The 115343-nt window shown below is 43.4% G+C and carries 99 protein-coding genes, 1 pseudogene, 1 riboswitch and 1 other annotated feature (2 of these 102 cut by a window edge); of the genes and pseudogenes, 37 read left to right on the top strand and 63 right to left on the bottom strand.

Annotated features, from left to right (window positions below; translation table 11 throughout):
• The 4 genes from AACS00_RS05330 to topA form a co-directional block, all read right to left on the bottom strand.
• Positions 1 to 740 carry the 5' portion of an alpha/beta fold hydrolase gene (locus tag AACS00_RS05330; protein ID WP_072669574.1) on the bottom strand. 85 nt of this gene lie to the left of the window's left edge, so 740 of the gene's 825 nt are visible here — the first part of the coding sequence; its start codon is at positions 738 to 740; its stop codon lies beyond the left edge, outside the window.
• A 203-nt stretch (positions 741 to 943) separates the two neighbouring features.
• Positions 944 to 2446 (bottom strand): glycogen synthase GlgA, encoded by a 1503-nt coding sequence (glgA, locus tag AACS00_RS05325; RefSeq protein WP_110166720.1) that lies wholly within the window; start codon positions 2444 to 2446, stop codon positions 944 to 946.
• Complete coding sequence (glgC, locus tag AACS00_RS05320; protein WP_110166719.1) at positions 2400 to 3617, bottom strand: glucose-1-phosphate adenylyltransferase; 1218 nt, start codon at positions 3615 to 3617, stop codon at positions 2400 to 2402. Before glgC ends, glgA begins: the two co-directional genes overlap by 47 nt.
• Before the next feature lie 433 nt (positions 3618 to 4050).
• Entirely contained in the window at positions 4051 to 6681 is a 2631-nt protein-coding gene (gene topA, locus AACS00_RS05315) for a type I DNA topoisomerase (RefSeq protein WP_072669577.1), read from the bottom strand.
• Between the two features lie 417 nt (positions 6682 to 7098).
• Between topA and AACS00_RS05310 the strand changes: the two genes are divergently transcribed.
• Positions 7099 to 7347 (top strand): YciN family protein, encoded by a 249-nt coding sequence (locus AACS00_RS05310; RefSeq protein WP_110166718.1) that lies wholly within the window; start codon positions 7099 to 7101, stop codon positions 7345 to 7347.
• Positions 7348 to 7410: 63 nt separating this feature from the next.
• Here AACS00_RS05310 and aroA read toward each other — a convergent pair whose 3' ends face one another.
• Together aroA and AACS00_RS05300 are read right to left on the bottom strand one after the other, a co-directional pair.
• Entirely contained in the window at positions 7411 to 8691 is a 1281-nt protein-coding gene (gene aroA / locus AACS00_RS05305; protein WP_110166717.1) for a 3-phosphoshikimate 1-carboxyvinyltransferase, read from the bottom strand.
• Positions 8692 to 8824: 133 nt separating this feature from the next.
• Positions 8825 to 9280, bottom strand: a complete 456-nt coding sequence (locus AACS00_RS05300; protein WP_110166716.1) for an outer membrane lipoprotein — start codon at positions 9278 to 9280, stop codon at positions 8825 to 8827.
• A gap of 33 nt (positions 9281 to 9313) precedes the next feature.
• On the opposite strand from AACS00_RS05300, the gene aat reads away from it, so the two are divergent.
• The 3 genes from aat (at position 9314) to infA (ending at position 11049) form a co-directional block, all read left to right on the top strand.
• Positions 9314 to 10048 carry a leucyl/phenylalanyl-tRNA--protein transferase gene (aat, locus tag AACS00_RS05295; RefSeq protein ID WP_110166715.1) on the top strand — a complete coding sequence of 245 codons (735 nt, stop codon included), beginning with the start codon at positions 9314 to 9316 and terminating at the stop codon, positions 10046 to 10048.
• The gene (locus tag AACS00_RS05290) at positions 10045 to 10746 is read left to right on the top strand and encodes an arginyltransferase (protein ID WP_110166714.1); all 702 of its coding nucleotides are present in this window, start codon (positions 10045 to 10047) and stop codon (positions 10744 to 10746) included. The genes aat and AACS00_RS05290 overlap by 4 nt, the downstream gene beginning before the upstream one ends.
• An 84-nt stretch (positions 10747 to 10830) precedes the next feature.
• Positions 10831 to 11049 (top strand): translation initiation factor IF-1, encoded by a 219-nt coding sequence (infA, locus tag AACS00_RS05285; RefSeq protein WP_004395079.1) that lies wholly within the window; start codon positions 10831 to 10833, stop codon positions 11047 to 11049.
• A 168-nt stretch (positions 11050 to 11217) separates the two neighbouring features.
• On the opposite strand, the gene clpA is transcribed toward infA, so the two are convergent.
• On the bottom strand, positions 11218 to 13482 hold the full coding sequence (clpA, locus tag AACS00_RS05280; RefSeq protein ID WP_072669583.1) for an ATP-dependent Clp protease ATP-binding subunit ClpA: 2265 nt from the start codon (positions 13480 to 13482) through the stop codon (positions 11218 to 11220).
• Positions 13483 to 13521: 39 nt separating this feature from the next.
• The gene (clpS, locus tag AACS00_RS05275) at positions 13522 to 13842 is read right to left on the bottom strand and encodes an ATP-dependent Clp protease adapter ClpS (RefSeq protein WP_040904233.1); all 321 of its coding nucleotides are present in this window, start codon (positions 13840 to 13842) and stop codon (positions 13522 to 13524) included.
• An 839-nt stretch (positions 13843 to 14681) separates the two neighbouring features.
• On the opposite strand from clpS, the gene cspD reads away from it, so the two are divergent.
• A complete protein-coding gene (cspD, locus tag AACS00_RS05270; protein ID WP_004395077.1) occupies positions 14682 to 14903 on the top strand; it encodes a cold shock domain-containing protein CspD in 222 nt (73 codons plus the stop codon).
• A gap of 53 nt (positions 14904 to 14956) precedes the next feature.
• Here the strand turns inward: cspD and AACS00_RS05265 are convergent, their stop codons facing one another.
• A complete protein-coding gene (locus AACS00_RS05265; protein ID WP_110166713.1) occupies positions 14957 to 17185 on the bottom strand; it encodes an NADP-dependent isocitrate dehydrogenase in 2229 nt (742 codons plus the stop codon).
• A gap of 311 nt (positions 17186 to 17496) precedes the next feature.
• Between AACS00_RS05265 and AACS00_RS05260 the strand changes: the two genes are divergently transcribed.
• A complete protein-coding gene (locus AACS00_RS05260) occupies positions 17497 to 18180 on the top strand; it encodes a pseudouridine synthase (protein ID WP_219968397.1) in 684 nt (227 codons plus the stop codon).
• A gap of 48 nt (positions 18181 to 18228) precedes the next feature.
• On the opposite strand, the gene hisIE is transcribed toward AACS00_RS05260, so the two are convergent.
• The 9 genes from hisIE to AACS00_RS05215 form a co-directional block, all read right to left on the bottom strand.
• The gene (gene hisIE / locus AACS00_RS05255; RefSeq protein WP_110166711.1) at positions 18229 to 18864 is read right to left on the bottom strand and encodes a bifunctional phosphoribosyl-AMP cyclohydrolase/phosphoribosyl-ATP diphosphatase HisIE; all 636 of its coding nucleotides are present in this window, start codon (positions 18862 to 18864) and stop codon (positions 18229 to 18231) included.
• The gene (gene hisF / locus AACS00_RS05250) at positions 18861 to 19634 is read right to left on the bottom strand and encodes an imidazole glycerol phosphate synthase subunit HisF (RefSeq protein WP_110166710.1); all 774 of its coding nucleotides are present in this window, start codon (positions 19632 to 19634) and stop codon (positions 18861 to 18863) included. The genes hisIE and hisF overlap by 4 nt, the downstream gene beginning before the upstream one ends.
• Positions 19616 to 20353, bottom strand: coding sequence for a 1-(5-phosphoribosyl)-5-[(5-phosphoribosylamino)methylideneamino]imidazole-4-carboxamide isomerase (hisA, locus tag AACS00_RS05245; RefSeq protein WP_110166709.1), 738 nt, complete (start codon positions 20351 to 20353; stop codon positions 19616 to 19618). Before hisA ends, hisF begins: the two co-directional genes overlap by 19 nt.
• Before the next feature lie 60 nt (positions 20354 to 20413).
• Positions 20414 to 21025: an imidazole glycerol phosphate synthase subunit HisH gene (hisH, locus tag AACS00_RS05240; RefSeq protein WP_110166708.1), complete on the bottom strand. Its 612-nt coding sequence runs from the start codon at positions 21023 to 21025 to the stop codon at positions 20414 to 20416.
• On the bottom strand, positions 21025 to 22098 hold the full coding sequence (gene hisB, locus AACS00_RS05235; RefSeq protein WP_072669590.1) for a bifunctional histidinol-phosphatase/imidazoleglycerol-phosphate dehydratase HisB: 1074 nt from the start codon (positions 22096 to 22098) through the stop codon (positions 21025 to 21027). Before hisB ends, hisH begins: the two co-directional genes overlap by 1 nt.
• Before the next feature lie 62 nt (positions 22099 to 22160).
• Positions 22161 to 23201: a histidinol-phosphate transaminase gene (gene hisC, locus AACS00_RS05230; protein ID WP_072669591.1), complete on the bottom strand. Its 1041-nt coding sequence runs from the start codon at positions 23199 to 23201 to the stop codon at positions 22161 to 22163.
• On the bottom strand, positions 23201 to 24499 hold the full coding sequence (gene hisD, locus AACS00_RS05225) for a histidinol dehydrogenase (protein ID WP_072669592.1): 1299 nt from the start codon (positions 24497 to 24499) through the stop codon (positions 23201 to 23203). The genes hisC and hisD overlap by 1 nt, the downstream gene beginning before the upstream one ends.
• 4 nt (positions 24500 to 24503) lie before the next feature.
• Entirely contained in the window at positions 24504 to 25400 is an 897-nt protein-coding gene (gene hisG / locus AACS00_RS05220) for an ATP phosphoribosyltransferase (protein WP_072669593.1), read from the bottom strand.
• A 40-nt stretch (positions 25401 to 25440) separates the two neighbouring features.
• Positions 25441 to 25578 (bottom strand) — a sequence feature (His leader region).
• A 134-nt stretch (positions 25579 to 25712) separates the two neighbouring features.
• Positions 25713 to 27302 carry a Na+/H+ antiporter NhaC family protein gene (locus AACS00_RS05215; RefSeq protein ID WP_072669594.1) on the bottom strand — a complete coding sequence of 530 codons (1590 nt, stop codon included), beginning with the start codon at positions 27300 to 27302 and terminating at the stop codon, positions 25713 to 25715.
• A 114-nt stretch (positions 27303 to 27416) separates the two neighbouring features.
• Positions 27417 to 27643, bottom strand: a riboswitch (Lysine riboswitch).
• A gap of 461 nt (positions 27644 to 28104) precedes the next feature.
• Between AACS00_RS05215 and AACS00_RS05210 the strand changes: the two genes are divergently transcribed.
• Positions 28105 to 28518: an H-NS family histone-like protein gene (locus AACS00_RS05210; RefSeq protein WP_072669595.1), complete on the top strand. Its 414-nt coding sequence runs from the start codon at positions 28105 to 28107 to the stop codon at positions 28516 to 28518.
• A gap of 199 nt (positions 28519 to 28717) precedes the next feature.
• Here AACS00_RS05210 and AACS00_RS05205 read toward each other — a convergent pair whose 3' ends face one another.
• Complete coding sequence (locus AACS00_RS05205) at positions 28718 to 30022, bottom strand: inosine/guanosine kinase (protein ID WP_072669596.1); 1305 nt, start codon at positions 30020 to 30022, stop codon at positions 28718 to 28720.
• A gap of 310 nt (positions 30023 to 30332) precedes the next feature.
• Here AACS00_RS05205 and mnmA point away from each other — a divergent pair, with 310 nt between their 5' ends.
• Genes mnmA through purB form a run of 3 tightly spaced genes read left to right on the top strand, consistent with a single transcriptional unit; the run spans position 30333 to position 33516 of the window.
• The gene (mnmA, locus tag AACS00_RS05200) at positions 30333 to 31451 is read left to right on the top strand and encodes a tRNA 2-thiouridine(34) synthase MnmA (protein ID WP_072669597.1); all 1119 of its coding nucleotides are present in this window, start codon (positions 30333 to 30335) and stop codon (positions 31449 to 31451) included.
• A gap of 20 nt (positions 31452 to 31471) precedes the next feature.
• Positions 31472 to 32089, top strand: a complete 618-nt coding sequence (hflD, locus tag AACS00_RS05195; protein ID WP_072669598.1) for a high frequency lysogenization protein HflD — start codon at positions 31472 to 31474, stop codon at positions 32087 to 32089.
• A gap of 56 nt (positions 32090 to 32145) precedes the next feature.
• Positions 32146 to 33516 (top strand): adenylosuccinate lyase, encoded by a 1371-nt coding sequence (purB, locus tag AACS00_RS05190; RefSeq protein WP_072669599.1) that lies wholly within the window; start codon positions 32146 to 32148, stop codon positions 33514 to 33516.
• Positions 33517 to 33579: 63 nt separating this feature from the next.
• Here the strand turns inward: purB and AACS00_RS05185 are convergent, their stop codons facing one another.
• The 9 genes from AACS00_RS05185 to htpX all read right to left on the bottom strand — a co-directional run bounded on the left by AACS00_RS05185 (position 33580) and on the right by htpX (position 40674).
• On the bottom strand, positions 33580 to 34107 hold the full coding sequence (locus AACS00_RS05185) for a DUF3833 domain-containing protein (protein ID WP_072669600.1): 528 nt from the start codon (positions 34105 to 34107) through the stop codon (positions 33580 to 33582).
• Positions 34104 to 34691: a hypothetical protein gene (locus AACS00_RS05180; RefSeq protein ID WP_240004047.1), complete on the bottom strand. Its 588-nt coding sequence runs from the start codon at positions 34689 to 34691 to the stop codon at positions 34104 to 34106. Before AACS00_RS05180 ends, AACS00_RS05185 begins: the two co-directional genes overlap by 4 nt.
• The gene (locus tag AACS00_RS05175; RefSeq protein ID WP_072669601.1) at positions 34666 to 35169 is read right to left on the bottom strand and encodes a DUF2878 domain-containing protein; all 504 of its coding nucleotides are present in this window, start codon (positions 35167 to 35169) and stop codon (positions 34666 to 34668) included. The genes AACS00_RS05180 and AACS00_RS05175 overlap by 26 nt, the downstream gene beginning before the upstream one ends.
• Entirely contained in the window at positions 35169 to 36407 is a 1239-nt protein-coding gene (locus AACS00_RS05170) for an SAM-dependent methyltransferase (RefSeq protein WP_072669602.1), read from the bottom strand. Before AACS00_RS05170 ends, AACS00_RS05175 begins: the two co-directional genes overlap by 1 nt.
• Entirely contained in the window at positions 36407 to 37189 is a 783-nt protein-coding gene (locus AACS00_RS05165; protein ID WP_110166707.1) for a DUF1365 domain-containing protein, read from the bottom strand. Before AACS00_RS05165 ends, AACS00_RS05170 begins: the two co-directional genes overlap by 1 nt.
• Complete coding sequence (locus AACS00_RS05160; RefSeq protein WP_110166706.1) at positions 37189 to 38466, bottom strand: NAD(P)/FAD-dependent oxidoreductase; 1278 nt, start codon at positions 38464 to 38466, stop codon at positions 37189 to 37191. Before AACS00_RS05160 ends, AACS00_RS05165 begins: the two co-directional genes overlap by 1 nt.
• 12 nt (positions 38467 to 38478) lie before the next feature.
• Positions 38479 to 39204: an SDR family NAD(P)-dependent oxidoreductase gene (locus AACS00_RS05155; protein WP_110166705.1), complete on the bottom strand. Its 726-nt coding sequence runs from the start codon at positions 39202 to 39204 to the stop codon at positions 38479 to 38481.
• On the bottom strand, positions 39201 to 39620 hold the full coding sequence (locus AACS00_RS05150; protein ID WP_110166704.1) for a nuclear transport factor 2 family protein: 420 nt from the start codon (positions 39618 to 39620) through the stop codon (positions 39201 to 39203). The genes AACS00_RS05155 and AACS00_RS05150 overlap by 4 nt, the downstream gene beginning before the upstream one ends.
• Positions 39621 to 39810: 190 nt before the next feature.
• Positions 39811 to 40674 carry a protease HtpX gene (gene htpX, locus AACS00_RS05145; protein WP_072669607.1) on the bottom strand — a complete coding sequence of 288 codons (864 nt, stop codon included), beginning with the start codon at positions 40672 to 40674 and terminating at the stop codon, positions 39811 to 39813.
• Between the two features lie 301 nt (positions 40675 to 40975).
• Between htpX and AACS00_RS05140 the strand changes: the two genes are divergently transcribed.
• Positions 40976 to 41143 carry a hypothetical protein gene (locus AACS00_RS05140; protein ID WP_181397468.1) on the top strand — a complete coding sequence of 56 codons (168 nt, stop codon included), beginning with the start codon at positions 40976 to 40978 and terminating at the stop codon, positions 41141 to 41143.
• 72 nt (positions 41144 to 41215) lie between these two features.
• Here AACS00_RS05140 and metE read toward each other — a convergent pair whose 3' ends face one another.
• Entirely contained in the window at positions 41216 to 43507 is a 2292-nt protein-coding gene (gene metE, locus AACS00_RS05135; RefSeq protein WP_110166703.1) for a 5-methyltetrahydropteroyltriglutamate--homocysteine S-methyltransferase, read from the bottom strand.
• A 256-nt stretch (positions 43508 to 43763) separates the two neighbouring features.
• Here metE and AACS00_RS05130 point away from each other — a divergent pair, with 256 nt between their 5' ends.
• On the top strand, positions 43764 to 44675 hold the full coding sequence (locus AACS00_RS05130) for a LysR substrate-binding domain-containing protein (RefSeq protein ID WP_110166702.1): 912 nt from the start codon (positions 43764 to 43766) through the stop codon (positions 44673 to 44675).
• Positions 44676 to 44713: 38 nt separating this feature from the next.
• Here AACS00_RS05130 and AACS00_RS05125 read toward each other — a convergent pair whose 3' ends face one another.
• Together AACS00_RS05125 and AACS00_RS05120 are read right to left on the bottom strand one after the other, a co-directional pair.
• Positions 44714 to 44908, bottom strand: a complete 195-nt coding sequence (locus AACS00_RS05125) for a DUF4250 domain-containing protein (protein ID WP_040904231.1) — start codon at positions 44906 to 44908, stop codon at positions 44714 to 44716.
• 91 nt (positions 44909 to 44999) lie between these two features.
• Positions 45000 to 45677: a hypothetical protein gene (locus tag AACS00_RS05120; protein WP_110166701.1), complete on the bottom strand. Its 678-nt coding sequence runs from the start codon at positions 45675 to 45677 to the stop codon at positions 45000 to 45002.
• Positions 45678 to 45872: 195 nt separating this feature from the next.
• Between AACS00_RS05120 and AACS00_RS05115 the strand changes: the two genes are divergently transcribed.
• The gene (locus tag AACS00_RS05115) at positions 45873 to 48635 is read left to right on the top strand and encodes a M16 family metallopeptidase (RefSeq protein WP_072669611.1); all 2763 of its coding nucleotides are present in this window, start codon (positions 45873 to 45875) and stop codon (positions 48633 to 48635) included.
• 212 nt (positions 48636 to 48847) lie between these two features.
• Here AACS00_RS05115 and AACS00_RS05110 read toward each other — a convergent pair whose 3' ends face one another.
• Complete coding sequence (locus tag AACS00_RS05110; RefSeq protein ID WP_110166700.1) at positions 48848 to 51328, bottom strand: bifunctional diguanylate cyclase/phosphodiesterase; 2481 nt, start codon at positions 51326 to 51328, stop codon at positions 48848 to 48850.
• Positions 51329 to 51618: 290 nt separating this feature from the next.
• Between AACS00_RS05110 and AACS00_RS05105 the strand changes: the two are divergent.
• Positions 51619 to 53787 (top strand): annotated as a pseudogene (locus tag AACS00_RS05105) (YgiQ family radical SAM protein); the annotation flags it as partial.
• Between the two features lie 115 nt (positions 53788 to 53902).
• On the opposite strand, the gene AACS00_RS05100 reads toward AACS00_RS05105, so the two are convergent.
• The 3 genes from AACS00_RS05100 to AACS00_RS05090 all read right to left on the bottom strand — a co-directional run bounded on the left by AACS00_RS05100 (position 53903) and on the right by AACS00_RS05090 (position 58668).
• Positions 53903 to 55771 (bottom strand): methyl-accepting chemotaxis protein, encoded by a 1869-nt coding sequence (locus AACS00_RS05100; protein WP_072669614.1) that lies wholly within the window; start codon positions 55769 to 55771, stop codon positions 53903 to 53905.
• Between the two features lie 302 nt (positions 55772 to 56073).
• Entirely contained in the window at positions 56074 to 57168 is a 1095-nt protein-coding gene (gene serC / locus AACS00_RS05095; protein WP_072669615.1) for a 3-phosphoserine/phosphohydroxythreonine transaminase, read from the bottom strand.
• 237 nt (positions 57169 to 57405) lie between these two features.
• A complete protein-coding gene (locus AACS00_RS05090; protein WP_110166698.1) occupies positions 57406 to 58668 on the bottom strand; it encodes a DUF945 family protein in 1263 nt (420 codons plus the stop codon).
• 183 nt (positions 58669 to 58851) lie between these two features.
• Here AACS00_RS05090 and AACS00_RS05085 point away from each other — a divergent pair, with 183 nt between their 5' ends.
• The 3 genes from AACS00_RS05085 (at position 58852) to AACS00_RS05075 (ending at position 62152) form a co-directional block, all read left to right on the top strand.
• The gene (locus tag AACS00_RS05085) at positions 58852 to 60786 is read left to right on the top strand and encodes an ATP-binding protein (RefSeq protein WP_110166697.1); all 1935 of its coding nucleotides are present in this window, start codon (positions 58852 to 58854) and stop codon (positions 60784 to 60786) included.
• Positions 60787 to 60796: 10 nt separating this feature from the next.
• Positions 60797 to 61294 (top strand): response regulator, encoded by a 498-nt coding sequence (locus AACS00_RS05080; protein WP_072669617.1) that lies wholly within the window; start codon positions 60797 to 60799, stop codon positions 61292 to 61294.
• Positions 61295 to 61603: 309 nt separating this feature from the next.
• On the top strand, positions 61604 to 62152 hold the full coding sequence (locus AACS00_RS05075; RefSeq protein ID WP_110166696.1) for a hypothetical protein: 549 nt from the start codon (positions 61604 to 61606) through the stop codon (positions 62150 to 62152).
• A gap of 75 nt (positions 62153 to 62227) precedes the next feature.
• Here the strand turns inward: AACS00_RS05075 and AACS00_RS05070 are convergent, their stop codons facing one another.
• A complete protein-coding gene (locus AACS00_RS05070; protein WP_110166695.1) occupies positions 62228 to 62815 on the bottom strand; it encodes a TfoX/Sxy family DNA transformation protein in 588 nt (195 codons plus the stop codon).
• Between the two features lie 352 nt (positions 62816 to 63167).
• Between AACS00_RS05070 and AACS00_RS05065 the strand changes: the two genes are divergently transcribed.
• The 4 genes from AACS00_RS05065 to AACS00_RS05050 all read left to right on the top strand — a co-directional run bounded on the left by AACS00_RS05065 (position 63168) and on the right by AACS00_RS05050 (position 68096).
• Complete coding sequence (locus tag AACS00_RS05065; protein ID WP_110166694.1) at positions 63168 to 64088, top strand: HDOD domain-containing protein; 921 nt, start codon at positions 63168 to 63170, stop codon at positions 64086 to 64088.
• Between the two features lie 53 nt (positions 64089 to 64141).
• On the top strand, positions 64142 to 65047 hold the full coding sequence (locus AACS00_RS05060) for a lysine exporter LysO family protein (protein ID WP_072669620.1): 906 nt from the start codon (positions 64142 to 64144) through the stop codon (positions 65045 to 65047).
• Between the two features lie 203 nt (positions 65048 to 65250).
• On the top strand, positions 65251 to 66903 hold the full coding sequence (gene panP / locus AACS00_RS05055; RefSeq protein ID WP_110166693.1) for a pyridoxal-dependent aspartate 1-decarboxylase PanP: 1653 nt from the start codon (positions 65251 to 65253) through the stop codon (positions 66901 to 66903).
• A gap of 338 nt (positions 66904 to 67241) precedes the next feature.
• On the top strand, positions 67242 to 68096 hold the full coding sequence (locus AACS00_RS05050) for a MurR/RpiR family transcriptional regulator (RefSeq protein ID WP_004395036.1): 855 nt from the start codon (positions 67242 to 67244) through the stop codon (positions 68094 to 68096).
• 84 nt (positions 68097 to 68180) lie between these two features.
• Here the strand turns inward: AACS00_RS05050 and AACS00_RS05045 are convergent, their stop codons facing one another.
• Complete coding sequence (locus tag AACS00_RS05045; RefSeq protein ID WP_110166692.1) at positions 68181 to 69434, bottom strand: iron-containing alcohol dehydrogenase; 1254 nt, start codon at positions 69432 to 69434, stop codon at positions 68181 to 68183.
• Positions 69435 to 69702: 268 nt separating this feature from the next.
• Here AACS00_RS05045 and AACS00_RS05040 point away from each other — a divergent pair, with 268 nt between their 5' ends.
• Both AACS00_RS05040 and AACS00_RS05035 read left to right on the top strand, forming a co-directional pair.
• The gene (locus AACS00_RS05040; RefSeq protein ID WP_072669623.1) at positions 69703 to 69969 is read left to right on the top strand and encodes a GrxA family glutaredoxin; all 267 of its coding nucleotides are present in this window, start codon (positions 69703 to 69705) and stop codon (positions 69967 to 69969) included.
• A 179-nt stretch (positions 69970 to 70148) separates the two neighbouring features.
• Positions 70149 to 71831 (top strand): aspartate:alanine antiporter, encoded by a 1683-nt coding sequence (locus AACS00_RS05035; RefSeq protein WP_072669624.1) that lies wholly within the window; start codon positions 70149 to 70151, stop codon positions 71829 to 71831.
• An 89-nt stretch (positions 71832 to 71920) separates the two neighbouring features.
• Here AACS00_RS05035 and fabV read toward each other — a convergent pair whose 3' ends face one another.
• The 3 genes from fabV to AACS00_RS05020 all read right to left on the bottom strand — a co-directional run bounded on the left by fabV (position 71921) and on the right by AACS00_RS05020 (position 76342).
• Positions 71921 to 73123 (bottom strand): enoyl-ACP reductase FabV, encoded by a 1203-nt coding sequence (gene fabV / locus AACS00_RS05030; protein WP_072669625.1) that lies wholly within the window; start codon positions 73121 to 73123, stop codon positions 71921 to 71923.
• 248 nt (positions 73124 to 73371) lie between these two features.
• Entirely contained in the window at positions 73372 to 75654 is a 2283-nt protein-coding gene (locus AACS00_RS05025; RefSeq protein ID WP_110166691.1) for an acyl-CoA dehydrogenase, read from the bottom strand.
• 61 nt (positions 75655 to 75715) lie between these two features.
• Positions 75716 to 76342 (bottom strand): TetR/AcrR family transcriptional regulator, encoded by a 627-nt coding sequence (locus tag AACS00_RS05020; RefSeq protein WP_181397466.1) that lies wholly within the window; start codon positions 76340 to 76342, stop codon positions 75716 to 75718.
• Between the two features lie 507 nt (positions 76343 to 76849).
• Here AACS00_RS05020 and AACS00_RS05015 point away from each other — a divergent pair.
• On the top strand, positions 76850 to 77746 hold the full coding sequence (locus AACS00_RS05015; RefSeq protein WP_110166689.1) for a pyridoxal-phosphate dependent enzyme: 897 nt from the start codon (positions 76850 to 76852) through the stop codon (positions 77744 to 77746).
• A 103-nt stretch (positions 77747 to 77849) separates the two neighbouring features.
• Here AACS00_RS05015 and arsJ read toward each other — a convergent pair whose 3' ends face one another.
• The 4 genes from arsJ to AACS00_RS04995 all read right to left on the bottom strand — a co-directional run bounded on the left by arsJ (position 77850) and on the right by AACS00_RS04995 (position 81045).
• Positions 77850 to 79076 (bottom strand): organoarsenical effux MFS transporter ArsJ, encoded by a 1227-nt coding sequence (gene arsJ, locus AACS00_RS05010; RefSeq protein ID WP_110166688.1) that lies wholly within the window; start codon positions 79074 to 79076, stop codon positions 77850 to 77852.
• Between the two features lie 52 nt (positions 79077 to 79128).
• Entirely contained in the window at positions 79129 to 79623 is a 495-nt protein-coding gene (locus AACS00_RS05005; RefSeq protein WP_110166687.1) for a cyclin-dependent kinase inhibitor 3 family protein, read from the bottom strand.
• A gap of 10 nt (positions 79624 to 79633) precedes the next feature.
• On the bottom strand, positions 79634 to 80635 hold the full coding sequence (locus AACS00_RS05000; RefSeq protein WP_110166686.1) for an ArsJ-associated glyceraldehyde-3-phosphate dehydrogenase: 1002 nt from the start codon (positions 80633 to 80635) through the stop codon (positions 79634 to 79636).
• A 68-nt stretch (positions 80636 to 80703) separates the two neighbouring features.
• A complete protein-coding gene (locus AACS00_RS04995; protein WP_110166685.1) occupies positions 80704 to 81045 on the bottom strand; it encodes a metalloregulator ArsR/SmtB family transcription factor in 342 nt (113 codons plus the stop codon).
• Between the two features lie 337 nt (positions 81046 to 81382).
• Between AACS00_RS04995 and AACS00_RS04990 the strand changes: the two genes are divergently transcribed.
• The 5 genes from AACS00_RS04990 to phoU all read left to right on the top strand — a co-directional run bounded on the left by AACS00_RS04990 (position 81383) and on the right by phoU (position 86863).
• Positions 81383 to 82405: a substrate-binding domain-containing protein gene (locus tag AACS00_RS04990; RefSeq protein WP_072669632.1), complete on the top strand. Its 1023-nt coding sequence runs from the start codon at positions 81383 to 81385 to the stop codon at positions 82403 to 82405.
• Positions 82406 to 82476: 71 nt separating this feature from the next.
• Positions 82477 to 83862 (top strand): phosphate ABC transporter permease subunit PstC, encoded by a 1386-nt coding sequence (pstC, locus tag AACS00_RS04985; protein ID WP_110166684.1) that lies wholly within the window; start codon positions 82477 to 82479, stop codon positions 83860 to 83862.
• A 4-nt stretch (positions 83863 to 83866) separates the two neighbouring features.
• Positions 83867 to 85249 carry a phosphate ABC transporter permease PstA gene (pstA, locus tag AACS00_RS04980; protein WP_258306837.1) on the top strand — a complete coding sequence of 461 codons (1383 nt, stop codon included), beginning with the start codon at positions 83867 to 83869 and terminating at the stop codon, positions 85247 to 85249.
• A 24-nt stretch (positions 85250 to 85273) separates the two neighbouring features.
• Positions 85274 to 86095: a phosphate ABC transporter ATP-binding protein PstB gene (gene pstB, locus AACS00_RS04975; protein WP_219968395.1), complete on the top strand. Its 822-nt coding sequence runs from the start codon at positions 85274 to 85276 to the stop codon at positions 86093 to 86095.
• A gap of 24 nt (positions 86096 to 86119) precedes the next feature.
• Positions 86120 to 86863, top strand: a complete 744-nt coding sequence (phoU, locus tag AACS00_RS04970) for a phosphate signaling complex protein PhoU (protein WP_072669635.1) — start codon at positions 86120 to 86122, stop codon at positions 86861 to 86863.
• 153 nt (positions 86864 to 87016) lie between these two features.
• On the opposite strand, the gene arsB is transcribed toward phoU, so the two are convergent.
• The 4 genes from arsB to AACS00_RS04950 form a co-directional block, all read right to left on the bottom strand.
• Complete coding sequence (arsB, locus tag AACS00_RS04965) at positions 87017 to 88033, bottom strand: ACR3 family arsenite efflux transporter (protein WP_110166682.1); 1017 nt, start codon at positions 88031 to 88033, stop codon at positions 87017 to 87019.
• A gap of 111 nt (positions 88034 to 88144) precedes the next feature.
• Positions 88145 to 89905 (bottom strand): arsenical pump-driving ATPase, encoded by a 1761-nt coding sequence (gene arsA, locus AACS00_RS04960; RefSeq protein ID WP_110166681.1) that lies wholly within the window; start codon positions 89903 to 89905, stop codon positions 88145 to 88147.
• A gap of 9 nt (positions 89906 to 89914) precedes the next feature.
• On the bottom strand, positions 89915 to 90301 hold the full coding sequence (arsD, locus tag AACS00_RS04955) for an arsenite efflux transporter metallochaperone ArsD (RefSeq protein WP_258306836.1): 387 nt from the start codon (positions 90299 to 90301) through the stop codon (positions 89915 to 89917).
• Positions 90302 to 90591: 290 nt separating this feature from the next.
• Positions 90592 to 90768 (bottom strand): hypothetical protein, encoded by a 177-nt coding sequence (locus AACS00_RS04950; RefSeq protein WP_181397482.1) that lies wholly within the window; start codon positions 90766 to 90768, stop codon positions 90592 to 90594.
• A gap of 244 nt (positions 90769 to 91012) precedes the next feature.
• Between AACS00_RS04950 and AACS00_RS04945 the strand changes: the two genes are divergently transcribed.
• Complete coding sequence (locus AACS00_RS04945; RefSeq protein WP_110166680.1) at positions 91013 to 92737, top strand: SgrR family transcriptional regulator; 1725 nt, start codon at positions 91013 to 91015, stop codon at positions 92735 to 92737.
• Positions 92738 to 92789: 52 nt separating this feature from the next.
• Here AACS00_RS04945 and AACS00_RS04940 read toward each other — a convergent pair whose 3' ends face one another.
• Positions 92790 to 93116: a metalloregulator ArsR/SmtB family transcription factor gene (locus AACS00_RS04940; RefSeq protein WP_072669638.1), complete on the bottom strand. Its 327-nt coding sequence runs from the start codon at positions 93114 to 93116 to the stop codon at positions 92790 to 92792.
• Positions 93117 to 93391: 275 nt separating this feature from the next.
• On the opposite strand from AACS00_RS04940, the gene AACS00_RS04935 reads away from it, so the two are divergent.
• Positions 93392 to 94882 (top strand): SulP family inorganic anion transporter, encoded by a 1491-nt coding sequence (locus tag AACS00_RS04935; protein WP_110166679.1) that lies wholly within the window; start codon positions 93392 to 93394, stop codon positions 94880 to 94882.
• A 10-nt stretch (positions 94883 to 94892) separates the two neighbouring features.
• Positions 94893 to 95741, top strand: a complete 849-nt coding sequence (locus tag AACS00_RS04930) for a universal stress protein (protein WP_110166678.1) — start codon at positions 94893 to 94895, stop codon at positions 95739 to 95741.
• Positions 95742 to 95843: 102 nt separating this feature from the next.
• On the opposite strand, the gene AACS00_RS04925 is transcribed toward AACS00_RS04930, so the two are convergent.
• The 4 genes from AACS00_RS04925 to AACS00_RS04910 form a co-directional block, all read right to left on the bottom strand.
• The gene (locus tag AACS00_RS04925; RefSeq protein ID WP_072669641.1) at positions 95844 to 97487 is read right to left on the bottom strand and encodes a BCCT family transporter; all 1644 of its coding nucleotides are present in this window, start codon (positions 97485 to 97487) and stop codon (positions 95844 to 95846) included.
• Positions 97488 to 97727: 240 nt separating this feature from the next.
• The gene (locus AACS00_RS04920; protein ID WP_110166677.1) at positions 97728 to 98585 is read right to left on the bottom strand and encodes a hypothetical protein; all 858 of its coding nucleotides are present in this window, start codon (positions 98583 to 98585) and stop codon (positions 97728 to 97730) included.
• Complete coding sequence (locus tag AACS00_RS04915; protein WP_110166676.1) at positions 98585 to 99442, bottom strand: ABC transporter ATP-binding protein; 858 nt, start codon at positions 99440 to 99442, stop codon at positions 98585 to 98587. The genes AACS00_RS04920 and AACS00_RS04915 overlap by 1 nt, the downstream gene beginning before the upstream one ends.
• Positions 99439 to 99810 carry a GntR family transcriptional regulator gene (locus AACS00_RS04910; protein WP_072669644.1) on the bottom strand — a complete coding sequence of 124 codons (372 nt, stop codon included), beginning with the start codon at positions 99808 to 99810 and terminating at the stop codon, positions 99439 to 99441. The genes AACS00_RS04915 and AACS00_RS04910 overlap by 4 nt, the downstream gene beginning before the upstream one ends.
• A gap of 230 nt (positions 99811 to 100040) precedes the next feature.
• Between AACS00_RS04910 and AACS00_RS04905 the strand changes: the two genes are divergently transcribed.
• Complete coding sequence (locus tag AACS00_RS04905; protein WP_072669645.1) at positions 100041 to 100724, top strand: VC0807 family protein; 684 nt, start codon at positions 100041 to 100043, stop codon at positions 100722 to 100724.
• Positions 100725 to 100800: 76 nt separating this feature from the next.
• On the opposite strand, the gene AACS00_RS04900 is transcribed toward AACS00_RS04905, so the two are convergent.
• The 7 genes from AACS00_RS04900 to sufB all read right to left on the bottom strand — a co-directional run bounded on the left by AACS00_RS04900 (position 100801) and on the right by sufB (position 106946).
• Positions 100801 to 101211 carry a SufE family protein gene (locus tag AACS00_RS04900; protein ID WP_110166675.1) on the bottom strand — a complete coding sequence of 137 codons (411 nt, stop codon included), beginning with the start codon at positions 101209 to 101211 and terminating at the stop codon, positions 100801 to 100803.
• Positions 101212 to 101297: 86 nt separating this feature from the next.
• Positions 101298 to 101831: a putative Fe-S cluster assembly protein SufT gene (gene sufT / locus AACS00_RS04895; RefSeq protein WP_110166674.1), complete on the bottom strand. Its 534-nt coding sequence runs from the start codon at positions 101829 to 101831 to the stop codon at positions 101298 to 101300.
• Positions 101832 to 101876: 45 nt separating this feature from the next.
• Positions 101877 to 102242 carry a HesB/IscA family protein gene (locus AACS00_RS04890; RefSeq protein ID WP_072669648.1) on the bottom strand — a complete coding sequence of 122 codons (366 nt, stop codon included), beginning with the start codon at positions 102240 to 102242 and terminating at the stop codon, positions 101877 to 101879.
• 10 nt (positions 102243 to 102252) lie between these two features.
• Positions 102253 to 103482 (bottom strand): aminotransferase class V-fold PLP-dependent enzyme, encoded by a 1230-nt coding sequence (locus AACS00_RS04885; RefSeq protein ID WP_110166673.1) that lies wholly within the window; start codon positions 103480 to 103482, stop codon positions 102253 to 102255.
• On the bottom strand, positions 103482 to 104741 hold the full coding sequence (sufD, locus tag AACS00_RS04880; RefSeq protein WP_110166672.1) for a Fe-S cluster assembly protein SufD: 1260 nt from the start codon (positions 104739 to 104741) through the stop codon (positions 103482 to 103484). Before sufD ends, AACS00_RS04885 begins: the two co-directional genes overlap by 1 nt.
• Entirely contained in the window at positions 104741 to 105502 is a 762-nt protein-coding gene (sufC, locus tag AACS00_RS04875) for a Fe-S cluster assembly ATPase SufC (protein WP_072669650.1), read from the bottom strand. Before sufC ends, sufD begins: the two co-directional genes overlap by 1 nt.
• A gap of 7 nt (positions 105503 to 105509) precedes the next feature.
• Complete coding sequence (sufB, locus tag AACS00_RS04870; protein WP_072669651.1) at positions 105510 to 106946, bottom strand: Fe-S cluster assembly protein SufB; 1437 nt, start codon at positions 106944 to 106946, stop codon at positions 105510 to 105512.
• 390 nt (positions 106947 to 107336) lie between these two features.
• On the opposite strand from sufB, the gene AACS00_RS04865 reads away from it, so the two are divergent.
• From AACS00_RS04865 to AACS00_RS04855, 3 genes are all read left to right on the top strand, one after another.
• The gene (locus tag AACS00_RS04865; RefSeq protein ID WP_110166671.1) at positions 107337 to 107927 is read left to right on the top strand and encodes a LemA family protein; all 591 of its coding nucleotides are present in this window, start codon (positions 107337 to 107339) and stop codon (positions 107925 to 107927) included.
• Positions 107927 to 109831, top strand: a complete 1905-nt coding sequence (locus AACS00_RS04860; RefSeq protein WP_110166670.1) for a M48 family metallopeptidase — start codon at positions 107927 to 107929, stop codon at positions 109829 to 109831. The genes AACS00_RS04865 and AACS00_RS04860 overlap by 1 nt, the downstream gene beginning before the upstream one ends.
• Before the next feature lie 355 nt (positions 109832 to 110186).
• Complete coding sequence (locus tag AACS00_RS04855; protein ID WP_181397463.1) at positions 110187 to 111842, top strand: S1 family peptidase; 1656 nt, start codon at positions 110187 to 110189, stop codon at positions 111840 to 111842.
• A gap of 84 nt (positions 111843 to 111926) precedes the next feature.
• Here AACS00_RS04855 and AACS00_RS04850 read toward each other — a convergent pair whose 3' ends face one another.
• The 3 genes from AACS00_RS04850 to AACS00_RS04840 form a co-directional block, all read right to left on the bottom strand.
• Positions 111927 to 112595: a DUF1826 domain-containing protein gene (locus tag AACS00_RS04850; protein WP_072669655.1), complete on the bottom strand. Its 669-nt coding sequence runs from the start codon at positions 112593 to 112595 to the stop codon at positions 111927 to 111929.
• Positions 112592 to 113797, bottom strand: coding sequence for a zinc metallochaperone GTPase ZigA (zigA, locus tag AACS00_RS04845; RefSeq protein WP_072669656.1), 1206 nt, complete (start codon positions 113795 to 113797; stop codon positions 112592 to 112594). The genes AACS00_RS04850 and zigA overlap by 4 nt, the downstream gene beginning before the upstream one ends.
• 277 nt (positions 113798 to 114074) lie before the next feature.
• A complete protein-coding gene (locus AACS00_RS04840) occupies positions 114075 to 114278 on the bottom strand; it encodes an alternative ribosome-rescue factor A (protein ID WP_110166668.1) in 204 nt (67 codons plus the stop codon).
• 358 nt (positions 114279 to 114636) lie between these two features.
• Here AACS00_RS04840 and AACS00_RS04835 point away from each other — a divergent pair, with 358 nt between their 5' ends.
• Positions 114637 to 115343: the 5' portion of a DUF418 domain-containing protein gene (locus AACS00_RS04835; RefSeq protein WP_072669657.1), read on the top strand. Its footprint extends 439 nt past the window's final position; the window shows 707 of its 1146 coding nt (coding positions 1–707); its start codon is at positions 114637 to 114639; its stop codon lies off the right edge, out of view.

The raw sequence follows: 115343 nt of genomic DNA, 5'->3' as shown, positions 1-115343 counted from the left end.
TCGACATTACAAACATGCCCACAGTTTGGAAGCTCCAACAGCTCACTTTGCCGATGAGCGGCGACCATTTCACGTACTGGGCGAATAAACATGTAATCACGCTCTCCCATTAAATACAACGTCGGAATAGGCAATTCTCTATCTTTAAAATAACGCATTAATGGATTCACTTCGGCAGTCAACGTAAACCAACGTTTAAATTCTTGCTGACACAATTTTTTAGCTTCTCGAACAAACAAATGACGAGACTCTTTCTGACTGCGTTGTGGCATCACAATGTAAGCAAACAGACGATATAACCACATATAGGGGATGAGATGTTTACTTAAATGACCGAGCTTAACTAATAGTTGCGAACGAATATTCAAGCGAGTAACCGCCCCACCTAATACCATAGAGCGAACTCGCTGAGCAGATAATTCGGCAATATTACGCACGATGATCGTGCCCAAAGACATCCCGACAAAATGAGCTGAAGCTATTTTCAAGTGATCCAGTACTTTGAGGACGTCGATGGTCACCGTTTTAAAAGTATATCGATTAGTAATCAGATCTTTGATAATACGATGAGATTTTCCGTGACCGCGTAAATCAATCAATAACAAGTTAAAATGCTGTTTGTACGCTTTGATCTGTTTAAACCAAATAGATGAGCTTCCGCCAGCGCCATGCACAAACACCACCCATTCTCGGCTAGTTGGGTGTGGATAGACTTTATGGAACAGTAAAGATTGAGACATGGATACCACAGAAAATCAAAATCATTGATACTGAGAGATTAGCATATTTTAGTGTCAAAAATCGTTTTTGAGTTGTAAAAAACTATTGTGAGTAGACCGATGAGGAAACGCTCCCCATCGGTACAGAAGAACATAATTCAGAAAAGGAATAATAGGCTATCCGCTCACCAAGCACTTGTATGCACTTCTAGCCTTTACTCGCATTAGTCAAAAATAGCTAAGCGATACATTTTTATATATTCAAGGGCAGACTCGCGCCAGCCAAAATCTTTGCTCATCGCTCGTATTTGAACATTGAGCATCTCTTCTGGTTGCTGTAGATAAAATAGTAATGCTCTTTGCATTGTGATCAATAATGCTGAAGGCGATGGCTCTTGAAAACCAAATCCCGTCGCTTGCTGCGGATACTTATCATAATCTTGTACGGTATCTTTTAAACCGCCGACCTCTCGTACAATAGGTAAAGTACCATAAGCCATACTGTAGATTTGGTTTAGTCCACAAGCTTCAAACTCTGAAGGCATCAGGAAAAAATCCGCTCCAGCCTCGACTAAATGGGCAAGACGATTACTGTAAGTCTCAACGAACCCTAACCTATCAGGGTGATGTGCTGCCATTTTATGTAATGCTGCCGCAATTTCCGGTTCACCAGTACCGACGATCACCACTTGTACCTGATTGCGTAAAAACGACTCAAGAATAGGCAATAAATAATGAAACCCTTTTTGATGAGTCAAACGACAAACCATACCAAACAGAGGCGTAGCGACTTGTGGTAAATTTAACTCTTGTTGTAAGGCCAATTTACTGGCTGATTTTCCAAGAGTCAGTGATTGGCGCTCAGCATGATAAGTCTGAGGAATATACCGATCTGTTAGAGGGCTCCATTCAGAATAATCGCATCCATTGACAATACCATGTAAATCTCGTGCTCGACGTACAAAATCATCCACTAATCCATGAGAACCTAACGGCGTCAATAATTCAGAAGCATAGTTAGGACTCACTGCATTGATCTTATCGGCAAAAGCGATACCAGCGCGTAGCATACTAACATGATCATTCCCGTACTGTAGAAACTCCATCCCAGAGAGATTTAACTCAGGGATAACTTCCAATTGGTAATAAGAAAAAATACCTTTGAAAATGGCATTATGAATGGTCAGTACTGACTTGACCCCGAAAAAATAAGGATCTTCACGATAGCGAGTTTTTAATAAAAACGGCACTAAACCCGTGTGCCAATCATTGGCATGAATGATGGTGGGTTTTATGTTCAGCTTGGGCAAAATATCCAAGCTTGCCGCCGAGAAAAAGCCAAAACGTTCACCATTATCTGCGTAAGCTTGATTGTGTTCCGCATACATTTCTGGTCGGTCAAAATAAGCGTCACAATCAACCAGATAAACCACAACGCCGTCCAGCTCACCTTGCCTAACTTGATAGCGGGTATGGGGCCAATGGGTTAACTCGGTTTCAAGTATAACGGGAAAATCCATTTTATTTGGAATTGAACGATAAGCAGGTAGCACAATGGCTACCTGATGACCTAACTCCTGTAATGCTTTTGGTAAAGCTTTCGCGACATCAGCTAAACCACCGCTCTTCACTAAACCTTCTGCTTCGGATACAACAAACCAAATATTCATTTTTTCAAGATTAGAATCCAACTTTCGTTCCTTTTTCGATGACCACAATGCCTTCATCAGAGACGTGGAAGCGCTGCCTATCTAATTGTAGATCTTCTCCAATCACCGTTCCTGGGGCAATCTCAACATCTTTATCAATGATGGTGCGCTTAATTGTACAACCTGCACCAATTTTAACATCACCGAGAATAATCGATTCACTGATCCATGAGCCTGCACCAATATTCGTTCGAAAGCCTAGCACGGATTTATAAATTTTTGCGCCTTGAATATAACTTCCCGCCGAAATTAAACTATCGGTGATACAAACCTTTTTCTCGCCTTCATTGACAAAGGTCGCCGGTGGTAACGGTGGATAATGAGTATGTAAAGGCCAACTGCGGTTATAAAGAGAAAATGGTGCATCTTTTTGCAATAAATCCATATGAGCAGACCAATAAGACTCTATCGTTCCGACATCACGCCAGTAGGCTTCGCCCTTCTCACCTTTGATTTTATTGGTTGAGAAATCATAAACGAAGACCTCGCCCTGCGGAAACATTTTAGGGATGATATCTTTGCCAAAATCGTGGCTTGATTGCTCATTAGCAGCATCTTCACGAAGTTCACGGCATAATGTTTCAGTATCAAAAATATAGTTACCCATTGAAACCAATGCCCATTCTGGCTCACCCGGTATCGATTTAGGGTATTGTGGTTTCTCTTCAAAACCAATCATCTTCCCTGTGACATCAACTTCGATAACACCAAATTGAGAAGCCTGTGAAAGGGGCATACGAATAGCCGACACGGTCAGCTTTGCTTCCATTCGACGGTGGAAATCAAGCATCTGACGAATATCCATTTTATAGATATGATCAGAACCAAAGATACACACGTCATCCGCTTCAGAGATTTCAATAAAACGTAAATTCTGATAAATGGCGTCAGCCGTACCTTCATACCAGCGCTTACCATCACGCATCTGTGCTGGTATGGAGTCAATAAAACTGCCGCGAATACTGGATATGTTCCACCCTTTTTTCATATGTAGATACAGCGATTGAGATTTAAATTGCGTAAGTACATAAATTCGCATTAAATCCGCATTCACAAAATTATTGAGCGCAAAGTCTATTAAGCGATAACTACCACCAAATGGCACGGCAGGTTTAGTACGCGATTCAGTTAAAGGCTTTAATCTTGAGCCTTCACCACCAGCCAGAATCATTCCTAGTACACCGGTCATTATTATTCTCCATTAAGTTTTATTGATTATCATCATGTCAATACTATTGGGGGGATGACGATACTATCCTTAGTTTATTACGGCCTTTCGGCCAGCCACGAAAAGTGCAATTGGTTGTGTATTACTTTATAGCGTTTGCATAAAAATACAAATGGCAATTGTCTATTTTGAGCCAGTAAAACAGCCAATCTATTGAACTCCTAATCTTGTTCACAATTAACGCATCATAACGTTATGAAATTGCATTTTTATGTTTCATTTTTGGTAACAAAAATAACGACTATTTATTGATGACAAGGAAAATACGATGGAGATTAGATGAAAATTTTTCTTGAAAATACACATGAATTACCCATTAAAGATAACTCTTTCTAAAAACATAGAGGCAGCCTATGGCTGCCTCTATGTGTCGACTAATCAAGAGAAATTTCTCTTATTTGGCTGACTTACGTTTGTCCGTCACTTGCCAATCACCATCGTCATAGATTGCCGTCCAACCAGAAGGTTTACCATTTATTTCCGTCCGTACGTAATGCTCTTTGCTCTTACGACTGAATCGTACCACCGCTGCAAGCCCATCAGGATCATGAGTGGGCGCCTTCGCTAGATATTGGTACTTTTCAGGTAGACGTTGTTTAAAACGCTGTAACTCTTCAACAAGAGGTGCTCGGGTTTCACGAGATTTAGGAAAATTGCTGGCGGCTAAAAATAGTCCAGAAGCACCGTCACGTAGCACAAAATAGGCATCTGAGTTTTCACACGGCAGTTCAGGGAAATGAACCGGATCTTCTTTCGGCGGAGCAACTTCACCGTTTCTCAATATCTTCCGAGTGTTCTTACAATTGTCATTGGTGCAGTCCATGTACTTACCGAAGCGCCCAGTTTTTAGCACCATATCTGATGAACATTTATCACATTCAACAACAGGGCCATCGTAACCTTTAACTTTAAACTCACCGGTTTCAACAACATAACCTTCGCAGTTTGGGTTATTACCGCAAACATGCAGCTTACGTTGACCATCAATCAGATAAGCGTCCATCGCCGTTTCACAAATCGGACAACGTTTTTTCGCTCGTAATGCTGCGGTTTCGACATCTTCCTCAAGAACATTGATAATGCCATCTTCATCGCCCAAGTTAATCGTCGTTTTACAACGTTCTTTCGGAGGCAATGCATAGCCTGAACAACCGAGAAAAACCCCTGTTGAAGCCGTTCTAATCCCCATAGGACGAGAACAGGTTGGACACATAATGTTGGTCATTACAATATGATTAGGCTTCATACCGCCGTGATCTTCGTCCTGCTCGGCTTGCTCTAAATCACCGCTAAAATCGACGAAGAAGGCATCCAATACTTGTTTCCAATTCGCTTCTCCCTCTGCAATTTGGTCAAGTTTTTCTTCCATCCGAGCGGTGAAATCATAGTTCATTAAATCGGTAAAACTACCATCAAGGCGGTCGGTGACGATTTCGCCCATTTTTTCAGCATAAAAACGGCGCTGATCAACTTTTACGTAACCACGATCTTGAATAGTGGAAATGATCGATGCGTACGTTGATGGACGACCAATGCCACGTTTTTCTAATTCTTTAACCAATGCCGCTTCCGTAAATCGTGCTGGCGGCTTAGTGAAATGCTGCTTAGGATCCAGCTTCTCAAGGGTAAGAACTTCGCCAACTTGCACCGCAGGTAAAATTTGATCCTCATTTTTACCGAGTGGACGCTGCACACGAGTCCAGCCATCAAATTTTAAAATCCGTCCTTTCGCTTTCAACGTATATTCATCGGCTTTAACACTTACTGTCGTTGAATCGTATTGAGCTGGCGTCATTTGACATGCGACAAATTGATTCCAAATCAAGGCATAAATTTTATGTGCGTCTGCTTCCATACCTTGTAAATCATCGGCTTTGACATTAACGTCAGAAGGACGGATCGCTTCGTGCGCTTCTTGAGCCCCTTTCTTGCTGCCATAGACAATCGCTTGCTGTGGCAGATACTGTGGGCCAAATTGCTGCTCGATAAACTGACGCGCTGATTCCACCGCTTCGGTGCTCAAGTTGGTAGAATCTGTACGCATGTAAGTAATGTAACCTGCCTCGTACAAGCGCTGCGCTAGCATCATGGTTTTCTTCACGCCATAGCCTAAGCGGGTACTGGCCGCTTGCTGAAGCGTGGAAGTAATAAATGGTGCACTCGGCTTACTTGTCGTGGGTTTATCTTCACGTTTACAAACTTCAAAGCGTGCTTTTTGCAATACGGATAGAGCAGCTTGTGTTTCAGCTTCATTGCTTGGCTTAAAAGCAGAGCCTGCTTTTTGAGCTACCATCAAGCGAAAATCATCTTGCATGCTGGTTTTCGTGTCCGCATGAATATCCCAAAACTCTTCAGGAATAAACGCTTTGATCTCACGCTCACGCTCAACGAGGAGTTTCACCGCTACCGACTGCACACGACCAGCAGAAAGACCACGAGCCACTTTTTTCCATAACAACGGCGAGACCATAAAGCCCACAACGCGATCCATAAAACGACGTGCCTGCTGTGCATTCACGCCATCCATGTTCAGTTCGCCAGGTTGTTCGAAAGCTTGTTGAATCGCATTTTTAGTGATTTCGTTAAACACAACACGTTTATAACGCTCTTCATCGCCACCGATGATCTCACGTAGGTGCCAAGCGATAGCTTCTCCTTCGCGGTCCAAATCGGTTGCGAGATAAACATAATCTGCGTCTTTGGCTAATTTTTGTAACTCAGCGACCACTTTTTCTTTGCCTGGAAGGATTTGATAATTCGCTTCCCAACCTTGAAAAGGGTTAACTCCCATTTTCTTAATCAGAGCGGTCCGTTCTTTTTCTTTTTTTAAACGCTCTTTTTCTTCCAACGAAAGTGCTTTATTGACCGCTGGTGTGGCTTTTTTAGCCGTAGTAGTTGTTTGACCTGCGGTAGGCAGATCGCGGACATGACCGACACTAGACTTAACAATGAAGTCTTTACCAAGGTATTTATTGATTGTTTTAGCCTTGGCTGGCGATTCCACTATAACGAGTGATTTACCCATAATTTGATTCAAATGCCCTTAATCATACTGCGAGTAATAAATCGCATGATGTTCTAAAAATATTGCTTCTTTTTTTACTATCGAGCCAGTTAAGCAGAAGATCAACCTGTTTTTGAAAAAAAACGCTTGTTTGCTCGACAAATCGACGAAACCGCATCCGCAAGACAAAATTAGCATGATAGTAAAGAGTGCCTGTTTTAGGTGCGACCGCTAATCTAGAAAGTATGTTGTAAATCACAAAATTAGGTAAAAGTGATTTTTATCCATTTCCTGTTTCTGATCATGGTTTTTACGTGGCACAATTCTACAATCACGTCACCGATTGCTGAAAAACGGGTATCTGCTGGGTGGCAGCATAGAGAAACGTAATACCGAGAGCAAGTAAATCAAAGAACAATCTAAAATAAAGAGAAAAATATGCAGAACAAACAACTCATCAGTGAATTCGATTTATTACTTATAGCCAATCAATTAATTCAAGAACACGACAGCTATATAGAGGGAATGCGCACAACTAGCGTCGAGGAAAAAGACGGTGTATTAGTATTTAAAGGGGATTATTTTCTTGATCCTCAAGGTCTACCTAGTGAGAAAACAACCGCTGTTTTTAATATGTTTAAATATTTAGCTCACCATCTTTCGAAACAATTTACCCTTAAAAAATAATAAAAGCCTCTATATTGAGGCTTTTACTTCTTATTAGTACTAAAAATTTATGCTCTAAATCACTCAGTGGGATAATTGAGCAAACTTCTCAAAATAATCTGGGAAGGTTTTTGATGTACATTTAGGATCATTAATCGTCACTGGCGTCTCACCAAGGGCAACTAAAGAAAAACACATCGCCATACGGTGATCGTCGTAAGTATCAATCGTCGCATGTTGTAGATGGCTTGGAGGAGTGATGATAATGTAGTCCTCACCTTCTTCGACCAAAGCACCAACTTTACGCAATTCTGTCGCCATCGCCGTTAACCGATCGGTCTCTTTCACTCGCCAATTATAAACATTGCGAATTGCCGTTGAGCCTTTAGCAAACAGAGCCGTTGTCGCAATTGTCATCGCAGCATCTGGGATGGCATTAAAGTCTAAATCGACCGCGGTTAACTCTCCTCGACGAGCAATCACATAATCGTCTCCCCATTCAATTTGCGCGCCCATTTTCTCTAATGCATAAGCAAACTGGACATCACCTTGAATACTATTTTTACCAATGCCCGTCACTTTAACTTGACCGCCTTTTATCGCGGCAGCAGCAAGAAAATAGGAAGCAGAAGACGCGTCGCCTTCAACCAGAAAATCACCGGGAGAAACATAAGATTGGCCAGCAGGAATCACAAATTGTTGATAGTCATGATTGATGACCTGAACACCAAATTGTTCCATCAGATGTAGCGTGATATCGATATAAGGCTTTGAAACTAACTCGCCTACAATATCAATGGTCATCGTGCCTTCCGCTAATGGTGCAGACATTAAGAAGGCCGTTAAAAATTGGCTTGAAATAGAACCGTCAATCGAAACATGGCTTGCTTTTAGTCCTGTGCCTTGAATGCGCAACGGAGGATAATGCTCACTTTCCAAATATTCTATGTTTGCCCCAGCTTGACGCAAAGCGTCCACCAAATGACCAATTGGTCGCTCTTTCATTCGTGGTTCGCCAGTGAGAATACACTCACCGCGCCCCAAACATAATGCCGCAGCTAATGGACGCATTGCCGTTCCAGCATTACCGAGAAAGAGTTCTTGTAAACCTTCGATAACAAAGGGGTGCCCTAAACCCTCCACTTCACATTGTGTTTTATCCGCGGAGAGCCGATACTTAACGCCCAATTGGCTCAATGCCTTAAGCATATGGCGGATATCATCACTATCGAGTAAATTGGTTAAGCGTGTCGTTCCGGTGGCTAATGCTGCCAAAAGAAGCGCTCGATTCGAGACACTTTTTGAACCTGGCAAATTAACTTCACCATTAATATTAGCAATAGGCTGTAAGGTAAGACTTTCCATTAAACGTGTATTTCCTTGCACTGTCATCATAGCCGTGAATATTGAAGGCAGTAAAATTCTTGGTAATGGCAGACTAACCAAAATCCCTTATCCTCGCTAGTCTTTATCCATTACTGAAGACAAAAAATCTTGCTTACCTTTCTTTATCCACTCTCACCCCATCCGAGAAGTATAAGATTCTGACTAGATCGCCTCGGTTAAAGATCATTTGGTTATCGAGATCTTGAATTACATCAATCAATTGACCGTCATTCGTTTTAATCAATAGCTCAACCAATTTATACTCAATAAGATGAGTTTTATTTCCATGATGGTGAGCAACCCCCGCACCGGCTGCTGCGCCAACCGCGGTGGCGACTTGCTTACCCCGACCATCACCAAACTGATGACCGACAAGTCCGCCCACGACTGCGCCAAGTAACGTCTCCCAGCCCTTCGATTTAGAGTGAATGATCTCTTGTTGAGTAATGTAACGGACCGTTTCTACCTGTCCAAAGACAACCTCATTCACGGGCCTCGCTTGATTACGCTGATACGCAGCATTGGCAAACAAAGGAAAAATCAATAAGATCCATATCCACTTTGTCATTTTGTACTCCTATTAGGATAAGTTGGTTAAATAATGGCACTCTATCTCACTGAATTAGCGAGCGATAATTTCTCTTTCCCCTCGCCTTTATTTGCCTCAGATGAGCCCAATGGTCTATTGGCTTTTGGTGGGGATTTGCATCCCGACCGTCTTATTTCAGCTTACCACAACGGTATCTTCCCGTGGTATGGTCCTGGTGAACCGATCCTTTGGTGGAGTCCGTCCCCGCGTGCCGTGTTTTTTCCTAAGACCTTTAAACCAGCAAAAAGTGTGCAAAAATTTCAGCGCAAACACACATATCGAGTGAGTGTAAACCATGATACCGCACGCGTGATTGAATTATGTGCTGCGGTACGTCCTGCTGATCAAACTTGGTTAAATGCCGATATGCGTTCATCCTATCAACAACTTGCCAAGCAAGGTATTTGCCATTCCGTTGAAGTGTGGCGTGATGATACCTTAATCGGTGGCCTTTATGGTATTCAAGTTGGCCAGCTCTTTTGTGGAGAATCGATGTTTAGTTTAGCCGATAACGCATCCAAAATCGGGTTTTGGTATTTCTGTGCTCATTTTGCCACTCATGGCGGACAATTAATCGATTGCCAAGTGATGAATCCACATCTTCGCTCATTAGGTGCTGTTGAATTACCGCGTGACCAATTTTTAGATTCATTGCTATCCTTAAAACAAGGTCAGGTAACAGATAACTGCTTTCAACCTCAATGGTTATCTCTTACCGTTAACGGCTCATCGAAGGAGTCGCTATGAGTTCTGATTTACAGCAAATTCGCATTGGTTTAACCAGTAATCACCCTTGCAGTTATTTAGCCGACCGGATGGAGCGAGTCGCTGTTGCAATGGATCCTCACATGCAGAGTCCAGATAACTATGAACTACTGCTAGCCAATGGCTTTCGACGTAGTGGCGATATTATCTATAAACCTCATTGCGATCATTGCCAAGCTTGCCAAGCTCTACGAGTGTCAGTGAATGAATTCACACCATCGAGAAGTCAAAAACGCCTGCTAAAACAAGTACAAGCTCGTTATCAATGGCAATTAAAACCAGAAATGGATGACGATTGGTTTTCGCTCTATTCTCATTACATCGAAGCGCGTCATAACAGCGGTACTATGTACCCTCCTCGCCGTGATGAATTTTCTAAGTTTGCGAGTTCTAACTGGTTAGATACACAATACTTACATCTCTATTTAGATGATCGATTAGTCGCCGTCGCCATCACCGACATTCTCCCGAATAGCGCAAGTGCGTTTTATACCTTCTTTGATCCCGATAGTTCACTGTCCTTAGGAACATTAGCAGTTCTTAGTCAACTTGAGCTCACCAAAATCATGAATAAACAGTGGCTTTATTTAGGATATCAAATTGATGAATGCCCAGCGATGAACTACAAAGTACGCTTCAGAGCACATCAAAAGCTAGTCAAACAGCGTTGGCAAGGGTAGAATACGCCCCAAGTTTACATATTGATTTTTTAACGGCAAAATACGCCGTTGATTATTTTTCGCCAAATTTCTAAAGAGGATTAAATGGCTAAAGAAGACGTAATTGAGATGCAAGGCACTGTCCTTGATACTCTTCCAAATACAATGTTCCGTGTTGAGCTAGAAAATGGTCACACAGTGACAGCTCACATCTCTGGTAAAATGCGTAAAAACTATATCCGCATTCTTACTGGTGACAAAGTTACTGTCGAGATGACACCTTACGATCTTTCTAAAGGTCGCATCGTCTTCCGTGCTCGTTAATCACTGATTTTCGAATGCAACAAAAACGGAGCTCTACGCTCCGTTTTTGTTGCCTAAGAGTGAATGATAAGGCGATATCACGGATAACAAAAAGCGCACGATACCCTGTGCGCTTTTTTATTAACTTAATTTTATTCGCTGTTAAGTTCACTCATTAAATCGTTGGTCTTAATGAGCAACCTTTTCACGTGAACTCATGTACTCAAAGGTCAAATGGTCATCCGCTAAATCCACTTTAACCGTACCACCTTCGACTAATGAGCCAAACAGTAATTCATTCGCTAATGGTTTTTTCAACTGATCTTGAATCACTCGGCCCATCGGGCGAGCTCCCATATCACGGTCATAACCTTTCACGGCTAACCAGTGGCGCGCATCTTCAGACACTTCAAGAGATACACCACGAGCATCAAGCTGCACTTGTAGTTCAACAATAAATTTATCAACGACTTGGTGAATCACTCGTTCATCAAGACTATTGAACCAAATTACATGATCCAAACGGTTACGAAACTCTGGCGTAAAGACTTTTTTGATCTCCGCCATCGCGTCATGGCTGTGATCCTGCTGAATCATACCAATTGATTTTTTAACTGTTTCCGCAACCCCTGCGTTGGTCGTCATGACCAAGATAACGTTACGAAAATCGGCTTTACGGCCATTATTATCCGTTAACGTCCCATTATCCATCACTTGCAATAATAGGTTAAATACATCGGGGTGCGCTTTTTCTATCTCATCCAAAAGAACAACCGCATGAGGATGTTTAATCACCGCATCGGTTAATAATCCACCTTGGTCATAACCGACATAACCCGGAGGCGCACCAATTAAACGACTCACCGAGTGACGCTCACCATATTCCGACATATCAAAGCGCAGTAACTCGATACCAAGCAACTTAGATAGCTGAACAGTGACTTCCGTTTTACCGACCCCTGTTGGTCCTGCAAATAAGAAGGAGCCAACAGGGCGGTTTTCCGCACCCAATCCTGCACGAGTGAGCTTAATCGACTCGCTCAACACTTCGATAGCTTTGTCTTGACCAAACACCAGCATCTTCATTTTCTTATCCAGATTTTTCAAAATATCCTTGTCTGAAGAAGAAACTGACTTCTCTGGTATACGAGCCATTTTAGCAACCATGGCTTCAATTTCTGCCACACCGACCGTTTTTCTGCGTCGGTTTGCAGGCATCAAGCGAACTCTCGCCCCAGCTTCATCAATGACGTCAATCGCTTTATCTGGTAAGTGACGCTCGTTAATGTATTTAGCCGACAGCTCCACCGCCGCGCGTAAAGCTTTATTGGTATAGCGAACATCGTGGTGAGCTTCATATTTCGGTTTTAGACCCATCAAAATTTTTGTTGTGTCATCAATAGACGGTTCGACAACATCAATTTTTTGGAAACGACGAGATAACGCACGCTCTTTTTCGAATATCGTATTGTATTCCTGATAAGTCGTTGAGCCAATACAGCGTAGCTTACCGCTACTCAGCAAAGGTTTGATTAAATTGGCTGCATCAACTTGTCCACCAGAAGCCGCTCCAGCACCGATGATGGTATGAATTTCATCGATAAACAAAATTGCATCTTTTTCTTTTTCTAACTGTTTTAGAATCGTTTTAAAACGTTTTTCAAAATCGCCACGGTATTTGGTTCCAGCTAATAACGAACCAATATCCAACGAGTAAATAACGCTATTTTGGATGACTTCAGGCACTTGACCTTCAACAATCCTCCACGCTAAACCTTCAGCAATCGCAGTTTTACCTACGCCAGCCTCACCCACTAATAAAGGGTTATTTTTGCGACGACGACATAATACTTGAATAGTACGCTCAAGCTCTTTATCTCGGCCGATTAAAGGATCAATTTGGCCTTGTTTAGCCAGTTGGTTTAGATTGCAAGCAAAGCTCTCTAAACGCTCATCAGAATTAGACTCTTCAGGGCTACTGCTCCCAAAGGAGTCTCCTGCCGAATCTTCCGCACCAGACGTTTTCGTGATGCCATGAGAAATGTAATTCACAATGTCGAGACGACTGATATCATTTTTTTTCAATAAATACGCCGCATGGGATTCTTGCTCACTGAAAATGGCAACCAGTACGTTAGCACCCGTGACTTCACTTCGGCCAGAAGATTGAACATGGAAAACAGCACGTTGTAGTACGCGTTGAAAACTCAATGTAGGCTGAGTTTCGCGTGTTTCATCGTGGTTAGGAATTAAAGGCGTGGTTTGATCAATAAATTGATCAAGCTCGCGACGTAAGTTATCGATATCGGCTTGACAAGCGACGAGTGCGTCCTTCGCTGCATCATTTTCTAATAATGCAAGTAGGAGGTGCTCGACGGTCATAAATTCATGTCTTTTATCTCGCGCTCGAGCGAACGCGCCATTGAGACTCGATTCTAGTTCTTTGTTAAGCATAAGGCCTCCTTGAGGAACAACCAGATTGTTGTTGCAAGTCTAAGCTTGCTCCATGGTACACAAGAGGGGATGCTCATTTTCTCTTGAGTATGTCGCGACTTGTGCCACCTTCGTCTCTGCTACCTCTGCAGTATACGTGCCACAAATGGCTTTTCCTTCATAATGAACTCTCAACATAACCTGCGTCGCTCGTTCCATATCCATTGAAAAGAACCGAGCAAGTATTTCGATGACAAAGTCCATCGGAGTATAATCATCGTTATTGAGTACCACATGATACATCGCCGGGGGTTTAACCGCGGTTTTCTCTTTCTCCAGTAAGTCAGAGCCTGGAGTAACCCATTCAAAATTTCTACTCATAACCGTCGTATTTCGGAGCGTTTCTCGTTGTATTACTCATTGTTACCCTTTTCATCAGCACAGTAAATAGGCTTTACTGGTGGCTTGCTCAGGTGAAAAACAACCCTTACTTAGAGACTAATCTAGCAATGGTATCGCTGCAAATAAAACATCACTTTTCCAGTTATTCATGGGGTCTAAATGTGTAAAATTCACCCATCACTATGCACCAGATGTCACATTATGCATTGCTATTTGCAAATTAAATTGCATTTCTCCACACTACGTAGCCCAACCGCTTGAGCCTTATTAAGGCTATGGGTAAGTGATACGAGGAGCACCACTATCGCTTCAATCAATAATCGGCTCATTGAGAATATCCACCGTTCAACCTTTCACGACTCCATTGATCTTCATCTAACTCAGCCAATAAGCAGACTTGGTCATCCATTGTTACGTTAATAAAGCGTTCAGTAGATCAACTCCGTTTAAAGGAAACCGATAAACAACAAATTAATCAATAAGCCAGTCGCCATCCTACGCTCAGCACAGCTCATTCGGTATCCATATCACGATGCGAGATGTATTTGATAAAGATGCATTTAATAGCAGGCTAGTTAAGTGATTTACCTATAAAAGTGACGATTTTTATCTCTTTTTACTATTGACTGTACTCAATCATTGGCTACATTGGTCAATTAGTGACTAAAAATTTGGCAGCGGCTAAATGGTTATTCACTCAATAAGAGTTTCGCTGATGGAATAAAAAGCGAAAATTGATACCTAGACGATGGGACATTACCCATAAATAAGGTAAGTGTTAACAACATCAGTAATACAATGCATGAGGGATGTATAGCATGGCTACAGGTACAGTAAAATGGTTCAACAACGCTAAAGGATTTGGTTTTATTTGTCCGGAAGGCGGAAATGAAGACATTTTTGCTCATTATTCAACGATCAAAATGGATGGCTATCGCACATTAAAAGCGGGTCAACAGGTTGCTTATGAAGTGGAACAGGGCCCTAAAGGCTATCATGCAAGTAATGTGGTACCGATTGAAGGCCAACCAAGTAAATAATTCGCTGCCATCTTGTGTCTAAAACTAACCCGCCTTTCGGCGGGTTTTGTTCTTTAAACGCGATCAATGATCTTATTTAATGTTGCACTTGGACGCATCAAGATAGATGCCTTAGTAAAGTCAGGAGCGTAATAGCCACCTAAATCACCAGGAACACCTTGAGCTTGATTAAGTTCTTGAATAATCTGCTGCTCTTGCGCCTTCAATTGCTCAGCAATAGGGGTAAACTCCGCGGCCAGATCACGGTCTTGCTTTTGCTCAGCTAGCGCTTGCGCCCAGTAAGTCGCAAGATAATAATGACTGCCACGGTTATCTAACTCCCCAACTTTACGCGACGGCGATTTGTTATTGTCTAAAAACCGACCTGTCGCCACATCCAAGGTATCAGCCAAGACTTGCGCTTTCGAGTTCCCCGTCACCACACTCAGGTGTTCCAATGAGGCAGCAAGAGCAAGAAACTCACCTAATGAATCCCAACGTAGATGATTCTCTTTCTGTACTTGCTGCACATGTTTTGGCGCAGAGCCACCCGCTCCCGTCTCAAACAGACCACCACCATTCATCAGCGGAACAATAGACAGCATTTTTGCTGAGGTTCCTAATTCAAGAATCGGGAAGAGATCGGTCAGATAATCACGCAATACGTTACCGGTTACAGAGATAGTATCTTTACCCTCTTTCATTCGCGCTAAAGTATAGAGTGTGGCTTGTACCGGCGACATGATTTTGATTTCTAGGCCATTGGTATCATGATCCGGTAAGTATTGCTTCACCTTTTTAATCAGCTCAAGATCATGGGCACGAGCATCATCGAGCCAAAATACAGCAGGAACCCCGGTTGCTCGAGCGCGATTTACTGCTAGTTTGACCCAATCTTGAATTGGCGCATCTTTCACTTGGCACATACGGAAGATATCCCCCGCTTCGACAACCTGCTCAAGCAAGACTTGGCCTGATTGATCAATGACTTGCACAACGCCATCAGCATCAAGGATAAAGGTTTTGTCGTGTGAACCATATTCTTCGGCTTTTTGTGCCATTAAACCAACGTTGGGAACACTACCCATGGTGGTTGGATCAAAAGCGCCATTATCACGACAAAAATCGATCACTGCTTGATAAACTCCTGAATAGCAACGATCTGGAATTAAAGCTTTAGTGTCTTTTTGTTTGCCATCCGGGCCCCACATTTGGCCAGATGAACGGATCATCGCTGGCATGGAAGCATCGACAATGATATCGCTTGGCACATGTAAATTGGTGATTCCACGATCCGAATCAACCATCGCTAACGGTGGTTGAGTTGCATATACCGCCTGAATGGCAGATTCAATCTCTTCGCGTTGTGCTTGAGGTAAGGTCTGAATTTTTGCGTAAACATCGCCTAAACCATTATTGACATCCACACCTAACTGCTCAAACAGCTCACCGTATTTGTTAAAGACCTCTTTGTAATACGCTTTTACTGCATAACCAAAAATGACAGGGTCTGAGACTTTCATCATTGTCGCTTTAAGGTGTAAAGACAGTAAGACATCTTGCTGCTTAGCTTGCGCGATCTCTTTTTCGTAAAACGCCACTAACGCTTTTTTATTCATCACACTGGTATCGATGATTTCTTTATCGAGTAAAGCGAACGGCTTCTTCAAGGTTTTACGAGTACCATCATGAGCAACAAACTCAATCGAAACCTGAGTATCACCATGAATCGTTAACGATGTTTCACTACCAAAGAAATCTTTATCATCCATACTTGCCACATGAGAGCGTGAATCTTTCGACCAAGCGCCCATTGAGTGCGGGTTCTTCTTCGCGTAATTTTTCACTGAAGTCGGTGCACGGCGATCCGAGTTACCTTCGCGCAACACTGGATTCACCGCACTGCCTTTAATTTTATCGTAAGTCGCTTTTATCGCTTCTTCTTCATAGGTGCTCGGCTCAGCCGGATAATCAGGAAGGTGATAGCCTTTATCCTGCAATTCTTTAATCGCGGCTTTCAATTGCGGAATCGACGCTGAAATGTTCGGTAGCTTAATAATATTCGCTTCAGGAGTTTGCGCTAACTGACCTAATTCAGCTAAAGCATCACTGACTCGTTGATTTTCTTTTAAGTGTTCAGGGAAGCTGGCAAGAATACGCCCGGCTAACGAAATATCTCTGGTCTCAACACTGATCCCTGATGATGCCGTAAATGATTGAATAATTGGCAACAATGAATAAGTTGCTAATGCTGGCGCTTCATCAGTGATGGTATAGATGATGGTTGGTTTTTCTGTAGGCATGAACTTTCCCTTTGTTCTAACCGCACTATGGGATGAGATAGTACGATGTGAATGTCCGTGAACAAGCTAGTCTTACATCCTCAAAACTTGGCCACGTTTGTCTCACTATTATAAGGTTAACTCTCACGATGGATGTGCTGGTTGAGTCTCACGGTGAGAAATTCTCTATTGGCTATAATTAAACAAAAACAAGATAATAGTCTATCATTCCGTCGTTCAATCTTGTTTTCAGGCGCGAAAAGCATAGCCTATTTCTGCGTCAGATAAAACATTCAAACACAACTCATTTACATATTTGCAAGGTGCTTAACATGTCATCCCGCTCACGTCGTACGCTTTCCAACTCTTCAACGACCGGCGCACCTGCGCAATTCAAACGCGCCGAACGCCCTAAACGGGCTGAAAAAACCAGCTTCAAGCGAAAGAAAATCACTTCCGTGCCACGAGCTCCTGACGAACGAAAAGTCATCGCCTTTAATAAACCTTACGATACCTTAAGCCAGTTTACTGATGGTCAAGGCCGACAGACTTTGGCTGATTTTATTACGATAAAAGACATTTATGCCGCTGGACGGCTCGATCGTGATAGCGAAGGCTTAATGATCTTAACCAATGATGGCGTATTACAAGCAAAACTGACTCAGCCTAAAGCTAAAGCGCCAAAAACCTATTGGGTGCAAGTTGAAGGACAACCACAAGAAGCCGATTTAGCGCAGTTGCGCCGCGGTGTAACGCTTAAAGATGGCCCGACGTTACCGGCTCAAGTTGAGATTATCGAACCACCACAAGTATGGGAACGCAACCCACCCGTGCGCTTTCGGGCGGCAATCCCCACGACGTGGTTAGCAATTACTATTATTGAGGGCCGCAATCGGCAAGTGCGGCGTATGACTGCCCACATCGGCTTTCCCACTCTACGCCTGATTCGTTATTCAATTGGTAACACTCGTCTAGAAACACTTCAACCCGGTGAGTGGCGTGAAATTCAGCTATAAATAATACGTAGGCCATGCGTCCATCAAAGAGGCATGGCCTAAGTACAATTACTGATGGCGCTGCTTTAATTTATCAATCACATCACTCAAAGCTAAACCTTGATCTTGTAATAACACTAACAGATGATAAATAAGATCCGCCGATTCACTGATCAGCTCCGCCTTATCACCCGTCGCCGCCGCCAGCGCGACTTCAACCCCTTCTTCACCGACCTTCTGTGCAATGCGCTTAGTGCCGCTCGCGTAAAGGCTAGCGGTGTAGGATGACTCAGGAGAGGCAGATTTACGAGCGGCCAACAATTGTTCAAGTTGATGAAGCCAAACCAGTTGTGATTCTTCTTGGCTATCTCCGTCCCAGCAAGTCGTGGTGCCAGTATGACAAGTGGGGCCAATCGGATTGACCTTGACTAACAGAGTATCTTGATCGCAATCGAGGGCCAAATTTCTTAGCTGTAAAACATGGCCTGAGGTTTCCCCTTTGGTCCATAAGCGCTGTTTGGAACGCGAATAAAAAGTCACTTGCTTAGTGGCTAATGTCACTTCAAGGGCTTCTGGATTCATGTAACCCATCATCAACACTTGGCTAGAGTCAAAATCTTGCACAATGGCGGGAATCAGACCATCAACCTTTTGCCAATCAATACGCTCAACCAGCGCTGGCTCGATTTGTTCAGTTTGGCTCATCGTCTTACCTCTATCTGTTGTTGACGTAAATATTGTTTCAACTCGCCAATATTAATGATTTGTTTATGAAATACTGATGCTGCCAGTGCACCATCGACATTCGCCAGTTGAAACGCATCGGCGAAATGCGCCATAGTTCCAGCACCTCCGGATGCAATCAGCGGCACTTGGCACACCGCGCGGATCATTTGCAACTGCTGCAAATCATAGCCATTACGTACCCCATCTTGATTCATCATATTGAGTACGATCTCTCCCGCGCCGCGTTGTTGGACTTCTTGCACCCAATCTTGCGTTTGCCACTGCGTGGCTTTGGTGCGGGCTTCATCACCGGTAAATTGATAGACCTGATATTGTCCCGTTGCCTGATCAAAATAAGAATCTATCCCGACCACAATACACTGCACACCAAATTTGTCCGCTAATTGAGTAATCAAGTTAGGATCAGCTAACGCCGGTGAGTTGATAGAAACTTTATCAGCACCAAACTCTAAGATCCGTGCGGCATCTTGCGCACTTTTAATGCCGCCAGCGACGCAAAAAGGGATGTCGATAACTTCAGCAACTCTGGCGACCCAGCTTTTATCCACCACCCGTCCATCGCTGGAGGCGGTGATATCATAAAAAACTAACTCATCGGCACCTTCTTGTGCGTAACGCTGAGCGAGTGGCACGATATCACCAATAATCTCATGGTTACGAAACTGGACCCCTTTCACGACTTGCCCATCACGTACATCTAAACAAGGAATTATGCGCTTTGCCAACATGAAAATGCCTCCTGAGCGGTAAATTTACCATCCAATAACGCTCGACCGACAATCACACCCGCCACACCACTGCCTTTAAGTGCAGCAATATCAGCGAGGGTGCCAATGCCCCCAGAAGATTGAAACTGCACCTGCGGATAGCGCTGACACAAATCGATATACAACTCGACGTTGGAGCCATTCAAGGTGCCATCGCGGGCAATATCAGTACACAATACGTGCTGCAAGCCAACGGTGAGATAATCGTCTAATAGTGCTTCAATCGTCACTCCAGAATCTTCTTGCCAGCCAGACACCGCCACTCGGCGCACGCCCTCTGGGTCAATATTGATATCCAGAGCAAGGACGATTTGCTCTGCACCATACTTTTCCATCCACTGTTTGACCAACTGCGGCTGCTTAACCGCTGTTGAGCCGATGACCACACGCTGCGCTCCAGCCGCCAGTAAATCAATTACATCTTGCTCACTGCGTACTCCTCCACCAATTTGGATCTTGGCAGGTGTACTTGCTAATAGTTGACTAATAAGCTCAAGCTGCCGTGCTGAGGTATCTTTTGCGCCGGTTAAATCCACCAAGTGCAGCCAATTGGCACCAGCTTGGTGATATAAATTAAATTGCTCAGCGGGGTCCACTTTGTATTCGGTCACTTGGCCGTAATCGCCTTGGTAGAGGCGTACCACCTGACCATCTATTAAATCTAATGCGGGAATAATCATCACTTATCCTTAATGCTGGCTGAGTCCATCGACTAAGCCGCGATCCTTAACCATTCAAACTTACAGTTTCAAAAAATTATCAATCAGTTTTGCACCCACTTTTGACGAGCGCTCAGGGTGAAACTGCACACCGTAATAATTACCCTGTTGAATGGCGGCGCTAAACGGCTGTCCGTAATCACATTGCGCAATGGTGTAATCACCGACTGGAATGGCAAAGCTGTGCACAAAATAGAAATACTCATCAGGATCAATACCCGCAAATAACGGATTGCCTTGCTGAGCGGTCACAGTATTCCAGCCCATATGAGGCAATGGTAAAGCTTCAGTTTGCATACGCTGCACATCGCCATTCACTAAACCAAGACAATCCACCGGCTGCTGCGCTTGTTGGCCATGCTCTTGTGAGCGTCTGCCCATCAATTGCATCCCTAGGCAAATCCCGAGAACCGGTTGCTCAAGACGCTGGATCAATTCCACCAATTGTCTCTGCTTGAGGTTATGCATCGCTTCGCTCGCGGTGCCCACACCAGGTAGAAACAGCTTATCCGCGGCAAGGATCACCTCTGGTCGGTGCGATAAAGTGACATCGTAACCGAGCCGTTGAATCGCAAACCGTACTGAAGCGATATTGGCGCATCCCGTATCAATAATGACCACCTTAGGCTTCATCACAATACTCCTTTGCTGCTTGGTAACTCATTACCTTGCACTTGAATCGCTTGGCGAAGTGTACGACCAAAGGCTTTAAACAAGCTTTCAATAATGTGATGATCGTTGTCACCATTGGAAGATAAATGCAAAGTGCACGCTAAGGTATCCGTGAGAGAGCGGAAGAAGTGGTAGACCATTTCCGTGGACAAATCCCCCACTTGCTCACGGCTAAATTGCGCGTCAAATTTAAGATAAGGACGACCCGATAAATCTAAAGCGCATTGTGCTAAACATTCATCCATCGGTAAGCTAAAACCAAAACGGCCAATGCCTCGCTTATCACCTAAGGCTTCTCTTAACGCTTGGCCTAATGCCAAAGCAGTATCTTCGACTGTGTGGTGATCATCAATATGCAGATCGCCCTTAACGGTTAATTTGAGTTGAAACCCACCGTGGGTAGCAATTTGATCCAGCATGTGATCAAAAAAACCTAAGCCAGTTTCAATCTGATTGCCGCCTGTTTCATCGAGATTAACCGCCACTTGGATGTCAGTTTCTTTGGTTTTACGTACTACCTGAGCGGTGCGCGCTTTGACGGTTAATTGCTTGACTATCTGCCGCCAATTACAATTTTGTGGGTGATATTGAATCCCTTGCAGCGCCATATTTTCTGCCAATTGCAGATCGGTCACTCGATCGCCAATCACCGCTGAATGTTTAAAATCGATCTGGCCACTTTGCAAATAAGACTTCACCAAGCCCAATTTAGGTTTCCGACAGGCACAATTATCTTGTTCAAAATGCGGACAAATCAGCACCTCATCAAATGTCACGCCTTGGGATTGAAAAATCTCCATCATCATCGTATGCGGCGCATCAAAATCTGCTTGCGGATAACTGTCGGTGCCAAGACCATCTTGATTGGTAACCATCACCAAGCGATAACCCGCCTCTTGAAGCGCCAATAGGCTTGGTATCACATCAGGCTCAAACTTAAGTTTATCTAAGCGATCCACTTGAAAATCGACCGGAGGCTCAACAATTAAGGTGCCATCGCGGTCAATAAAGAGAATTTTTTGTTGTATGCTCACAGGAATATCCTTTTCTTATTTTGCATTCAAGATCATTGAAGCTTGATGCCCGTTAATGCCACTTATTGGTAATAATTACGCACAAAGGCGACGACTTTTTCGCACTCTTCTCGATTGCCGACAGAAATTCGCACCGCATTATCGATGGGCGAATTACGCAGAATCATTCCATGCTCCCAAGCCGCTTTAAACAGCGCATCACCATCGGGAAACTTAACCAATAGGTAATTACCCCAGCCTTCAAATACCTCGACACCGGACACCATTTGCAAACCGACTTGTAAATAAGCGCGGTTAGCATTGAGATCCAAAACCTGAAACTTCGTACGCGCTAAACCTGATGGAGATAGAGCTTGCAAAGCAATATCCGCCACTGGAACCGGAACCGGATAAGGGGCAATCACTTTAAGTAACAGATTAATGATCGCTGGGCTTGCCAAGGTAAAACCACAGCGTAAGCCAGCCAATGCAAATGCTTTCGATAAGGTGCGTAAAATGGCAAGATTAGGATAGGTTTGCAGCAAATCGACCGTTGACGCTTCAGGACAAAAATCGATATAGGCTTCGTCCATCACCACAATGGCTCTATCTTGGGTCATTTCTAATAGAGCGATGATGTCTTCACGCCGAATAAGGTTGCCAGTCGGGTTATTCGGGCTGCACACAAAGACTAGTTTCACCTGCTCAAGGTTGGCCTCAATCGCGGGTAAATCGAGTTGCCAATCTGCGCTAAGCGGAACCTGTTTACGCGCCACCCCAAAGGTTTCAGCGCTGATAGCGTACATGCCATAAGTCGGCGGACAATAAAGAATCGCATCTTGATTCGGCTCGCAAAATGCGCGGATCAACAATTCGATACTCTCATCGGCACCGCGTGAGGTCAGCACTTGCTGAGCCTCAACACCGGCATAATCGGCATAGGCTTGAATCAACCCTTGCGGTTGACAATCACTGTAGCGATTAAGACGAGCGAAATCGGTTTTATAGTGATTATCGAATGGTGATTCGTTGGCATTCAACCATACATCACCACTGCCACCAATGCGACGGGCAGATAAATAAGGCGTCAAAGCCTGAACTTGTTTTCGAGCCAATTTTTCCATCAGTTTTTCGCCTCTTGTAATTTCTCTATACGGATCGTGACCGCACGTCGGTGAGCATCTAATCCTTCCGCGTTAGCCATGGCAACGACTGTCGGTGCTAATGCTTTTAAACCATCCGCTGTCAGCTCTTGGACTGTCATACGCTTAGTAAAATCCGCTAAACCTAAACTTGAATAAGTTCTAGTGGAGCCGTAGGTTGGCAGCACATGATTGGTACCTGATGCGTAATCTCCGACCGATTCTGGTGACCAATTGCCTAAAAATATCGATCCAGCGTTATCCAGCAGTGGTACTAATTCACGGGGATTTTTGGTCTGAACAATCAAATGCTCTGGACCGTAATAGTTAGAGATCGCCACCGCTTGGGTCAGCGAATCAGCAATAATGATTAAACTTGACGCTAACGCCTGCTGAGCAATGTCAGAGCGAGTCAGACTCTTCAATTGGCGTTGCACAGCATCAGTTACCCGATCGGCAATCATTGGCGATGGCGTCACTAGCACCACTTGTGAGTCAGGCCCATGCTCGGCCTGACTGAGTAAATCAGCGGCAATAAATTCAGCGTCTGCGGTTTCATCAGCGATGACCAACACTTCCGATGGGCCGGCAGGCATATCCATTGCCGCTCCTTGAAAATCATTGCTCACTTGTCGCTTAGCTTCGGTCACATAAGCATTACCAGGACCAAAGATTTTATCCACTTTAGCCACGGTTTCGGTGCCATACGCCATGGCCGCAATCGCTTGAGCGCCGCCCACGTTATACACCTCATCGATATGGCATAATTTGGCAACATAGAGAATTTCATCGGCAATCGGTGGTGGTGAACAAAGCACGACTTTCCGACAGCCTGCAATTTGCGCCGGAACGCCAAGCATTAATACCGTTGAAGGTAACGGCGCACTGCCACCAGGAATGTATAAGCCTACTTTATTAATGGCACGAGTCACTTGCTCACAAACGACACCGGGCATGGTTTCCACTTTCAATGGTTGTGGTTTTTGCGCCTTATGGAATTTGGCTATGTTACTGTACGCTTGCTGCAGAGCTTGCTTCATCTCGGCGGACAAACGCTCACTCGCGGCGTCAATCTCTGCTTGTGAAATACGTAGACTATCAGGTTTCACACGATCAAACTTTTCCGTCAGTGCCAGCAACGCCGCATCACCATCACGGCGAACTTGGCTGATCAACTCTTGTACCGTGGCGGTAATATTGACTCCTGCGCTTATCGCTGGACGCTCTAAAACCGATTCTTGCTGAGTTTCACTCAGTGATGGCCAAACAACCGTTCTCATTTCCTTACTCCATCATTTTTTCAATAGGTAACACAAGGATAGAACTGGCTCCCAAAGCTTTGAGCTGCTCCATGGTTTCCCAAAATAAGTTCTCCGAACTCACCAAATGCACCGCCACTTTGCTTTTATCTGCTGACAGTGGTAGTACCGTTGGGTCTTCAGCACCCGGTAATAGCGCGGTAATTTTGCAGAGCTGCTCAACGGGAGCGTGTAACATGATGTATTTTGATTCTTTGGCTTGTTGCACGCCGTGCATACGGGTCAGCAATTTATCGATCAATGCCGCTTTATCGGCCGAGAAATCACCTGAACGTTGAATAAGCATGGCTTTGGATTGGAAGATCACTTCCACCTCTTTTAAACCGTTTGCTTCTAAGGTGGCCCCTGTTGAAACTAAATCGGCGATCGCATCAGCAAGACCAGCGCGAGGAGCGACCTCCACTGAGCCAGTTAACATACAGGTACTAAAATCGATTCCCTGTTCATCCATATAGGCTTTGAGTAATTGCGGATAAGTCGTCGCGATCCGTTTACCTTTCAAGTCTTGCGGGCTAGTGTAGGTTTGATCTTTATCCATGGCGATTGACAGACGACAGCCACCAAAGTCCATCCGACGGAGGCTGACAAATTGACTGGGCTGATTCAGCGCGCGGCGATCTAAGCGAGTCTCTTCGAGGACATTCTCACCGACAAACCCGAGATCTACCACACCATCCATAATTAATCCGGGAATATCGTCATCTCGAACGAGCAGGAGATCAATTGGCATATTCAGTGAGTGAACCACGAGTCGCTCACCCATAATGTTGAATTTCACTCCACATTTTTTCAATAAATCTTGGCACTCTTGACTTAAGCGACCTTTCTTCTGGATAGCAATTCTTAGGCGTTGTGTTGGCATTCGTTCATTCCTTTGTTATTTATCGCGTTAAAATCAAACCGTAAAAAAACCCTTGGAAGAGTGCTCTCCCAAGGGTTTAAAATCTAAATATACTTTTGATTTAACCACCGGGAGCGTCCTGCCTCCCGGGTATGCGTACACCTCCCGAAAGACTGGCTAGGGATGATGATGGTGATGAATATTCATTACAAAATTACGCATACTGATTTATCTTTCTATGGTTTAATTCGACTGTTTTCAACACTAACTAAGCTTGAGCATTTTTGCAACTGCAAATTACAAATTTTGCCAATTTACTGCTAATGCACAATGCTAACGGACTATTCTGGCTTTAGATAGCCACGATAACATCAAACAAACACCAATAAACACTACGCTTGAGGCTGCTAAAGAGGCCAATACCGACGCAGTCATGCCTAATACCACAAAACCAATCGCAGAAATAAACGCCACCGATAATGAATAAGGTAATTGTGTCGCAACGTGATCAATATGATTACAACGAGCCCCTGTTGACGAGAGAATGGTTGTATCTGAAATCGGTGAACAATGGTCACCAAACACCGCTCCGGCCAATACCGCACTCAGCATCGGTAGCATTAAGGCGATCTCGGTCGCTGCCGCCATATCGCCTGCAATGGGTAACATGATGCCAAAAGTACCCCATGACGTTCCGGTTGAAAATGCCATCACACCGGATAATAAAAATAAGATCACCGGTAACCAATGCGGATTGATATTACCTTGTACTAATGAAGATAGGTAAGCCCCTGTTTTCATATCACCGATGACGGAACCGATTGTCCAAGCAAAGATAAGGATCAAAATGGCACCAAACATGGAACGAGCACCAATCCACATCGTCATTAGTGTGTCACGTAATGGCATTTTTTGTTTGAATACCGTTACTAATGCCGCCAATAATCCCGTGGAGCCACCATAAACTAATGAGGTGCCTACATCAGTATTTTCAAATGCACCGAGAATACTAAAATCAATCCCCTCACCAGATAAAGCTTGGCCACCAGTAAACAGCATGGCACCAATGGTAGCGATAATCAGCAGAACAATCGGCAAGACCAGATCCAATACTTTACCGTTCTGACCTTCTGGAATATCAAGCTCTTCATTCAACTGATGAGCAACGGGGCTATCATTATCTTGATCGTTATCAAAACCTCGACCTTGCGATGCATTAATTTCATGACGACGCATCGGGCCAATATCCATTTGGAACCATACGACGGCAAAGACCATAAGCAGGGCAAAAATCGCGTAAAAGTTCATCGGAACAAGGCGTAAATAAGCCCCTAGAGGTGAATAATCGGTAATACCATGAGAAACCAAAATACCGCCAATAATCGTCATTATATACGCGCCCCAGCTAGAAGCAGGCATGACAACGCACATGGGTGCGGCAGTAGAGTCTAAGATATAAGCCAGTTTGGCACGTGATACATAAAAACGATCCGTGACTGGTCTTGAAATTGAGCCGACGGCTAAACTATTAAAATAGTCATCAACAAAAATAAACACTCCCAGAAAAGCAGCGAGTAATTTAGCACCGCGTTTGCTTTTTACGCGAACTTGCGCCCACTCGGCAAATGCACGAGTACCACCGGATAAGGTAAGCAGTGCGGTCATCATGCCTAACAATAATAAAAAGCCAACAATACTCATGTTCCAAGTATTGATACCACCATCAGCAATAAACACACTGAATACTTGACCACTGGTATAAGAAAACGCGTCAGTGACTGAATAGTTAGCCAGCAGTAAAGCGCCAATTAAGATACCAACACCAAGAGACAACAGTACTCGGCGGGTAATAATTGCTAAGCCCAATGCCACCAGCGGGGGTAACAAAGACAAAGGCGAGGAAGCAAAATCAATTACATTCATGATCTTCAAAAACCAATAATAAATGGCAAGAGATCTACTGCAGACAAACTGGACGACACTCGTCATCACAGCTTATGTTGAACTAAGCGAAAGGGAAGCGAACACTTCACCCAACCCTACAGTAGCGCTCCATAGTTTAACAACACAGTACCGAGCTTTACTTGGATTATGCTCTCCAACGTATACGATACTTAGACTATGGCAGTGTTGTCCCTATTCGATAACAACCCCAGCAAGCCGTGTTGATCGACGACTTACTTCGGCGGTAAGGCCTTTCACTTGGATTCATTGGCATCACCCCAATCCTAGTTACTTTTCAATACCGCACCTCTACATCGAGAAATCAACTTACTTAACTCTCTTAAGTAACCCATGACTCTCGCATTAGGTCATCGCATTGTACTTATCATCTTTGTCAATGCAACCCATAGTGAAGTTTAATTCCTTTCGATGCTCTATAAGTTGCACTCATGTGTCCGTTTCGCAATAAATGGATTATTTCATGGCTAAATCAGCCCGATTTTAAAATTAACACCGACGAACGTTGATAGCTGCAGGATGATTATGCAATGAATATCACTAAACATAGTCGGTAAGCTTGAAAAAACTGCGCTTATGTTTAACGTAATGTTCAAATATGGTCATATTTATGGGCTATCCTATAAACGAATAATATTAATCTTCGGTTTGTTAATCTTTTTTTACGCAATATTCGTGTTATTATCACATTCCAATATTGCTAGAATAAATAACTAGGTTTAATATCAACTGGTAAACCATTTTAATCTCACAGGAAACAGTAATGTCTGAACTAACTAAAACGCTATTAAATATTCGTAGCCTACGTGCATATGCTCGTGATTTAACTCTAGAACAACTTGAAGAAGCACTTGATAAATTAACGACTGTCGTTCAAGAGCGTAAAGAGCTTGAAGAACAAGAAAAAGCAGCACTGGCAGAACAAGAAGCTAAGCTCTCAGCAATTGCTGAGCAAATAGCTAAAGAAGGTATCGATGTGAGTGCTTTAATTTCTGCTCTTGCTGGCGAAACCAAAACTAAAGCAAAAAGCAAACAAGGCAAACGTGCACCACGCCCAGCCAAGTACAAATATATGGACAATGGCGTAGAAAAAACCTGGACAGGCCAAGGCCGTACACCTTTAGCGATCCAAAAAGCGTTGGATGAAGGTAAATCATTAGAAGAGTTTGCTATTTAACTCTTTTATTTCCTCTCTACTTAATTAACGGCTCGGTATTTATTCGATACTTACCGCATCAATCAACCTTGAGGTATCACGCTCGATTAATGAGCATTCCGTTAACAAGAGAGGTTTATCTGTTATTCAATAAAGGCTCCGATTAGGAGCCTTTATTATTGTGCGCATCAAATAATCAGCCGCTGTATGTTCACTGTTTTTATCGTTCCCAGTAGGCTTCTTCTAAACTGTCTTCTCGCTCAGGTAATCCACGAGATAGACGGGGTGAATGTTGTACTAATACCTCATAACTGGCTCGATTAGAATATTTACATACCTGAGAGAAAGAAGAGTACGTTAAAAATGGATACTGGTGCTTGCTAGAATTAGGTACGTTTTCTTTATGGTACTTATTCGCAGCCATATCGTGTAATAAAGCCGACAGTGCAGCATCGCCAGCACCATTGGTATTTTTAATTTTTTCAGGGCCGCCCATATATGGCGAAATATGCGAATAAACTCGGATAGGATTTTCACAACCAAGACGGCTGGTTGGTCGACTAAACTCATAACGGTTAAATTCAGCAATGGAGCCTGGTAATAAAGGGAGAGAAGTTTCACGTTTCGCTGAATCCTCTGTATAACCAGCCATAAATAAACCCACTGGACCAGCAGTACACAGCACCAAATCCACCCAGTCTAATGCTTTATCAGAAGCAGCCAGTGGATCTTGCTCTCCGGTTAATGCCTCAGCTTCGTCTTCATTCATGGCTAACACGGTGACGTGGTCATGTAAAAAGCGTTGCCAAAATTCGGGATCATCTTGAATAACAAATTTAGTCCCTAGAGTTAATACCACAGGCACATCGTATTTCTTAGCATACTCAATCGCTCTCATTGTTGCATGAGGCATAGGGTCGCCCGTCTTACAACGGACTAAATAAGCAGTAATAACTAAAGCAGAAGCGGTACGAAAAATTTTCTCTGGGATATTATCTGGGCTTAATTGATTCATTTGACCTTCACTTATCGCAAAGGTACGTTCACCATCTTCGGTAATTAAGGCAAAACAGCGGCCAATCGCACCGTCGACACCTTGTAAATAATTCAGGTCAACACGACTAGAAGTATTACAAAGGTAACGATAACCATAGCTACCTATCTTAATATCTTGGCTCATCACACCTAATAAGGTCGAGCGATCGTCGGCCAGTACCGAATAGTTATGTAGTGTATTACCGATCGTCCCACCAGCATATTCACTACTAATTAATTGATTACTTTTTAATTCCTGATAAAGCGCTTCTGCTGCTTCATCATTAATCACCAAAGAGTGGCCTTTACTGAGTCCATAACGTTCAATCAACTCAGAATCGACTTTAGCTTCAATGTCGACCAAAGTTTGATCAATTCCAATAATATGAGTGCGGGACATTTTCTTATTTTCTTGAGCTTGGATCACCAATGGATCGCGAGCATGAACAGGAAAATAATGTTTAGATTTGCGTTGGCCAGGAAATTTCATAGCGTCAATTCGGCTTGGGAATAAAAAGATGGGCGATTCTACCTCGCACTCTAGTAAAACAGCAACTAACAGAAACCAAGCAAACGTTTTCGTGATATTTTTATTTTGCTGTCAGTAAGCCTATGCATCTTCGCGAATCCTTGATTCTCACTTTGTCTGATCGCCTGCTTACTAGACAAACTATCCCAAAAAATATCGCTTAAATAGCTCAGATAATCAGCAAGGGAAGTGTGATTGCGGTCGCGGATCTGTCCTCAAAAAATTCTTTCTGTTAGAATCTGAGCCCAAGTTAATTAAGTGGTATTACGTTATGTCAGATAACCGCAATGCAAACAGCCAAAAGAAAGTGATTGTTGGCATGTCAGGTGGCGTGGATTCCTCCGTTTCAGCCTATCTTTTACAACAACAAGGCTATCAAGTTGAAGGCTTGTTTATGAAAAATTGGGAGGAAGATGATAATGAGGAATATTGTACTGCCGCTGAAGATTTAGCGGATGCACAAGCGGTCTGTGACAAGCTAGGCATTTATCTGCATACCATTAATTTTGCTGCTGAATATTGGGATAATGTCTTTGAGTATTTCTTAGCTGAGTACAAGGCTGGAAGAACGCCTAATCCAGATATTCTTTGTAATAAAGAGATCAAATTTAAAGCCTTCCTTGAGTTTGCCGATGAGGTACTCGATGCAGATTATATTGCCATGGGTCATTATGTGCGTCGTACGTTCCCTACTCAAGGCGAAAAGCCACAAATGCTGCGTGGTTTAGACAGTAATAAAGATCAAAGTTATTTCTTATATACGTTAAGCCATGAGCAAGTGGCGCGCAGTTTATTCCCCGTTGGTGAGCTAGAAAAACCTGAAGTTCGTCGTATTGCTGAAGAGCAAGGGCTCATTACTGCGAAAAAGAAAGATTCTACAGGCATCTGTTTTATTGGTGAGCGCAAATTTACCGACTTCTTATCTCGCTATTTACCAGCACAACCGGGTAAAATTGAAACGCCGGAAGGTAAAGTAATTGGTGAACACCAAGGACTGATGTACCACACTCTAGGACAGCGTAAAGGTTTGCATATCGGTGGCTTAAAAGACGGTAGCGAACAACCTTGGTATGTGGCAGAAAAAGATTTACAGCGTAATGTGTTGATTGCCGTGCAAGGCGCTGATCATCCATTATTAAAATCTCAGGGTTTATTGGCTTCTCAACTGCATTGGGTCTCTCGTTGCCCCATTACCGAGCCAACACGCTGCACTGTGAAAACTCGTTATCGTCAAACGGATATTGCTTGTACCATTATTCCGATTGATGAACAAAACATCAAAGTGATGTTCGATGAACCTCAAATTGCGGTTACCCCAGGACAATCTGCCGTATTCTATCAAGGTGAAGTCTGTCTCGGTGGTGGAATCATTGAACAGCGCATTTCTTAGTTAACTGTAGGAGTATTTACGTGGCTAACACCAACTACGACCGTACTATCGCCTTTGCTGGAATGTGCCAAGCCGTGGCTTTGGTTCAACAAGTGGCAAAAAACGGTCACTGTGATTCAGACGCGTTTGCAACCTCACTCCAAGCCATCATCAACCTTAATCCAAGCAATACCGTGGATGTGTTCGGCAATGAGGCCAATTTAAAAGTTGGCCTTCAATGTCTCGTTAATGGGATTGATAGTACACCATCAGGAAGTGAGGTAACCCGCTATCTGATCAGCTTGATGGCTTTAGAACGTAAATTAAATACGCGACGCGATGCCATGTCACAACTTGGTGACCGTTTACAGATGTTGGAGCGTCAAGTAGAACACTTTGATCTACTTGATGACACCATGATCAGTAATCTTGCGAGTGTTTATCTGGATGTGATTAGCCCTATTGGGCCACGGATTCAAGTGACTGGCACTCCAACGGTATTACAACAAACTGCCAACCAACAAAAAGTACGGGCTTTACTACTTTCAGGTATTCGCTGCGCAGTGCTTTGGCGTCAAGTCGGTGGTAAACGCCGCCATTTAATTTTTGGTCGTAAAAAGATGATCGAACAAGCTCAACTCTTGTTAACAAGACTGTAATGCTTGGCTTAATTCTTATTCACCTTCATTTTTAACTCACACTCCAGGAGAATAACATGGAACTGTCAGCATTGACTGCTGTTTCACCGGTAGATGGCCGATACGGAAGTAAAACGATTGCGTTACGCAGTATCTTCAGTGAATATGGTCTCCTCAAGTACCGTACTATCGTTGAAATACGTTGGCTACAAAAGCTGGCCGCGACTGCAGAAATTAGCGAAGTCCCTGCATTTAGCCAAGCAGCCAATCAATTTCTTGACCAACTTGCTGAAAACTTTAGCGAACAAGATGCGCAACGTATCAAAGATATTGAACGTACCACCAATCACGATGTAAAAGCGGTAGAGTACTTCTTGAAAGAGAAAGTTGCGACAGTTCCAGAACTTCACGCCGTTAACGAATTCATCCATTTTGCTTGCACCTCTGAAGACATCAATAATACTTCGCACGCGTTAATGCTTAAAGAAGCGCGTGACACCGTCATTCTGCCTGAAATTCGTCGTATTATTGATGCTATCCGTCTACTGGCTGAAGAGTATCGTGATATTCCTCTTCTATCTCGTACTCATGGTCAACCGGCTTCTCCTTCAACCATGGGCAAAGAGATGGCGAATGTCGCCTATCGTATGGAACGCCAATATAAGCAAATCGCAAGTATTGAAATTCTAGCGAAGATTAACGGTGCCGTGGGTAACTATAATGCGCATCTTTCTGCTTATCCTGAGATAGATTGGCACAAATTCAGTGAAGAATTTGTCTGTGAGTCACTGGGCGTCAATTGGAATCCCTATACAACACAGATTGAACCACATGATTATATTGCTGAACTCTTTGATGCTATCGCTCGTTTTAATACTATCTTGATCGATTTTGATCGTGATATCTGGGGATACATTGCTCTTGGTCACTTTAAACAAAAAACTGTTGCGGGCGAAATTGGCTCTTCAACCATGCCTCATAAAGTGAACCCCATCGATTTTGAAAACTCGGAAGGTAACTTAGGCTTAGCTAACGCCATCTTTACTCATCTTGCGCAAAAACTGCCGATTTCACGCTGGCAACGTGACCTAACCGATTCTACCGTGTTACGTAATCTTGGTGTGGGTGTGGGTTATGCGATCATCGCTTATTCTTCAACCTTAAAAGGCATCAGTAAACTAGAAGTCAATCGCGACGCGCTTTTGGCTGAACTTGACAAAAACTGGGAAGTCTTGGCAGAACCCATTCAAACCGTGATGCGCCGCTATGGTATTGACCAGCCGTACGAAAAACTCAAAGAGTTAACTCGGGGTAAACGCGTTGATGGCGAAGCGATGCGCCAGTTTATTGATGGTCTAGAATTGCCAGATGCAGAGAAAGAGCGTCTTAAACAGATGACGCCAGCCAGTTATATCGGCTACGCTATCGAGTTAACTGATCAACTGTAAGTCATCACTTGACCAGACTAAAAAGGACTTCTTAAAGAAGTCCTTTTTTGTTGATGCGCCCCGTTACTGCTTTTGAAAAAACAGGGTAATTTTACCAACTTCAATGCCAAATTTTTTAATTTTGGTAAGGTTGAACATGTGACGATCGTCTTGTCGATACATCCAATCATCAAACAGTACTTCAATATCTCGACTCTCGGTACTCAATAAAAATGAGTAACGCCAGTGCAATGCATTACCGACTTCTTTACCTCGAGCTTGACCAATAATATCGTCAGCTTCACCGCGATATTCACCCTCTCCGGTACGAGTGATCACCCAAATACGCTGACTCTCCTCACCATCGTCGAAAATAAAGTCTTCGACTAAAGTCAGCACATCCCCCTCTACCGAGCCTTCGATCAAGACTTCAAAACGTCGTGTTTGTTTATCGGTATAATCTTGCACCATCCCCCAAGCGTGGGTTGTGCCTGTAAAATAGTTGAACAGATCAAACTTTGGCTCTACATCCTGATAATCATTGATGTCTGTTGAACAGCCGACCAACACCAGTGCAACACTTAACCAAAGAGCTTGCCAATACTTTTTCATCCGCGCTTTCCTACCAGTTGATTTCTTAATCTAGGGTAATCACTCCGTGGTGATAACCAAATAGCCAAAAATGCTTCATTCATCTGCGGATCGGTTATCTCACCACGAACGTGTTTATCTGTTGGTGTTGGAAAATACCACAGCTGTCCATGTTGCCCGTCAGAGACATACACCAGACGCTGTTCGCTTTCCACCGTTGGAAATAGGTGGCTTAATTGACCCATCCATGACTCAATGTTTTTTGCAGAGTAGCCAAGCTTTTGCCACTGCTTTTCGGTAGCTTCTAATAGTTGTTCACGACGAATCGTACGTAAGTAATGGATCTCTAAAGCCAGAGGATGAGTCGCTACTTCTTGACCGGACTGCTTCTGGTACTGACCATCTGGTGAACGCAGCTGGGAATGATAAACATCCCAAAATAACCACGACAGCGTAGCCTGTCCAACCACTGGCCAATCACGCCAAGCATCCCGCATTTCTGGTTGCGGTTTATCCACTTCTGCTCTCAACGGAAGGGGCAACATCATGACGAGCAAAAGCGAAATACGCATAACCCGTTTATATACGCTGAGCATTCCTTGCATGATTAAATACCTTTAATAAACACCATGTGAGCCCCGACCATTGGATAAATAAAATGCCCATTACGGTCAGAACCGTCCATTGAAAATCCACGGCCGCAAATCGATAACCCGCCCAATAGCTGACCGCGCCACCTAAACCACCTAGGATAATGATCCAGCGTGATGAATAATGCTGAATAGCTGGGATAAGCAATCGAGCGTACCAAGCAAAACCACACCATAGGATGACTAACCAGAGTGGGATCGGATAATCGGAGGGAAAGATAAACACTCCGATAGCACCATTAATTACGTCCAATAATACACCTGCCGCAGCGAGCAGTATTACTTGAAAAAGCGAGGTTAGCTGGGTATATGCCATACTAAGCCAAGCGATGATCACCAACATCAATGTCAGCCATTGCCAATCGGTTTGGCCCCAGACAGCACTCCACCAAATAACTTCGAACAGTAATGAAGGCAGCAACAGTCCACGCATCAGGCGCCCTTTTGGAAGGTCATATGAATCGTACTGATTGTCCGGGCCTGAAAACCGCCTTCGCAGTAGCAGAGATAATAACGCCACATACGAATAAATCGCTCATCGTAACCTAACCGTTGTACCTCTGGTAATGCCGCTTCAAAGCGCGAACGCCAATCGGCTAAGGTATGGGCGTAATCTAGCCCAATATCAAAAACATTGCGCACCACCAGATTACTAAACCGAGTTGCCATTTGAGTTAAAGCGGTAATCGACGGTAAAAAGCCACCAGGGAAGATGTATTTTTGAATAAAATCAACATTATTACTGTAATAGTCATAACGTTGATCGGTAATGGTGATCGCTTGAATCGCCATTAAGCCTTGCGGTTTCAATAGCTGATCACACTGTTGGATATAAGATTTTAAATAGGCCTTACCAACCGCTTCAATCATCTCAATAGAGACTAATTTATCAAACTGCCCCGTAAGCTGACGGTAATCTTGTTTTAATAAGGTAATTTGATCGGTTAAACCCAGCGACTCAACTAATGCCTGTGTGTAGGCAAACTGCTCTTCAGAAATGGTCGTCGTGGTGACCTTACAACCATAAGTTTGTGCCATATAGATCGCCATCGCTCCCCATCCTGTGCCAATTTCTAACACATGATCAGAGGCTTGCAGCTCTAGCTGCTGACACAAACGCTCCATTTTATTCAATTGAGCTTGCTCTAAACTGTCATCACTGTTTAGATAAAGCGCGCTAGAGTAGAGCATTCTTTTATCTAAAAACGTTTGATACAGGTCATTACCGAGATCATAATGCGCTTCGATATTTTGTTTGGCTTGGCCAAGAGAGTTACGTTTTAACCAATGGCCTAATTGATTGAACCAGCGCATCACAACACTGCTTTGTGCTTCCAGCTTATCGAGCGCAGCTAAATTCCGTGCCATTAATTCCATCACCGCAGTCAGATCAGGACTGTCCCACCAGCCATCCATGTAGGCTTCTGCTGCAGCAATACTGCCACCCTTGAGTAAACGAGCATAAAAATGGGGATGTTTCACCTCTATCGTCGCGTGAATCTGCCCCTCTTGAGCCGGACCGAACTGCTCAATACCCACTTCATTGAATGACTCTTTAATGGTTAAACAGCCAATTTGCATTAGGTTAAGAGACTTGAATGCCATTGCCCGCGCCCCTTTTTGTAATACAGACAGCGTTTTAGGCATAGCCAAAGAAGAAGAGTGTGACATTAGCGTTTCTCCTTATTATTTTTGTTGAGTGACGATGAGCCTGGATGAGCATAAAACGGCGCTCCTTTCATCCATAACTTCAACGCATGCCAATAAATCCCCACCATTACTTTAATCGTCATAATTGGTGTTTTAATTAATAGTTTTAACAACTGAGCAGAGGTAAAAGGCTGTGCTTTTAAAGTCAGTGTCGCATCAAATTCTTTATGCTGACGATGGCACTCCAAATGCACCATTAAGCCTTGATTGAGCGGTTTGAGTTTCCAAACATACTGCTGCTCAATCGGGTTAAAAGGCGAAACATGAAAAGCTTTTGCATGTTGCCAATACTGATTATCGACCCCAGCCTCTGCCGGTAACGCATAGTAGTGACGCTCATTCCACGGTGTATTACTCACCTCTGCCAATAAATAGCACCACTCTCCTTGTTGATCATACAAGTAATAAAAATTGACTGGGCTAAAATAGAGCCCGAGGTAGCGCAAATGGACCACAGCTAGGACTTTACCATCGATGTGCTGACCAGTAAGTTCATGAACTTTTTCTTGTACCGCGGCTTTCAAATCGCCTTGACCAAGATAATCTTGACGACGAAAACGGGCCCAATGCCACCATTTTTCACCCAGTCCCCACACTTTTTTTTGCAGCTCAGGCCACTGATCTAAGTCAATCGCGGGCATAAAAAGTGGATACGTCAGCTCGTGCGTCACTGGCGATAAACGCCGATGACGCACATGGCCAACCATCAACGAACTGCTTACTCCGCTCTCTTTACTGTGCATTACGCCGCTCCTTGCTGAGCGATATCCGGCTGCGCACTAAGGCGAGTGACAACGTCTAATGCGCTTTTCACGCCATCTTCATGAAAACCGTTATGCCAATAAGCGCCACAGAACCAAGTGTGATTGACGCCACTGATCTCTGCTTTGCGTTGCTGGGCAGCAATCGCGGCACGGTTAAATACCGGATGATGGTAAGTAAATTTACGCAGCACTGTATTAGGATTGATATTTTCACTGCTATTTAAGGTGACACAGAACGTTTCCGAGCTGTTAATATGTTGAAGTATGTTCATGTTGTACGTTAAAGCTGGTAAACGAGTCTCTTGATCAGCCTCACCTGCTAAACGATAGTTCCACGATGCCCAAGCCGCTTTTCGCTTTGGTAGTAAGCTGGTATCCGTGTGTAAAATCACTTCATTGGCTTGATAACCCATTGCACCGAGTAATTCACGCTCAAGATGATTAGCATCCGATAATAAAGCTAAGGCTTGATCGCTATGACAAGCAAAAATCACCTCATCAAAGTGTTCTATCTTGCCATGCACTTGCAGTTCAATACCTTGTCCGCTCCGTCGCAACCACTCAACAGGAGCATTGAGACGAATCTTATCGCGAAAACCTTTGGTTAACGGTTCAATATACGCTCGAGAACCACCTTCAATCACATACCACTGAGGGCGATCCGTAATATCTAATAGGCCATGATTGAGGAAAAAACGCAAAAAAAACGTCAGAGGGAAAGCACGCATATCGGCCAATGAAGAAGACCATATCGCCGCCCCCATCGGTAAAATATAGTTTTCACAGAAATAACCCGAGAACTGATGATGATGCAAAAATTCACCAAGAGTTTGAACACTATCTTCCGCATCATGAGCCGCCGCTTTAGCCAGTCGATTGAAACGCAAAATTTCGCGAATAAAACGATAAAAGCTTGGCTTAAACCAATTACGCTTTTGAGCAAACAGAGTCGTGATGGTATGACCATTATATTCCAATCCATTGGCATCATTACGCACACTAAAACTCATTTGTGTTGCAACGCCACGTATACCAATTTCATTCATCATTTGTATGAAATTTGGATAAGTGCGATCGTTATATACGATGAACCCCGTATCAATCGCATAACACTGACCGTTTAGTTCAACATCTACTGTAGCGGTATGCCCACCAATATAATCATTCGCTTCAAAAATCGTTACATCATGCTGTTGATGCAAATAATGCCCACAAGTGAGCCCTGATATACCACTTCCAATAATGGCTATTTTCATTGTTCTGTCCTTCTATGCGCCAACCAATCGCTTGACAATAGCGTGCTGCCAGCGGTAAGGCAGTGCTGCGATTAAACGAATTATCCAAGTAAATACCGCAGGGAAATAAATGCTCTGTTTACCTTTCGCCAACCCTTGTCTAATAGCGGCAGAGGCTTGTTCAACAGTAATGATCATTGGCATCGGAAAGGTATTTTTATCGGTCAGAGGGGTAGCAACAAAACCTGGAAAGATGGTCGAAACCTCTACCCCTTTCATCTGCCAATCTAATCTTAACGTCCGGGCTAAGTAGTTGACCGCCGCTTTTGAAGCGCCATAAGCTTCTGCCCTTGGCAGTGGAAGTTCACTAGCAATAGAGCCAACAAAAGCCACTCGATGCCCTTGAGCTAGATAAGGTTGAATGCCCTCAATACAATGCGCGATACCCAGAACATTCACCTCAAAAACACGGCCTAATAATGCAGAGTCCATCAGGCCATCATCGATGTATTCACAACTTCCAGCATTAAGAATCCAAAGCGTTGGAACCATCGGCAAGGAAGATAAAGCGTCGATTGTGGCCTGACGATCAGTGACATCTGCGATCAGAATTTCAATCCTTGGGTATTCAGCTTGTAATGCCTGCAATGCCGTCAAATTGCGCCCACAGGCAATGACAGACCAACCTTGTTGCGCATAATCTTTAGCAAGCTGCAAACCTATGCCTGAACTGGCTCCGGTGATCAAGACACTATTCATTGGCCTAACCTCCGTTTCACTGCACGAACTAAGCTACCTAGTAGCGGTAATTGCTCGTAGAGCATTTCACCGAGATCAAAATAATCTCGATGATAAATGACTTTATCATCTTGAAATTTAATCTGACTCATACCCTGGACATCAATTACTCGACCACTGGCAAGCTTAGGATGCTGTAAGTGCATCGTCCAGACGAGAAAAGCCGTTTGTTCAATTTGATGTTGTTCATGGATAATAAATTCACACCGCTGTACATTCTGATAAAGGTTAACAAAGTAATCATGTAAACTTTCTAGACCTTCAATACGGTGTGCAGGGTCAGCAAAAACCACGTCTTGATGGTAGATTTCTGGCAAACGATGCAAAGTGTGCTTACTGAGCTGACAATAGAATTGACCAACCGTTTGAACATCCATGTGTAACCTCATAGTTATACAAAATAATTTTTCGTACAATGTAATGATAAGATAGTGCATTCTATAAAGTTGTACAAAAAAAAATTTGTACAACTTTATAGGTTAAGATACGACATGAAGAGATAAAACGATCAATTACGAGAAAAGAAAAACCAGCCCGAAGGCTGGTTAGTCAATGATAAATAATAAATTAAGAGTTACGCAATGCGGCAATACGTTTATCTAGCGGAGGATGACTCATTAGTAACTCCGTCACAGTACGCTTACCGTTAATACCAAATGCCATCATTGAACCTTCAAGCTGCGACTCATGACTCATTTTCAAACGCTCTAAAGCAGCAATCATTTTGTGTTTACCGACCAACTGAGCCGCCCCTGCATCAGCATGAAACTCACGATGGCGGCTGTACCACATAGTGATAAAGCTGGCTAAGAAACCAAATACCAATTCAAGAGCAATGGAAACGCCAAAATAGACCATGGTGTTACTGCCCTCGCCCTCATCTGAATTTCGCGAAGCGACAATATTGGCGATAAAACGTGACAGGAAAATAACGAAAGTGTTCACAACGCCCTGCATTAATGTCATGGTCACCATATCACCATTCGCAATATGACTGACTTCATGAGCCAATACCGCTTCAGCTTCATCTCTTGTCATATTGTGTAGCAGACCCGTCGATACGGCGACTAACGAGTCGTTACGCTTTGCGCCTGTAGCAAAAGCGTTCATATCTGGCGCATCGTAAATAGCCACTGTTGGCATACCAATACCGGCTTGCTGCGCTTGACGGCTGACGGTTTGCAATAACCAATGCTCCATCTCATTACGTGGCGTTTCAATCACTCTGCCCCCAACCGAGCGCAGTGCCATGCTTTTTGACATAAGAAGTGAAATAAATGAACCACCAAAACCAAATACCGCAGCTAAGACTAACAAGCCAGACAAACTGCCATGCTGAATGCCGGTTGTCGCATAAACGATATTCAGAACAACACTGAGCACCAGCACAACAGCTAGGTTGGTTGCTAAGAATAAAAATACTCGCTTCATTACTTCTCTCCAAATAGGATGTTTTGATTAATTGTACCGATGATACCGTTCATATATCAGCCAACTTTTACTTTTATATAGAGATAGTGTTATCGATTTAATATTCAAGGTTAAGTGCTAAATTGCAACATTTAATGTCCGAGAAATTAACCAACAGATCCGATCAGTAAAAAGTTAGACTTTGGTCTTATTGAGAGGCGTAGTTAAAGCGATTAGATTGATCTAAGTCAATGGCTATACGCAAACTATTTGCAGATTCAGCTAAAAAGCGGGTATGTCACAACAAGCAAAGGAAACTATCATGGCCGAAGTCAATAGCTACCAAATGGCAATCGATTTATTATGTTGTCATCTAGGATTAACCGTTGAAGAAGCAAAACAACAATTGGGCATTACCACTCAGCCAACCATTCAAACCCCAGTGAGTGATATCCAACAATCGCTACTCGGTTTATCACAAGATAAATAGTCACCGTTCTCAAAAAAGCCGCCAATCGGTTCAATTCGAATGGCGGCTTTTTGTTTTGATTGTACTTCGATGTTAAACGTTAGCTTGCCACTCACTGCGCAAGGTTTTCGCCGCTAACACCAAGTTGGTCAATGCGGCTTCAACTTCCGGCCAATTACGCGTTTTTAAACCGCAGTCTGGATTCACCCACAAACGTTCTACGGGGATTTTTTCTGCGGCTTTACGCAGTAAATCTTCTATCCATTGTTGTGCAGGGATGTTGGGTGAATGAATATCATACACACCAGGGCCAATCGCATTGGGATAACTAAACTCCTCAAAGGCTTTAAGTAGCTCCATATTTGACCGTGATGTTTCGATAGTGATCACATCTGCATCTAATGCTGCCACCGCATCGATAATTTCATTAAATTCGCTGTAACACATGTGAGTATGAATTTGTGTTTCTGGACGAGCCACCGCCGCAGAGATCTTAAAAGCATCCACCGCCCACGACAGATACGCTTGATGATCGCGTTTTTTCAGCGGCAAGCCTTCACGAATCGCCGGCTCATCAATCTGAATAATATTGATGCCCGCATCTTGCAGATCGGCAACCTCATCACGTAAAGCCAGTGCTAATTGCTGAGCTATCTGCTGACGAGAAATATCTTCTCGTGGGAATGTCCAACATAAAATGGTCACAGGCCCAGTTAACATCCCTTTCATCTGCTTGCTGGTTAATGACTGAGCATAAGTCGACCAACCTACTGTAATTGGCTGCGCTCTTTCAATATCGGCAACCACAATCGCTGGCTTAACGCAGCGCGAACCATAACTCTGTACCCAACCAAATTGCGTAGTTTGAAAACCAGCGAGATTTTCTGCAAAATATTCCACCATGTCATTACGTTCAGCTTCGCCATGTACTAATACGTCTAACCCTAATGCTTCTTGACGCTGCACCGCATCGGCAATATGCCCTTTAAGCGCTTGCTCGTACTGCGCTTGGGTTAATTTCCCTTGTCGATAAGCGCTGCGCTCAGCACGGATATCACCCGTTTGTGGGAAAGAGCCAATCGTTGTTGTTGGTAGCAATGGTAAACCTAACACTTCTTGCTGATGATACGCTCGCTCACTGTATGGCGCACTTCGCTCGGTCAGAGCTTGATCAATACTATTGACACGTGCTTGGACTCGAGGCTTATTAACATGCAGGGCACTTTTTCGCTCGACAATCGGTAAACTATAGGTATCACAAGCTAAGATCGCCGCTTGATCGCCATCTAGCGCTTTCGCGAGTAAAGCCACTTCGGTAATTTTTTGCTTGGCAAAAGCAAACCAGCTGCGCACCTCCGCTGATAGGCTTGACTCTAAATCCAAATCCACCGGGCTGTGTAATAAAGAACAAGAACTGGCTAGCCAAAGCTTATCGCCTAACTGTTCTTTCACCGGTTGTAATAAGGTCAATAATGAAGCCAAATCCGCTCGCCATACGTTGCGACCATTGATGACTCCTGCCGATAACACCCAATCTTGAGGTAGCTTGTCGATGACGTTGTTTAATTGTTGGGGCGCAGCTGAAAGATCGATGTGCAAACCATTGACCGGTAATTGAATAATGTTATCTAACGTATCGACCACCGAATCAAAGTACGTGGTGAGTAATAGTTTTACCTCCCCTTGTAGCACTTGATAAGCTAATTTAAATGCATCTTGCCATTTTGGCTCTAACTCAAGGGCTAGAATCGGTTCATCAATTTGTACCCACGTCACCCCCTGTTTGGCTAATTTAGCCAAAATAGCTTGATACGCCGTTAATAGTCTCGGTAACAAACTCAGGCGATCAAATCCTTCTTCGACCTCTTTCCCCAAATATAAGTAGCTTAATGGCCCAAGTAATACTGGTTTGACTTGATGGCCAGCTTTAATCGCCTCATTGACTTCATCAAACAACTGCGGCCAACTGACTTCAAAACTATCATCAGCACTAAACTCCGGCACAATATAATGATAATTGGTGTTAAACCACTTGGTCATATCCGAGGCCGCACTGCCACTGCAACCACAGCTATTTTGCGATTGACCACGACCGACACGAAATAAAGTATCAATATCTGGAAAACCATCACGATGACGCTTAGGCACATGACCAAGTAATAAAGTGGTCGTTAACACATGATCATACCAAGCAAAATCACCAGCCGTGACAAAACTTAATCCTGCTTCTTTTTGCCATTGCCAGTTTTGTTGTCGAATGTCACTGCCTAGCTGTTGCAATTGATTTTGCGTTATCTCACCTCGCCAGTATTGCTCTAAAGCGAACTTCAATTGACGTTTTTCGCCGATACGTGGGTAGCCTAGAATATGAGTCGTCGTTGCCATGGTCGTTATCCTTTTGATCATTGATTTTGTCAGACACCGCCACACTAAAAGATGTCTGGATGTCCAAACTATCTCGCTAATCAATCACTGACACAATCGCCAATTATTCAACTTGTTTATTAATTAAATTCATATTGAGACTTGATAACTTCACTTCTTTAAATAACAAATAGCCATCTAGATGTTTACAGCTCCAAAAAAACAACGTAAGTTAAATAGTCATAGACAAAAATAAAGATAAAAATGACGGTGGCGCATGATAGAACTTAAACATTTAAAAACCTTAGTGTCGCTGCGTGAGACAGGATCGCTAACCGCAACCGCAACCAGTCTCCACTTAACGCAATCGGCTCTATCGCATCAAATCAAAGATCTCGAAGCACGGATTGGAGGACAACTATTTTTGCGCAAAACACGTCCGGTCCGTTTTACTTCTGAAGGGAATATTCTGCTTAAGGTCGCTGATGAAGTGCTACCAAGACTGGCAAAAGCCGAAAATGAACTGGCCAGTCTAAAAGAAGATGTTAATGGCCGATTACACATGGCGATTGAGTGCCATTCATGCTTTCAATGGCTGATGCCCGCGCTACGTGAATATCAAATTGCTTGGCCGAGCGTTACTCTCGATTTTTCTTCTGGTTTTGGATTTGAGCCTCTCCCTGCATTATTGGCGGGAGAGCTTGATTTAGTGATCACTTCAGATATTTTGCCTCGCTCTGAAGTACACTATGAACCGCTGTTTGATTTTGAAATGCGTCTCATAACGGCAACCAATCATCCACTAGCCGATAAAGCGTTTATTAGCGCGCAAGATTTAGCCGATCAAACCATGCTGAGCTATCCGGTACAAAAACAGCGCTTGGATGTCGTAAAGCTCTTTTTACAACCAGCAGGAATTGAACCAGCAAAATGGAAACAAGCCGATAACACCCTGATGTTAGTGCAAATGGTCTCTGCGGGATTAGGCGTTGCGACCTTACCGAATTGGGCAATCAGTGAATTTTCCCGTCAAGGATTGATCACCAGTAAACCGTTGGGGAATGGCTTGTGGCGCAGGCTATTTGCCGCAACTCGTCACAGTGAAAAAGACAAACATTATCTGCAAGCCTTTTTTGCTATCGCTCGTCAACAATGCAAAAGCCACCTCGATGGCATCAAGATGGCTTAAAAACTGATTAATTTGTAAAAACTAATAGGTTTGTAAAATTAGACCGCTTTAAACTGGTTGGTGAGAGGGTCGTATCTAAAACCCAAGTTCTGTAGCTTACCAACCACGTGTTCTTCATTCATCTCATACATGGAAACTAATTCGCCCAAGCTATCACATTCAAGCCGAAGCTTTTCATTTACAATACCGAGTAAAATAGCATCGTCAAGACGGCTCACATTGCTTAAATCCATCATCATGCTCCTCTATCATCACACGCCTTATTAACAAGCTTAGTCGTAATTAGCGGAATGAAAAGTGAACCGTCTCGCGAAACTCTGCCAATTATAAATAAAGATGATGGAAGCCAGTCGCAGCGGCCAAAAGCAAGCCTTGGGCAACAATCAACTGTCCTTTGTTCACAGGTTTCACCAATAATAAGTGCCAACACCAAGCAACAATCCCTATTACTAGCAATAAAAAACTGATTAATAGAGGCTGAGTCAATGCTGACAAAGATGGCGCATCGAGTTGATAGGCATAAGGAACAATACAGAGTGTTGCGATCATCGCTGACACAATACCCACCACCGGTAATAAACGATGAAAAGCTTGTAGACGTGTACGAGCGATCGTCAGTAAAAGATGCCCCAATATTGCGCCTAGTAAAAAGATCAAACTGAACAAAGACAAGCTGGCAGACATATTGACAGCATCAAAAATCAAAATCGCAACAAAAGCTAACACTAAACCATCTGCCAGATACATTACCCACAACGGCCCTTCTTGACGTGTTTTTTTAGTTTGTACCTGCGAGTAAAAATAAAGCAAAGCAAATACGACTAAAAATGCCTCAACTTTTAATGACGCAACAGCAAGCCACAGAATGGCAAGTACAGGCAGTACTTTATGTACTCGCCCTCGTTGTCCCGGACAAATATCACCTTTGACCAACACTAGCGTCAATAGTATTTGCGCACCTAACAACATAGGAGCCATCACACTCAGTAGAGAATAAAGCATAAGATCTTCGTTACGTAGTTAAAAATGGACGAAGATGATAACAAAAGCGTCGTACATCTGCCTACCTCGATGTTAAAACTGATAGTTGTATCATTCTTATTGATTCGATTCGTTATTCTCATCGAGGATCATAAATATCTAGCGCCATCATGAACAACTTCTTGTTTATAGTACGGAAAAAATCATGAGGTCACTATGAACACACGAATAATGGTTGGGCTAATTTCCCTTTCTTTACTGGGTTGTATCTCTCACCACCCTACTACACCTTTACAAGCCGATCAGCGATGGGTAACGGGTCAATTAGAGAATGGCTTAACCTATCATCTGTACCCTGATCATCATCAACCTGTTTCCATTCGTTTTTATGTCCATGCTGGGTCACTACAAGAAAGTCCTGAACAATCCGGCTACGCGCATTTCGTCGAACATATGGCCTTTAATGGCAGTATCCATTACCAACATAATGATGTGATTAAGATGGTGCAGCAGACCGGAGCCAGCTTTGGGGCCGACCTGAATGCATTTACTAGCTACAAAGAAACCGTCTATAGCCTAGATTTGCCGGATAACCTAGCGATAGACAAAGCATTACTCTGGTTTAGAGATATTGCCGATGGTCTACATTTTACGCCGCAAGAAGTTGAAAAAGAAAAAGGTGTGATCATGGGTGAATTTCGTTATCGAATGAGTGACGATAAACCATTTGAACAAAAATTTTATGAGCAATTAATCGCAAAAACGATTTATGCTCAACATGATGTGTTAGGAACACGAGATAGTGTTCAACAAGCGACTCCTGAACGCCTAAAAACCTTTTATCAAACGTGGTATCAACCTCAATTAACAGAAATTGTCATTACGGGTAATGTCACTCTTGAGCAAGGTGAAAAATGGATTCAAGAGTACTTTGCTAACTGGCAAGCAGGTGAGACACCTCGCCCAATCCATCCAAGTAAAACAAAATTGGATACACAAGATTTTATTGATTATGTCGCGACTGGTGAACACCCAAGTTTTTCTCTGTTAATCGATCGTGGAGAACATCGTATTACCAATCACGAACAGTTAATCAATCATCGTCTAGATAATATTGCTGAACAACTGATCTCTTATCGACTTGCTGCCGAGTTTAATCAAGCCGCACAAGTTCATACTCAATTACATGCGATCAGTTATCGTATACTTGATCAACGCTATTCTCTGATCAGTGTGGCTTTTCCTTACCAACAAAGAGGCATGGTCACCGACCTTACCTTATCAACATTATCGTCACTCCGTGATTTTGGCGTCAGCGAGCAAGAGCTACTGGCGGTACTTCATTCGTACCAAGACGACCTCCTGTATGCAACTCAAAATAAGCATAATCGGTTACCCCCTGAACATGCGAATGATCGAGTTTGGGCTATCTCTAACCAAGAGGTATTATCAAGCGAACTCGACTTCCAGCATGGCCTTAAACAATTACTCAGCAAAGCTTCTGTTGAAGAGGTCAATCGTCACTTAAAACAGTTACTACGTAGTGATGCCACTATCATTATTGGTGCTGATCGACAAGAAACTTTATCCAAACTCACCAATCAACGAGGTCATATACAAAAAACCAAGCAACGCCGTGGGATAAAAACTGAAATAGCCGACATTAATCCTGCATTGTATCAACCCATACAACAAGGAGAGATTATTAGCTCACAGTCTATCAACACCGACCCTGATATTGTTCATTGGCAATTAGAAAATGGTGTGGATGCTTATTTATTAAGAACATATAGTGGGAAAAAAAAGCTGCAACTTTTTTACTCTAGCTTAGGTGGTTACGCTGCTTTACCCAATGACCTATTTTATGCAACCGATATTTCACCGACCGTTCTGATGCAATCGGGTTTGGGTGACATGAATGGAGCACAAACGGACAGCTACTTGAAACGCAAAAACATGTCGATGGCGACCTTTATTGATAGCACCTCACACTGGTTAAGATTGGAAATGAATCAAAAGGATTTAGATGAAGGGTTCGCCATGATTCACCAGTTCTCTACACGGCCAAATCTTGATCTAATAAAACTGGATACGACCAATCAGCAACACAGAGCTAACTTAAGTCAGTTTGTGGCGACGCCCCTTGGCCAACTCATTAAAACCGTTAGCCATGATTCTTATAATCCGAGCAGTGCCCATTGGTTTAGGGATACTCAAGATCAACCGACCCCGACGGCAGATCAAGTCATGCAAGTGCATCAACAACTCTTTCAGCAAGGTAACTTTACTTTGGTTATCGTTGGCGATGTGACTCCCTCGACCATCACTCCCTTATTACGTCAATATATTGCTAATATTCCACTAGCGCCAGCGCAACCACTTAGACTTACTGCGGACTATTCAACCTCCATCAGTTCACAATTAGAATTACCGATAAATACAGACAACCACACTCTGATTGTTCATCGTTATATTGCTGCTGATTCCTCAGTCAAAAGCGCAAAAACCGTGTTCCTAGAAGACATGCTCTATCGCCTAGCGACACAAAGATTATTAGCCAACATTAGAGAAAATAAAGGGTTGGATTATACCCCTGAGGTTATCCCACTCAATAAGGATAGTGAACCGAGTTCTGACTGGTCATTTATTACCACCATTGATTCAGCTTATGTTGAGCAAACACAACAAGCGGTTCAGGAAGTTATCGAGAGTTTAACGCAGCATATCAGCCAAGAAGAAGTACAAACTGTCGCGAAACAACTCATCGTAGATTTAAAACTATTACAAGATAAACCAGAACAAATGGCATCAATGCTTAGCCGCTACCTTATTCATGGTTATGGTATTGAATCGCTAATGAATATCGAAGATACGGCGAATAGCGTTCGTGCTGAAGAGATGCAGCATCGAGCAAAGCAAATGTTTGGTGATACAAGTATCAAACAAATCAGTATCATGACACCTAAACAGAGCGGTTAATCGAGTAGCCGAAGACAACACAGCGACTGACCCGAGAAACTCAAACGACTTGGAGTTGCAGATAGGTGGCAAGTAAGTTTATCCCCATGAGCATAGACATGCTACAGGATTAGGCTGAACGAACATGGTCAACACCGCTGCAGCTTCAAGTAGGAAGGGAGTAGAGCCGTCAGGCTTGTCAGGGGTATCTAGAGGAAAACGACACTAAGTGATCACAAAAACGGTTGTCTTTCTGCTAAATGCAGCAAGACATCCGTCTGAGTCAGTAAGCCCTTATATTTATCTCCATCCACCAAAACCCAAGGAAACGGGGTTTCATTACTGATTAATTCCGAGATTTTATCTTGTTTGGTGTCCGCATTAAGTTGGGTAAAATGAACTTGCATCAACTGGTTAACAGGTCGTCGCCAAATCGCAGCTTCACGCATCGTTTCCAATTCGGTTCCCATCGTCGGCGTTAAGTGCAAATTTAACGTCTCTCTCTGCACAATTCCAACACAAACCCCTTTATTGATAACTGGTAGTGCGTCGGTTTGTGTCACTTTAAAATACTTGTCAACCAAAGAAAGAGGCTCACTCGGATCAAGATGTGGTTTGCCTTTAAATAAATGGATTAAGCTGGTTTTCTTTTGTTGCTGATCAGATTTAGTATCGATTCCTACTAAGTTTTGACGATAATTTTTCGCTTGATGTAGTGACGTAAAAGGCAATGGTTTAGAAAAAAAATAGCCTTGCATATAATCGACACCCAATGACTTCAATACGGTCATTTCTTGTTCAGTTTCAACCCCTTCTGCAACAACCTTAATCCCTAGACTATGACATAAGCCAATGATCATATTTACTATTTTGCATTTATTACTACCAAGCTGAATATCAGTAACAAACTCACGATCGATTTTTAAATAATCAAAATGGCAATCACTTAAATAAGTAAACGAAGAATATCCGGTACCAAAATCATCAATCGCAACGGTTACACCTTGTTCACGCAGTGATTTTAATGCGTTAGCTTGCTTTGACTGGCTATCGAAATAAGCACTTTCGGTTAACTCTATGGTGATGGATTGTGGGCTATCGGTGTAATTTTCTATCATCTCTAAAGTGTTGGTTAATATTTGTACCGCATCCATTTTGCTATTAAAAGAGCGATTAATGGTTAATCCAATATGTTGCCCAAACAGCATTTTAATTTTGGGTAAAGCCTGCAGAGAAAGAATACCGACCGTTCTATCTAACTCGCTGATCAAGTTAAGATCCTCAGCAATACTGATCATTTCTTGAGTTGTGAATGCATTATCCTTAGTGGCTTTAAAACGGCATAATGCTTCAAACTTTACGATTTCCCAAGTTTTGGTATCGACGATGGGTTGATAATGAACCTCGAGATCCCTTTCAGAAATCGCTTTGCTCACTAAATCCTCTAAGGATTTGCGACGCTTAACTTGTTGATGTATTTCACTGTGATAGAAACTAATCGTTTTCGACTCACCGGCATGTTGTTCAAGCATCGCTTGCATAGCATGAGTGACCATTCTAGCTGGTGTTTTGGCATCTAATTCTAAAACCGACACGCCAATACGACCACCAATCACCGTTGCATATATTTCAGATTCTTTCTTTAAGTCTTGCATGAAACGTCGAATGGCATGTTGAATTTGTCGAAAATCTGTCGTTTTTTGACACTTAGTACACGCTAAACACACAGCATAAATATCTTTACCAACGTAACCTGTCAGTTTGGCTTCTTCGCTATTAACCAAGAAATTAGACAACATGACCATCTCAGCATGGCGATGCTCCGTCGAAAATTGAGGCTGAAAAACAAGCACAATTAATGTTGTATCTTCTTGATTTTCTTTCTGGTAGATACTCAGTAAATCTTTAAATTTCTCTTCCGTTGGCAATTGGGTCAGCAGATCAATTTCGCCTAATGGCATATCAGCTACTCGATAAAGGCTTTCTGACAAATCCAAAGTCATCCCTAAAAAAAATACCCGACCATCCTGTAAAGTAATTTTCTGAATGGTTAACTCTTGTGGCGAGATTTTTCCTGATGCGAGACGATTTAAAATAACCCCGCTCCAAGTACCATAATGATTAATGTCATGCCACATAGATTGATAAAAGTCGGCTGAGTGCTTTTGACTATTAAAAATACTGGCCTTTAAACCGAGTAATTCGCTTTGTTTAAAACCCGAATATTGCTCAAAATAACGGTTACACGCTAGGATTCTCGTATCCTGATCAGTCAGCATAAATCCATGATGTGTGTTATCAAAGAGGTCTTCAAATAACTTAGCTAATGCTCTTACCGAACCGAGTTTTATTAATGGTTGTATGGTTCCTTTCAGTAAAACGGCAGAAATCCGCTCAATGAAAAATTCGACATAAATTAGCGTTTTTTCAGCAATAACCAGACTGCAATTGAAATAATGACTCTCACCCGTTTCAATCACATACTTAAAACAACGCTTCATTTCAGCCGCTTTACTCGGCGTCATATAACGTAAAATATCTTTAATATTAGTCGTAGAGTGCTGCATAGAAAACAAGTGATTGAGCATTGCTTGATCACAAATAAACTCGTGAGTTTCAATGTTTAGCGACCACGCAATAGCGCTATATCCCACATTAGTAGGGTGTTTTGAGGACTTCTTCTGTAAGCATTCTTGAGAATCTACTTGTGTCATAATTATCCCAGCCTTGAGCCTAACTGACGTTCCTGAACAAGTCATACTCACCATGAAGTAATAAACTTGCACGAATAAAAACTACTTGCATACTAATTAATGTAGACCATGTCACAGAAAATGACCCAAAAAATCTCTTAATTTGACTTCAAAAGATTTTTAACTTTTTAGTCAATACGTTGACGAACATGTTTCATTAAAAAATGGTCTACATATAACTGAGCAGGTTCCCCTAGATACTACTGATACAAGTCGTTATAATGCGCGGCTCATCTATCAGAGGTTAAAATATGCACAGCAATATCACTCCTATCCATCACTATAAAAAATACTGGGCTGAATGCTTTGGAACGGCACCCTTTCTTCCTACCAGTAAGCAAGAGATGGATGCGCTAGGATGGGATAGCTGCGATATCATTATTGTCACTGGCGACGCGTATGTTGATCACCCTAGTTTTGGGATGGCGATCATTGGCCGCTTGCTAGAAGCGCAAGGTTTTCGGGTCGGTATCATTGCTCAGCCGGAATGGCATAATAAAGAGGCTTTTATGGCTCTGGGTAAGCCAAATCTCTTTTTTGGCATCACCGCAGGTAACATGGACTCGATGATTAACCGCTATACCTCTGATAAAAAACTACGTCATGATGATGCTTATACACCAAATAATGAAGGTGGAAAGCGCCCTGATCGCGCAACCTTAGTCTATTCTCAACGCTGCCGAGAAGCTTATAAAGATGTCCCATTAGTCTTAGGTGGTATTGAAGCGAGCTTACGCCGCGTTGCTCATTATGATTATTGGTCTGATAAAGTTCGTCGTTCGGTGCTGTTCGATGCCAAAGCTGATATTTTGTTATTTGGTAATGCGGAACGCGCTTTAGTCGAAGTTGCCCATCGTTTGGCTAATGGTGACGCTATTACTGAGATGACCAATATCCGTGGCACGGCGGTTATCCTACCTGCCGCACCCGACCATTACACGATTATTGATTCTTCACGGATTGAAAAACCGGGTAAGGCGTTTGTACCGATAAATCCTTATGCGGTAGAGGCTCAGTGTGAGACAAATCAGGAAAAAGAAGCCGAAGCGAAGCCAATCACCATTCGTCCCTCTCGTCACGATGCAGCAACGACAGCCGTACGTTTACCAGCCTTTGAAAAACTGAATAATGACCGGATCTTATACGCCCATGCGAGCCGCGTGTTGCATTTAGAAACTAATCCCTATTCGGGACGTGCATTAATTCAGCGCCATGGTGATCGTGAATTGTGGGTCAACCAAGCCCCAATTCCACTCACCACCGAAGAGATGGATTACGTATTTGGATTAAATTACGCTCGAGTGCCTCATCCTCAATACGGCCAAGCCAAAATCCCCGCTTACGATATGATCAAAACCTCGGTGAACATTATGCGCGGCTGTTTTGGCGGCTGTTCATTTTGTTCCATTACCGAGCATGAAGGACGTATTATTCAAAACCGCTCAAAAGAGTCGATCCTCAATGAGATGGAAGAAATTCGCGATAAAGTGCCTGGGTTTACGGGGACTATCTCTGATCTAGGAGGTCCAACCGCCAATATGTACCGTTTGGGCTGTAGCGATCCTAAAGCAGAAATGAACTGTCGTCGTCCGTCGTGTGTTTTTCCGGGTATTTGCCATAAACTCAATACTGATCATAAACATACGATTGATCTTTATCGTGAAGCGCGCAAGGTAAAGGGCATCAAAAAAGTGATGATTGCTTCTGGTGTACGCTATGATTTAGCGATTGAGTCTCCAGAATATGTGCGTGAATTGGTCACTCACCACGTGGGCGGTTATCTAAAAATTGCTCCTGAACATACCGAAAAGAACCCTCTCGATCTGATGATGAAACCGGGTATGGGCACTTATAACCGTTTTAAAGAGATGTTTGAGAAATACAGTGCTGAAGCAGGTAAAAAACAGTATTTAATCCCTTACTTTATTTCTGCTCATCCGGGCACCGAGGATGAAGACATGCTCAACCTCGCGTTGTGGTTGAAATCCAATAATTATCAATGTGATCAGGTACAAAACTTCTACCCATCACCGATGTGTAACGCGACAGCAATGTATTACTCCGAAACCAACCCATTAAAACGAGTCAAGTACAAAAAACGGGAAGAGGTGACTGTCGCTAAAGGTGAGCGCCAACGTCGATTGCATAAAGCATTACTACGTTATCATGACCCACTTAACTGGCCTTTGATCCGTGAAGCTCTGATTAACATGGGCAAGAAACATTTAATCGGAGACAAAGCAACCTGTTTAGTACCCGCTGATGATGTTGACGCTCGCACTCCAGCCCAGCGGCGTAAGTCTGGCCGCCACGGCGCGAATCGATTTGCGACCAAACATACCAATACCCAACCTGGGTTTGATGCTCTACGCAGTAATGCTAAACCTCATACGGCTAAAAATACATCATCGCCTAAAGGGAAAAATCGCACCACCAAACCAACCGCTAAATCTGCTCGCCCTTAATCGCTTAGCTTATATTGGATATAAAAAACTCAGGCAAACCGCCTGAGTTTTTTTATTAAAGGGGGGAGAATTAAACAATAAACTTGTTCATCACCGCCTCTTGACGACGAACATCTTCAAGCTGCTCTTGCATCTGTTGGTTAGATTGGCTGGCGGTATCCGATACTTGTACTGATAAATCTTTAATTTTTACCGTATTGGTATTAATTTCTTCAGCCACCAAACTTTGCTCTTCAGCCGCCGACGCGATTTGCATATTCATATCACTAATTTGCTGAATCGCTTGACGGATACGCAATAAAGCATCGTTCGCTTCGCTCGCCTTGGCGACGGTCTCTGTGGCCGTATCTTTACTTTGCCTCATCGCTCCAGCGACTGAGCTTGAACCCACTTGCAGTTGTTCGATCATACTGCGAATCTCTGTCGTCGACTGTTGCGTGCGCTGAGCAAGTGTACGTACTTCATCAGCCACAACCGCAAAACCACGACCAGATTCCCCCGCTCGCGCAGCTTCAATCGCTGCATTTAAAGCCAACAAGTTGGTTTGATCGGCAATATCATTAATGACTTTTAAAATGGTCTCGATGTTGGAGGTCGCACTTTCTAATTGCTTGACCTCTTCTACTGCTTGATCAATCCGTAACGCCAGAGAGTTAATCGCTTCCGTGGTATGCGATACCACTTCAGATCCTTGTTCCGTCGCGTTGTCCGCCTCTTGTGCTGCCGAAGCCGCCCCTTGCGCATTGCCAGCTACATTCATCGCTGTCGCAGCCATTTCATTCATTGCTGTTGCCAACTGCTCAACTTCATGCATCTGACTTTGCATTGCTTCTGTCGATGCTTGTAATCCGTGCGCCGTGGATTCAGTGCTGTGCATGATCTGTTGACCAATCTGCTTCGACTCTTTAATCAACTGCTGCAGAGTTTCGGTAAAGCGATTAAAGCCGCTAGCTAATCGAGCAAACTCATAATCGGTATTGGTATCAAGCCGCTTGGTCAAATCTCCCTGCCCAGAAGCAACATCTTGAATCGCATCATTGAGGGTGTCCAATGGACGCATTAAAATGCGGATCACAAAAGAAAGAATCAAGGTACTGACCACTAATGCCAGCAGTGAGTAAATCAACGCACTACGCCGCAAATCATCAACCGCAGCAAACGCAATGCTCTCATCCAGTAAAACTCCAACTGACCAAGTTTCGCCAGGAATGGGAACAAAACGTAATTGATAGTCTTGATTATTAATCCTCACTTCTTGTACATCACGACTGATACGTACATTCGGTAAGAAAGCCGACATTGGTTCACCATTAAAACGCGCCTCAGGGTGAGCAACCGTCGTACCATCATCAGAAACAATAAATAGATAACCGGCATCAAATAAAGAGACTTGGTTAACCAGTTCGGCAAGAGACACTAGGCTAACATCAAAAAATATTGCCCCCGAAAATTGCCCTCGATAATTGACTGGTGTAGCAATTGAGATCAAAATCTCTCCCGTAGCTGAATCGGCGTAGGGCGCGGTAATGGTTAATTTCCCTGCATTTTTAGCATCACGATACCAAGGCCGAACTCTTGGATCCCATGTTGCTCCGGGGTTCCAACTTGGGTCACTACCGACATAAGAGCCATCTTTATCATAACCAAACCCGACCAAAATAAAACTTTTCGCTAAAGCCCTCTGGCGAAGCACATCGGCGACACTTCGAGGATCAATATCGACCTGAACCAGCTCTGTGACATACTGAGCTAACGCTTTACTACCACTGAGATCTTTACTCACCGTATTGCGCACCCCACTAACAATTTCTTCGACGCTGCTATTCACTTGAGTTTCAATCTCAGAGCGCATAGTAAAATACTGTTGCGTCGACAAAAGTGTCAGCGTCAAAAGTAGCATCACGGATGACGCTGCGACTACTTTATGACTGAATTTCATGGTTTATCCCTCAAAGCAAACTATCTTCATGCATGGTTGTGCATGCTCACGTCCTTAATTGTTAGGGTCAGACAAAGGGATGACAGCAACATAACGTTACTAGGATCGATTTATTCCAACTCACTAAGGTTTGCTAAGCCATTTACACCAAACCAACTCTATTTTTATGCACTAAGTATGAACCAAGATCGCTGATTGTGCTGAACAAAACATCGATTACTATCAAATTTATCAAGAATAAAAAAACCGCAGTAAGGATAAGAGGTCTCTCACTGCGGTTTTATTTTGAAAAATAAGATAAATTACGCGTATTGCTCGGCAAACTCTTGCATAAAATCGACCAGAGCTTGTACCCCTTCTAATGGCATCGCATTGTAAATAGATGCGCGCATACCACCAGAAACCCGATGGCCTTTTAGCGAAACTAATCCTCGAGTTTCAGCCAATGACAAAAAAGTGTCATCAAGCTCAGGTTTGGCTAATTGAAACGGCACGTTCATTAACGAACGATTATCTGGATGGATGGTATTCCGATAAAAATCTGACGAGTCAATGTAGTCGTACAGCAAGGCTCCCTTCGCTCGGTTAATCTTCTCTATTGCTTGAACACCGCCTTGCTGTTTGAGCCATTGAAATACTAATCCTGACAGATACCATGCAAACGTCGGCGGTGTATTAAACATCGATTCTTGTTCGGCCAACAATTGATAGTTAAGAATACTCGGTAGCACTTCATGGGCTAAACCAAGTAAATCATCACGCACAATCACAATACAGATCCCTGCGGGCCCAATGTTCTTCTGCGCGCCAGCATAAATTACGCCATAACGAGAAACATCGATCTCCCGAGATAAAATCGTCGATGACATATCCGCCACAATCGGTTTATCCGTGATCGGCAAATCATTAATCTCAATACCATCAATCGTTTCATTGGGACAAAAATGCACGTAAGCCGCTTCTGGATCAATCACCCACTCACTGGCTGGTCGTACCGCGGTTTTGCCTTGCTTATTGATTTTTGCGTCAAACACATCGACACGACAATATTTTTTGGCTTCTTTGACTGCACTCGCGGCCCAGTATCCTGCATCAATATAGGTAGCCGTACTCGCCGACCCCAATAAATTTAGAGGGACTGCTGCGAATTGAGCTCGAGCACCGCCATGACAGAAAAGTACCTTGTAATTATCAGGAACGTTGAGCAAATCACGCAAATCTTGTTCAGCCTGTTGAGCCACTTGAATAAAAGGCTTACTACGGTGGCTAATTTCCATCACTGAGACGCCAAGACCATTCCAGTTCACCAACTCAGCTTGCGCTTTGTCCATGACGGCTTTAGGTAAAGCGGCGGGACCCGCACTAAAATTATAAATAGTGTCCGTATTCGGCTCCATGTATTGCTTGCTCCTGCTATCGAAAATGGGGAAATCATGTCAAAAATAAATAACCGCACTCACCACCCCTCCCTAAAAATGGATGCTGAGTGTTCTCGGTATACCATTTTTTTAAAAGAAGAAACAGCTTGAACTGACTGAAAATCAGCGGTTAATTATTTTTCAGTGACGGTATTTTAAATGCCTTTAAAACCGCTCCAAAAGGAAGCGGTTTAATGAAGGATAAAACAATCTTTACTAACGCATCAATAATGGCATCATTAAACTGATTAAAGGTACTTGCTTACCATTATCAAATGAGACATTACCTTGATTGATTTGAGCACGAATTCGATACCCTTGCTCATCTTGTGAAGCCATCTCCATCATGACTAGCTCATCCATCCCTTGTTGAATAAACGGATAATCTTGGGCAAATTGTTGAGAGACAAAGTTATCAAGATGTCCCGTTAAAGCCGGTAAAATCACGCTCGGATCTTGTGAAATATTATTCGTACCTTCTGGAATAATCAGCATCCAATTGGCCGAAAAATCACCATCACCAACTTTGACCGCGAGTTGATTTAGACTCAGACTAAAACCTTGAGAAAATAGTGTTTCTATCAATGGCAGTGCTTGATTTAAAGCCTGTGCTGGCATGGTTGAGTAAGTTTGATATAGTGCGGACAATTGCTCAAAAGCTTGGCTATCAACATCGGCTAACGTGAAGTCAAACGTGGCATCATGCACTTCGCCTTCATCGCTAACTACTTGATCAACCGTCAATTTATGTTGGCTAGTAAAACGTTTTTTATGGGCATCCATCGATGAAGTAAACTCATAATTGCCTTGACGAATAAGCAAAATGGATTGATGGTCACTGTCGTTGATATTCAGTTCACCGATTGACAGTGCTTGCTTGCCGAGCCAAAAGCCCACTTCTTGTTTACCATGGCCTTTTGCTTCCAGTTTAGACAGTTGCATTTTTTGACCATTGATAAAATCAATCATTACCGATGGCAAACTCAGATCATAAGTCACTTCCCCTAAAGTAGTGACCGTACCAGTCAGTTGAGCTGGCGTTAACGATATCCCTAAAGCTTCATCGTCAGGCGATTGATAATGCCAGCTACCTAACTGAACATGATAATCCGTATTACCATTTAATTGAGTAACCGTGGTCATGGTTAATGGTAATTCGGGGTATTCTGGCAATCTTGATTGCGCCGACAAGCTGAATAATTGATGTTGAATATCGCTTTCTACTACCCACTGTGTCGGCAAACCTTCACTGATCAGTTGCTGTCTGACTCGCTCATCGAGCACTGTAAATCGAGCCGAAACATGAGAAGAAAGATAGCCACGGTCATAATGGATAAGCTCTGCGCTTACTTGCTGATTGGTTAAATTTTCTAGGCCGTGAGTAATCGCTTTCTGACCAATTTGTCCAACCGCTAAAGGCCAACACAAGACTAACACTACCGCACCACCGATAGCTCCTATTCGTTTGATATTTTGCATAAATGACTCGATTGCTTATTATTTTAAGCAGTGTAACGCAGATGATTGATCCAGCTCAAGTGGCGCATCCTTACCATCAGCGAACTCAAATATTGACGAGGTTAAGATTCTTAAACTCAGCTCTCAAATCTTTTTTGCAAAGCTTGTTACAGTAGCTTGGCTAAAATAATGATAGGGACTACTGTGAACCGATATGCTTTGCTGTGCTTAGACAACAATCCAATTAGTATTGAACAATGGCGTCATGAATTAAGTATTTTTTCCGCCAAGTTTGATCTTTACACTGCTGATTCTATGCTAGAAGCTCAGCAGGCACTTGAATTCATCAAAGATAATCAACAAACAGCAGCGCTAGTGATTGCCAGTCATCATGAAGGCTTTAATGGCGCCGAGTTTTTAGTTCAATTGGACAAATCCCCAGAAACGAAATACGCGCGAAAAATATTAATCAGCAGTGGTCAAGATATTCAAGCCATCTTAAATGCCGTGAATGAAGGACGTTTAGATTATTGTTTAACGAAGCCATTGCAAGATAACGTCTTATACAAGACAACCCTCCAAGAATTGACCACCTATATTCTTGATCATGATAAAGATAACATTCTTAATTACAGTACATTACTGGATCAAACTCGTATTTTACGTGCGCACATCGATCAGAAAATGCGTATCTATCGTGAAGGTTTTATCAGCGATTATCACCGCATGTCCGATCAACAACTCGCCGAGCAAGTTATTGGTGCCTTGTATGAGTTTTTTGACGGTAATGATGAAACACGAGCCTGCCGAACTTACTCCGCAGAGCATTTACTTACCGTTGAAGGTGAAGATAACCATTTCTTGTGGTTTATCACCTCTGGTGAAGTCGCTCTGTATAAACGGGATGAACTCGGTCAACAAAGGGAAGTCGTACGCCACAATAAAGGCAATATCGTCGGGGGGATGTCTTTTGTCACCGGTGAGCCCTCTTTCTCTACCGCGTTAACGTTAACTCGTACTGATGTCATCAAATTAGACCGCGATATTTTTGCTAAAGTGATGCATAGCGATACCAGTTTACTGCCCCTATTTACTAACTTACTACTGCGTCATTTTAATCGACGGCTACAACGCAGTATTAATACTAAATTACAATTACAAAAAACGCTCGACTCACTGGAATCGGCGCATAAACAACTGATGGAAAGTGAAAAAATGGCCATGCTGGGTCAGTTGGTCGCTGGCGTGGCTCATGAGTTAAATAATCCTGTAGCTGCTATTCTACGAGGCAGTGATACCTTACGAACTCATATTGCTCAGCTGGTCGGCGATGCTCCTCCCCACTCTTTAGAATATACTGGTGCACAATTGCTGGCCCAAGCCTTACAATCTAAACCTATGTCAACGGCCGAGGAACGAGCAAAAGCAAAACAGATCGCCGAACAGATACGTCATCCGTTGTTAGCGAAAAAAATCGTCAAATTAGGCCTAGAACACGATCAAAACCTACTCAATTTAGCTAAATCCCAACCACAACAGGCATTACAGAATATTGAAAAATTAGAAGTGTATTTCTTAGCTGGGAGTAATCTGCGCTCAATTCAGGTTTGCGCGCAGCGAATTGCCGATATGGTAAAAAGCCTCAAGGGCTACGCAAGAGCGGATGACGAAACATTTCATATTGTTGATATCCATGAAGGATTAGAAGATACGTTAGTTATTTTTGAAAATCGCCTCAAAAGACATCGGGTTGAAAAGCATTATGCCAAACTCCCCGCTATCTCTTGCCTCCCTATCGCCCTACAACAAGTTTGGACTAACCTTATCTCAAATGCGGTGGAAGCGTTTCCAGAGCATGGCGTATTAATCATTACCAGTGAGCTACGCCAACAAGGTAATCACGCTTATGCGGTGATCAGTTTTACCGATAACGGTTGTGGTATTCCTAAAGAGCGACAAGACGAGATTTTTACGCTTAATTACACCACCAAACGAGAAGGTGATTTTGGGCTAGGGATTGGTTTATCCGTTTGCCAACAAATTGTTCGTCAACACCAAGGATGGATCAACGTAGAAAGTGAGGTCGGTCAATACACTACGATGCAGGTTTGGTTACCCGTCAACCGAGAACCTATTTAGGGAGAAATAAATGCAAAAACTGATGATTTTATGTGTCGATGATGAACGTGAAGTGCTCAATAGTGTTATGCAAGATCTAAACGAATTCGAAGAGCATTTTATCCTCGAAGCCGCAGAGTCTGTGGCAGAGGCGAAAGAAGTTATTACTGATTATCAACAGCAAGGGATACCACTAGCGCTCATTTTGTGTGATCACATCATGCCGCAAGAAACCGGTATTCATTTTCTTATCGAACTTAATCAATCCGATGCCACTCAACCAACACGTAAGGTACTCTTAACTGGGCAAGCGGGATTAGACGATACCGTCGAAGCGATTAATCACTCAAGCTTACATTTCTTTATCACCAAGCCTTGGCAAGCCGAACAATTACGCCATACCGTGAAAGAACAGCTAACTCATTACGTGATCGAAAATGAACCTGATTTAATGGCTTGGATGCCAATTCTTGATACTGAATTAATTCTAAACGCACTGGCAGCGAATCGATCCAGTTATGGTGAATAATGTTAAACGTGTACCCTATTAAGCTCGACGGATAAAAATGGCAGCATTCTAAACAATATCACGTTGATTTTGCTGTTTTTTTATCAAGGTAACCCAATCTTGACATTTTTTGGTAGAGTTAGCCTCCATCAATGAATTATGATGTTATAACACTCGAAATAGTAATTGATTTAGTGTGTACCCAAATAAGCCATTCGATAAACCATGTGGATTAGATTTGAAATCAGTTGCAACGTTTTCAATACTGCATCTTAGGATCGCTTGGGTATACTATGGAATTAATCATAAACAGATAGGTTTATTGTGACTATGCGCAAAACAATCATGGCAACCGCTCTACTTTTAACGTCGGCACACGCTTTGGCTCAAACGGATCCAAACAGCCCAACCGTAATGAGTAATTTTAACTACGAATATGTCGAAGCTCGTTTCGGCGCTAGCCCTGCGACCTTCGGTGCGGCAATCAGTAAATCGATTCATCCTAATGCTCATATGATTGTACGTATCGATTCTGAGTTTGAAAGTGATTACGATCTCGCTGCAGGTTTTGGCTTTCATGCCCCGATTAATAATTGGGCAGATTTAACGGGAGAAATGTTATTCCGTTTACAAGACAAGAAAAGCTACGGCAGTGCAGATTCAGGAATGGAACTGAATTTAGGTGTTCGTCAGTGGCTAGGCCCACAACTTGAAGTAGGTGGCAAAGCTGGCTACGTCTCTATTGATGACCGCGATGATTGGATCGGCTCTGTGTATGCTCGCTTCCACTCAACGGAATTGTTCTCACTCGGCGCAGAAGCCCGCTTCAATGATGCTTATGGCGACCAACTGATGCTTACGGCTCGTTTTAAATATTAATCAACTAAGTGTAACTACTTGGTGCTTGTCATAAAATAAGCCGAAGTCTCTCGACTTCGGCTTATTTATTATTACTCAACGAGCTTGGCAATATTCCAACAGTTGACGTTTCTGTGGCTCTTGGAGTAGCTTCCAATGTACCCCTTCAATTGCTCCAGCAAACTTCCATAAGAGTTTGACATCAACATCACTGCCATAAATTTTACGTACCTTACTAAATACAGCAGGTGCGCCAAGTTTTACAAAAGTTTCAACATCGTTCACGCCGGCTTTTTTTACCATCCGCTCAAGAGTCAACTGCATATTAGGCAAGTCTCTTAGCCGACGGCTCGCTTGAGATTTTTGAAAGCTACGTTGTGAAATAGAATAAAAGATGGAGCGTTGAATAATATCATCTAGTTGCGCATAACCTTGTTCAAAAAGTTGCGTAATATCATAATAATTAACCGTCGCCGTAGTCTGTTTTTTTACATGACGGAATTTTTCACACCCTAGTTGGGCCAATCGTTCATCCAATTCTTCACTACCACGAAGAAAAATCGCATCCTCAGTTAACAACGCGTACATGGCCTCTTGCTGAAATAAGCCAACACCGCCGAACATTGAACGCTTTTGGTAGTCTCCAAACTTAATTACATAATCAAAAAATGTTGTCTCACTCATCTTGATAGATCCTTTAATCGTCGTCCCCGAGTCACAAAGATCACCAGATAGCAGCAAGTTATAGCGAATAAATTAGGTATACATCGCAAGCTTATTTTTACTACGTGCCTGCGTATTGATTTATGTACATGATAGTTAATTCCATAAAATAAGTCCGGACTTAACTCACATCCACCACCTGAAAAGCGTTTTAAAAAGCTACTGACCTCACAAAATCTCAATGTTGCATATCAGATGTTATTCATTTCATACTTTATATTGCACGATAAACCGATTAAGACCCGTTTAATGGTTGCATCTCTTTATTAGCAATCGGTAAAATGGGACGTCTTCCCGCTTTTGACCGGATACGATGAACCATTTATCTTTTTATTGGCTTCCCGAAAATAAACATCTCCTTATCCAAGGATTGGAAAGTGAGTTTGCTCAGCTGGTTAAATTCTCAATCAGTACAGGCAAAATAGCACTGCCCCCTATCCCAGATGTAGTATTAAAAATTCAACAATTATGTGGTATTGAATCAACCACAGTCGCTGATGTTGCCGCGTGCCTGACTGATGACCCAAGCCTCGCGGCAGTGGTTATCCGTATCGCAAATTCAGTTGTCTTTAATCGCCGCAATATCACTTGCCTTGATTTAACGACAGCAGTTTCCCGTTTAGGCATTATACGTGTACGTGAAATTGTCACTGCCCAAGCGATTGAGCAGCTCAAGCATTCAATTAATCTTAGCTCTGCGTGCAATAAAGTCCTGACCAATAGTGCTGCCATATCGCGTGAATTCGGTGCCAGTATGGTTTTAGTCACTCAATGGTTTAAGCGTTTAGAACCGCAGCACTATCAACACTTAGAACAAGAGAAAGCCTTGTTGGTTGGTCTATTGGCCGATATCGGTCTGTTTTGCTTAGTGAATGAATATCACCTTTATTTGGAAAATGGACACTACCTCGATCAAGACATTGCGCTGCAGATTTTCCATTCGAACTGTTCTGTAACCAGTCAACTCGTTTTAAAACATTGGGGGTTTGATAACGATTTTCTCGAAGTGGCGAGTAACCAACCATTTATTGAGCATCGCCAAGAAGTCAGTTATCTTGATATCGCTCGTATCGCAAATCATCTGCTGTTGTTTCGGAAACAAGATGACGCTTTAGATGAGCATGAAGTAGAAATTAACGCCACTGGTGCAGAAGTCCTTTACCATTTAAGTAATATGACGGACGTTGAATTTCGTACTCAGTTGCATGGCGTAATTAACGCCAGTGGTTTTTGAACACTCTCCCCAGTTATCGTTAATATGAGCTGGGGTTACCCCTTGAGGAATCTATGTTTTTAGGGATGTTATTTATTTTTGCCCCACTGGTTATCGGGTATCTTTTTTCTATCACACAGCCAGCAAAATTAACCTTACTAAACAAAGCAACGGTTTCTCTGGTTTATGTCATCCTCTTCCTGATGGGACTTAGCCTTGCTGCATTAGATAATTTAAGCGCTAATCTACAAGCAATTTTGCGTATTGCCGGCGTATTTTTCCTTGCCATGGGCTGCTGCAATTTGTTGGCCCTACCCTGGATTGATAAATGGCTACCAATTGATAGCCAAGCAACACAAACCAAATTACCCCTATCAAGTATGGCGTTAGAATCGATCAAGCTGATTTTTGTTGTTGGTGCAGGACTGTTGCTTGGCTTGGTTCTTGGTTTTGATTTATCTTGGGTAGAAAGCGCCAGTGAATGGATTTTATTCATTTTGCTGTTTTTTATTGGCGTTCAATTAAGAAACAGTGGTTTAACGTTAAAACAGATCTTGTTGAATAAGCATGGCATGATCATCGCAGCCGTCGTCATTATTACCTGCTGGATAGGTGGATTCCTAGCCGCTTTAATTCTCGATATCCCTGTCTATCAAGCATTAGCTATGGCTTCTGGGTTTGGTTGGTACTCATTATCCGGAATTCTGATGGGCGATGCTTTTGGCCCTGTCTATGGTGGCGCTTCGTTTTTAATTGAACTGATGCGTGAATTAGTCGCACTGGTGTTAATTCCAATGTTTATTGGTCGAAAACCCTGCGCTTCTATTGGTTACGCTGGAGCAACGGCCATGGACTTCACTCTCCCAGTGATTCAGACCACGGGTGGCGTGCGCTGTGTTCCCGTGGCGATTGTCAGTGGCTTTATCTTAAGTCTATTAGTGCCTTTTTTAATGCTGTTATTTGTCTCTCTTGCAGGTTAGCTCTCAGGAATCGGCCACAGCCCACTTTACAATACATCAACATTTCATCAAGATACGTAACCCAATTAAGTGACTGAGTAAAGCACGCCAATCGAACAAAGAGAGAACTGCCAAAGCGATATCAATGACTGCAGGACAAGCTTTGGGTTTTGGTTTAGATTGCCTAGCTGACATTAACCAGCCTCAACAATAACGACATAATTATGGTATCAGAACACAAAATAGCGGATGCAAACTTTGAGAGCCTTCTACGTATATTCACCGTACCAGAAGGACCAGACTCTACTCTGACTCGTATTGAAGAAGAGCTGTCACGTAATTTAAACCAATTTTTACGTGAGCATATTGTCGCAGAAGAAAAGCCGCTTAAAGAGATAGAAAAAGACTTTTCCAATCCGCACATTCCTGAAGCGCCAGAGTTTGTCTCAGAGCATACTCAACATTTAATGGATACGTTAGTGGCTCAATCGGTGCATACGGCATCGCCCAGTTTCATTGGCCATATGACTTCAGCATTACCTTATTTTTTAATGCCGCTGTCAAAAATCATGATTGCTTTGAATCAAAACTTAGTAAAAATTGAAACCTCGAAAGCATTTACGCCACTTGAACGTCAAGTATTAGGCATGTTGCACCGTCTTATTTATGCCCAACAAGACGAATTTTACCAACAATGGATGCACAGCGCCGCCCATTCTCTTGGCGCATTTTGCTCTGGCGGTACCATTGCCAACATTACCGCGCTCTGGGTAGCACGTAACAACGCACTAAAGGCGAGTAGCCATTTTGGTGGTGTAGAAAAAGAAGGCTTATTCAAAGCCATGCTCCATTATGGTTATCAAGGATTAGCGATTTTGGTCTCTGAGCGAGGCCACTATTCACTAAAAAAAGCGGCTGACATTTTGGGCATCGGCCAACAAGGCTTAGTCACCGTTCGTACCGATGAAAATAATCGTCTTTGTCCAGATGATCTGCAGCAAAAAATCGATCAGCTAAAATCACAAAACATTCATCCCTTTGCCGTTGTCGGTGTCGCAGGTACAACCGAGACGGGAAATGTCGATCCACTAAGAGCCATCGGTGAAATTTGCCAAAAAGAGCAATGCCATTTTCATGTCGATGCCGCTTGGGGTGGTGCCACCTTAATGTCGAGTACCTATCGCCACTTATTGGATGGTATTGAACTGGCCGATTCTGTAACCATTGATGCCCATAAACAAATGTATATTCCCATGGGCGCAGGAATGGTGTTATTTAAAGACCCTCATGCAATGAATGCGATAGAACATCATGCGCAATATATTTTACGCAAAGGTTCTAAAGATTTAGGCAGTCATACCTTAGAAGGATCTCGCTCAGGGATGGCAATGTTGGTCTATGCGAGCATGCACATTATTAGTCGTGCTGGCTATCAACTGTTGATTGATCAAAGTATAGAGAAAGCACGTTATTTTGCTGATCTGATTCAGTCACAAACGGATTTTGAACTCGTTTCAGAACCTGAGCTTTGTCTACTTACTTATCGCTATGCTCCTGATAATGCGATAAAGGCACTGACAATCGCTGATGAAAAAGAGAAAATCGCGCTGAATCATTTGCTGAATGAATTAACTAAATACATTCAGAAGAAACAGCGTGAAACTGGTAAATCGTTTGTTTCTCGCACACAACTGAATCCGGCACGTTGGCAAGGTTTAGATACCTTAGTCTTTCGTGTTGTATTAGCGAACCCACTCACCACTAGGTCAATTTTACAATCCGTTTTGCAAGAGCAAAGGGACATTGCCCAAACCGCGACTCAATTACTTGCCCAAATAAATCAGTCGAGTCAAAGTATTATTAACTCACAGGCTTAAAAACTCGGGCACATTTGCCAAACAATAACGACGAATAAAAAGAAAGAAATAAATGAAAATTTCTTTCTTTTTATTGTAACTCGCCCATCATAATCCATCTATAAACGAAGCTTTTAAGCCTTTTCCCCAATTAAAAGTGTAGTTTTCATGAAATTTAGTTTGAGGCTTGTCATATTCTCACTATTTGATAGTGTGTTTACTTTATGATTTATGACCGCTTGGGTTTATACTCGCGTCATGGCGTTGGTAAATGTGTCCCTTGTCAAAATGATTCATTTCGATGATAACAAGGCACCTGAAAATCCCAATGAGTTGTTCTCTAGGCCCGCGTGAACACTATGAATACATTAGAAAAAATACAAAAAAATCTAGAAAATTTCAGCAAATCGGAACGTAAAGTCGCCGAAGTGATTATGGCTTCCCCACAAACCGCCATCCACTCCAGCATTGCGACGCTGGCCAAAATGGCCGACGTTAGTGAACCGACAGTGAATCGCTTTTGTCGTCGACTCGACACCAAAGGTTTCCCTGATTTTAAATTACATTTAGCACAAAGCTTGGCGAATGGGACACCTTACGTGAATCGCAACGTGGAAGAAGACGATGGTCCCGATGCGTATACCCATAAGATTTTCGAATCGACCATGGCCTGTTTGGATGTTGCCAAAAATAGTCTCGACCCAATGCAAATTAACCGAGCGGTTGACCTATTAACACAAGCCAAGCGCATTTCGTTTTTTGGTTTAGGCGCATCCTCTTCCGTCGCACGTGATGCACAAAACAAATTCATTCGTTTTAATATTCCGATCTCTTGTTTTGAAGATATTGTTATGCAACGGATGAGCTGCATTAACTGTACCGACAATGATGTGATCGTGTTGATTTCTCATACCGGACGAACAAAAAGCCAAGTTGAAATCGCTAATCTTGCACGAGAAAATGGCGCAACCGTTATTGCTATTACCGCAAAAGACTCGCCGTTAGATAAAGCGAGCTCTTTATCGATTTGTCTTGATGTCCCTGAAGATACCGATGTTTACATGCCGATGGCGAGTCGAGTTGTGCAGATGACGGTGATTGATGTGTTAGCGACCGGTTTCACTTTGCGCCGAGGTTCTGGTTTTAGAGAAAACCTCAAACGCGTTAAAGACGTGTTAAAAGACTCTCGCTACGATAAATTATCGCAGTTTTAATTCTTTTTTCTCTCCCCCAACCGAAAAAGAGAATGGAGCTATTCATGGCTATAAGATGAATAGCTCCATTCTCTTTCTACTTTTTTAGCTTCCTTGTTCACTTCCTTCGACAAGGCGAGAATTATAAATCCACTGCAATCTTTTCTCGCTAACCAAAGGCGGGATAATATTCTGCGTTTCTGATTGAGAACATGAACAAACTTGCCGTAAAATATACACTAATCTCTCATGAGTTAACGGAAGTGGGTTGCCTTTAATCGCTTGTGACCGCAGCGCATCCGTAGCGACTTGCTCGAAAGAAGTAGTGCATACCCCAAATTGACTCAAGGACGGAAGTTGTAACTTGTCGAGCATCATCTGCACCCAAAGAATACTATCATCGATGTTGACATTTTTACGCTTCGTCAGTAATTGCGCAATTCGGTAATAACGCTGCAATACTTCCGTACGTTGGGCCTTTTTGGCCGCATGAATATTCTCTCGCATTACATACGGGGCAAGACGAGCGGTGATCACGCTGTGCGGTGCGTCGAGCTTACCTCCCAACGCAGAGGCCAATCCATGCGCAGCCCCCAACTTAGCGTTAGTGATTGCCATTCCACCCAACATGGCCGCAAAGGATAAATCCTCACGAGCAGGTTTATCATCCAAACAACACGCAGCAAGCGTTGAACGTGATAAACGGCGCAATCCCTCTTCACAGATCATATCCGTTAAAGGATTAGGCTCACCGCAAACATAAGCCTCCATGAGATGAGTAAAAGCGTCCATTGCACCACGGCCAGATGTATAACGATCGGTGCCATACGTTAAACTCGGATCGATAATCGCCACGGCGGCCAGCATATCAGGGCTACGTAAACTCACTTTGACTTTATCTTGCCCTGATTTTAACACTGCGTTTTTCGTGACTTCCGAGCCCGTACTGGCGGTGGTTGGAATCGCAATAAATGGCAATGGCTTAGCTTTGAGTGGCACATTACGACCGACGACTTCAACATAGTCATACACATTTCCTTGATTAGGAATAATCGCCGCTAAAGCCTTTCCCATGTCTAAAACACTACCGCCTCCGATAGCCACCACCACCTGTGGCTGAAAGCGTCGCCCAACGATAGCCGCTTCTTCGACCATAGTAATATTGGGCTCACCATCAATAGCAACGTGCTGATAGGGCATTTTTTGCTGTTGTAAATAATCACTGATCACTTGAGCACGTTGCACATTTTTACCTGATACCAGTAGCACACTGTAACCATATTGATTGATCAGCGATAACGAGTTTTGCAGTGCACCCGCACCGAATACAATTCGATTCGATGTTATAAACTGGAACATGTGCCCTCCACCCAATCACTCTAACAACATTTAGTGTGCTTCTCTTTGTAAAATTTTTTTTTGACTCAGTGCAACCTGTTGCTAAATAACTCAAACTTCATCTCAGACTATGCACGACATCACAATAGATAGTATAAGCATCGCTGCTTTATTTAACTTGGGCATAAATTATCCAATCAATTTTACCTATTAAAACAACTGGTAAATGACGCTTTATTTCCTAATTCGAATCGGGCATAGTGACGCAAACGAAACAGAGGAGAAAGTGATGTTCGTAGTGATTTTTGGCCGCCCGGCTTGCCCATATTGTGTCCGTGCAAAAGAGCACGCAGAAACCTTAAAAGCGAAACGCGATGACTTCAATTACCGTTATGTTGATATTCATGAAGAAGGCATTACTAAAGCTGATCTAGAAAAAACCGTTGGCAAGCCTGTTGAAACAGTGCCACAAATTTTTATTGATCAACAACATATTGGCGGCTGCACTGAATTTGAAGCCTATGCAAAAGAGCATTTAGGTCTATTTGACGAATAAGCTTTCGACACACCATTTTTAATCTTAGTCAACCCGCTGATGTTTCGCGGGTTTTTTAATAACTTATTTATTAAAAAATGACCTTGCCCTGAAAAAATTCACTTATCTTTTTGCCTATTTACGATACAATCGTCACAATTTAATCATCCTCCTCTTGCATGCCAATATTGAGCTAAATTGTGAATATCGACGTCGTACTGTTGTTAGAACAAAACCCTATCTTATTGATCTTCGTTGTCCTCGCCATTGGCTTGGCATTTGGCAAAATTCGCTTTGGTAGTTTGCAATTAGGCAACTCGATTGGCGTGCTGATCACCTCTCTTGTTATGGGGCACTTGGGCTTTTCATTTAATGCCGAAGCGTTAACGATTGGCTTTATGCTGTTCATTTATTGTGTAGGAATTGAAGCGGGGCCAAACTTCTTTGGTATCTTCTTTCGTGATGGTAAGCATTATTTAATTTTAAGCCTAGTTGTGTTAGTTACTGCCACCAGTTTAACCTATTCCGCCAGCCATTTTTTTAATCTCGATTATGGCTTAGCGGCAGGGATGATGGCCGGAGCGTTAACGTCGACTCCTGTCTTGGTTGGTGCACAAGATGCCCTAAACTCTGGTCTCGCCAGTATTCCCCGTAATATGGATCTGACCTTGATTTTAGAAAATGTCTCAGTTGGCTATGCGATGGCCTATCTGATTGGCCTGATCAGTATGATCATGTTTGCGAAGTTACTGCCTAAGTTACAAAAACAAAATCTCTCTGATTCAGCGCAACAAATTGCTCAAGAACGGGGAATTGGCGGCAGCGGACAACGCAAGGTCTATTTGCCGATCATTCGTGCTTATCGGGTTGGCCCAGAACTAACCAATTGGATTGATGGCAGAAATTTACGAGAGCTTGGTATCTATCGTCAAACTGGATGTTATATCGAGCGTATTCGTCGCAATGGTATTCTTGCCCACCCTGATGGTGATGCTATTTTGCAAGAAGGTGATGAAATTGCTTTAGTCGGTTTTCCAGACAGTCATGCACGCCTCGATCCGAGCTTTCGTAATGGTAAAGAAGTGTTTGATAGAAACTTACTTGACCTACGGATCACTGAAGAAGAAATTGTCGTCAAAAGTGACAGTATTGCTGGAAAAAGGTTGTCTGATTTAAACCTCTCAGAATATGGCTGTTTCTTGAACCGCGTGGTGCGTGCGCAAATTGAAATGCCGATGGATCTCGATATTGTGCTGGCGAAAGGCGATGTACTTCAGGTCAGTGGAGAAAAAAGTCGTGTTAAAGGGCTAGCCGAACGAATCGGTTTTATCTCTATTCATAGTCAGATGGCCGATCTCATGGCTTTTTGTAGCTTTTTCATTTTAGGGATTCTCTTTGGCTTAATTACCATGACCTTTGGTCAAGTCTCCTTTAGTCTGGGCAATGCCGTCGGCCTACTTTTGTCCGGTATCTCGCTTGGTTTTTTACGAGCCAACCATCCAACCTTTGGTTATGTCCCGCAAGGTGCATTAAACATGGTCAAAGATCTAGGACTGATGATATTTATGGTCGGTATCGGCTTAAGCGCCGGTGGACGGATGTTTGAACACTTAACCGAGGTTGGTCCGCAAGTGATTGGCTTAGCGTTTATCGTGAGTGTTGTCCCTGTGGTCTTTGCTTATCTGGTCGGGGCGTACCTATTAAAAATGAATCGCGCTTTACTTTTTGGAGCGATCATTGGTGCTCGTACCTGTGCTCCGGCAATGGATATCGTGAATGATTATGCCAAATCGACCATTCCAGCGCTTGGCTATGCGGGAACTTACGCCATTGCCAATATTTTGATGACGCTTGCTGGTACTATCTTAATTATTCTCAACTAAGCAATTCCTCAGGGAATATTCTTGATAGAGATAACCACTAAAGAAAAAGGCGCATAAAGCGCCTTTTTTACTCTTTGATAAGACATCGATTAAATGTCAATCACATCAAATTCAACCTCTGGGCTGACATCGGCATCGTAATCAACCCCCTCAACACCAAAGCCAAACAGCTTAAGGAACTCTTCTTTATAGAGTTCATAATCTGTTAACGTCTTGAGATTTTCAGTCGTGATTTGTGGCCATAACTCACGGCAGTGCTGTTGAATATCTTCACGCAACTCCCAATCATCAAGACGCAGACGGTTATGAGCGTCCGTTTCCGGTGCAGAGCCATCATTTTTATACAAACGCTGGCTGAACAAACGATAGATTTGCTCCATACATCCTTCGTGGATGCCTTCTTCACGCATTTTCTTAAAGACCATTGCGATGTATAACGGCATGACAGGAATCGCCGAGCTAGCTTGAGTGACAACCGACTTTAACACGGCCACATTAGCGCTACCTTGCTTGGCGGCTAATTTTTCATTTAATGCTTGTGCAGCGCGATCTAAATCCATCTTCGCACGACCCAATGCACCATCCCAATAAATTGGCCACGTTAGCTCAGTACCGATGTAGCTATAAGCAACGGTTTTACAACCATCCGCTAAAACGCCCGCATCATCGAGGGCCTGCATCCATAACTCCCAATCTTGACCGCCCATTACCGTGATGGTGTCATTGATTTCTTGTTCAGTGGCAGGTTCAACGCTGGCTTCGATAATGATGTCTTTATTGGTATCAACGGCAGTAGCGGTGTAAGTTTCACCGATTGGTTTCAGGGCTGAACGAACCACTTCACCGCTATCTGGCATCTTACGAACCGGAGAAGCCAATGAATAAACCACTAAATCAATTTGACCTAGGTCTTGTTTGATCAACTCAATGGCTTTTTGCTTAGCTTGATCAGAAAAGGCGTCACCATTGAGGCTCTTAGCGTATAAACCTTCTTGGTGAGCTAACTTATCAAACGCCGCGGCATTGTAAAATCCAGCGGTTCCGGTTTTCTTTTCCGTACCCGGTTTTTCAAAAAAGACGCCAATCGTTGCAGCACCACCAGCAAAGGCGGCAGCAATACGTGAAGATAAGCCGTAGCCACTAGATGAGCCAACGACCAACACACGTTTTGGTGCATTCTTAATCGGGCCTTGTGCTTTAGTATAAGCAATTTGTTCTTTTACGTTCGCTTCACAGCCCACTGGATGAGTGGTTGTGCAAATGAATCCACGAATTTTAGGTTTGATGATCATATTCAACTTCCTTCAAAAATCTCGGTTAGGATAAAAGTTTCAGCGCCACTTCGCATCTTATTTCTGCCCAAAAGCACCTTTTTACGGAGTGGTTGGAGCTGTTCTTAACCTAAATGGTTCAGGATCATCCTATCTTAAACACACAAGACAAGACCAATCACAAAAAATTAGCGCTACTGTACCATTAACAGCAAAAAAATAAGGCCTCAAAAGAGGCCTTACAACATTAGCAAATTAAATAGGATGAGTTACGCCACATTATTCAATTTTGGTGGATTAACGTTGTGAGTGCGCACTTCGCTTAAATCATGACTGAAATGGTCCACTTGAATCGCTTTCGAGCGCAGTTTGTCTGCAGCTAAAATCGCTTCAACTTCATTGTCAGTCAAAACACCAGCCGCTTTCGCTTGAGCAAGACGCTCGACCAAAGGTCCTTTACGAGCCACCTTACCTTCTTTCACCGCTTTATTCATTTGTCGCTCCAACCCTTTCACACTATACATAGCAAGGAAGGCACTCTCCATTAAACCTACACTATCATCTTCATCTTTACCGATGTAACACAAATGGGTTAGGCGATCACGATGCGCTCCTGGCGTCATTAGACTTTCAGCAATCTTGACGGTAAGTGTATCGCTAGGCGCTTGGTAGTGATTGCCTAGTGGGAATATTAATCCTTTCAATAATCCACCGACCGCTTTAATCGGATAATTACGATAAGTATCACTCAGAGCTTTAGCTGCACGATGTAAACAATGTTGCATTGCGTAGTGCACATAATCGAGATCCGTTTGTTGACGGCCTTCATCTTCGTAACGCTTCAATACCGCTGACCCCATATAAAGGAAGCTCAGCGCATCCCCCAAACGCGCAGAGATCATCTCTTTACGTTTCAACTCACCGCCCAAGGTCAACATAGCAAAGTCGGCGCTAACCGCTAAGGCACGGCTTAAACGGGTCATTTCTTTATAATACCCTTGGGTCGGCCCACTCATCTCTGCTTTGATGAATCGCGAACCCGTCAGAGCAGCACCAAAAGCACCAAAGGTATTTTTGACTGCATGACCAATGTGTTTAAACAATAACTTATCAAAATCTTTCGCGGCTTGTTCGCTATCTGGGTTAGCAGCCGCTTCCATTTCTTTGAGAACATAAGGATGACAACGCGTCGCACCTTGACCAAAGATCATCAGATTACGGGTCAGGATATTGGCCCCTTCCACCGTAATCGCAACGGGAACACCGAGGTAATGGGTCGATAGGTAATTCATAGGCCCATCTTGAATCGCACGTCCTGAATGAATATCCATTGAATCGTTTAAGATGGTTCGCGCCATTTCTGTCATATGGTATTTAGCAATCGCGGTAATGATCCCTGGGCGCTCTTTCATATCGAGAGAAGTTGTCGTCAACGTCCGCGTTGCTTCGAGTAGGTAAGTCAAACCACCAATTCGACCGAGCGCTTCTGCAACACCTTCAAACTTACCGATCGACATACCAAACTGCTTACGAACATAAGCATAAGCTCCTGTGGTGCGAGAGGTGAGATGACCAATCGCCGTGCCGAGAGCCGGTAAAGAAATACCCCGCCCAGCAGAAAGACACTCAACCAGCATGCGCCAGCCTTTACCAGCATAGTCCACGCCACCAATCAGCCATTCCATCGGAATAAAGACATCATTACCACGAGTTGGTCCGTTCATAAACGCTAAACCGAGCGGGTCATGACGCTCACCAATTTCAACACCGGTATGGTTGGCAGGAATTAAAGCACAGGTGATACCGAGTTCTTTTTTATCGCCAAGCAATCCATCCGGATCATTCAATTTAAACGCTAAACCAAGTACGGTCGCCACTGGTGCTAGTGTGATATAACGTTTGTTCCAACTTAAACGAATACCTAAGACTTCCTTACCTTCATGCTTGCCATAACACACGACACCTTGATCAGGAATACCACCAGCATCTGAACCCGCTTCTGGGCCAGTTAATGCAAAACAAGGAATATCCGTACCATCAGCTAAACGTGGCAGCCAATAATCTTTCTGCTCTTGAGTACCATAATGAGAAAGCAGTTCACCTGGGCCTAGAGAGTTAGGCACCATGACGGTAACGGCAGCACTGATACTGCGCGTCGCAATGCGTGATACGATGGTTGAATTGGCCAGCGCCGAGAATTCACGACCACCATATTCTTTAGAAATGATTAATGAGAAGAAGCGCTCTTTACGCAGATAATCCCATACCTCTTTGGGTAGGTCACGATCGTGTTTGATGATTTTATGGTCATCAATCATACCGAGTAGCGTTTCAAGCTCATTATCCATGAAGGATTGCTCTTCCGCCGTGAGAGTTGGCTTAGGATAATGATGTAGCGTCGTAAAGTTAGGCTTACCAGAGAACAACTCTCCATCCCACCATACACTTCCCGCTTCCATGGCTTCTTTTTCGGTTGCAGACAACGGAGGCAACACTTGTTTGAAGAGTTTGAAAGCTGGGTCACTAATCCATTTTCTTCTTAGAGAGCTCATAATTCCGATCCTTTTGTTCACTGGTTAAGATTTATACTTATTATGGTTTCGTTTAGTTCAATTACTTGGCTGCTACTCCAGCAGCTAAATAAGGAATAATCTGGTCGATCATCGAGTTAGCATCCACTTTAGTCGCAAAATCATTTTCAGCAATTTGCGCTAAGGCTTGACTGGATGCCATGGTAAAAACGCAGGTCCCAAGCGTGAAATGCAACCGCCAAAACAACGTTTCACGAGTTAAGTTGGGGTTTGCTTTCATGACCGACTGAGTAAATAGGCTGAGGACTTCGTCATAACGAGTGGTAATAAACCAGCGTAAATGCCCTTGTACATCGGTATAACCGCGGCCAATCAACAGCATGAAGCGACTGGTACCATTTGGACGTATTTGATTTAACGCTTTTAAAGGTCCACGTAGCGATTCAAACACCTCTTCCATGCTGTAACTTTCTTGCTCATTCAACGCCATCAATGACTGTTTAACGGCCGGCATAAATGCTTCCAAGTAACGATTCAGTACTGCACGTACCAAGGTTTTTTTATCACCAAAGTGATAATTCACCGACGCCAGATTGACGTTAGCTTTGCTAGTGATCGTGCGAAGAGACGTATCATTAAAACCATGCTCAGCAAATAGCCCTTCTGCTACATCGAGTATTTTTTCTTTGGTACTGCTCTTTGGGGCCATTTCAATCATCCGTATCAAACAACTGTTTGAAATATACCTTTGAAACACCAGATTAACAAGCAATTAACATCACACTTTTAAAACATGGTCGGACCAGATATTTTCGACGCGAGACAAAATCAATCTGTCATCCACATCATCCCGCACTCTTAGGCTCTTAAAGGGGAGCAAAGAGAAATAATCATTTTTTTTGATCATTTTTCTATTATTTGGGAACTCTTTGTTATTCATCCAGTCTGACTTAGTGTAGTTGGTAGAGCATTCAGAGTTTTACGGCCGTCGAACTTTCTTGGTCACTGGCAACTACACGATACCGATACGACTTGAAGATTGAGCGAACACTGTCGATGCTTCAAGTAGCAAGGTAAATGCTGCTTTTTCCTTATTAACTCCTATGTTTGTATCCGCCCAGTTCGTTATTGTTCTGGGCTTTTTTTTGCTCCCCATACCGCTAATGACTAAGAAAGCGTATAATGCTCGGCTAACCTTGTTGACCCCCATAAATTCATGAAGCTCTCTCATAGCCCAATCACCCAGCATCGCTTTCAAGGTGTGGATTTCTATTTAAAACGTGATGATAAATTGCATCCACAATTTTGCGGCAATAAAGCGCGTAAATTTCTTGGTCTACTCGAATTGGAAGCACCAGAGATCACCACTTTAATTAGCTATGGATCCGTGCAAGCCAATTCTTTGTATTCACTGGCAGGACTCGCGGCGATTCGTGGTTGGAAATTAGAATATTATGTTCATCGGATCCCTAAGTGGCTGCAACAACGGCCAATCGGTAACTATCGGGCAGCGCTCGAACTGGGTGCGCAAGTGATGACGACGGAATCAGCCGTGATCAATCATCCACACGATCATATCGTGCAAGTTCGTCAGCCTGATGAGCACTGCCTATTTATCGAAGAAGGAGGGCGCTCTCCTTTGGCTGAGTATGGCGTTAAGCAACTCGCTCTTGAGTTACTCGAATGGATCCAACAGCAGCCAAAACAGCACTGGATTATTGCTTTACCGTCAGGCACCGGAGCAACCTCGCTCTACCTGCAAAAGGCACTGCAACCTCATGATATCCAAGTGATTACTTGTCCTTGTGTCGGTGGCGCGGATTATTTACGCCAGCAATGGCAACAACTCGCAGATACGCTTTATCCAACGATTATCGAACTTTCGCATAAACATCACTTTGGTCATTTATATCGCGAGGATTATCAAATTTGGCAGCAGCTCTATGAGCAAACTCATGTTGAGTTTGATTTGCTGTACGACCCATTAATGTGGCGCTGTTTACTTGATTGGCTACCTAAGCAGCAACCATGTTCGTTGATCTATATTCACCAAGGCGGGTTGTTAGGTAATGAAAGTATGTTGCCCCGTTATCAACGTTTGTGTGGGGAGTAAAGGCTGTGCGAAAAAGCACGCACCAGCACTTTACTGTATCATGTATTTTATTATGCAATGATCGCTAATAAGAAGAGGCTATCAGGACGCTTATCTCAGTCAATTAAGTTGCTAATCTATCTTGTGGTTTGACTTTTGGTAAGCCAATCGAAATTAACGTCGTCAGTAACAAGAAAGTAAAAGAAACCCATAAGCACGCGGCTAATCCCCACTCTTGAAATACCCAACCAGATAAAATGGTGCCAATCAAACGCCCCATCGCATTAGCCATGTAGTAAAAACCAACATCCAATGACACGCCATCTCCCTTGGCATAGCTGACAATTAAATAAGAGTGCAAGGAGGAGTTAACCGCAAAAATCGCACCAAAAAGTAATAACCCACCGATGATCACCACTTGTGGATGCCATTGGGCCTGAATACTGTAAGCAATCACTCCGGTTACGAAAGCCAATAAAGCAGCCCACCCCATGGCAGAACGACCATCCGGCACTTGACCAGAAGCACTACCGGTGATTTTCGGCGCAACCCCTTGGATAACACCGTAGCCAATTACCCACAACGCCAAAAAACCACCAACAGTACTGTGCTCCCAACCAAATACACTGCCAAGATAAATTGGTAAAGCGATTACAAACCAAACATCACGCGCACCAAATAAGAACATCCGCGCCGCCGATAAAATATTCACGCTACGTGATTTGGAAAAAATTTCTGAAAATTTGGGTTTATTTTTGGCTTTGCCAATATCGGCTTGTAGACTAACAATACTGCCAACAAAGACGACCAATAATACGCCAGCCATCGCCAGCACTGCGTATTGAAAACCGATCAGCGAGAGCAAGACGCCACCAAGGAAAAAACCAGCGCCTTTCAACGCATTTTTTGACCCAGTCAAAATAGCTATCCATTTATACAACGCCCCTTGTGCATCATCTGGCAGCAACGTTTTAATCGCACTTTTCGCGCTCATTTTATTGAGATCTTTGGCAATACCAGAGAGCGCTTGTGCTGCCATCACTAATGGGATCGTCAACCACGCGGTAGGTACGGCTAACATTAATAACGCGATGATTTGCATACCTAAGCCAATATTCATGGTGCGATTTAAGCCAAGCCTTGCACCAAGCCAGCCACCAACCAAGTTAGTCACTACACCAAAAAATTCATAGAATAAAAATAACGACGCGATCGCTAACGTGGAGTAACCTAAATCATAAAAATACAGCACCACCAACATACGCAATGCGCCATCGGTAATGGTAAAATTCCAGTAATTGAACGTCACGAGCATGTATTGACGAACACTGTTATTGAATTGAGACAACATGGATGATCACTCTTTTGCAAAAGAGCTGCATCAATGCAGCTCTTACTAGGGGTTATTGACCAACAAACTGATGAATATAATCGACCTGATCCGCTTTAGTGAAAGCGCCTGGACGTAGGGCCTGAACCTTGGCAATGATCGTTTCCAGTGGCCAGCCCTTCTCAAGCAAAACATGAGCAGCTAATAATCCCGTACGACCCGATCCCCCCATGCAGTGCAACGCCACTTTATCACCATGACCTAAGGCTTTATGTACTAAAGGCGCAATGTGTTGCCAGCGAGCGTGGAACACTTCATCGGGCGCACAATCATCAGCGATTGGGGCATGCAACCAAAGCAGTCCGGCTTTCTCTACCTCTTCTGGCAATTGGCCAACACCATGTTCTTGCATCTCTTGTTGGCTCAGCGCCGTCACCACGACCGTGACCCCCTGTGCTTTTAATTGCGCAATACTTTCGATCAGCGCCGTTTGTTTTGTGCCCGGACAAGGCGTGAGGATCAACCCAGCTTGATCGGTAATCGACAGTTCCCAAGTTGGATGTGTCATTGTCTTTTCCTTATACTGAGCCAACGTTACGCACCAGTTCAGCGGTACGCGTTGCGTAGCCCATTTCGTTATCGTACCAAGCGTAAATTTTCACCATCCGTTTACCCACCACCATGGTTGATAAAGCATCAACAATCGTTGAACGCTGATCACCTTTATAATCAATCGACACCAACGGGCGCGCTTCAAAACCTAGAATGCCTTGCAGTTCATTCTCTGAGGCCACTTTAAGTAAAGCGTTGACCTCTTCAACGGTGGTATCACGTTTAACATCAAAAATAATATCGGTCAGTGACGCATTAGCCAGTGGTACACGTACCGCATGACCATTAATTTTATCCTTCAAATCTGGAAATATTTCGACAATCGCGGTTGCTGAGCCAGTCGTTGTTGGGATAAGGCTCATCCCACACGCACGAGCGCGGCGCAGATCTTTATGCGGCGCATCTAAAATAGTTTGCGTGTTGGTTAAGTTATGAATCGTCGTGAATGATGATTGTTCGATGCCTAATGTTTCATGAATTACTTTCACAATCGGCGCAATGCAGTTGGTCGTGCACGATGCCGCCGTAACAATTCGGTGTTGGTCTGGGTTAAAAATATGATCGTTAACACCGACGACAATGTTCGCTACACCCAGCTCTTTTACTGGAGCGGAAACCACCACACGCTTGACGCCTTGAGCGAGATACAGATTAAGTAACTCCGTTTTACGATGTTTACCCGTCGCTTCAATCACCACATCACAACCTGACCAATCTACGGCATCGATGGCTTTTTGTTGGGAGGTTTGAATTTTATGTTGACCAATAATGATACTATCACCATCAGCCAAGACGGGGTGATGCCAACGACCTTGTACAGAGTCAAACTCTAACAAATGAGCCAACGTTGCCGCATCGCCAGCCACATCATTGATCTGCACAAATTCCAGCTCTGGCCAATCATAAGCCGCACGCAATGCCAAGCGGCCAATACGGCCAAATCCGTTAATTCCAACTTTAATCGTCATGATTTATTTCCTTAATAATGATCCGTTCATCCCTGTAACTTGAAAGCCCTTCAAGCCACAAGAATTAATTAAGCACAACATGTTGGCCGCGATTTCATCGCTGCCAATCGCGCAATATCAAGCTGATATTCAGTTCGTAAACACTGAGAGTCGACTAAGCCTTGGATCTGTTTTCTCATCCAGCCAGGTAGCTGATCAGATAAACGATAAAATACCCACTGACCTTGACGGACATCGACAACAACGCCACTCGCTCTTAATAAAGCAAGATGACGCGATATTTTGGGTTGGCTCTCTTCTAATGCCGCGGTTAACTCCGCGACGCAGAGGTTCTGTTCACGAGCAATCATTAATAGACAGCGTACCCGAGTTTCATCAGCCAATAGTTTGAAAAATTGATGAGGCAACATAATCTTATAACCTTATGTGGATATGCGAATATATTAAATTCAATATCATCCCTGTCAATCCTCAACCAACGATTGTCATGAAATTTTCATATTCAAAAAGATCATCTTGGTAATGCCATTAGAACGTCATACTACCGTGCTAGCCTACGCTAACGAGTTGAAAGACTCGCTTCTAACCCCCTATCCGATCCCTACGCTGTCACATGATTGTCATATAACTTCCATTTTACTGTCATACAAACCACCCAAAATCCGTTTTAGTTAAACCAAACACAGCCGCAACTTGAAAGGCATGATGCCAAAGCGGTTAACAACGTGAATGAACGAGGGAAATACTATGAAGTTTGGACGCAACGCGCTATTGCTTGCCTCAACCATCGCCACGGCTATCTCAGCACCTGCAATGGCTCGTGAAACTATCCAAATTGCTGGCTCATCGACGGTGCTGCCATTTTCATCAATCGTTGCTGAAGAGTTTGGGCAAACTTTTGCTCAATTTAATACACCGATTGTTGGATCAGGTGGCTCAGGCGGCGGCCTTCGCCAGTTTTGTCAAGGCGTTGGTGTCAACACCATTGATATTGCTAACTCTTCTCGTGCTATTCGTCCCAATGAGCTTGCCAACTGTAAAGCCAACGGCGTGAATGAAGTCATCGAAGTGAAAATCGGTTACGACGGTATTGTCTTTGCTTCACGCACAGACAGTGGCAGTTTTGCACTAAAACCTGAACACGTCTTTAAAGCAGGTGCAGCGCAAATTCCTCAAAACGGTAAAATGGTTAATAACCCTTACACCAACTGGAAACAGATTGATCCTTCACTACCGGATCAAGATATCTTATTGGTGATCCCTGGCTCTAACCACGGCACGCGTGAAGTGTATGAAGAAAAAGTGGTCCACCCGGGTTGTGCAACGTTTGCTGAAGTCAAAGCCATGGATAGCAAAGCCAAAGAAAATTTCTGTAACGCGATTCGTACCGATGGACGCGTAGTGGAAGTCGCTGGCGACTATACAGAAACACTGGCTCGTCTCGATGCACAGCGTAACGCATTAGGTGTATTTGGCCTCAGCTTCTATGACCAAAACCGTGACCGCTTAAAAGTAGCAACGGTCGATGGTGTCACTCCAAGTTTAGAGACTATTTCAACGGGTGAATATCCGGTATCTCGTCCTTTATTCTTCTATATCAAAAATGCCCACGTTGGTGTTGTCCCTGGCCTACTTGAATACGCTCAATTCTTCGTCAACGAGCAGATTGGTGGCATGGGTAGCCCATTAGAAGAAGCTGGCCTAATCCCAATGGATGACGCTGAACGCGCGCAAGTTTCAAACGATATTCGCAACCGTAAGACTTTATAAATAAAGTAATAATTCAGTAAGAGGGGCATTAACGTCTCTCTTACTATTGCTTTTAAAAGGTAATCACAATTATGAATAATATGATGCTAATGGTGGTACTACTGGCAGTCATGGCTCTGGCTTATCAGCTCGGGCTAGTGCGCAGTAAAAGAGTGGCATCAACCAGCAGCGGGCAGACTCAACGCCTGCATTCTCGTCCAGTTTATCACGGTGTATTGACCCTACTTTGGGCAGTCGTACCCGCTTTTTTAGTGTTTATTTTATGGACGATATTTTCCCCTAATTTCATTCAAAACTTAGTGCTCAGCAGTATCCCCAGTGAGTTTCAACCCGCTACCGCCGATCACGCTCGCGTATTGATGAACCAATTGAATAACTTAGTCAGCGGCTTTGCCGTAGTGAGTGAATTCAGTGATTATCAAATCGCGGCGGCGGAATACCTACAACAAGTACAATTTACGAGTCACGTTATCTTAAGTAGCTTAATGGCAACGTTAGCTGCGACGGGCGTCGTCTTTAGTACCCGTCGTATTCGTCCCGATCTGCGAGCTCGTAACCACGTTGAACGTGCGTTGCACATCGTACTTATTCTCTGTTCTGGTGTAGCCATTCTGACGACGATCGGCATTGTGCTATCAATGCTAGGTGAAGCCTTTCGCTTTTTTAGCTTTGTCGACCCACTCGATTTCTTTTTTGGTACGACATGGAATCCGCGCTTCTCAACCGTAGGCACCAGCGGCCAAAGTGGTTTTGGTATGCTGCCGCTGTTAGCGGGAACGTTCATGATTGCGCTTATCGCTCTTGCCGTCGCCATTCCAGTCGGTTTGATGGCAGCGATCTACTTAGCCGAGTATGCCCCAAGTCGAGTTCGCTCTGTGGCGAAACCGATTATCGAAGTACTGGCAGGGATCCCAACGATTGTCTATGGCTTCTTTGCCTTGATCACCGTCGGCCCTTTTCTGAGTGGAATAGGCGAAGTATTGAATATTGATATTCGTGCCACGTCAGCCCTAACAGCAGGGGTCGTGATGGGGTTAATGATCATCCCGTTCATCTCTTCTCTTTCGGATGACATCCTCACCCAAGTTCCTAAAGCCTTGCGAGATGGCTCGCTGGGTCTAGGAGCGACAAAATCAGAAACAATACGTAAAGTCGTTCTGCCCGCAGCATTACCGGGCATTACCGGAGCGGTACTACTCGCCGCCAGCCGTGCGATTGGCGAAACCATGATTGTCGTTTTGGCTGCGGGCAATAGCCCGGTCTTAACGGCCAATCCTTTTGAAGCTGTATCGACGATGACCGTGACAATCGTCAATCAGTTAACCGGCGATCTGGATTTCTCTAGCCCGCAATCACTGGTGGCCTTTGCCTTAGGGTTAACGCTGTTTGTGATTACCCTATTTCTTAACGTCATTGCGTTAGTCATCGTACGTAAATACCGCGAACAATATGAGTAATTTCATGGACAGTATTATGCCAACTTCAACTCAATCAATGAGTGATACGAATAAGCAACGTGAAAAAACGCAACTGCGTATTGCAAAATCACTCAAAAAACGCCATGCCAGTGAACGTCGTTTTAAAGCGTTTGGCATCGGAGCTGTTGGCTTAGCCCTCAGCTTTGTATTGATTCTGTTTGTTTCCGTTTTTTCCAAAGGTATTCCTGCTTTTTGGCAAGCAACGGTAAGTTTGAACGTTTATTTCGATCCTGAGATCATCAATATTGAGCCGAAACCCGTTCAGCTCAGTGGCGAGTCCGCGGGTGAATTTCAACAACGGATGCTCGCTTGGCAAGGTCAAGTGGGGATGGTCAATTTCAACCGAATTATCGTCAATAGTTTAGCCAAAGAAATACCCGAAGCGCCCCGCTATCAACGTGATGCTTTACGCTTAATCACCAGTGGTGAACGTTTCGCACTGCGCGACATGTTAGTCAATGACCCGTCATTGATCGGTAAAACGCTACGCTTAGATTTATTAGCCGATGCGAATGTCGATGTGTGGTTAAAAGGCAATATTGATCGCGATTTACCCGACTCACGCCAGCAATTAAGCGCGCGTACTCGTGCTTGGGCAGATGAACTGGCAGACCGTGGGGTGATTCAAAATAAATTCAGCACCGCTCTATTTATGAATGTCGACTCACGCAGCTCTTTAGCTTCTGCAGGCTTAGCTGGTGCGTTTATGGGTTCGGTGTTTATGATGCTGATTGTTATGATACTCGCGGTACCCATTGGGGTGGCTTCCGCCATTTATTTGGAAGAGTTTGCACCGAAAAATAAGCTGACGGATTTTATTGAAGTAAACATTAATAACCTCGCCGCCGTGCCTTCGATTGTGTTTGGTCTACTCGGTGCATCGGTGTTTATTTTATGGTTTAAACTGCCGTTATCCGCACCGTTTGTTGGCGGTTTAGTGTTAACCCTGATGACACTGCCAACGGTGATTATTGCGACTCGTTCAACCTTAAAAGCGATTCCGCCATCGATCCGTCAAGCAGCACTCGGTATTGGCGCATCAAAAACTCAAGCGGTATTTCACCACGTGCTGCCGCTGGCTCTTCCTGGCATTTTGACCGGTGCGATTTTAGGTATCGCACAAGCATTGGGCGAAACCGCACCGCTGTTATTAATCGGTATGAGCTCGTTTGTTGCCAGTATTCCAAGTACGCCGATGGATCAGTCAACCGCTTTGCCAGTGCAAATTTTCTTATGGCAAGGTAATGAACTCCGTAACTTCTTTGAAGCAAGAACCTCTGCTGCAATCATCGTATTGCTAGCATTAATGATCAGTCTGAATGCGTTGGCCATCTGGTTACGTCGACGCTTTGAAACACGGTGGTAACCCAACATGATAAGTGAAGCAGTAATGAATAAACAGCCGATGATTAACCCTGATATTGTGCGTAAAGCATCGTCATCCACTGCGGTAAAAAGTACCAAAATGGCCGCCCGTGATGTCAAAGTGTTTTACGGTGAATCACAAGCCTTGCATGGCATCAACATGGATATTGTAGAAAATGAAGTCGTCGCTTTTATCGGTCCTTCCGGCTGTGGCAAATCGACCTTTCTACGTTGTTTAAATCGCATGAATGACACCATTGATAGCGCACGCGTTGAAGGGTCCGTCACCTTGGATGGGCAAGATATCTATCACCCTAACCTTGATGTCGTACAACTTCGTGCTCAAGTGGGTATGGTATTTCAAAAACCCAACCCGTTTCCTAAGTCTATCTATGAGAACATCGCTTACGGACCTCGTTTGCATGGCTTAGTGGATAATAAAGCCGATCTAGAAGAAATTGTCGAAAACAGTTTGCGTCGAGCGGGGCTGTGGAATGAAGTCAAAGATCGCCTTTCTGCTCCGGGGACAGGGCTGTCTGGTGGTCAACAACAGCGCCTTTGTATTGCACGCGCGATTGCCGTCAATCCTGAAGTTATCTTAATGGATGAGCCTTGTTCGGCACTCGACCCTATTGCGACCTCAATTATTGAAGACTTGATTGATGAACTGAAAGGCAGCTACACCATCGCGATGGTCACGCACAATATGCAACAAGCCGCTCGCGTCTCGGATAAAACCGCATTTTTCCATATGGGAAATCTCGTCGAGCTTAATGATACACGAGAAATATTCACCAATCCGCGTGATAGTCGTACGGAAGATTACATCACGGGTCGCTTTGGTTAATTTACAATTTTTCAGGAGAGATTTATGCCAACTCATCGTATTGATGGGCACACCTCACACAGTTACAACAGCGAATTGCGCTCGATTGTCGATTCTGTGGTTAATATGGGCGACTTAGTGATAGAACAGGTTCGCCACGCACTCAATGCCTTCATGACTGGTGATACTCGACTCGCTAAACAGGTAATAGAAAATGATCATCAGATCAACCTGCTCGAGCTAAATATCGACCAAAAATGTGTGGATATTCTCGTTAAACGTCAACCAGCAGCGCGAGATTTACGAGCAATTTTTTCCATCATGAAGGCAATAATGGACTTAGAACGGATTGGTGATCAATCAAAACGCATTGCCAACGCCGTATTGCGTTTAAAAGATCAGCATCCAGGAAAGAAAAATTACTTTGATGGTATCGAACTGCAAGAAGATGAGTTCGAACAAATCAACGCTCACGTGATTAATATGCTACAAAAATCCATGGATGCGTTTCATGATATGAATGCCGAAGCGGCCTTAGAAGCCGCAATGTTGGATAAGCATATTGATAACAGTTATAGCGAGATTTTACGCCAAAACAACCAAAATATGCTGCTTAACTGTACTCATTTCCAAACTATCTTAGAGATCACTTGGATAGGCCGTGCCGTTGAACGAATTGGCGATCATGCGCGCAACGTTTGTGAGTACACCATCTATTTTGTCAAAGGTTTAGATGTCCGCCATAAGACCGACCAAGAGATGGCTGAACTACTGGCTAAAAAGTATTAGTTCTCTCTAACTCGACGAACGCACTCAATCTCTATCGAATCGAGATTCAGTGCTCTGAGAAAAACAGCCATTTCTATACCGAGATGGCTGTTTTTTATTGAGGGAATAATCCATAACACTGCTCTATTCGGCAGCGACTAATCGATCGGGTGATTAATTAAACCAATGACGCGTGCGATTAGCAAACCAGACTAAACTTAGCATTACGGGTACTTCCACCAGCACGCCAACCACCGTTGCCAGCGCTGCGCCAGAATGTAACCCAAACAGAGCAATCGCCACCGCCACGGCCAATTCAAAGAAATTAGAAGTGCCGATCATGCACGCTGGCGCGGCAATATTATGTGGTAAATCGATTTTCTTAGCGGTGAAGTAAGCCAACGCAAAAATCCCATAGGTTTGGATTAATAGCGGAATGGCAATTAATACAATCGCTAACGGTTTAGAGAGAATGGTCTCAGCTTGAAACCCAAATAGCAGCACTACGGTTGCTAACAAACCAATAATCGACCACGGCTTCATTGTTGCACTAAAAGCATTTAAACGTGACAGATCATTATTTTTAGCTAGCTTTTTGCGCGTATACACTCCAGCGAGTAACGGGATCAGCACATACAAAACCACCGAGAGTAATAAGGTATCCCAAGGAACAGTGATATCGGTCATCCCTAGCAACAGCCCAGCGATAGGCGCAAAAGCGAAGATCATGATGACATTATTTACCGATACCTGAACTAAGGTATAGTTTGCGTCTCCTTTGGTTAATTGGCTCCAGACAAACACCATTGCCGTACAAGGGGCAACACCAAGTAAAATCATGCCAGCAATGTATTCATTGGCAGTTTGTGGATCGACCCAGTTAGCAAAAAACACCTTAAAAAACAGCCAACCTAAAAATGCCATGGTGAACGGTTTAATCAGCCAGTTGATCACTAAAGTCAGTGCCAGACCTTTAGGCTTTTTACCGACATCTTTAATCGAAGAAAAATCAATTTGCACCATCATTGGGTAAATCATTAACCAAATCAGTACCGCGATAACAATATTCACCTGCGCATATTCAAAACGAGCAAATAGTGCAAAAACATCCGGTGCGATTGACCCTAAACCAATACCAGCAATGATCGCTAGCCCCACCCAAACGGATAAGTAGCGCTCAAATAATCCCATGTTTTCTCTCCTAGACATTTTCGATTGATAAAATTTCAATAGCTAAAAATAACGCATCATCGATAATTGGCTTAGCCATTATTGAGATGATGCGCGAATACGTATTGATTCTTACTGGTGAGCAGAGTGCGCCATTTGACTCAGCGCTTCAATACCGACAGGCTCATTGACCAGCATCGGTACTAAGGCAATACGTTGGGCGTAATCCTTAACCTGTTTTATTTGCTGGTGTTCTTGTTGCGCCCGCTGCTGGAGCAGTGGAGACTGAATAGCCGCGACCGACAAGGCATTATTGACTATCCATCCCCAAGGATGAATGCCGGCTCTGACTAAATCGTCTTGTAAATGTTTGGCTTCTAAGACGGGAGTGGTTTCAGCCAATGTCGCAATCAATACCTTGGTTCTTTTCGGATCTTGCAACTGCATTAATGGAGTGGTGAAACGCTGATTATCACCCATTTTTTTGGCAATTTCTTTATGATAAGCGCCTGTCGCATCGAGGAGCAATAACGTATGTCCCGTCGGGGCCGTATCCATTACCACAAAGCGCTGAGCGGAATCGCGAATCGCTCGAGAAAAAGCCTGAAACGTGGCAATTTCTTCCGTGCAAGGAGAACGGAGATCTTCTTCTAACAAGGCTTTTTCTGCGGCTGATAGGTTTTTGCCTTTCGTCGCTAAGACATGCTGACGATAACGTTCCGTTTCTTCTTGTGGATCAATACGGCTAACTTGTAGATTAGGCAGCTCACCTTGTAAGGTCGCTTGTAAATGAGCGGCCGGATCGGAAGTAGTGAGATGAACATCGAAACCTTTATTGGCTAGCCCGACGGCAATCGCAGCGGCTAAAGTGGTTTTGCCGACTCCACCTTTACCCATTAACATAATTAAACCATGTTTATCCTCAGCAATATCATCAATCATATTAGCCAAGGTTGGCGACTCAACCCTCATTTGGCTGGCCTGAGGGGTCACCTTCTCCAGAATAGAATCCGCTTGTAACAGAGAAGCTAATGCCTTAATACCGACCATATTATCCGCTTTAAGATCAATGGTATCTCTGCTCAAACTTTGTAAAACCTCAGGCAATGCTTGTAGTGCCGCTTGCTCTCGTTGTCTGATGGATGCCGCCAGAGGATCCTGACGCGCGGCTGAGTCCGGCATTAGCCCATTGACCACCAAACACTGCTGTTTAATACCCAGCGAATACAGTTCTTGATAGGTACGCGCGACCTCTTCTAACGCACTGCGCTGCGCTCTGGCGACTAAAATTAAACGCGTTTGCTTGGCATCCGCAAGCATATTCACCGCATGCGCGTATTGTTCACGCTGTTTTTCTAACCCCGCCATCGGTCCTAAACAGGAGGCACCCTCGGGATTAGTTTCAATAAAACTGCTCCACGCACCGGGCAATTGCAGCAAACGGATCGTATGGCCTGTCGGCGCGGTATCAAACACAATATGATCAAAATGTTCCGCAAGCTCTTGATTGGTCAGTAAGTCGGTAAATTCATCAAAAGCGGCGATTTCTGTTGTACAAGCCCCAGATAGCTGCTCTTCAATACTGCGCAACGCATCACTAGGCAGTAGGCCTTGCAATGGTCCGACAATGCGCTGGCGATATTGCTCAGCTGCTTGCTGTGGGTCTATTTCAATGGCGGATAAGTGTTCAATTTGTGTGATTGAGGTGATTTGATTACCAATCGCTTGATTAAAGACTTGAGCCACATTAGAAGCAGGATCGGTACTCACCAACAACACCCGCTTACCTTGCTCAACTAAATGCAGTGCAGTGGCACAAGAAATTGACGTTTTACCTACCCCACCTTTACCGGTAAAAAACAGATAAGGGGGTAAATTATTTAGAAATTCCATCACCTTCTCCTAACAACAGCCGGAAGATTGACAACCTTTACTTAAGTTGCTTTGACTGGTGAGCATTACTAAGTCAAACCATAGTGCTAGCTCGTCTCGGGTTGGATAACGTCCTGATAAAACTAATTGCTCATCAAGGATAAACGCGGGTAAATGCTCAACCCCTTGTTGTTCAAGTAAGGTTTTTATTTGTGGCTGGGTAGCAAACGCCATCGGATCATGAGCCAAATTAAAGCGTTTTATCGTTACGTCTTGTTGTTTTAACCAATCCAGATCAGCTGAAAACTGAATTAACACTTGATCAGCATCGACGCCACACACTCCGCTACTGCAACATAGAGCGGGATCATAAATATGTAAGCTGTTCTTTTTTGCCATTAAGCTATTGATTTTCATAGGTAGATTCACCTTATTACCAACAAACGATCAGAATAATGAGTGGTGCTGCTAGGCTAAGAATAGAGCGCCGTCACATTCGATTTTTCAGATATATGGTAAATCATATATCTTATTTTGCGCTCGTCAAGCACAACATGTTGAAGTCGTAATCAAGCTAGCAAAGTGAAGTTTTGCAGAAACATCGATGAATGGAAAACGTGAAAATGGCACCTTACTTGCCTCTTGATGGGGGATCAGGAGCAGGCATAAATAAGGTGCCATGGTGGTTATTTAGTTAAATTGACTATTCACTCTTTTTGCCATTGGCATAACTGGATCAAGGCTAATAGCGCCAATCTTTCTGAACGATGTTGACATTCAGCCAAGCGTTGTAAGTAATACGCCGTCAGTGGTTGCTTTTGAGTAGAACAATCATATTCAATGGGTTTGGTGGAGCGAACAGCGGCTGGTGAAGTTGGCATCATGGTATCCTCTTCTGGCTTGGGATATCTTTAGTATGCTAGATTTAAGGAAAAGAAAAACTGACAGAATAATTTATTTTATATCCTTATTTAAAAAGACATTGAACAACTCATTGACATCGCTAATACATAATCGACTAGAAAAGCTCGGATAAACTTAAAATAGACGATAGTAAGCCTCTTAATGGAACACGATCTATCATTACACCCTTAAATAGGGAACAAACATTTAAAAAGGAAACCCATTTTGTCTATCCTTAATTTATATCGTTATTACTTACGCTTCGATGGTTATGCGATAGAACAACCCATCAGTGCTACGTTAGAGGACATTGCCAATCGATTATGCAGTAGCCCGCGCTATGCACGTGTCTTGCTGCAACAAATGCAGCAACAAGGCTGGCTCTCGTGGCAGCCTAAGGTTGGCCGAAATAAGCGCTCAACGCTGTGTTTATTGCAAGATCCTGAGCGGCTCAAAGAACATCTAGCCAGTGACTGTCTTTTGCGTGGACAGTATGACAAAGCCTTGGATCTGTTAGAGCAAGATGAACAGGTTTTTGCTCAGCTATTACAGCAAACCTCCGGCGCTTCAATGCACGAAGGGCGATTACATATCCAACTGACCTATCGCCGCCCCTTTCAGGCTCTGTTGCCCCATCATCCACAACGTAACAGTGAACGTTTTTTACTACGGCAAATTTACGCTTGCTTGGTCTGTTGTGATGCTGACGGACAAGTACATCCGGAACTGGCTCACCACTGGCATTATGATGCTGAGAATTATCAGTGGTGCTTTTATTTACGCCCAGAGTTGACTTTTCATGACGGACAAATGATTGATGCACAGAGTGTTGTCGACCTCTTTTCACACTTAAAATCCTTACCGAACTATCAGCATGAACTTGCTCATTTAAAACGCATTAGTGCTCCGCATCCGCGGGAAATACTGTTTGAATTCACCGTCCCGGATCAAAGCTTTGCGGGTCTGATTAGCGGTGTCAGTTATTCTATTCAGCCGGTTAAACAGCTTCAGAAAACGACTACCAACGTGATTGGCAGTGGCGCATTCAAGGTTTACAACCATAGCGATAAACAATTAGTACTGCATGCTTTCAATCGATACTATGGTTGCCGTTCATTATGCGACCAAATTACTATCTGGCTATTCGACCAAGACGTAACGACTGCAACCGACGCTATTCCTCACGCTGGCCGAAGCTGCCAATATTACGTATCGGCAGAATCCCCGAACATGGAAAACGAACAAGTCAATCAGTTCTCACGCCAAGAAGAGGGTGCGATCTTTTTATTAAATAATCACCACGCAGATACGCGGCTCGATTCCCAACAACGCCAATGGCTACTTAATCTGCTTGAACCAAACTCGTTACGGAGCAATTTAGTACATTCAAATCTTAATCCAGCCGATCATTTGTTACCTTGTTGGAGTAAATTATCTCGATTGCCGGTCATTAAAAGTGACTTACCAGCCTCAATGACCATTGCCGTTTACAACTACATCACCTTGACTGAATGTGCCGAAGCGATAGCAAAACAGCTCAATGGTCAAGGTATCGAAGTCACCATAAATAGTTACAGCTATCAGGAATTACTACGAAAAGCCCAACAAGGGCAACTGCACGAAACACTGATATTAAGCAGTATTAACTTAGATGATAATCGTCATGCCAGCGCCTACCAGTTTCTGTATAGTAACCCTCTGCTGCATCATGCACTTGGTGATACGCTCAGTAGCTGGCTACGCCAATCGTTAGCGGATATACGCGCAAACGTCTGTATAGAGCAGTACCTTGTGGTATTAGAGCCTTTGGTAGCAACCTTGATCCACCATGGTGTTTTACAACCACTCTATCACGAGCAACAAGTACTCAGGTTTCATGATTTAATTCACAATGTCGCTTTAACCACCTGGGGATGGCCAGAATTAAAGCAAGTCTGGACTGGCAGTTAGAGACTGCACTTAGATAATCATCCGCTATAAGCCCAATAATGGATAAGAGGCATCAGTTAGTACAAGAGTGCTGCCTGATGGTTTGGCTCTCTTTTTCTATCAGTGCTCGGTCGTTTTCTAGCGACGAGATTAATATCTGCCGCATCCAGCTCGGCAATTGTGGATTTATTTGGTAATACACCCACTTTCCCCGCCGCTCATCAATCACCAAACCGTTTTTACGCAGCTCAGCCAAATGACGAGAGACTTTGGGTTGACTAAGAGAGAGTGCGGTCATTAAGTCACACACGCACAGTTCTCGATGCTGACTTATTAGTAATAATGATTTAAGCCGAGTCTCTTCAGCTAATGATTTATAGAAGGTTAACGTATCGCACATAACAAACACATATGAAAAATCAGATGCGTTTGAAATTAAGGCTTTCGAAGCAAAAAGTCAAAGATCAATGCTGTTTTTTTCCTTACTTATTCGCAAAAAGTAAAAAGCAAAGAACCATCTTAACGGTTTCCTTGGTTGACCTTCAGAACAGCAATGATTAGGATCACATTTCTAAATGGCCAATAGGAGATTCCGTGCATGTCACTTACGCCGCCCTAGAACAATGATCACCTCTCACTTCACACCTTTTATTTACCTATTTATAGAGAAAACAGATGTTACAGAATATTAAGCGCGATTGGTTCTCCAACGTGCGAGGGGATGTTTTAGCTGGTTTAGTGGTTGCGTTAGCACTGATCCCAGAAGCAATTGCCTTTTCAATTATTGCTGGTGTTGACCCCAAAGTGGGTCTATATGCCTCTTTTAGTATGGCGGTGGTTATTGCCTTTACTGGCGGACGCCCGGGGATGATTTCTGCTGCAACCGGCGCTATGGCTCTATTAATGGTCACGCTGGTTAAAGAACACGGCCTAGAATATTTATTAGCGGCGACACTGCTCACTGGGGTACTACAAATTGTCGCCGGTTATCTAAAACTGGGGAATTTTATGCGCTTTGTTTCGCGCTCAGTGGTCACCGGTTTTGTTAACGCCTTGGCAATTTTAATTTTTATGGCTCAGCTTCCAGAGCTAACCAATGTCACTTGGCATGTCTATGTGATGACTTTAGCTGGCTTAGGCATTATTTATCTTTTCCCTTATGTACCCGTTATTGGCAAAATGCTACCTTCTCCGTTGGTATGTATTATCACCTTAACTCTTATCGCCATTAGTTTTGGCATCGATATTCGCACGGTAGGCGATATGGGCGATCTACCCGATACACTGCCAATTTTCTTGTGGCCTGATGTACCGCTTAACCTAGAAACCTTAATGATCATCTTACCTTACTCTGCTGGCCTTGCTGTGGTGGGTTTGCTTGAGTCAATGATGACCGCGACGATTGTTGATGATCTCACCGATACCGACAGCGATAAAAACCGCGAATGTAAAGGTCAAGGTGTGGCAAACATTGCGACTGGTTTTCTTGGCGGAATGGCTGGTTGCGCGATGATTGGTCAATCAATTATTAATGTTAAATCTGGTGGTAGAGGCCGTCTATCGACTTTTGTCGCGGGTGTACTGCTGCTGATCATGGTGGTTTTTCTTAGTGATTGGTTAAGCTTGATCCCTATGGCGGCTCTAGTCGCCGTGATGATCATGGTCTCCATCGGCACCTTCTCTTGGAGCTCAATTAGAGATCTTAAATCGCATCCACTTTCTACCAATATTGTCATGATTTCGACTGTGATTGTGGTGGTCATGACCCATAACCTTGCAATTGGTGTTGCTGTTGGTGTGTTACTGGCGGCGCTATTCTTTGCCAATAAAATTGGCCGCTTTATGGTTATCAAGAGCGACTTAGCAGAAAACGGCAGCCAGCGTACTTATCGCGTTGTTGGGCAAGTCTTTTTTGCCTCGTCAGATCAATTTATCAACTCATTCGACTTCAAAGAAGCCTTAGATCATGTCACCATCGATCTGTCTGCAGCACATTTCTGGGATATTACTGCCGTCTCTTCCCTTGATAAAGTGGTGATTAAATTCCGCCGTGAAGGGGCTGAAGTAACATTAATCGGTATGAATGAAGCCACAGCCACCATTGTCGACAAGTTCGGTGTTCATAATAAACCCGAAGAAGTGGCAAAACTGATGAGCGGTCACTAAGGAGCAAAGCATGACAAATATTATTGCCTGTATCGATGGAGCGAGCTATTCACAGTCGGTAGCGGATCTGAGTGTTTGGACCGCGAAAACGTTGTCCGCACCGCTAACTCTGCTGCATGTGCTCGATAAGTCCGATCGAGAAATTGCCATTGAATTATCCGGCAATATTGGCCTTGGCAGTCGTGAGCACTTACTGCAAGAGCTGGTCGAGCTCGATGAAAAACGCGCCAAAGTAGCCTTAAGGCACGGTAAGGCCTTACTCAATGAGTTAGAAGCCAAAGCCCTTGAATCTGGTTTTACGGACCTACACAAACTGCAAAAACACGGTGACTTGCTGGAAACCCTGCTCGATATGGAGAAAGATATCCGTGTCCTCGTGATCGGCAAATCTGGTGAGCTCAACCAAAGTAATACCAAAGCCGTGGGTTCTCAGTTGGAAAGTGTGGTCCGCACCATTAAAAGCCATATTTTAGTCGCGACCGGGGACTTTGCAGCGCCGCAAAATTATTTGTTAGCGTTTGATGGCAGTGAAGTGAGCCAAAAGCTGGTTGAGAAAGCAATCAATACACCGCTACTCAAAGGGCTAACTTGTCACTTAGTGATGGTCGAAGACTCAGATGAAAAAGCGACCGCATTTGCTAGCGCAGCGGAAAAGTTGCGTACTCATGGCGTCAATGTGGTAGAAGCCAGCTTAACCGGCGACGTGCACCGCGCGATTCTTGATTACCAACAACATCATCAGTTGGGAATGATAGTGATGGGCGCTTATGGTCACTCAAAACTGCGGCAGTTTTTTGTAGGCAGCAATACCACCAAGATCATCGTTGAATCCAACGTTCCGCTACTTTTGATTCGTTAACTTTCAGTCGTACAACAAAAAGCCCTAACTCTTTGTTAGGGCTTTTTTTATCGATAAACAACGGTATCCTTCCGACTTTCGGTATATACCGTTATTGGCGCTTTATTTGACTTTAGCTTTTCTGGGTTCGCTCATTAATCCCTTAATCAGTGACACCGTCGCGACCAGTAAGACAATAGTAAACGGGAAACCGGTTGTGACTGCCATCGCCTGCGCTGCCGCTAACCCGCCACCTAGCATTAATGCAATAGCGACTAACCCTTCAAAGGTACACCAGAAGATACGCTGTGGTGTTGGTGCATTTACTTTTCCTCCAGCGGCAATCGTATCAATCACCAATGACCCTGAATCTGAAGACGTGATAAAGAAAACTACCACCAAAATGATACCGACGACCGAAGTAATGCTTGCCAATGGCATGACATCAAGCATCGCAAATAACTTGACGGGTAGTTCCGCCCCCATCACTGCTTGATAACCATCATTAGCGTATTGACTAATCGCCGTGCCACCGAAAGCAGTCATCCAGAAAGCACAGACCGTTGACGGGATCAACAACACACAAATAATAAACTCACGCACCGTACGACCGCGTGATACTCGCGCAATAAACATACCGACAAATGGTGACCAAGAAATCCACCAAGCCCAGTAAAACGCCGTCCAACCTTGTGAATAATTCACATCTTCACGGCCAAATGGCATGGCTAATTCAGGTAGATAAGTCACATAGGCTAAAAGGTTATCGAAAAATCCCGTTAAAATCGCTAACGTCGGACCAACAACGACGATAAACAGCAGCAATAAGGCAGCTAAGCCCATATTGATTTCTGATAAGCGTTTAACGCCACTATCTAATCCTGCAACGACTGAGATCAATGCCAGCGCGGTGATGACAATAATCAAAACCACTTGTGTGGTATCGGTGAATGGAACATCAAATAAAAAGTTAAGCCCAGTCGCAGCTTGAGAAGCACCATAACCGAGCGATGTTGCTAAACCGAATACGGTTGCCACCACTGCCAAAATATCGATCACGTGACCAGTCCAACCCCATACCCGCTCACCAAAGAGCGGATAAAAAATTGAACGCATCGTTAGCGGTAATCCTTTATTAAAGGAGAAAATAGCTAACCCAAGCGCGAGCAATGCATAGATTGCCCATGGGTGCAGCGCCCAGTGGTAAATCGTTGCTGCCATACCTAATCGACGAGCCGCTTCGGTATCTCCCATTGCGCCGCCCAGTGGCGCCCAATCGGTACGTAGGCCATCTTCTATGGCTGTGCCCGATAAGGAACTACTGAAATGCGACATTGGCTCTGATACACCAAAGAACACCAAACCAATCCCCATTCCTGCAGCAAATAGCATGGCTAGCCAACCTGCGTAAGAATAGTCAGGCACTGCGTCAGTGCCACCAATACGCACTCGACCGAGTGGAGACACCACCAAACCTAAACACACTAAAACGAAAATATTCGCCGATAACATGAAGAACCAATCTAAATGCGAAGTCAGCCAACCACGCATATGTAAAAAGATAGGTTCTACTTGTTCACGGAAAATCAGTGTCGTAAAGACAAAAATAATGATTGCTAATCCAGATACAGCAAACACTCGGTTATGAATGTCTAAACCAAAAGGCCCAACCGATAACACCACATTATCTTGACCTACGGTGTAGTCAGTATCGATTGGGTTAACCTTACCACTTGGGCGCGGGATCCCACCGTTATCACTACTCACATTCCTCTCCTCTCATTGCTTTTCTTTTTAACTCCCAAATAAAAATCTCAATACCGGCGGTAATAGACGTGATGAGAAGAGATAACCTTACCATCACCGTCTATTTATACCCTTCCTACTTGAAACTGCAGGGGTGTTGACTACGTTCGTTACCCCAATCTCCTAGTTTGTCTATGCTCATCGGGATTCACTCACTTGCCGCCTACCTGTAACTCCAAGTTGTTTGGGTATATATCGTATTTATTTCGCCCATAGTGCGGCCCATGAACTTTCATTGGTACGATAAAGCCGATAACTAGCCCAATAACTGACTATGCCAAGCAGAAGATAGACAAGCAAATTGCCAATGCCAACCTCATTAATAATATTCGACATAGTCGAGGCTGTGACTAATTGTAGCGGAAAATGAAGTACAGCGTTGAAAAAATTACTGATCAGATAAGAATTAAACATCGCGATAGACAACCATTTTAAGCTAAAACCACCAATAAACATGACCAATAATGGCGAATTAAACAGTTGTGACATCAGGAGAGTAAAACAAGCTAAGGGAATTAAACATAGACCCACCAACCACATTAAACCTACGAAATTCAGGCCATGCTGTAATGCATACCACCAAGAACGCTGAGCAAATAAAAATCCAAATTGCTCATCAGTTACCATATTGAGTATCCATAGAAAAATATCTGCAAATACAATCAGTAAAGAACAGATAACTGGGATTAAAAATAACCCAAAACCCAGTTTCACCATATGAACCATATTATTGGTGACTGGCATGCTCCGCCAAAACATCGAACTCCCCTCTTTTCGTTCTTTACGAAACGTTTTCGGGAAATATAAAGCACTTAGCATCAATGATACAAAGCCAATAATCATTGTGATGAATTGATTAAAGCTATCCACAACTGAGGAATCAACGTGAGCAAGTGAATCAGAATATTCGACATCAAAAAATAGATTATTCCCAAGTGAAACATTCATTAATAAGCTAATAAATAATACTATCCCGCAGACTAATAAAAACAGAGGAATTCTAGTCACACTTTTATTTTCAATCAGCTCTTTTTCAAGCATATATAGACTCGCATGCATTATGCTTTCTCCTTTTGTAGAGCAAGAAATAAATCTGCTAACTTAATATTATGTACCGCTCCAAGAGCTTGTACTGCTTCTCGATGTTCTGCTGTAAGCAACCACTTAGTGGTGCCTAATCCAACTTGTGCGCGTAAAGGATTCCGCTTTTCAATCTCGTCTGCGTAGCTAGAGTTCGCCTCTAATACACAATAATTCTGGGTTAGATTATCCATCGAGTCTTGCAGGACCACTTTACCTTGTCTGAGCATCACAACATCGGTCAGAAGATGCTCAATTTCCGCAACTTCGTGGCTAGCAATAATTAATGCTCGCTCACCATCGTGAAACCATTCAAGCAAATGACGATAAAAGGTTTCTCGATACATAAGGTCAAGGCCTAATGTCGGTTCATCCAAAATCAGTACTTTGGTATCGGTTGCAATGACGACAGCCAAATGCAGTTGTACTTTCATCCCTTTCGATAGCGTGCGAATTTTACTCGATAAATCAATATTGGTTTCAGCCAACACTGAATGAGCTTTCACTAAAGAAAAGCTAGGATGCACACCACTGGTGTAACGCAATAACTGCTTAACCGTCATCCAGTCTGGAAGTACATTGACATCTGAAATATAGGCCAGTATTTCCATCACCTTAGCATGGTCAGTAATAGGATGAAGTCCGTTAATGGCGATATCACCCTGATAATAGTGAGCCCCTAGTAACGCGTTGATTAGAGTGGACTTTCCCGCACCGTTATGGCCTAAAATACCTAGCACTTGTCCAGCATGAAGGGTGAAACTCACCTCATGCAGCGCTTCTGCTTTTTTGGAATATTGTTTAGAAACCTGCCTAGCTTCAACTAATGGATTCATACTTCACCTTCAATATGCCGTTTTAATTGGCTAATAAAATCATCTAAGGGCATCTCCAGCACACGAAGTGTATGTGCTATCTCTGGGATCTGCTGCTGTAAAAAATACTGTTTTTGGCGGTTTTTTAGCTGCTCAAGCGCGCCTTTCACGACATACATTCCTTGTCCACGACGTTTTTCAATCAGTCCTTCATCGACCAGTAGCTGGTAACCTTTCATTACCGTTAAGTGGTTGATTTTAAGTTCAGCCGCGACCGTTCTTACCGATGGTAGTGCCTGATCCTCTAGCCAAATTCCTTGTAAGATCTGTTCAATGATCTTGTCGGCTAACTGACGAAAAATAGGCTGATTATCTTGCCACTCTGTCATATTTCTATACCGATATGGTGATATACACAGATATAACACTAAACCTAAAAGCAACCGTTGGCAAACTCTTTTTACTCAAACACAAAAATAAACGTGACTATAAATCGAAACCGTAAAAGGAAAATATGAGACGACTGCTTACAATTGAGCTCAACTTGAGGCCATTCATAGGCTTGCGTTAGTAAACGACATTAGTATACTTTGCATTCTGCAAGTAGGAATTATTTACAATGAAATCAAATAAAAACAAAAACTTAATCAGTAACCTGTTACTGAACATTATCATCCCGGTAATCATCCTCAGCAAGATGAGTGGCGAGGATAAGCTTGGACCAACTTGGGCGCTCATCGTTGCTCTCGCCTTCCCATTAATTTTTGGTATTGTAAGTTTTGTTCAAGAAAGAAAAATCAACTTCTATTCCGCACTCGGCTTAATTAGTGTGCTTTTGACAGGTGGAATTGGTTTACTACAGCTGGACCCAGCCTATATTGCCATTAAAGAAGCGGCCATCCCGGGGATTATTTTCATCGCTATTCTAGTGAGTAATATTACTGGCTACCCGATTGTGAAAAAGATGCTACTTAACGACGATATCGTTGATAACGAAAAGCTTAATCAAGCGTTAGAAAAATCGAATAATCAAGCAGAGTTTGAGAGCAAAATAAATATCTGTTCATACATCATTGCCTTTTCGTTTCTTCTTTCAACCATCTTAAATTACGTGCTCGCTAAATGGATTGTCACCAGCCCTGCAGGAACAGAAGCATTTAATGAAGAGATCGGTAAAATGACTGCCCTCAGCTTCCCAGTCATCGCTTTGCCAGTGACCGTCATTATGATGGGTGCACTGCTCTACTTATTTAAAAGTATTTCAACCATTACTGGGAATAAGATTGAAGATTTTCTGCGCTAAATCGCTTAAGGTGACAGCATAAATAATAAAACCCACGATTATCGTGGGTTTTATTATTTATAACTCAGAGGCTAACTTAGCGTTGCTGGCGGGCTAATTGTTGAATCTTACCCACAATGGCTCTTAATCCATTGCCCCGTGTTGGGCTAATATGGCGCTCTAAGTCTAATGTTTTGAAATAACTATCGATATCAAATGCTAGAATCTCACTAGCCGTCTTATTGTGATAAGCCGCTAAGACAATCGCCAATAAACCGTTAACGATGATCGCATCACTATAAGCAAAAAGCTGTAAACGGCCCTGCTCAATTTTAGTATGCAGCCATACTTGACTCTGACACCCAGGTACTAGATCTTCATCTCGCTTTTGTTGCTCATCAAATGGGGTTAATGCCTTGCCTAAATCGATGATGTATTGGTAGCGTTGCTCCCAATCGTCAAAAAAAGCTAAATCTTCGATGATTTCTTGGTCACTTGGTAAGTTCATTTTAGGCTCTATATCCTTACGAATTGATACGACATCGACTGGATTGAGGTGTCGTAACGGTTCTACGGCACTCGTAGAACCGAGAATTAAAAAAACAGTCCGGTTTCGAGCTGGGCTTCTTCGCTCATCATTTCACGTGACCATGGTGGATCGAACACTAAGTTGACGTTAACCCGCTCCACATTGGGAACCATGTGCACTCGGTGCTCAACATCACCGACTAAAACAGGCCCCATGCCACAACCAGGTGCCGTTAATGTCATATCGATGTCTACAAGATGTGATGCTTGATCAATAGAAACTTGATAGACCAAGCCGAGTGACAACAAATTGACCGGAATTTCCGGATCGTAAACCGTTTCTAACGCTTGATAAACTTGGGCTTTATCGATGTTATCATCCAGTGGCGCATCAAATTCAAGCTTGAGCGGTTGGCGTCCAATCGCATCAGCATCAGTGCCATCAATACGATACATATTGCCACGCCAAGTAATGGTGTAATTACCACCTAGGTCTTGCGTAATGGTGACAAATTCGCCCTGCTTAAGTACCTGCTGCTCTCCAGTTGGTACTCGTCTAACCATGCAATCGCGTTCAAGGTTAACAATTCTCTGCGTCATTGGCTAACCTTAGTCAAAAAAAATCCCACGCAAACAAAAGCGAGCTTAGCTGACATTAAAGCTTTCCCCACAGCCACACTCACCGACGACGTTCGGGTTATTAAACTTCAACACTCCGTTAAGCCCTTCTTTCACATAGTCCATTTGTGAACCGTGTAGCATAGGGATAGCGTCTTGAGCAATCTTAACTGTCAATGTATCGGTGATTTTAAGAGCGAGATCCGATTCAGGGGTCTGCTGCTGAAGCTCTAATACATAAGCATAGCCATTACAGCCGCTAGTTTTTATCGATACACGCAACACATGATCCGGCTGTTTTGCTAATTTAGCTTCAAGATGACGAATCGCGCTGTCGGTTAATGTCAACACGGCTTGATTTGACACTTCAGGGGTATAGGTTTCTACCTGCATATGATTTACCTTAAACTAACATTTGCTGAGCTTTTTTAAGTGCACTAAATAACGCATCAATCTCTTCTATCGTGTTATAGATAGAAAATGACGCTCTCGCGGTACCAGGAACGCCCAGACGACGCATTAATGGCTGCGCACAATGATCGCCGGTACGAATTGCAATCCCTTGTTTATCTAGAATAAAACCGATATCGGCTGGGTGGCAACCTTGCAATAAAAAGCTCAACACGCCAATTTTCTCGCTCGCATTACCAATTAATTGGAATCCCTCTAGCTCACTGGCATGTTGTAATGCCCGCGCCATCACGGCCCGCTCGTGTGCTTGCACGGCTGCGGGGTCAAATTGGCTAAACCAAGTAATGGCAGCGGCCAAGCCAATCACACCAGCGATATTGGGCGTACCTGCTTCTAATCGGTTAGGAAGGCTTCCCCACGTAGCGTCTTGATAAGTCACCTTAGCAATCATCTCACCGCCCGTTTGCCACACCGGCCAATCTTGCAATACCTCAGCTTTGCCCCAAAGTACGCCCACTCCTGTTGGACCAAAGACCTTATGACCAGAGAACGCGTAAAAATCGCAGCCAATCTCAGCGACGTTAACCCCGCCATGAGCAATGCCTTGCGCGCCATCAATTAAGACCAGTGCGCCTACTTCTTTGGCTTGTGCGGTTAATTCATGAATCGGATTAACCGTACCAAGCGCATTAGAAACGTGAGGGATTGCCACTAATTTGGTTGATGAATTCAGCAATGATGCAAATTGCTCGACATTTAGCTCACCGTTGTCTTGGATAGGCGCAACGATTAACTGAGCACCGCTTTTAAGACACGCTTGTTGCCAAGTGACTAAATTAGCGTGATGCTCCATTTCGGTAACCAAAACTTGATCGCCCGGTCGCAAACGCTGTGCCATGCCATGCGCAACAATATTAATTGACTCTGTGGTGCCGCTGGTCCAAATCACTTCGCTGCGATCAAATGCATGAATAAAGTTAGCGACTACGTCACGACCATGTTCATAACGTTGCGTTGCTTGATCCGCTAAACGGTGAACGCCACGATGGACGTTCGCATTACACTGAGTATAAAAATCGGTAATGGCTTCAATGACCGCCATCGGTTTTTGCGTGGTTGCTGCATTATCTAGGTAAACCAGTGGTTTTCCTTCAACCATCTGATTTAAAATAGGAAATTGCGCTCTAACCGCAGCCACATCAAACGAAGAGGTTTCGATCATTATCTTACCTCCATCTCTTTAAAACGAGCACTCAATATCGGTGCTAACCATTCTGCCAAAGCTTGATTTGGCATTTGGTTAATCAACTCTTGAATAAAGCCAACGTTAAGCATGACTAATGCCTGTGAACGGCCAATTCCGCGTGACATCAAATAATACAGCGCTTCTTCTTCAATTTCAGCCACCGTTGCACCGTGAGCACATTTCACATCGTCAGCGTAAATTTCTAGCTCTGGCTTAGTATTGATCTGACCACGACGTGACAAAAGTAAGTTGCGGTTATTCAGTTCGGCCAGTGTCTTTTGCGCATCACGATGGATGTGGATACGGCCATTAAACACCGCCGTTGCTTTATCACCAACAATACCGCGTACATTTTCTTCACTAGTACCATTAGGTTTTGCGTGTTCAATGGTACTGTGCAGATCAAAATGCTCCGACTCGCCCAATAGATAAACAGCATTCATTTTTGCTTGAGCATGCTCACCATTATGAATGATATCTACATCCAAACGTGACAGTTGGCTACCAAAGCCGATAACCGTGCTGTTTAGCTGAGCATAATCATTAAGCGAGAAATGCGTGCCACCAAAATACAGAGCCTGTGGGCTATTCATCAAGAATTGATAGTGCTCTAGCTCAGCATGGCAATCAAGCAAACACTCGGTGAAAGCGGTGCGTAAATTATCATCGCTGCCTTGAGCGTGCTCAATCAAGGTTAATTTGCCATGGTGACCAAGATTAACTTGCACACGATAATGGGCTTCATAGCCATGATGATTGTGATGAACGATTCGGAGCGGAGTCGTGCAATGGCACTCAGGATCAACATCGATAAACAATACATTATCAGCCAATACATCGTTCACCATACCGAATAAATGGCGTGATGGTTTGACCTGAGAAAAACGGCTCACCGCAGCTGCTTGTTGGTCAGCGGGTAGGCTTTGAGCACTGTAGATACTGACACCCTGTGGTAAATTCAGCTCGGTTACATCCGTTTGTAACTGACCGTCAACGAATACTAAGTCGATAGTTTCCAAATCGGGAATAGGTGCTAAGTTGAACGGCGCATTGCCTGATTCTAGCGACAATTCCAACTGCTCTAAACAAGAGAGTGATGTATAACGCCAAGCTTCAGTGCGTCGAGTCGGCCAGCGGGTTTGACGCAAAGCATGAAGCGCTTGTTGACGAACCGGGCTCAGCCAATCATTGGTTTTTGAGCCACGGTCTATCACTTGCTGAAGCCATTGACTCATTACTCCGCCTCCTCGTGATCTTCTAACCCAAGGAATGCGTAACCCTGTTGTTCAATTTCTCTGGCTAATGAGGCATCACCGCTTTTGACAATTTGGCCGTTGGCAAGAATGTGCACAAAGTCTGGTTCAATATAGTCCAGTAAACGCTGATAGTGAGTAATGACCACAAAACTACGCTCGGCGCTACGCTGGCTATTTACACCGTTAGCAACCACTTGCAAAGCATCAACATCCAACCCTGAATCCGACTCATCTAAAATACATAAGCTTGGCTCTAATAAAATCATTTGCATGATTTCATTACGTTTTTTCTCACCACCGGAGAAGCCTTCATTAACGCCTCGCTTCAAGAAATCGAGTGGTAATTGAACTTGCTTACTGGCTTCTTTGGCTTTTTTCAAAAACTCAGCAGCCGTCAGTGGCTCTTGGCCACGATGGGCACGCATAGCATTCACTGACTCTTTCATAAATTCCATATTGCTCACACCAGGAATTTCTACTGGGTACTGAAAGGCAAGGAATAAACCATGACGAGCACGTTCTTCAACGTCCATATCCAGTAAGCTTTGACCATGTAACATGGCTTCACCGCCCGTCACTTCGTAACCGTCGCGTCCAGACAGAACGTAGCCTAAGGTACTTTTACCCGCACCATTAGGACCCATGATGGCATGAACTTCACCAGGCTTAATATCAAGGTTTAAGCCTTTCAAAATATCTTTTTGCTCCACACGAGCGTGTAAGTTTTTAATATTTAACATGTAATTATTATCCTACTGAGCCTTCTAGGCTAATTTCAAGCAGCTTACCGGCTTCCACGGCAAACTCCATTGGCAATTCTTTAAACACTTCTTTACAGAAACCATTGACTATCATTGATACCGCTTTTTCAGTATCTAGACCTCGTTGTTGGCATAAAAACAGCTGTTCATCGCTTACTTTTGAGGTTGTCGCTTCATGCTCAACTTTAGCGGTCGGGTTACGACTCTCAATGTATGGGAAAGTGTGCGCGCCGCAGCGATCACCAATCAGTAGCGAATCACATTCGGTAAAGTTACGCGCCCCATCTGCTTTTGGCCCCATATGCACCAAACCACGATAGGTATTGTTACTCTCTCCTGCACTGATCCCTTTCGAGATAATGGTTGAGCGAGTATTTTTACCTAAATGGATCATTTTGGTTCCAGTATCGGCTTGCTGGCGATTACGTGTTAAGGCAACAGAATAAAATTCACCCACACTGTTATCCCCTTTCAAAATACAGCTTGGGTATTTCCAAGTTACTGATGAGCCCGTTTCCACTTGTGTCCACGAGATTTTCGCATTGGTCTGACATATACCACGCTTAGTCACGAAGTTATAAATACCACCTTTACCATCCTCATCACCGGGATACCAGTTTTGTACGGTCGAGTACTTAATTTGCGCGTCATCCATCGCAACCAGCTCAACCACCGCAGCATGCAGTTGGTTTTCGTCACGCTGCGGTGCAGTACAACCTTCAAGATAACTGACGTAGCTACCTTCATCAGCAATGATTAAGGTGCGTTCAAATTGACCGGTGTTTTGCTCATTGATTCGAAAATAAGTCGATAATTCCATTGGACAACGCACACCCTTTGGAATGTAAACAAATGAACCGTCAGTGAAAACAGCGCTGTTTAAAGCAGCAAAATAGTTGTCTGAACGAGGGACTACGGTACCTAAGTATTTTTTGACTAGCTCTGGGTACTCTTGTACCGCTTCGGAAATCGGACAGAAGATCACACCAGCTTCTTTTAACTTTTCTCGGAAAGTTGTTACGACAGATACCGAATCAAAAACAACATCAACCGCCACACCCGCCAACATTTCCTGTTCGTAAAGAGGGATGCCTAATTTTTCATAAACACGCAAGAGTTCAGGATCGACCTCATCAAGTGATTTAGGCTTATCTTTCATGCTCTTAGGCGCAGAATAGTAGGATATAGTCTGATAATCGATTTTGGGATAATGCACATGAGCCCACTCCGGCTCTTCCATCGTCAGCCAATTGTGGTAAGCTTTTAGCCGCCATTCTAACATCCATTCTGGTTCGTTTTTCATGGCAGAAATACGACGAATCACACTTTCATCCAAGCCTGTAGCAAAAGTTTCAGACTCAATATCAGAGACGAAGCCTGCCTCATATTTACGGGATAATGCTTCATGAATTTGTTCAGTCATAACTTCGGTTCTCGCTGATGTCTTTATTCGCTGCTGGGTCGTAGGCCTATAGTGTACCTATAATAGCGACCGCAGACGATAATCTTATGACGCAAAGATACAATACCCGAGTAAAATACTCAAGTATTAATCCTTACCTCATCACGATAATAATTTTTTATCTATTTGTTTTATATGAATTTTATGGAATTTCATCTCAAAAGTAAAAAACATTCATCAATGATTTAAACGAAGAAAAAGAACAAACCCTTTGATTTATAAACTATTTTTATTTTTAGTCATAAATCTGCTGTTCTTGGTAACGAAATAAAGTGTAAACATATAGATTTGCTTTTCGAACTCAACTGGTTATATAACAAGCTTTAATCTTTCTTATTAACCGAGTCCATCATGATAACATCTATTATTCTCATCGCTATTATCTTACTGATCGTGATGTACGCGATCGCTATTTACAACAAGCTGGTTACTTTGCGTAATCGATTTAAAAACAGTTTTGCACAAATTGAAGTTCAGCTTAAACGCCGTTATGACTTAATCCCTAATTTGGTCAGTACCGCTAAAGGCTATATGCAGCATGAGCAAGAAACATTTGAGCGTGTCATTCAGGCGCGTAATCAAGCGATTTCTGGTTTAAAAGCCGCAAGTGAAGCGCCAGAAAGTGAAACCGCCATTCAGCTACTCGGTCAAGCAGAAGGAATGCTCAAAAATGCCCTGGGACGTTTGAATGTCGTGGTTGAAGCTTACCCTGAGCTTAAAGCCAGCCAAACCATGATCCAACTACAAGAAGAGCTAACCAGCACAGAAAATAAAGTCGCTTTTGCTCGCCAAGCTTTTAATGATTCCGTCACTAGTTACAACACCTATAAACAAACCTTCCCACCGGTATTATTTGCTAATCTGTTTGGTTTCCAAAACGGTAATTTGCTTGAATTTGCTGACAGTGAAGTACTCCAAGCAGCACCTAAGGTGAGTTTTTAATGGATTTCTTTCAACATCAAGATACCGCTCGGCAACAAACTCGGCGCTTGGTGCTGTTATTTGCGTTGGCGATTTTGTCGATCACAGCCCTAATCAGCATGGGCAGCACATTCATTTACCTTAGTATCTCAAATGCCCCTTTTGACTGGCAGGCCACAGCACGATTAAGCGCCATTTGTTTTGTTGCTCTGAGTCTTGTCATTAGTTTAAGTGCTTGGTTGCGTTTATACGATCTACAAAAGCAAGGGGGCGCTAGCATTGCGGAAAGCCTAGGCGGTCAATTACTGGCCAGTGATACGACGCACCCTAAACACCGCCAACTGCTTAATGTGGTGGAAGAAATGGCCATCGCCGCTGGTATTGCAGTACCACAAGTGTATTTATTAGCCGATGAACCAGGCATTAATGCCTTTGCAGCAGGAATGCATATTGATGATGCGGTAATAGGCATTACTCAAGGTGCGCTGGATAATTTTAATCGTGATGAACTACAAGGCGTTATCGCCCATGAGTTTAGTCATATCCTCAATGGTGACATGCGCCTCAACACTCGCTTAATCGGTTTACTCTTTGGTATTACTTGCGTGGCCTATTTTGGTCACCTTATCGTTGATAGTTTGTCTCTCTCTCGGCGACGGATGAGACGCCGCTCGTCAGATTCAGACAAAGGTGTTGCTGCGTTATTTGTGCTAGGTTTGATCTGTATTGTGCTAGGTTGGCTTGGCACCTTGTTTGGTTCCATCATCAAAGCCGCGATTTCACGTCAGCGAGAGTTTCTTGCCGACGCCAGCGCGGTGCAATTTACCCGCAACGATCAAGGCATTGCTGGCGCACTAAAAAAAATCGCCGCTTCTTCTCATGGTTCAACCTTAGAATCAAAGGCCAGCAGTGAAGTCAGTCATATGATGTTTGGCCAAAGCCGTCGCGCTGGCCTTGCAGCACTGTTCGCTACTCATCCGCCCCTGGAAGAGCGCATCCGGCGAATTGAGCCATATTGGGATGGGACTATACAAAGCGCTAATGACAATCAAGCTCGCTCTTTTGCTCATTCATCCGTTAGCGGCTTTGCCGCGAGTCCACATTCTACGGCGAGCGAACCATTTTCAAGTCCGGCATCAACATCCGCTGAACTTTGCGCCAATGGCCAAGCCCTGATTAACCAATTACCTCTGCCATTACTCGATATGGCGCGCGAGCCATACAGCGCCCGCTTTGTCGCCTTTGCGCTTATCTTTGATGGCAGTGAAACGCAGCGTGATATTATCAAGCAGCATATTCCGATGGTCGCTCAGGCTAAAGTCCTACCTTGGTTAAATTATGCGATACCAGCGCACCTGCGTTTACCTTTATTGGAATTAGCCATTCCTGCGCTTAAATCACTCAGTGAAGGGCAAAGGCACCGTTTGTGTGAAGTATTACGTGAACTATCACTGACTGATCATCACTATTCTCTCGCCGAATGGTGTGTGATTAATCTTCTAGAGAAACAATTACTCGCTACATTTGGTCATACGCGTCAAAACAAATCTCTGCAGCAGTTACAAACTAGCGTCTATTGGTTACTGCGTGAACTGGCTTGGGTTTGCCATGATGAGCGACAAGGCGCACAAATCGCTTTTGAGGATGCGTTACATCATCTGAATTTGCCGGTAATTCCCCTTGAACCTGCGGAGAATAATTGGCCTTTAAGTCGAACCGCACTTGAGCTGTTGTTGCAATTAAAGACGAAAGATCGCACACAATTTGTTAAAGCCTGCCGATTAGCCATTGAATCAAATGGTAAAATCACTGTTGCTGAAGGTGAATTGTATCGCGTCATTGCCTGCTTTTTAGAGATACCTGAACCGCCGTTAAGCCTATCGTCAAAGGATAATTTGTCTTCCACTCAATCATTGTCTGATTAATTCCGTTGATTGCGTGACGAGTTAAGTTTTATAACCACTTAATTAAACTTTCTATCGCAATCAACCAATCGTTTACTTTGAGTCAAGAGCGACATAATAGCTCACCCGTAATTGGACACAACTTTGTCACGCCCCCCAAAGAGACCTCAACAATAATCGAGGGTTATTAGGCCATCTTGTTGTTATCCACTGAAGAACCATCAAATTTCATCCGAACTCTTAATATCAAGCATTGGTATCTTAAGCATGCAAAACATTCACCATGGTCATACCAGATAAAATTTTGTTTACTATTTGCACGACTTACAATATGGTACCGATCCCAACGAAAGTGTGGGAACTTATTGAGGTCTCTATGAAGCACAACATTTTATCAGCGGTAATAGGAACATTACTGCTGTCATCTTCTCCTTTGATAGCTTCTGGAACGGATTCTGATATCACCACACGTATTATTGGCGGTGAAAAAGCACAACCTAATGATTGGCCGTATATGGTTTCATTGGTTCGCACTGGTAACAATGACCCATTTTGTGGCGGTACTCTTCTTTCACAACAGCATGTACTCACTGCCGCCCATTGCGTGATTAAAAATACCGCTGATTTTGAAGTTCTGACTAACGCGTATCATATGGATAACCTATCCTCATCTACGCGCGTTGGAATAAAAAACATTTATATTCATCCAGCTTACAATAAAAATGAAAATGCTGGGTTAAATGATATTGCTATTTTAGAGCTCACCAATACTGTTGATGGTACTGCCGTAGTACGGGGGAATCATGCTGATTTTACTCAGTTGACTGATGGCTCACCAATGAAAGCTATTGGCTTTGGTAATCGTCAACACAACGGAACATATGGTTTTGATGCGCCAAAGGTTCTGCATGAAGTCTCCTTACCTTTCGTATCTATGGACGAATGTAAAAAAATAGCCACGTATAAAAACCTAAAAGGTGATGGCGTACTTTGTGCAGGTCAGGAAGGGAAGACTATCTGTCAAGGTGACAGCGGTGGCCCACTATTTTTTGATAGTAACCTAGGTGTGAAACGCCAAATGGGGATCACCAGTTTTACTAAAAAGGGATGTACTACAGCGGCCGTATTTACCAACGTTAGCCATTATCAAGATTGGATAGACGATCACATCAAGGGCCTTTCTTATCAACAACATAAAGATCTGGGTATTGTTCTATTAGGCACAAGTAGTCGTACTTTTGTCTTTACGAACAACTCTAATGAAGTTATCGAACTTAAAAATCCAACACTATTGAATAATGGCGAAATAGACCATAGCTTGACTATTCTGAGCAATTCCTGCATAGGTAATTTAGCTGTAGGTAAACAATGCGAAATTAGTCTCATCTACACATTAGAAGAGTATGGCCAAGGTCGCATGACACTTGAATTTAAATCCGATGCTTTTGCCGAAGGTAAAGTATCAGCTTGGCTAGATTATGATGCATTAAGAACTGCAACTCGAGACGTAAAAAACTACCTAGCCTTCTTACCAACACATAAAGCCTATGGTAGCGACAAGCTGTGGACCGTTGAGGGCAAGTTTTTAAGAAGTGCACAAGATCTTGAAAAGGACGAGCAATCTGAACTTATCTTGGAAAACGTTCCTCGCGGTGAGCTTAGTTTTACCTATAATATTCAGTCAGATTCTCTATTAGATTCTTTGACTATTTATATTAACGATAAATATGAGCAGAAAATTCGTATACGTAACCTTCTCACAGATGAATACACAAAACTAGGTTATCTAGCTCTTGAATTGACCAAAGAAAATAATAAAGTGCGTTTTGTTTATTCTCGTTCTGATCTCAGTCAGCAGCAAGATAGCCACATTCAGCTTTATGATATCAAACACCAAAAGCTTAAAAGCGATCTGATCAATGAAATTTTAGTAGAACAAGCCAAAAATAGTGGCGGCGGTGGTAGTATTGGATTTGGCACAGGACTGGGGTTATTTGCGCTAATGTGGATGCGTCGTTCACGGCAACAATAGCCATGATTGATTCTATTGAATATTGATAATATAAAACTAAATCAAAGCCCAAGCCGTCCGTGGATTGCTTGGGCTGCTTTTGATCTATATGAAATCGATGGTCAATAATAAACGTCGTTCGTTCGGCACATATGCTGGTGAACGGTGCACTAAGCCGTTGTTTTCGTTTCCCTCCCAGCCACTGCCTTTTAGCAATGCGACATCACCCGTCGCCATTTGATGGATAACACTCTCTTTCGCGAATAAACCGGAGCAATCATCAGGTTGGCCCAAACTGCCCGCCCCCAGTTTCGTTCTATCGAGCCCTTGGTTACTCAACCACTGCGTGGCAGAACCCGCATAAGTGGTCACCAACCGACATGGAACATGATCGACGTGAAATTTAGGACACATAGGTTTATCAAGTATCGTTAGCCGCACCCCGACCTTTTGCGCATCAAACAAACAGCAAAACATATCAACGATAAGAGCAATATCTTCACTCAATACTTTAGCACCAGCATAATCCACAAGTTTATCATGGAGCAGCTCAGCCGCATTCGCTGGGGTCACTGATAACGCTAAAGCCAATGATTTTGCTTGCTGCATCAACAATTCAATGTTGTGCTGCAACTCGGTAGATAAACCACGTTGCCATATCGCAATGTTATGCTCAGGTTGATAAATATCCGTTAAGATGCTCGGCAATGGTCCAATCGGTGCAATGGCCATCTTTTCAACCGCAACCTGTTTTAGCACTATTTCATGACTCATATCTCTCCCTCCCATCCTACAAATGGATCGGGTAAAGTCTGCCAAAGTACTTCACCAGCCAAGAAGGCTTCTTCGCTTAACAAACAGTCATCTAACGCTTTAATCATTGCCGTCTTATCTAGCCCCTGACCAATAAACACTAACTCCTGACGCTTATCGCCAAAGGGCTCTAGCCAATGTTCTTCAATCGCGGCTAAATCATCTTCATTTGTTGGCCATTGGTCTTGAGGAATAGCTTTCCAAAATAAACCAGCAAAACCATAATCTGCAATACCTCCAGCTTGATTCCACTGCCCAACCAGATCCGGACGAGAAGCTAACCAAAAATGGCCTTTCGACCGCAGTAATTTGCCAAAATCACTAGTATTATGTAAAAAACGATACAGTTTTTCAGGATGAAACGGTCGACGAGCCTGATAACTAAAACTACTGATCCCATACTCTTCTGTTTCTGGGATATGTTCACCTCTTAGCTCTTTTAACCAACCTGGCGCCTGTTGCGCACGTTCAAAGTTAAATAGCCCAGTATCTAATACTTCGGCGATATCAACTTGTCCGTTTTGGATAGGAATAATGCGAGCATGGGTATTCAACACCTTTAAAATAGAGGTCAAATGTTCGAGAGCCGTTTGAGAGACAAGATCCACCTTACTGATCAAAATAACATCAGCAAACTCAACTTGTTCAATCAATAAATCCGTTACACTACGCTCATCTTCGTCACCGAGATGCTCTCCACGCTCCTGCAATGACTCAGCCGCGTGGTAATCACGCAGAAAATTCACCGCATCGACCACAGTAACCATAGTGTCTAAGATCGCAATATTGGAAAGTGAAAACCCATCCTCATCAGCAAAAGTAAACGTCTCCGCAACCGGCAGTGGCTCAGAAATCCCTGTTGATTCAATCACCAGATTATCGAAACGCCCTTCCTTCGCCAATTGATTGACCGTCACCAACAGATCTTCACGTAGGGTGCAACAAATGCAGCCATTGCTCATTTCTACTAACGTTTCTTCTTGATGACTCAGTGACACTTCGTTTTTTAGCGTAACTGAATCAATATTGATTTCACTCATATCGTTGACGATCACCGCAACTTTCTTGCCCTGACGATTATTCAAAATATGGCTGAGCACGGTGGTTTTTCCTGCGCCAAGAAAACCAGACAGGACCGTGACCGCAAGTTTTTTCTGGTTCATAGCAGTGACTCCAAACTGAATATGAATTCGAATCAGTAACCAGAATGAACATAAGTGCACGGTAACTGATCAATGTCGTTTTCGAACTTGATAAACGGTGACTTAGTGCGGTTTAGATTGATACCACCACCAAGAAAAACCAAATGTTATAACATAACAATCTGGTTGCCAATCTTTGGTTGGAAATAAAAAATCGTTTATTAATGTGACGAGAAAGTGTCAGTGTTCATTCAAGTTAGAATGTTTACAAGAAAAGAATAGCGTTTATGGCAGGAGGTTAAGCAGTGATAAAAGAAAAACCCTGTACAAAAAAGAACCTATTCCCTTTTGTACAGGGTTCTTGACCCTTATGTTTTGCTTGTCGTTTAAAACTACCTTTGCCTTTTTGCGCCTTAACTACTCGAGTACGAAATAGCGAACTGGTGACTACGGCTTTCAGCGCATTATCTTTGATCACCCCTCGGCCATGCTCTAACGCTATTTCCTGCGTATACTCTGTATTGAGCGGCGAAAGCTAGTTGTCTTTTCTTCACCTTTTTCTTCACAGTAAACCTCACTTAAATGACACAATTATAAAATCTATTAATTAACCAAAACCTAAACTGGCAGGGCCGAAGCGTTCACCGCCAGCACTTTCAAGAATCTACCAACAGTAGCAAAAAATATAACCAACATGACTACGACCTCAAACGTCATGAGTATATCAAAAATTAGCATAATAACGATAGACAGTCTGAGACAGGGTAATTCTGCTTTGGTGAACGGCATTTCATCACTTATAGTACAACTCTGAACTTTATAGCCAGCGCTTGGCAAGCGTCGATAATAAGGAAAATACAATGGCTGAACGCATTGAAAGCCTAGATTTTATCCGAGGGGTTGCCGTTCTCGGTATACTGTTTATGAACATCATGGCAATGGCAACCCCTATTGAGGCCTATTATAGCCCTTTTTGGCGTGAAGGTTTATCAACATGGGAAGTGCCTTTTTATCACCTACAAAGCCTGTTGTTCGAGAGCCGCTTTATGTCGATCTTCAGCCTGCTGTTTGGTGTGGGATTGTATATTCAGTATCAAAGTGCGCTAGCAAAAAACCTTCCTGTACAGGCCAGGTTGTCGTCACGGCTACGTTGGTTATTATTATTTGGCCTTTTGCATGGTTTTTTACTTTTTGAGGGCGATATTTTAACTCTATACGCATGCTGTGGTTTTTTACTCATTCGTTTACTTGCTCTTAGCAACAAAAAGCAGTTTATTCTCGCATTGCTTCTAATAGGCTTAGGCCAAATGTTAATGCTGGGGTTCGTTGCCCTACTACTATATCACGACATCCCGATTTTCACCGCAGAGTTACCCTTGAGTGGAACTGCCCTCACAACACTCCAACAAACATGGACAAGCTATCCAGATCGCCTACTTGCCCAAGCAATTAACTTTACTCAATTCTTATTATTTATCCCATTAACCGTGCTTTGGTATAACACTGGCTTAATGCTGATCGGTATTTTGCTGTACAAAAACGGCTTCTTTCAACAAAGTCGCTGGCT

The organism is Vibrio sp. 11986-1-5 (assembly GCF_963878025.1).
In the GTDB taxonomy this organism is placed as follows: domain Bacteria; phylum Pseudomonadota; class Gammaproteobacteria; order Enterobacterales; family Vibrionaceae; genus Vibrio; species Vibrio injensis.
This window is presented reverse-complemented; position numbering and strand designations above follow the sequence as displayed.

Coding starts and splice junctions, on each gene's coding strand:
- glgA (WP_110166720.1), bottom strand. CDS start 2,446: ATGAAGGCATTGTGGTCATCGAAAAAGGAACGAAAGTTGGATTCTAAT.
- glgC (WP_110166719.1), bottom strand. CDS start 3,617: ATGACCGGTGTACTAGGAATGATTCTGGCTGGTGGTGAAGGCTCAAGA.
- topA (WP_072669577.1), bottom strand. CDS start 6,681: ATGGGTAAATCACTCGTTATAGTGGAATCGCCAGCCAAGGCTAAAACA.
- AACS00_RS05310 (WP_110166718.1), top strand. CDS start 7,099: ATGCAGAACAAACAACTCATCAGTGAATTCGATTTATTACTTATAGCC.
- aroA (WP_110166717.1), bottom strand. CDS start 8,691: ATGGAAAGTCTTACCTTACAGCCTATTGCTAATATTAATGGTGAAGTT.
- AACS00_RS05300 (WP_110166716.1), bottom strand. CDS start 9,280: ATGACAAAGTGGATATGGATCTTATTGATTTTTCCTTTGTTTGCCAAT.
- aat (WP_110166715.1), top strand. CDS start 9,314: ATGGCACTCTATCTCACTGAATTAGCGAGCGATAATTTCTCTTTCCCC.
- AACS00_RS05290 (WP_110166714.1), top strand. CDS start 10,045: ATGAGTTCTGATTTACAGCAAATTCGCATTGGTTTAACCAGTAATCAC.
- infA (WP_004395079.1), top strand. CDS start 10,831: ATGGCTAAAGAAGACGTAATTGAGATGCAAGGCACTGTCCTTGATACT.
- clpA (WP_072669583.1), bottom strand. CDS start 13,482: ATGCTTAACAAAGAACTAGAATCGAGTCTCAATGGCGCGTTCGCTCGA.
- clpS (WP_040904233.1), bottom strand. CDS start 13,842: ATGAGTAGAAATTTTGAATGGGTTACTCCAGGCTCTGACTTACTGGAG.
- cspD (WP_004395077.1), top strand. CDS start 14,682: ATGGCTACAGGTACAGTAAAATGGTTCAACAACGCTAAAGGATTTGGT.
- AACS00_RS05265 (WP_110166713.1), bottom strand. CDS start 17,185: ATGCCTACAGAAAAACCAACCATCATCTATACCATCACTGATGAAGCG.
- AACS00_RS05260 (WP_219968397.1), top strand. CDS start 17,497: ATGTCATCCCGCTCACGTCGTACGCTTTCCAACTCTTCAACGACCGGC.
- hisIE (WP_110166711.1), bottom strand. CDS start 18,864: ATGAGCCAAACTGAACAAATCGAGCCAGCGCTGGTTGAGCGTATTGAT.
- hisF (WP_110166710.1), bottom strand. CDS start 19,634: ATGTTGGCAAAGCGCATAATTCCTTGTTTAGATGTACGTGATGGGCAA.
- hisA (WP_110166709.1), bottom strand. CDS start 20,353: ATGATTATTCCCGCATTAGATTTAATAGATGGTCAGGTGGTACGCCTC.
- hisH (WP_110166708.1), bottom strand. CDS start 21,025: ATGAAGCCTAAGGTGGTCATTATTGATACGGGATGCGCCAATATCGCT.
- hisC (WP_072669591.1), bottom strand. CDS start 23,201: ATGGAAAAATTGGCTCGAAAACAAGTTCAGGCTTTGACGCCTTATTTA.
- hisD (WP_072669592.1), bottom strand. CDS start 24,499: ATGAGAACGGTTGTTTGGCCATCACTGAGTGAAACTCAGCAAGAATCG.
- hisG (WP_072669593.1), bottom strand. CDS start 25,400: ATGCCAACACAACGCCTAAGAATTGCTATCCAGAAGAAAGGTCGCTTA.
- AACS00_RS05215 (WP_072669594.1), bottom strand. CDS start 27,302: ATGAATGTAATTGATTTTGCTTCCTCGCCTTTGTCTTTGTTACCCCCG.
- AACS00_RS05210 (WP_072669595.1), top strand. CDS start 28,105: ATGTCTGAACTAACTAAAACGCTATTAAATATTCGTAGCCTACGTGCA.
- AACS00_RS05205 (WP_072669596.1), bottom strand. CDS start 30,022: ATGAAATTTCCTGGCCAACGCAAATCTAAACATTATTTTCCTGTTCAT.
- mnmA (WP_072669597.1), top strand. CDS start 30,333: ATGTCAGATAACCGCAATGCAAACAGCCAAAAGAAAGTGATTGTTGGC.
- purB (WP_072669599.1), top strand. CDS start 32,146: ATGGAACTGTCAGCATTGACTGCTGTTTCACCGGTAGATGGCCGATAC.
- AACS00_RS05185 (WP_072669600.1), bottom strand. CDS start 34,107: ATGAAAAAGTATTGGCAAGCTCTTTGGTTAAGTGTTGCACTGGTGTTG.
- AACS00_RS05180 (WP_240004047.1), bottom strand. CDS start 34,691: ATGCAAGGAATGCTCAGCGTATATAAACGGGTTATGCGTATTTCGCTT.
- AACS00_RS05175 (WP_072669601.1), bottom strand. CDS start 35,169: ATGCGTGGACTGTTGCTGCCTTCATTACTGTTCGAAGTTATTTGGTGG.
- AACS00_RS05170 (WP_072669602.1), bottom strand. CDS start 36,407: ATGTCACACTCTTCTTCTTTGGCTATGCCTAAAACGCTGTCTGTATTA.
- AACS00_RS05165 (WP_110166707.1), bottom strand. CDS start 37,189: ATGCACAGTAAAGAGAGCGGAGTAAGCAGTTCGTTGATGGTTGGCCAT.
- AACS00_RS05160 (WP_110166706.1), bottom strand. CDS start 38,466: ATGAAAATAGCCATTATTGGAAGTGGTATATCAGGGCTCACTTGTGGG.
- AACS00_RS05155 (WP_110166705.1), bottom strand. CDS start 39,204: ATGAATAGTGTCTTGATCACCGGAGCCAGTTCAGGCATAGGTTTGCAG.
- AACS00_RS05150 (WP_110166704.1), bottom strand. CDS start 39,620: ATGGATGTTCAAACGGTTGGTCAATTCTATTGTCAGCTCAGTAAGCAC.
- htpX (WP_072669607.1), bottom strand. CDS start 40,674: ATGAAGCGAGTATTTTTATTCTTAGCAACCAACCTAGCTGTTGTGCTG.
- AACS00_RS05140 (WP_181397468.1), top strand. CDS start 40,976: ATGGCCGAAGTCAATAGCTACCAAATGGCAATCGATTTATTATGTTGT.
- metE (WP_110166703.1), bottom strand. CDS start 43,507: ATGGCAACGACGACTCATATTCTAGGCTACCCACGTATCGGCGAAAAA.
- AACS00_RS05130 (WP_110166702.1), top strand. CDS start 43,764: ATGATAGAACTTAAACATTTAAAAACCTTAGTGTCGCTGCGTGAGACA.
- AACS00_RS05125 (WP_040904231.1), bottom strand. CDS start 44,908: ATGGATTTAAGCAATGTGAGCCGTCTTGACGATGCTATTTTACTCGGT.
- AACS00_RS05120 (WP_110166701.1), bottom strand. CDS start 45,677: ATGCTTTATTCTCTACTGAGTGTGATGGCTCCTATGTTGTTAGGTGCG.
- AACS00_RS05115 (WP_072669611.1), top strand. CDS start 45,873: ATGAACACACGAATAATGGTTGGGCTAATTTCCCTTTCTTTACTGGGT.
- AACS00_RS05110 (WP_110166700.1), bottom strand. CDS start 51,328: ATGACACAAGTAGATTCTCAAGAATGCTTACAGAAGAAGTCCTCAAAA.
- AACS00_RS05100 (WP_072669614.1), bottom strand. CDS start 55,771: ATGAAATTCAGTCATAAAGTAGTCGCAGCGTCATCCGTGATGCTACTT.
- serC (WP_072669615.1), bottom strand. CDS start 57,168: ATGGAGCCGAATACGGACACTATTTATAATTTTAGTGCGGGTCCCGCC.
- AACS00_RS05090 (WP_110166698.1), bottom strand. CDS start 58,668: ATGCAAAATATCAAACGAATAGGAGCTATCGGTGGTGCGGTAGTGTTA.
- AACS00_RS05080 (WP_072669617.1), top strand. CDS start 60,797: ATGCAAAAACTGATGATTTTATGTGTCGATGATGAACGTGAAGTGCTC.
- AACS00_RS05075 (WP_110166696.1), top strand. CDS start 61,604: ATGCGCAAAACAATCATGGCAACCGCTCTACTTTTAACGTCGGCACAC.
- AACS00_RS05070 (WP_110166695.1), bottom strand. CDS start 62,815: ATGAGTGAGACAACATTTTTTGATTATGTAATTAAGTTTGGAGACTAC.
- AACS00_RS05065 (WP_110166694.1), top strand. CDS start 63,168: ATGAACCATTTATCTTTTTATTGGCTTCCCGAAAATAAACATCTCCTT.
- AACS00_RS05060 (WP_072669620.1), top strand. CDS start 64,142: ATGTTTTTAGGGATGTTATTTATTTTTGCCCCACTGGTTATCGGGTAT.
- panP (WP_110166693.1), top strand. CDS start 65,251: ATGGTATCAGAACACAAAATAGCGGATGCAAACTTTGAGAGCCTTCTA.
- AACS00_RS05050 (WP_004395036.1), top strand. CDS start 67,242: ATGAATACATTAGAAAAAATACAAAAAAATCTAGAAAATTTCAGCAAA.
- AACS00_RS05045 (WP_110166692.1), bottom strand. CDS start 69,434: ATGTTCCAGTTTATAACATCGAATCGAATTGTATTCGGTGCGGGTGCA.
- AACS00_RS05040 (WP_072669623.1), top strand. CDS start 69,703: ATGTTCGTAGTGATTTTTGGCCGCCCGGCTTGCCCATATTGTGTCCGT.
- fabV (WP_072669625.1), bottom strand. CDS start 73,123: ATGATCATCAAACCTAAAATTCGTGGATTCATTTGCACAACCACTCAT.
- AACS00_RS05025 (WP_110166691.1), bottom strand. CDS start 75,654: ATGAGCTCTCTAAGAAGAAAATGGATTAGTGACCCAGCTTTCAAACTC.
- AACS00_RS05020 (WP_181397466.1), bottom strand. CDS start 76,342: ATGGCCCCAAAGAGCAGTACCAAAGAAAAAATACTCGATGTAGCAGAA.
- AACS00_RS05015 (WP_110166689.1), top strand. CDS start 76,850: ATGAAGCTCTCTCATAGCCCAATCACCCAGCATCGCTTTCAAGGTGTG.
- arsJ (WP_110166688.1), bottom strand. CDS start 79,076: ATGTTGTCTCAATTCAATAACAGTGTTCGTCAATACATGCTCGTGACG.
- AACS00_RS05005 (WP_110166687.1), bottom strand. CDS start 79,623: ATGACACATCCAACTTGGGAACTGTCGATTACCGATCAAGCTGGGTTG.
- AACS00_RS05000 (WP_110166686.1), bottom strand. CDS start 80,635: ATGACGATTAAAGTTGGAATTAACGGATTTGGCCGTATTGGCCGCTTG.
- AACS00_RS04995 (WP_110166685.1), bottom strand. CDS start 81,045: ATGTTGCCTCATCAATTTTTCAAACTATTGGCTGATGAAACTCGGGTA.
- AACS00_RS04990 (WP_072669632.1), top strand. CDS start 81,383: ATGAAGTTTGGACGCAACGCGCTATTGCTTGCCTCAACCATCGCCACG.
- pstC (WP_110166684.1), top strand. CDS start 82,477: ATGAATAATATGATGCTAATGGTGGTACTACTGGCAGTCATGGCTCTG.
- pstA (WP_258306837.1), top strand. CDS start 83,867: ATGGACAGTATTATGCCAACTTCAACTCAATCAATGAGTGATACGAAT.
- pstB (WP_219968395.1), top strand. CDS start 85,274: ATGAATAAACAGCCGATGATTAACCCTGATATTGTGCGTAAAGCATCG.
- phoU (WP_072669635.1), top strand. CDS start 86,120: ATGCCAACTCATCGTATTGATGGGCACACCTCACACAGTTACAACAGC.
- arsB (WP_110166682.1), bottom strand. CDS start 88,033: ATGGGATTATTTGAGCGCTACTTATCCGTTTGGGTGGGGCTAGCGATC.
- arsA (WP_110166681.1), bottom strand. CDS start 89,905: ATGGAATTTCTAAATAATTTACCCCCTTATCTGTTTTTTACCGGTAAA.
- arsD (WP_258306836.1), bottom strand. CDS start 90,301: ATGAAAATCAATAGCTTAATGGCAAAAAAGAACAGCTTACATATTTAT.
- AACS00_RS04950 (WP_181397482.1), bottom strand. CDS start 90,768: ATGATGCCAACTTCACCAGCCGCTGTTCGCTCCACCAAACCCATTGAA.
- AACS00_RS04940 (WP_072669638.1), bottom strand. CDS start 93,116: ATGTGCGATACGTTAACCTTCTATAAATCATTAGCTGAAGAGACTCGG.
- AACS00_RS04935 (WP_110166679.1), top strand. CDS start 93,392: ATGTTACAGAATATTAAGCGCGATTGGTTCTCCAACGTGCGAGGGGAT.
- AACS00_RS04930 (WP_110166678.1), top strand. CDS start 94,893: ATGACAAATATTATTGCCTGTATCGATGGAGCGAGCTATTCACAGTCG.
- AACS00_RS04920 (WP_110166677.1), bottom strand. CDS start 98,585: ATGCATGCGAGTCTATATATGCTTGAAAAAGAGCTGATTGAAAATAAA.
- AACS00_RS04915 (WP_110166676.1), bottom strand. CDS start 99,442: ATGAATCCATTAGTTGAAGCTAGGCAGGTTTCTAAACAATATTCCAAA.
- AACS00_RS04910 (WP_072669644.1), bottom strand. CDS start 99,810: ATGACAGAGTGGCAAGATAATCAGCCTATTTTTCGTCAGTTAGCCGAC.
- AACS00_RS04905 (WP_072669645.1), top strand. CDS start 100,041: ATGAAATCAAATAAAAACAAAAACTTAATCAGTAACCTGTTACTGAAC.
- AACS00_RS04900 (WP_110166675.1), bottom strand. CDS start 101,211: ATGAACTTACCAAGTGACCAAGAAATCATCGAAGATTTAGCTTTTTTT.
- sufT (WP_110166674.1), bottom strand. CDS start 101,831: ATGACGCAGAGAATTGTTAACCTTGAACGCGATTGCATGGTTAGACGA.
- AACS00_RS04890 (WP_072669648.1), bottom strand. CDS start 102,242: ATGCAGGTAGAAACCTATACCCCTGAAGTGTCAAATCAAGCCGTGTTG.
- AACS00_RS04885 (WP_110166673.1), bottom strand. CDS start 103,482: ATGATCGAAACCTCTTCGTTTGATGTGGCTGCGGTTAGAGCGCAATTT.
- sufD (WP_110166672.1), bottom strand. CDS start 104,741: ATGAGTCAATGGCTTCAGCAAGTGATAGACCGTGGCTCAAAAACCAAT.
- sufC (WP_072669650.1), bottom strand. CDS start 105,502: ATGTTAAATATTAAAAACTTACACGCTCGTGTGGAGCAAAAAGATATT.
- sufB (WP_072669651.1), bottom strand. CDS start 106,946: ATGACTGAACAAATTCATGAAGCATTATCCCGTAAATATGAGGCAGGC.
- AACS00_RS04865 (WP_110166671.1), top strand. CDS start 107,337: ATGATAACATCTATTATTCTCATCGCTATTATCTTACTGATCGTGATG.
- AACS00_RS04860 (WP_110166670.1), top strand. CDS start 107,927: ATGGATTTCTTTCAACATCAAGATACCGCTCGGCAACAAACTCGGCGC.
- AACS00_RS04855 (WP_181397463.1), top strand. CDS start 110,187: ATGAAGCACAACATTTTATCAGCGGTAATAGGAACATTACTGCTGTCA.
- AACS00_RS04850 (WP_072669655.1), bottom strand. CDS start 112,595: ATGAGTCATGAAATAGTGCTAAAACAGGTTGCGGTTGAAAAGATGGCC.
- zigA (WP_072669656.1), bottom strand. CDS start 113,797: ATGAACCAGAAAAAACTTGCGGTCACGGTCCTGTCTGGTTTTCTTGGC.